Source organism: Paenibacillus sp. S150 (assembly GCF_019352175.1).
Lineage (GTDB): Bacteria > Bacillota > Bacilli > Paenibacillales > Paenibacillaceae > Paenibacillus_AQ.
The window spans coordinates 115,344-230,686 of the sequence record NZ_JACBYI010000003.1 but is presented as its reverse complement, the minus strand read 5'-3'; the positions used below and the strand labels follow the sequence as shown (position 1 = coordinate 230,686).

The window sequence follows — 115,343 nt, the reverse complement described above, 5'->3', positions numbered from 1 at the left end:
TCCGAATGGGAGCATTCTGATTGAACATTTTACGGCCGGTGTTTTTATTTTGACCATGGGATTTTTCTTCGGGGCATTTGTCATTGCATTTCTGGCTATTTTCAGCTCTTTCTCGGCTATAGCCGGGGAGGCGGAGCAGGGGGTGATGCAAGCCCTGCTGCCCCGGCCGTTGCCGCGCTGGAAATGGTATCTCGGTCGGTGGCTCGGTTATGTTACGCTGGGAATATTATACGCATTGCTGCTGTTTATTGCGATTCTGCTGGTTGCCGCTGCGAATGCCGCCATTCCCCGCGACTTTACCGCGCTTGTCCAAGCCTTTCTGCTGTTCGCCTCGGTCGTACCGCTGCTGATCAGCCTGTCCATGCTGGGTTCCGGCTTATTCTCCGCGGTCGGGAACGGCGTCTTCATGACCATGCTCTATGGTGCAGGCTGGCTTGGGGGAATGATTGACAAGCTGAGCGGCTCGCTTGGCTTGAAGCAAGAAGCACTGGGCACGCTCCATAATCTCACGGGTGCCATGGCGCTGCTGATGCCGGCGGATGGCCTGCAGCGCAAAATGGCAGCAGAGCTGTTCAGCCTTGACGAGATTAGCGGCTTGGTTAATTTGAATTTCAGCACGTTTTCGCTGGTTGACTTTAATTCGGTCCCGTCGGATTCTTTTGTAATCTACGCAGTACTGTATACATTGGCGGTTTTTACGATTGGCCTGCTGCGTTTTCAGCGCAAGGATCTTTAGCCTGCGCTCCAAAGTATCACCGTATTATGCAATCATAACAAATAGCGTCCCGGTGGCTTCCGTCTATGGAACCGCCAGGACGCTATTTCCGCATACAACCCGGACATCATTTGGTTGCGCCGATCTTGATCCAATCCGTGGACCAGTTGCTGATTTCACCAAGGATGGGAGCCAGTGCGTTTCCTTTGCTGGTCAGCGAATACTCGATTCGAACAGGCATTTCAGGGTACACCGTCCGCTGAATGATGCCTTCATTCTCCATTTCCTTCAAGCGGTCGGACAACACCTTGCCGCTGAGATTGGAAAGGCAGCTCTCGATTTCGCCGAAACGGCGCGGTCCCTTCATCAGAACGAACACTATAAGCGCAACCCAACGTTTGCTAAGCATATCGACCGCTTTTTCAAAGCGTGGACACATTTCGAAATCATCCATAAAGATCACCTCGCATTCATTATATCACAAACTTACAATAAGTAATTATAAATATTTATATATATATTATAACTTGACGAAGTTATATTACAATGATAAACTAACTTACAAATAGTTACTTGATGTAAAAATAATGAATTTTAAAATTTTTCAGAATATGCTTAGGACGGTGCAATCATGATCAATCCGGATATCATATCTATCCTGCAGAATAAAATCAAGCGGATTACTATGGATGATTCCACAAATATACTGGTCGGTCCGATCACCTTGCCGGTTAACCTGGATGGGGAAACCGTGACCTTCAAGTGGTACAGCTGGCTCAAAGCCACCGATGAGGAATTGCAGGGCGGTGACAGCCTGGAAGCGACGGAGCTGCTGATTTCCCGGTTGTCCTCAATGAAGCTTGCCGAAGGGCAGCAATCCAGCGTGCTGGTATACGGAGATTTTGAAGGTTCGGATGAAGCGCTGATCCGGATGCACAGCATTTGCCATACCGGCGATATCTTTGGCAGCAAACGCTGCGATTGCGGCTTCCAGCTCCGCCAGTCGATGAAGATGATCGCGCAGCATGGAGCGGGTGCCCTGTTCTACCTGGCTAATCATGAAGGAAGAGGCATTGGCCTGTTCAGCAAAGCGATGGCCTATCTCCTTCAGGAAGAAGGATATGATACGGTAGAAGCCAATCTGGAGCTGGGCTTTGCCGACGATTCCAGAGACTACAGCGATGCAATCAGCGTCCTGCAGCATTTGCGCAGCAAACCGGTGACCCTGATTACGAATAATCCGAAGAAGATGGAAGCCCTGAAGGCGGCCGGTATGAATACAGGCAAGAGGATTCCTCTGTGGGGTGACGTCTCCGTTTTCAATGAAAAGTACCTGCGGACGAAAGTGGCCCGTTCAGGCCATCTGGAGGCAGTGCCGGACGCCGGTTTTTTTGAAGGACGAGTAGCCAAATAAATCAAAGCTGCTATAATGGGGTACTGAACCCAATACTTAGCTTAGTGAGGTACTATATGAATGCCATTCAAGTGCAGGACTTGCGCAAAACCTTCAAAGTCCAAAAAAACCGCGAGGGCCTCAAAGGGGCCTTCGCTGATTTGTTTAAACGGGAATATTCCGAGGTCACGGCCGTAAAGGATATTTCCTTCAGCATTCCACAAGGCGAAATTTGCGGCTATATCGGCGAGAATGGTGCAGGGAAATCAACTACGATCAAAATGCTCACCGGCATCCTTGTTCCAACCTCGGGCAGTCTTTCCGTCGGGGGCTATGTTCCCTATGAGGAACGCGAGAAATTTGTGCGGAATATCGGCGTTGTGTTCGGGCAGCGCAGCCAGCTGTGGTGGGACATCGGCGTCATTGAATCCTTCCAGCTGCTGCGCAAGGTGTACCGTGTGCCTGAGCAGGATTTCAAAAAGCGGCTGGACGAGCTGGTGGAACGGCTGGAGCTTCAGGATTTGCTCAACCGTCCGGTGCGCAAGCTCAGTCTGGGACAGCGGATGCGCTGCGAGCTGGTGGCGGCACTGCTGCACAATCCGTCCATTCTTTTTCTGGACGAGCCTACGATTGGGCTGGATATTGTAGTCAAGTCGGAAATCCGCCAGTTCCTGAAGGATATGAACCGTGAGTATGGAACCACCATTCTGCTGACTACACATGACCTGCAGGATATCGAGGCGCTTTGTTCCCGGGTTATTATGCTGGACGATGGATGCATCATTTATGATGGCGGTCTTGAGGAGCTTAAGCAGCGCTGGGGAACAGGCCGCGAGGTGCTCTTCCAATTCGGAGCAGCCACGAAGCTTGCACAGCTGGAGCAGTGGACAGCAGGCATGACGGTGGCCTGGTCGGCGGAGAATGATCTGGGCGCCAAGGTATGGATTCCGCTGGAGCTGAATGTTTCGGATGTGCTTGGCCGGGTTGTCGGGCAAGCGGACATAACAGATATCAAAATCATTGAAACGAACACGGATGATATCGTCCGCAGCATTTATCAGTCAGGCTCGGCGGAGAAGCCGGAAGAGAAAATTCTTGCTCTGCAGGATGAGAAAGAGGTCATCCATGTCTGAACAGCTAAAAGCCGCTGCAGCCGCTTCGGCCGCCGGAGGCGCTGAGGCGGGTGGCCCCCGGGAGAAGGGGCGGAAGCTGCTGCTCGGTGCTTATTTCGATTTCATCCGCATCCGTTTTTTGACTATGCTGGCTTACCGGGTGAACTATTATTCCGGCATTTTGATCTATACGCTGAATATCGGCGTGAATTACTTCACTTGGAAGGCTATTTACGGCGGCGGTGAGGCTCTGGGCGGCTTTACGGGCGCCCAGATGACAACCTATGTTGCGGTATCCTGGATGGCCCGGGCCTTTTATTTCAACAATCTGGACAGGGAAATATCCACGGACATACGGGATGGAAGCATCGCAATCCAGTTCATCCGGCCTTATAATTACGTGCTGGTCAAAATGATGCAGGGACTTGGTGAAGGCATGTTCCGCTTCATGATGCTGATGATCCCGGGCATGGTTATTGCCATTCTGCTGTTTCCGGTGCAATTGCCGACCGGTTTGTCCGCCTGGGCCGGTTTCCTTGTAATGCTCTTCTTCAGCTTTCTGATCAGCTCACAGATCAACATCATTACGGGATTATCTGCGTTCTTCGTCGAGAATAACGAGGGCATGATGCGCATGAAGCGTGTCGTGGTCGACCTGTTCTCCGGTCTGATCGTGCCGATCAGCCTGTTCCCGGACTGGTTGTCCGGTATTCTCAAGGTTCTGCCCTTTCAAGCGATCACCTATCTGCCGGGCTCCGTCTTTACAGGACGGGTTCAGGGGGTGGGCATTTGGAATGTGCTGGGCATCCAGGTCATCTGGTTCGTGGTGCTGCTGGTTCCCATTGTCTGGCTATACCACGCGTCGCGCCGGCGGCTGTTCGTGCAGGGAGGGTGAGTGAAGTTGCATTACTTGAGCTTATTGTTTGAATACTTGAAGAACTATATGAAGACCCGCCTGACCTACCGCGCCGATTTCTGGGTGGAGGTGGTATCGGATCTGCTGTTTCAGGCAACCAACTTTATCTTTATCCTGGTGATCTTCATGCATACGGACAGTCTGGGAGGCTGGAACCAGAACGAGGTGGTATTCGTATACGGCTTCTTTATGGTGCCTTATGGAGTCTTCAGCTGCTTCGTGAATATGTGGGGGTTCAGCGAGCGTTATATCGTCAAAGGAGAAATGGACCGCATCCTTACGCGTCCGGCGCATAACCTGTTCCAGATTTTCCTCGAAAATGTGGACCCGCCTTCCATGGTAGGCTCCTTTATCGGACTGATTATCATGGCGATCAGCGGAAGCAATCTGGGTCTGCCTCTTGAATGGTGGACGATTCCCATGATCATTGTTCTGACGCTCAGCGCAGTTGCGATTTATACCGGGATCTATACGACTCTGACCTCATTGTCATTTTATTCGGATGCTCCCACCGGCATTCTGCCGCTGATGTACAATATTCAGACCTACGGGCGTTATCCGGTTACAATCTACAACCGGGCAATTCAGGTGCTGCTCACGTGGATTATCCCGTTTGCTTTTGTAGGGATATATCCGGCGGCACTGTTTCTGCAACGGGATGAGATGCAGGGCATGGCGCTGCTGACTCCTGTGGTCGGTGCGGTATTCCTGGGGATTGGACTGCTGGCCTGGAATTACGGTGTGAAAAGATATAAAGGAGCCGGCTCGTAAGAGGCTTCCCATAGAGTAAGCAAAGCAGACTGGCGCCAATTGCCGGTCTGTCTTTTTTTAAAAGATAAGAATTTATCCTGAGTTTCGAGAGTAAGTATCCACAAATGATCTAAAAAGCTCTACACGAAGGGATGACTTGCTACAAACAGCTTGCACCCAATGGGTGAAGGGAAAAGAGGGTTTATTCCTTGTCCTATCCGGATTTGTTCAATTCACTTTCGAAATTCAGGTTTATATGTTTCACGATAAAAATTAGCCTGATCTTTCCCGCTGAAACGGATACCGTCCTTATAAGGACGGTATCCGTTTCCACTTGGAAGATCAGAATTTATAGGTTTTGGGGAAGCGAAGCTTATCCGTTATTTCACGGCTGCGCTGTAACTGAAAGAATGGATCGGGACTTCGGCCAGGCAAACTGGGCGATTGCGTTGGCCGCAGCGGGCAGGTAGAGGGAATCAGAGGCAGAAATACCTTTGATTTCGCCCGAAGCCGGCTGGACGGTGGAATCAGAGGCAGAAGTACCTTTGATTTCGCCCGAAGTTGGCTGGACGGTGAAATCAGAGGCAGAAGTACCTTTGATTTCGCCCGAAGTTGGCTGGACGGTGAAATCAGAGGCAGAAGTACCTTTGATTTCGCCTGAAGTTGGCTGGACGGTGGAATCAAAGGCAGAAGTGCCTTTGAATTCGCCCGAAGCCGGCTGGACGGTGGAATCAGCGCGAAATGATTCTTTCTCCTCCCCACTGAAATGGCAGCATTCTTATTATAGGACGCAGATAGGCGTCTTTCTTGGCCCCAGACAACCTTAAGCCCTGAAGCCAAAGCAGCTGAGCTGTCCAATAAAGAACGGATCTCCTTTTTTTCCATGGGCGAAGCTCCTGAATGATGTATCTGCCACCGCAGCATGCTATGCTATAAATATGATTACGATTAGGCAGGAGGCCAAAGATGAAACGAGATATTCAGAAGGTGCCTTACGGCTATGAGCCCCCGGCTGCAGAGCGCAAGGGAACGCTGGTATTCTATGATTCATTCGAACGCATTACCGACCGGGAGCTGGAACAGGCTGCACACACGGCGGCGGAACGTAATTTCACCAAACTGGTGCTGTATCCGCTGCATGAAGAAACGGTTAGGCGGATGAGCAAGGAGCCTGTCCAGGCCTTTTACAAACGGGAGGACCGGCTGCATGAATGGAAAAGAGCGCAGGGGCGTTCGTTCGTTACTGTGGAGAGTCTCGAAGGCAAGCGGAAGAGGTATACACCGCTGGACTCCGCCCTGCGTCATATCAGTGAAGTATACCCTTCACCGTATTTTCTGTACCTGACTCCTGAAACGGCCAACCAGTTTGCTTCGTATGCTTCTTTTGAAGAGTGGATTGTGAAGCTGCGTTTGATTCTGTCGGCGCCTCCCGCTTCTGTACACCCGCGTCTGGAGAAGTTCCGGCACCGCTGGGATGTGGCAGGAGAAGAGAAGAGGAAATAAAGCGGCGGGATGGACCTGCAGAATTTTGTTTAAGGGGGCGGTTCAATGGCGGATGTGTATAGCTTCAATGTTAGTTTGCAGCCCATGGAAGCACTATGGATGGTAAAAAAAGGGTTGTCTGCAGATTCCGAGCTGCTGCATGAAGAGTATAATGAAGCCGGGGAGGGACGTTCAATTGGAACACTGGTGTATGAGCGTTATTTCATCCGTTCGAGCAATCAGGCCGCACTGGTCGTTATCGCTGATAATCTGCAGGGGGTGACGAATGTGCGGCTCAACGCGGCAGGCAGCTCGAAGGGAATGATCTTTAAGATGGATTGGGGCGCCGGCCGAAGCTTCGCCTCCTCGGTGGAGCAGCTATTGTCTGCATACATTCTGGAGTGAGCACATGGCGGGAATCCGGCTGCATTCCGCCTTGCTGAGCAAGCCTTTATTGGGCATTTCCTTGTTTGCGTCTGTAAGTGTACATTTTCCACTGATAGTGGATGAAGCAGCCGATGCAGAAGCCGAGAATGGCGACCGTAGCAGCAACAGCGACCATAGCCGTAAAGATGTAGGCGGCAACCGTCCACCCCGCCAGGAAGCTGAGCAGTCCGGCCGCAAGACAGAAGACGGCAATGCCCTGGTTGAACTGCTGCTGCTCCGGGTCCTCAAGCACATAGGCGGAACGTTCCTTGGTCAGTAAACGGGCAGCCAGCTTGATTACCGGATTATATCCAAATATCAGTCCGGACAGTCCGGCGGCAAGCGGCAATGCAAGAATCCAGTACTGGCCAGTTATCCAGCTTAACAATACCGAAATTACAATAAACGCTTGATTGGTTTTGACCAGAGGACGTGGAATTCCCTTCGAAACAGCAACCTCACTCATTCAAATCACACCTTTCGCATTGGGATAATAAAATTATAACCCAACAATCTGTACGTAGCAATTTAAAAAAGAAATAGCTGAATTTGAAATAATTAATTATTGACACTTCAGGATGAGCCATGTTTCTATTATATAGACCGATTGTTATAAAAACAAAGGAAGTGTCGCGCTTGTTAAACAAGCCCAATGCTCGTGAAGCGATTGTGGAGACCGCTTCACGGCTGTTTTTTACCCAAGGCTACCATGCTACCGGCCTGAGTCAGATCATTAAGGACAGCGACTCACCCAAAGGTTCCCTTTACTATTACTTCCCCCATGGCAAAGAGGAGCTGGCATTAACCTGCATCAACAAGACGGGTGAGTTCGTTGTCGGGCAGCTGAGGCAATGCGTGGAGCAGGAAGGAAATATCATTCAGGCGGTCCAGGCGTTCATTCTTCAGATGGTCAAGGATGCTGAAGAGTCTGATTACAAAGGGATGGTGCCGTTCAGCTTCTGGGTAGCTGCGGAGACCTCCTGCATCAGCGAGGAGCTGAGAACAGCCTGCCAAACGGTGTTTAAGGACTGGCAGGATGTTATTCTGCAGCGTTTGCTGGAAGAAGGAATGGATGCAGAGCTTGCCGCTGATAAGGCTTCAGTGGTGGTCTCGCTGTTTGAAGGCGCACTGCTGCAGACGCTGACCTGCCGGAGCGCCCGCCCGCTGCTTGCTGCCGCCAAGATGGTTCCTGTGTTGCTCGGGTAGCAGGATAGAAATAAGAAGCAGAGAGAGAAAAATTATATTTTATCAGGAGGATTTAAGAGTGGAAGCTACCATGACTGGAAAGAATCAACCCGAAATAAGAAAGTTCAAAACCATGCCGATCCTGATCTCCTTGCTGCTTGCCGGCTTCATTGGCATGTTCAGTGAGACCGCGCTAAATGTCGCCTTAAGCGATCTGATGATAGTCCTGGATATTACGCCAACTACCGCCCAGTGGCTGACAACAGCTTATCTGCTGACGCTGGGAGTTCTCGTTCCTATTTCGGGACTGCTGCTGCAGTGGTTCACGACCAGGCAGCTGTTCGTTGCCGCATTATCCTTTTCTATTCTGGGAACCTTCCTGGCGGCGATGTCGCCGAGTTTCGAGTTCCTGCTTACGGCCCGTGTTGTGCAGGCGATGGGAACCGCATTGCTTCTGCCGCTGATGTTCAATACCATTCTGATAATTATCCCCGCTGAAAAACGGGGGGCTGCGATGGGGCTTATCGGTCTGGTCATTATGGTCGCTCCGGCGATTGGTCCGACGATTGCCGGTCTGCTGATTGCAAGCCTTAGCTGGCACTGGATCTTCTGGCTGTCACTGCCGTTCCTGGTAATTGCGCTGATCAGCGGGATTCTTTTCATGCAGAACGTTACGGAGGTTACCAAGCCGAAGATTGATATTCTGTCCATTGTGCTCTCCTCGGCAGGATTCGGCGGTGTGGTATTCGGATTCAGCAGTGCCGGTGAAGCGGAAGGCTGGGGGAGTCCGAAGGTAATTATTGCAATTGCTGTTGGAGTGTTGGCGCTTGTCCTGTTTGTCATCCGCCAAATGACGATGAAGCAGCCGATGATTAATCTTCGCGCGTTCAAGTTCCCGATGTTTGTGGTTGGCGTGCTGATGGTCTTCATCTGCATGATGGTCATTCTGTCCTCAATGCTGATTCTTCCCATGTATCTCCAGCAGGGACAAGGCTACTCGGCCTTCAAAGCCGGTCTTCTGTTGCTGCCCGGGGGAATTATCAATGGACTGATGTCTCCGATCATGGGACGCTTGTTCGATAAATACGGTCCGAAATGGCTGGTGATTCCCGGCTTGGTTATCGTTGCGGTATCGCTGTGGTTCTTCTCCAGCATCACCGTTGCTTCTACCATTGTCTTCGTTATTGTGCTGCATAGCGCACTGATGGTAGGGATATCGATGATTATGATGCCGGCGCAGACCAATGGCATCAATCAGCTGCCTCTGGAACTGTACCCGGACGGTACAGCCATTATGAATACTCTCCAGCAGGTTGCAGGAGCGATTGGTACAGCGCTGGCTGTCAGCATCATGACCGCAGGCACCAAGAGCTATTTGGAGACTGTAAGCAATCCGGCCGATCCGGCCAATATTGTGTCAGCCTTCACACAAGGAGTGCAGAATGCCTTTATCTTCGGAATGGCCATGGCCATTATCGGCCTGGTGGTCGCGTTCTTCCTGAAGCGTGTTATCATACAGCATAAAACACAGGTTTCGATGCATTAATTCATGCAATCATAGAGTTTTTTTGATTCGGGCACATCCGCCGCCGGGCGGGTGTGCTTTTTATGCATTGAAGGAGAGCCGCCGGCCTGCTGGAGGGAATCTATTGCTGAGAGGACAGGCTTCCGGCTTCGAACGTTATTTAAGCAGTAGCCAGGTGTACATGTATGGGTTATTCTGAAATTAACATGGAGGGGGAAGGGGGGAAGCATTTGTTCAGACAGCAGAAGTTTGCCGCGGGAAAAATAGCGGGTGCTGCCCTTGCGGTCAGCTTGGGCATAGCGCTTATATTACATGGAAGCACGGCCGCCGCCGCAGGGACAGGACAGAAGGAAGGAACGCCGTCCCGGCAGAGCAATGTGCAGAAGAAAAATAATTTGCCCAAAGGGTTCGTGTATCTTGATGAAGTTATTCCTGCGGCACAATATGAAATCCGTTACTACACTGAGAATAATTTCACCGGGGCGCGTGTAACCGGGTATAAGGCGCCGGTGGCCATCTTTTCACAAGCAGGGGCCAAAGCGTTGAAGGCAGTCAGTGATGATCTGGCAGGCAAAGGTTATATTTTGAGAATTTATGATGCCTACCGTCCGCAAAAAGCGGTGAACCGTTTTGTGTCCTGGTCTCAGGATGCGGCGGATATCAGGATGAAACAGCAATATTACCCCAAGCTGGACAAGCGCAACCTGTTCAAGCTGGGTTTTATCGCCAAGAAATCGGGACATTCGAGAGGCAGCACGGTTGATTTGACCCTGGCGTATGCAAAAACGGGAGCCCTGGTGGATATGGGCAGCCCTTTTGATTTTTTCGGCGACATTTCATATTACAATACTTCACTCATCAGCAAGACGCAGCACGCCAACCGTAAAATTCTTAAGGATGCTATGGAGAAACGGGGATTCAAGCCGTACAGCAAGGAGTGGTGGCATTTCACTCTGATCAAGGAGCCTTTTCCTTCGCAGTACTTCAACTTCGACGTGGAATGACGCGCTTAAGGATTGTTCGATGAAATCCACAACGGTTATGAGCCTGTTATAAAATCGGGGCCTTTGGGTAATGTTGAATGTATGGGCTGTTTTTGCAGCTTGCAAACCTAATCAAACTAATACAGGAGAGGTGGAATCGATGTGAAGCTCAAAATCGCAGCCGTAACCCTCAGTATTCTGTTATTGGCAGCCGGGTTAGGGATATTGGCACCACAGCGCGCACAAGCCGCAGAGCCTATAAAAGTTATTTTAAATGGGCAATTGCTGCAGCCTGAGGAGCCGAGGGCATATAAGAGCGGATCGACCGTTATGCTCCCGCTGCGCGAAACAGCGGAGGCTCTCAAATATAAAACCACTTATCAGGGCAGTACCGGACAGATTCAGTTAACGCGGGTGAAAGAAACCGTTAACTTTACGCTCAGCGGGAATGAGCTGCTGCTTAACGGCAAAGACAGGCTTTCATTCAACGAGCCGGTTGAAGTCAGACAGAAACGGATTTATGTTCCGTTATCTTTTTTTAATGCTATGGGGCTTATTGCTTCGTACAGCCAGAGCACCGGGCAAGCCGAGATCTATGCCCCTGAGGTTATTGCCGGTGCTGTAAGCGGGCTGCTTGCGGCAGGCAAATATCAGGAGCTGCAGGAGCGTTACTTGAGCAATTCCGCTGCACAGCAGGCATTTCTGCCCCTGGTTCAGCAAAGCTGGCAGACGGTTGCGGCCCCGGCCGGCAATTATTATGGAATGAAAACAACGGACAGCCATTGGAGTGCCGGGGAGATGACCATCCAGAGCGTGCTCATCTTCGAGAAGTCCGAAGCGACTCTGGCTTTGACATTAGACAAAACAGGCAAGATCACCGGGCTGACGCTGGCGCCCATTGCTGCCAGTGAGGCTGCGGCAGTCCGGTAAAATAAAACAAGGAATCAGGAATATGCTTTAATGGTGAAAGCATGAGGCCGCATGTCATGGGCGGTTTCTTGCTTTTTTAAAAGACATACACGTGCGGAAAAGTCTTAAAGGAATCGCGGGAAAAAGCTTGCTCCATCTAAATTCAACCTGCAATCTTATTCCAATCAGGAAACCGGGCTTTAACAGCGGCAGGAAGAACCCTCTGAACCCGCAGCGGACTTCATTCACATCGTTACCCGCTGATTTTGGTGTTGAGCCAAAAAGGTAATTTAATAAAAAGGTAATTGAATGTATAGGAATGGAACCGGAGAACCTGAACAAGCTGATGAAACGCAAGGATGTTCATAGGGAACGGAAGCGAAGTGTAAAAAGTAACACTAAAATGGGCTGGAATTCTGGCATTAACGGGCTTTAGTGGGATTTTGTACACTTCATAGAGGCCCATTGCCTCCAAATGGCTGATTTCAGCCGAATTAGTTGTACTTTTTCCCACTAGGGATGATCCGGAATCCGAATGCGGTGGATTAGTTATCCTTTTTACCACTAAAATGGCTGCCCTTTGGATGAATGGTTCAAGTTCAGCTTAATGCAGGCGTGTTCCTCTGCAGGGGAGAGAAACGGATCAATTAGGTCTCCTTTTTCCCGCTAACGCAAGCGAAAAAGGGAATGTATGGATTGAGTTTCCTTTTTTCACTTGGGCTTAGGCCGCAGGGTCTCAGCAGGAAGGTCTGGAGGGATCGGGGAGGAAGTGCTTCGGCCGGCCAGGGGAACGGTGAGCGGGGGAACCGCAGCCGGCCTTACACCTGAAATGCAAACAGCTGCGCTGCCCGGTCAAGGAAGGCGTAGCCGTTTCTGCTTGTTGCCGGGGAATTTAAACGTTGAAATCCGGGGGAGGAAGCGGATTTGCTCGCTCCCCAGGCTGTTTGTTGTGCTGCCGGAGTCCAAATTGGCTATTGACAGGCTTGCCGTTTGGGAGTAAATTTAGTTTCTGTTAAACATCGTTTAAAACGATGATTAGGATTGTATGTAAGGAAGGAGGAAGCAGCCAAAGCTATGACCAGAACCAACAATATTGCAGATCACCCAGACAAGGATACGAAGCAGACGATTCTTGAGGTGACCGTGGATCTGATCCGCGGGGAGGGGTTCAGCTGTGCCACTATGCGCAATATAGCCACCAGAGCAGGTATTAATCTGGCCCTTGTCAACTATCATTACGGCTCCAAAGAGAAGCTGCTGGCGGATGCGGTACGGGCGCTGCTCTCTACCTTTAATGACGCCTTTAAAGTGCTGGAAGACGACACTTTGCCGCCAAGGGAGAGGCTCAAGCAATTTTTTATCCGTTACATTGAAGAGCTTCAGCGTTATCCCGGGTTGGCCAGACAAATGCTTGATCAGAGACATCATGTTATGGGCTCTCTGGATGAATACACCCGTTATTGCAAAATGATGCGGATTGAAAAGATTCTGCAGGCAATCCAGGAAATTACCGGCGAGCAGGACAAAAACAAGCTGATTACGATGCAGCTTCAGATATACGGGGCAGTGGTTTTTCCCATGATTACGATTTCCAGTCTGCCTAAGGACAATGGGAATTTCTTGCCGTTTGCCAATCTTCCCCCTATTGGGGAACAGATCGACGAGTTGTTCGGGCGTTATTTTCATTAAATACAAACAACAATATAAATAGAGAAAAGAGTGGAGATAAGAAATGTCAAATACAATAGCCGGGAAAGGTGCTCCGGCAGAGCAGCCCTTCTCACTGAAAGCCATACTGCCGCCGCTCTTGGCAATTATCGTAGGAATGATTATGGTCATCCTCGACGGTACCGTAGTCAATGTGGCCGTGCCCAAGCTGGTGGAATACTTCAATACTGATCTCAAAACCGTGCAATGGGCGATTACGGGATATACGCTTGCCCTGGCTGCGGTAATCCCTCTGGCGGGGTATATGACAGACCGTTTCGGCTCAAAGCAGGTTTTCGTGTCCACAGTTGCCATGTTCGTTCTGGGCTCCATGCTGTGTTCCTTAGCACAGACCTCAGGGCAGCTGGTGCTGTTCCGCGTCATTCAAGGTCTTGGCGGCGGCATGGTAGCCCCAATCGGGATGGCGATGGTCTTCAGACTGGCTCCGCCTGAGCGCAGAGGCTCGATCATGGGTCTGCTGGGCATTCCGATGCTGCTCGCTCCGGCCCTTGGACCGGTATTGTCCGGCTGGCTGGTGGAGTACGTGAGCTGGCACTGGATTTTCCTAATCAACGTGCCAATCGGTATCGTCGGGATTATTCTTGGTCTTAAATATTTGCCGAAGACAGAAACAAAGGGCAGGGCACACCTTGATATTCTTGGCATTATCCTGGCCCCGGTAGCCTTCTCTATGCTTGCTTACGGTGTGAACCAAGGCGGTGGCGAGAGCTGGTCCTCCACCGGTGCGATTCTGGGATTGTCTGTCGGAGGTGTGGCGCTGGTGCTGTTTGTCATTGTGGAGCTGCTTCATAAGCATCCACTGCTTGAGCTGCGGGTGTTCCGTTCATCGGACTTCACCCGGGGGATTATTCTCAGCTGGGTGACGCAGGCCGCATTGTTCGGCTCCATGCTGTTCGTGCCGCTCTATCTGCAGCAGATCCGCAATTATACACCGCTGGAAACGGGCCTGATTCTTCTGCCGCAAGCCCTTGCTTCCGGGATCGGAATGCCGCTGGGCGGACGCCTGTTTGACAAGATTGGGGCGCGTCCGCTGGTCTTTGTCGGCCTGAGCATTATATCTACCGCTCTCTTCCTGTTATCTGGCGTCACAGTGGATACCAGCCTGCCGGTTATTATGTCCTGCCTGGCGATGATGGGTCTTGGCATGGGTCTTTCGATGATGCCGGTCAACACCCATGTGCTGAACTCCGCACCGCGTGAATGGGTGAACCGGGTAACTCCGCTTACTGCCGCTGCCCAGCAAGTGGTTGTATCATTTGCCGTAGCCGGTATGACCGGTTACCTGACCAGTCAAATTGCTGTTCATATGGGTAAAATGGCTTCAGGCGCTAACCCGCTCTCAGCCATGGTTCTGGGCTTCAATGATGTATTCTTCTTCGCTGCCTGCATCGCTGTGGCCGGTGTGGTCATCAGCCTGATTCTCCGCAAGCCGAAGGTGGCTGCTGCACCGGATGCACCGGATGCGCAGGCTGCTGATCCGGCGATGATGATGGGACACTGAGCATAGGCGTACAAAAAGCCGCGCAGCTGTTGCTGTGGCGGCTTTTTTGCATTTATATGCTTTGCGTTATAAACGATCCCGCTTTTTCCCTGCTGAAACGGTCCGCGGCCCTTGGAAAAAGACGGAAAAGCCGTTTCTGCTAATGATTTTATCCTAAATGAATCTTTATGGATGGGCCCGCCGTTTCTTGAACAGCCTCACTGTGCCCGGAGCGGTATGCGCTTTGCTGAGCAGCTCGGAGGCGGTGATGCCTAGCAGCACAAGCGCCGCTCCCGCATAGCCCTGCATCGACAGCTGCTCTCCTGCGAACCAGTAGCCGAACAGGGCGGCGAACACCGGCTCCATCGAGAAGATCAGACCGGTGCGGGTCGGAGTGGTGTATTTCTGGGCCACGGGTTGGAGAATAAAGCCGCAGGCGCTGCAAAAGATGCCAAGCGCCAGGATGGCAATCCATCCGGGCAGGGAGGAAGGCAGGGAAGGCGTCTCGAACAAGAACGACAGGCAAAGCGCAAATCCGCCGGCGAAGCCGAGCTGCAGAATGCCAAGGCTCAGGGGGTTGCAGGTTTTTACCGCTTTGCCTGTGACCAGAATCTGCACGGCATAGAAGACTGCGGACAGAATGCAGAGGATGTCGCCGGGCTGCATGCGCAGGGAAGAGTTCAGGGTGAGCAGCCCGATTCCGGCAATAGCCAGGACAGCCCCGAAGACTTGGGGGGGAGCGACTTTTTTTCTGAATACGAGCACGTCAAGCATGGGCACAAAAATAACGGTTAACGCGACAAGAAAACCGGCATTGGAGGTGGTTGTGGTCTTCAGACCGAAGGTAATGCAGGTGAAGACGCCGAGCAGCAGGAAGCCGAGCAACGCTCCATATTTCAGTGTTCGGGCATCTGCACTTCCCAGCCGCTTGTGAAACAAAATGGCTGCGAGAATAAAGGCCAGTCCAAAGCGCAGCGCAATCAGATTGAATTCCCCGAGCGTTCCAAGCCCCATCTTCATGAATATGTAAGAGGAACCCCAGAACATCGTTACTACGAAGAGCATCAGCTCAGCCTTGAGCGGCTTCATACCATCATCATCCTTCAATATTTCAAGTTGTTAGCCACTATAGTATAATATGCACAAATACATAAGTTAACTGAACGTTTATTATGATATACATGAGTGAAATTCATATAAATTCAGGAGGAGTGCAGCAGCTTGAGCATCAGTAAATATGAGGTGTTTCTTAAGGTAGTAGAGCTTGGCAGTCTGACCCGGGCCGCAGAGGTGCTGGGATTCACCCAATCAGGCATCAGCCATGCCATCAGCAGCCTGGAGACGGAATTTGGTTTTACTCTTCTGGTCAGGAACCGTGCCGGGGTCAAATTAACAGTCAATGGCGAGCAGGTGGTCCAGCCGATCCGTGAGATTATGAAATGGAACGAGCAGTTGAAGCAGCAGATTGCAGACATCCATGGACTGGAGACCGGCACGGTAACGATCGGCACCTTCACCAGCGTTTCTGTGCATTGGCTGCCCGGCATGATTAAGCAGTTCCGCAAGGAGTACCCCTATATTGAGTTCAAGCTGATGGAAGGGGGCTATCTGGAAATCGAGCAGTGGATCGAGGCTGGAGTAATCGATTGCGGATTTCTGTCTCTTCCCACCCGGGAGAAATTCGAGGTGTTCCCGCTGAAACGGGACCGGATGCTGGCTATCCTCTCCAAGGAGCATCCCCTGAGCCGGGCCCCATACATGCCGCTTGCACAAATCGCCTATGAGGACTTCATTATTCCGAAGGCGGGCTCGGATTATGATGTCAGACGGGTACTGGACAAGGCGGCCATCAAGCCCAATATCAAATTCTCGGCCGGGGACGATTATGCCATTATTGCCATGGTGGAAAATGGACTTGGCATCAGCATTCTGCCGGAGCTGGTCATCCAGCGCCAGAATCATAACGTAGCTACGCTAGAGCTTGAAGAACGCAGCTTCCGTTCGCTCGGCATCGCCGTCCAATCGCTGAAATATGCTTCTCCGGCGACCAAACGGTTTTTGAAGCATGTCCAGTCCTGGTTCAAAGAAGTTGAATAAGCAGCGGAAAGAAGCCCGCCGCTGATGCATATTTTTGCTGCGAAACTTCTGTATATATTGAACGGCGGCCAGCCCGTAAAAATATAAAAAATCACGGCCCGGATGATTGACATCACCTGGGCTTCGTGAGAAAATGTACGCGTGTACATTTTAGGCTCTAAAGGCAAGGCAGATAAGCTGAAAAACGAAGCGAATGCTTCTGAAGCGAGTCTAGCCAAGGCCAAGCGTCCAGAAAGGATGATTGCTATCGCAAGCCGCAAAGAGGTTGCCGAGCTTGCCGGGGTATCGGAAGCGACTGTCTCCCGTGTGCTGAATAACGTCGGTCCGCTGAAAGAGAAGACCAAGCAGAAGGTATTGGCTGCGGCCAGGGAACTGGGCTACACTCCAAGCTCGCTGGCCCGCAGCTTTGCCCGAAGGCGCAGCGGAAATTTGGGCGTCGTCATGCCCTACCTGCCCAAAGCCCGGCTGTTCTCCGCTTATTATTTCTCCGAAATTCTCAGCGGGATCGGGAGCAGGGCCAGGGAGGAGGGCTATGATCTGCTGATGATTTTCCGCGATGCCGATGAGCCGCTGGATTACTGCGGACTGTTCCGGATGCGCAAGGTGGATGCCTGCATTGTGCTGGGCGCCAAAGAGGAGGACGGAGAGCTTGCCGCTCTGCGGCAGCTGAGGCAGGAGGGGCATCCTTATTGTCTGATTAACCAGCATTTTCCTGGAGAAGCATTCCATGAGGTGGACGCCGATCATGTCGAGGGCTGCCAGCTTGCGGTGCGGCATCTGCTGGAGCAAGGCTTCACCCGAATCGCCTTCCTGAACGGCCCGCAGGCGTATTCCAACAGCCGCGACCGGCTGGAGGGGTATGTCCGGGCTCTCCGGGAGGCGGGAATCCCGCTCGACCCTTCGCTTATGTTCGAAGGGAATTTCAGCCGCAGAAGCGGAATCGCTGCCGCGAAGGCCATTGCCGCACAGCTGGAACGCATTGAGGCTGTGGCGGCAGCCAATGACCGCATGGCCATTGGCCTGCAGCAGGGACTGCGGGAGCTGGGCATCCCGGGGGAGCGGATGCCGGCCATCGTCGGCTATGATGATTCGGATGCTGCGGAGCTTACCACTCCAGCGCTCAGCAGCGTGCGGGTTCCCTTTTACCAGCTGGGAGAGCTTGCTGCGGCCAAGGTGCTGGAGCTGCCGGAAAGCGGGAGCGAAAATGCCGAGCGCGGGCTGATCCGTGTGAAGCTTCCCGCCAAGCTTGTTGTTCGTGCATCTTCATTAAAAGTAGGAGGGATTCAATGAAACAGCTTCGCATCGGAATGATAGGATACAAATTCATGGGCAAAGCGCACAGCAATGCCTACCGCAGCCTGCCCATGTTCTTTCCGCAGGCGCTGAAGCCGGAAATGTCCGTGCTGTGCGGACGCAGCGCCGCTGCCCTGCAGGAAGCCGCAGCCCGGCTGGGCTGGTCGGAGACCGCAACCGATTGGAGGGAGCTGGTGGGCCGTGACGACATTGATCTGATTGATATCAACGCTCCCAGCGATGCCCATAAGGAGATTGCCCTGGCAGCGGCGAAGGCTGGCAAGCATATCTTTTGCGAGAAGCCGCTTGCCCTGACGCTTGCGGATTCCCGGGAGATGCTGCAGGCCGCAGAGGAAGCCGGAGTTATGCATATGGTTGGCTTCAACTACCGGTTCTCCCCGGCGGTGCGGCTGGCCAAAAGGCTGGTGGAGAGCGGCCGGCTGGGACAAATCTACCATTTCCGTGCCTGGTTTCTGCAGGACTGGATTCTTGATCCCGAGTTTCCGCTGGTGTGGAGGCTGCAGAAGGAGATTGCCGGGTCCGGTTCGCATGGCGACCTCGGGGCGCATCTGATTGATCTGGCGCGTTATCTGGTCGGGGAGCTGAAAGAAGTCATCGGCATGAGCGAGACCTTCATCAAGGAGCGGCCTCTGGCTGCGGAGATGACAGGACTAAGCGCCAAGGCAAGTGCGGATGCTCCAAGGGGACCGGTAACGGTAGATGATGCCACGCTGTTTCTTGCGCGTTTTGCAAACGGTGCCATCGGCAGCTTTGAGGCCACGCGTTTTGCCGCCGGTCACCGTTCCACCAACTCTTTTGAAATTAACGGCAGTCTCGGCAGTGTGAAATTTGATTTCGAACGGATGAATGAGCTGGAGGTATATCTGGCCTCTGACGAAGAGGATGTGCAGGGCTTTCGGCGTGTGCTCGCCACAGATCCCGCCCATGATTATGCCGAAGCCTGGTGGCCGCCGGGCCATACGATCGGCTTTGAGCATACCTTCATTCATGAAATCCTGGAGCTGTCGTCCGCCGCAGCGGAGGGGCGCCAGCCCGTGCCGAATTTCCGCGACGGTGTGAAATGCCAGGCGGTGCTGGAGGCGGTGGAACGCTCGGTGCAGGAGCGCCGCTGGGTGGACCTGTCGGAAATGTAATAATTCTTATGCAAATTATTCGGGAGAAGGAGTGACCAGCATGAAAAAAGCATTGATCGTATGGGGCGGCTGGGATGGACATGAGCCGGAACAGGTAGCCGGACTGTTTGCAGGGATGTTGCGCGGAGAGCAGTTCGAGGTTGAGGTTGCCGACACGCTGGAGGCCTTCGCTGACGGGGAGAAGCTGCTGGGCCTGGATCTGATTGTTCCGGTCTGGACCATGGGAGAAATTACGCAGGAGCTGGTTAACAACGTGTCGGCAGCGGTGCAGAACGGAACGGGACTTGCGGGCTGCCATGGCGGAATGTGCGATTCTTTCCGCACCAATGTGGATTGGCAGTTCATGACGGGCGGACAATGGGTTGCCCATCCCGGCAATGACGGGGTCCGTTACACGGTAGAGATCAGTCAAAGCTCCAGTCCGCTGACCGCAGGCATTGAGGATTTTGCCGTCACCACCGAGCAGTATTATCTGCACATTGACCCGGCCGTAGAGATTCTCGCCACAACACGGTTCCCGGTTGCAGACGGGCCGCATGCCGCCAACAAAGCAGTGGACATGCCGGTGGTCTGGACCAAACGCTGGGGACGCGGACGGGTTTATTACAATTCGCTGGGCCACCACGCCGACATCGTGGAGCTGGCGCCGGTGAAGGAGCTGATGCGGCGCGGGCTGCTCTGGGCGGCGGAAGGCAGACAGGAGGCTGCGGCGAAGCCGGTGCCTGTAGCGGGAGCGGGATACAGCGGCATGGCGGACAGTCAATTATAAGGCGGGAGCGATCACGACATGGATAAAGTAAAGGTTGGCATAATCGGCTGCGGCAAAATCAGCGGCATCTATATGGAGAATTGTCAAAAGTTCACGATTCTGGACCTTGCCGCCTGCGCGGATATGGACCCGGCGCGGGCGGCGGAGCAGGCAGCCAAATACGGAATTCCTCTTGTCTATACAGTGGATCAGCTGCTGGAAGACCCGGAGATTGAAATTGTAATCAATTTAACGGTACCTGCGGCACATGCCGCAATCAGCCTGCGGGCGCTGGAGGCCGGCAAGCATGTCTATGTCGAGAAGCCGCTTGCGGTAACAAGAGAGGAAGGGCGGAAGGTGCTGGAGGCGGCCACAGCCAAGGGGCTGCTGGTCGGCAGCGCCCCGGAAACCTTTCTGGGCGCGGGAATCCAGACGGCGCTCAAGCTGATTGAGGATGGCGTGATCGGCCGGCCGGTTGCCGCCACATCGTTCATGCTGGGCAGGGGGCATGAGCATTGGCATCCCGATCCTGAATTCTATTATGCAGCAGGGGGAGGTCCCATGTTCGATATGGGACCGTATTATTTGACGGCGCTTGTCCAGCTTCTGGGGCCAATCCGCTCCGTAGCCGGAATGACCGGCAAAGCGCTGGAGGCAAGGACGATTACGAGCGAGAAGAAGGCCGGTCAAAAAATTCCTGTCGATATCCCGACGCATGTCGCCGGAACGCTGCAATTCAGCAGCGGCGCGATCGCAACGCTGATCACCAGCTTCGACGTTTTCGGGGGCAGCGATTTGCCGCCGATTGAGATCTACGGGACGAAGGGGACCCTTCAGGTGCCCGATCCGAACAATTTCGGCGGTACCGTCAGGTTCCGCACTACCGGGGAGAGCGAATGGCACGAGCAGCCGCTCCTGCCGGGCTACGACCAGAATACCCGGGGCATCGGTCCGGCGGATATGGCCTATGCCCTCCGCAGCGGCCGTCCGCACCGGGCCAGCGGAGAATTGGCTTATCATGTGCTGGAGGCGATGTGGGCTTTTCATGACTCGTCCGATTCGCAGCGCTTCTATGAAATGGAGAGCAGCTGCGGACGCCCTGCCCCGCTTCCTCTGGGGCTTGCGCCATATACACTGGATTAAGGCCGGTTGGATTTAACGGCAAGGGCAATATTGCTGCAACCTTATCCTTCCAGCTGACGTCTGATAGGCAGGGGAGGCGAATGCATTTGCAGAGATTCAAATTAAAATGGATGCAGGTATGCCTTGGGATCGTCGCAGTGCTGCTCGGCGGCTGCAGTGGAAGCGGGGACAGCGGAGAACAGGGGCTGTCCCGGAATTTAGCGGACGCCACACCGCAGGCGGTACGGTCCCTGTTGGCAGAGAAGAAAATAGCAAATGGGGATATTTATCTGGAGCAGTCCAGGGTCCATGTCAACATTGTGGGTCTGAACGGCGAGGCAGAGACGGAATTTGCGCAGAAGTTCAGTGCGGACAGCTATGTTCTGCATGATGTGGCGTACACAACAGCGGAGCTGGAGGCGGCGTACAAGCTGCTTGAAGAGCAAAAGCTGTACACCAAGCTGAACTTGTATGGGGCCAGGCTGGATGTCAAGAATAACAAAATAGGCGTTAGCCTGCCCGATGATCAAGCAGAAGAGGTGAAAGAGGAACTGGAAAAGCATATCCGGCCGGACATGCTGGCGTATGAGCTGGTTGAGCTGGGCGAGCCGCATGTTGTTGGAGAGATTGTCTCACTCAGCGAACCGGGCACGTCCCGGCGGATACTGATTCTGGAGCCTGGCGAGGCAGCTCCGACCTACTGGTTTTCGTTCAATGCGGCATCGGAGCTGCTGAACGGAGCAGGGGAACGAATTGCCGCTGCCGATCTGCTGCCCGGCCAGCAAGTAAAGGTGTGGCACACCGGTACTATAAACGAGTCATTTCCGGCACAGGCCACCGTCCGCAGGCTGGAGCTGGATATGTAGCATAAGGGGCAGGCAGCGAAATTGCCGTATGTCAAATAGCAGGCACCGCCCACGATTCGTGGACGGTGCTGTTTTTTTAATAATTGTGCGTATATATGACCTCAAACATTATCGTTTTACATCAAGCAGAACGGACAGTCTCGGATAACACTTTAGCCTTTCTGGCACGGAAAATGGTCCGGGAGCCGAGCCAGGTGGAAATAGTATAACTAATCTGCTGAGATCCCAGCCGCAGCGGCGTCTAGTGGGATTTTGTACACTTATTTCAAGGAACTGTGCGACATTTGGTTCGATGAGGCTGCATTAGGTTTACTTTTTTCCACTAAAGATGGTTTAGGAGCGAGAAGGCTCTGAATAGGTGTACTTTTTCCACTTGGGTCCAAATGAGTTAACGTAGTGGGTTCCACAAGCAGCTGAGACAGCTGCCAGGTCAAAATAACCCCACAAAGTGGGGCCTTGGCTTCGATGATGACTCAGGTACTTTGCGGGGACCCCAAAACATATAAATTCTTATCTTTCAAGCAGAAACGGCTGCGCCGTCCTTATAAGGGACGGGGGGTCAGCAAGAAATCGAAGGATCATTTAGTGTGCCCAGCATATAAATTCTGCCCTGTAATCACGCGGCCGCAGCGATATTTCCTTCCTCAGTGATGCCGCGCAGCGGGCAAGGGAGTCTTATATTTTGAAAAAATCCATGCCCGGTTGGGACATGGAGTTGACTCGCTCTCCCCCTTTCTTTTCCCCTTGCAAGTCTCTGTTATTTTCTCGCGCCAGAGGGCGTAAGACCTTTGTACTGCTTATACAGCTTCGTGAAATAGTTGGGGTTGTCACAGCCGACTTTGCCGGCGATTTCCGTTATCGTGAAGTCTGTCTCCAGCAGCAGCCGCTCGGCCTCGTTGACCCGGCAGAGATTCACATAATCGATAAAGGTACGACCAGTGAGCTTTTTGAAGGTTTTGCAGAAATGGAACGGATTCAAATTAACAAATCTGGCAGCGCTCTCAATTGTGATTTTATCGTCAAAATGCAGTTCCAGATATTCGAGCAGCGGCTTGAAGCGTTCACGGTTGACCGAGTGGCGTTCGCTGTGGTGCCTGTCGGACATCTGATGCGGCGGAAAGGTCCGCGAGAGCAGGGTAAAGAACAGGTGCAGCTGATTTTTGACGACCAGTTGAAAGGCGGGGCCCTTCTCCCGCACCTCCTGAATGATATTTGCAAGCAAAGGATAGTAGGTGCTGCACACCGGATTCTGCTCTACAGGCTTAACCGGAAAATGATAGCGGTTATTCAAATAAGGCGCTACAAATTGTTCGTGCTGGGAATCCTGATTCCGGTCCTTGAACAGGGAAGCGTGGAACACAATCGAGACGTAGGCGATGTCCCCCCTGCACAGGCTGTAGCCGACATGGAGCCCGCCGGAAGGCACGATGATCACCTCACCCGGTCCGGCTTCATAGGGCTTGCTGTCCACATGAAAGATCGCTCTGCCTTCCTGCATCATTATGATCTCGAAATGTTCATGCCAGTGTAAAAAAAGAATGTTCTGCTCCGCCTTGGCGTCCCGGCATTGATTAAAAAACAAGCGGAACGGGTAGGTTTTCTCTTCAAGCTGCGGATATTCCTTCAGCTCCTTCGGATAGGTCACGGCCACTTCAACTCCCACAATATTCAGCTATAATCGCACAAGATAAGAAGAGATTTCGCTGGAACTAAAGCTTTATACTTGGATTGCTGAACTTACTATAAACCAATATTGGAGTGGTGCACAAGATGCAGGAATCAATAAGAATCGGAACGCTGGTCGGTGGCGGCGACGCTGTGCGTATTATCCCGCAAATCGTTAAGCATGGCTTCGAATCCTTCAGCCTGACCTTCTGGCAGACTACCGCAGGCACGAACCTGGCAGATACCGCTGCACGGGTGCGCGAGCTGGCTGCTGAACATAATTTTATCATTTCCTCTGTGGGCATCTTTGGCAACCCGCTGACCGGCACAGGCGACAATGAAGATGCGCTGGCAAGCTGGGAACGGCTGATCGACCATGCCCATTTATTCGGAACGGATATGGTGTCCGGCTTCACCGGAAGACTGACAGGCCTGCCGATTGACGAGTCGGTTCCGAAGTTCGCGGAAGTGTTCGGGGAGCTATCGAAGAGAGCGGCCGGCAAAGGAGTCAGAATTGCGTTCGAGAATTGTTCCATGGATGGAAACTGGCAGTCGGGAGACTGGAATATCGCGCACAACCCCACAGCCTGGGAGATGATGTTCAATGCCGTTCCGGCGGACAATATCGGGCTTGAATGGGAGCCCTGCCATCAGATGGCGGCACTGATTGACCCTATTCCCCAGCTGCGTAAATGGACGGATAAAATATTTCACGTGCATGGCAAGGATGCAACAATCGCCTGGGATATCGTCAAGGAATATGGCATTCATGGTCCGAAGCCCTATGTCTGGCACCGGACACCTGGCTTCGGTGATACTAACTGGACGGATGTGATTACCATTCTGCGCCAGGCCGGCTATAGAGGCACCATCGATATTGAAGGCTGGCATGATCCGGTTTACCGGGAGGAGCTGGAAATGACAGGTCAGGTACATGCGCTTCATTATTTGAAGCACTGCCGCGGCGGCAGCTTCGTGCCGAATCCGGTCTGAATACAGAAAGGGGGAAGCCCATGTGACAGCAGAATATCGGGTAGCCGTTGCCGGCTGCGGCAGTATGGCCAATGAGTGGATCAGCTATACTGCGAAGCGTCCGGATGCAGTTATTGTCGCGCTTGTGGATATCCGTCCGGAAGCCGCGGCTGAGATGGCGGATAAGCACGGCCTGTCCTGTCCGGTATTCACGGACATCGGACAGGCGATCGAGGAAACGGGAGCGAATCTTGTATTTGATGTGACGATACCGGCCAGCCATTACACGGTTGCGAGTACAGCGCTTGAACGGCAATGCGATGTGTTCACCGAGAAGCCGCTGGCCGAGAGCATGCACCAATGCAATGCGGTTGTCGCTTTGGCGGAACGCACCGGCCGGAGTCATGCAGTGATGCAGAACCGCCGGTATGATCCGCGCATACGCTCTCTTCGCCGATTGATTGCCGCCGGGGAGATTGGACGGGTCGGCTATATCGGGGCGAGCTTTTTCCTGGCGCCGCATTTTGGCGGATTCCGTGAGGTGATGGAGAGTCCGCTGCTGCTGGATATGGCGATCCATACTTTTGATCAAGCCCGGTTCATCAGCGGTGCCGATCCTGTTACGGTGTACTGCCAGGAATTTAATCCAACCGGCTCCTGGTATGCGGGGAACGCCTCCGCAGTCTGCATATTTGAAATGTCGGACGGCTCCGTCTTCTGCTATCAAGGCTCCTGGTGCGCCGAAGGGGCGCAAACCTCGTGGGAAGCCTCATGGCGGATTCAGGGGGAGAAGGGGGCTGCGGTCTGGGATGGTGAAGGAATGCCATATGCTGAGAAGGCAGCCGCCGGTGATCCGGCCGGTACATTCATCCGTGACTATGAGCGGGTTGAAGGGATAGCGGAGGATATGAAGGAGACGTTCCATCATGGCTGTCTGGAGGAGATGTTTCTGGCTCTGGCCGAACGCCGCCCGGCGGAAACGGATTGCCGCGACAACCGTTACAGTATGGCGATGGTATTCGGCGCGCTCGAGAGTGCCCGGACGGGAAGGAAAATAGATCTTGCCGAATTTATGCGCAGCACTGAAGAGAGCCTGTAATGCCAATCCTCTGTCAGCAGCGAGCCTTCCGGCAGTCCATATAATTATAGAAAAGGCTGCCCGGGCAGTTCAATGTGAACTGCGGGCAGCCTTCTTGCCGGTTGCTCTTTGGTGATTTTAAAAGCCTTTATATTGCGGTTCCTCATTCTCCAGCTCAGTCACGCGGGATTCCACCTGATCTACAATCTGCTGGGTTTGCTTGGCTGCATTGGTGAACAGAGTCTTGGCTTCCTTGTTCTGCGTCTCCATCGCAAACTGCTCCAGGCTGGCCTGGGCGCTCTTCAAAGAAGAGACACAGGTTTTTACTTGTGAGGCTACGGTCATTTCATATTTCCTCCTTCGATTGGCGGTGAGTCCTCGCGTTCTAGTATCGGTTGAGGTCCGGCATCGTATACCCGTTAATTCAACCGGGAAATTTCATGGTTAATTCCACAGCTTTTGACAGACAATAAAGTTCGACGGACATGAATAAAGGTGGGGGGTTAACAACCATGCCGGAATGGCTTGAGGTAATTTGGCGCACTGTTTTTGCTGTGGTCGTGCTCTTCTTTTTGACAAAGCTGCTCGGCAAAAGGCAGGTTTCGCAGCTCTCGTTTTTTGAATATATCACAGGAATCACCGTGGGCAGTCTTGCCGCGTATATCTCCTTGGACACTGACAAGACATGGCATTTGGGATTGATTGCGCTCGTGGTCTGGGTTGCCTTCTCTTTAGGAATCGAATTCCTGCAATTGAAGAGTAAAAAAGCCAGGGATTTCATTGATTTCAAATCGACTGTGCTGATCAAGGACGGAAAAATTCTTGAGGACAATATGAAAAAAGAACGGCTGTCGACAGACGAACTGCTGGAGGAGCTGCGGAAAAAGGATATATTCAAGGTGGCTGATGTGGAATTCGCCATCATGGAGTCGGATGGGGCGATTAATGTTATGCTTACCCGTGAGAACCAGCCGCTGACACCCAAACATTTGGGCGTTAAGGTGGCACCGGAGCAGGTTACCCAAGCGGTCATTATGGACGGCGAGATTATGGATGAACCGCTGGATGCCTTGGGATTAACACGAAGCTGGCTGCAGGGGAAGCTGGAAAAGCTTAATCTGACGGCAGACAATGTGTTCCTGGGCCAGGTGGACTCCTACGGTGAGCTAACTGTAGATTTGTATGCCGACAGTGTTGAAGTGCCTCAGCCGCAGGAGAAGCCCCAGCTCTACGCATTGCTGAAAAAGTGCGAAGCGGATCTGGAGATGTTCAGCCTTTCTACCGACAACAAGAAGGCGAAGAAGCTGTACGGCCAGTGCTCGGAACAGCTTCAGAGCCTCCTGCAGCAGTTGAAGCCTTTTATCCAAAACTAAGCGTGGAGGCATAGGCTGGAGAACAATGAGGCCCGCAAAAACTATTTGTTTTTGCGGGCCTTTTTTGAAATATAGAATTTATATGTTTCACACTATTAATTATTCTTCTATTTTTGGAGAAACGGGTGCCGCCTCTTTCAGAGGACGGCGAAGCTGTTTCTTCTCACCCTGTCCAGCCTGCAAACCCGGAAATGGAATACTGAAAGTTCCATGAAAGATTAGTCAATTCACATTTCTGTAATAATCTCTCAAAAAAACATCTGTACAATGACAGAAATTTCCTTATAGTGGAAGTTAGGTGATTGCTGCAAAAAAAAGATTCTGGCGGCAATCTGCATATTACAGGTGAGGGAGGAATGCGATGAAAGTAGAATGCTGAGTCCATAAAAGGCAACAGAAGGACAGGAGAATGCAGCAGCAACTGTTTCAAAAAATACAAACCACTCTGGAGGTTAATGTTAACGTGAAAATAAAAAAGAAATTTGCTTTCACCGCATGTATTGCGCTTTCTGCTGTGCTCGCTTTTGGCGGCTTGCAATGGGGTATACCGTCAGTGCAGGCGGCAAGCCTCTTCAGTGATGATTTTGAGTCCGGCAGCGCCGGCAATTGGACCAGCACAACAGGCACATGGTCTGTGGTGCAGGATGGCAGCTCTTATGTATATTACCAATCCAGCAGCTCCGAAGGACGCACCTCGGCAGGCAGCAGCTCCTGGAGCGATTATAGCGTCCAGGCTGATGTCAAGGTCGATAACTTCAACGGGAACAACCGTACATATGTGTGCGGGCGCTATAAGGACGGCAATAATTATTATGCAGCATCGATCTCCAATTCGAATGGAGGCACACTGGAAATCCGCAAGAAAGCCGGCGGTGAAAGCACTACCCTCGCGACCAAAACCGGCTATGCCATCACCACAGGAACTGTATATACCGTCAAGCTTGAGCTGAGCGGAGATTCGATCAGCATGTATGTGAATGATGTGCTGCAATTAAATGCACACGATAACATTTTAACGTCCGGCGGTATCGGATTGGTCGCATACAAAACGGCTGCCAAGTTCGATAATGTTGTTGTAAGCGGTGCCACTGCTACTCCAACCTCCACGCCTGCCGCGACGGCGACAACAGCGCCTACAAGCAGTCCGACCGCAGCACCGACCGCGACGGCTGCCCCTACCTCCACACCGTCCGCCACACCGACAGCAACTCCGGTTTCAGGTGCCATTTATGTAGCCCCGAACGGTGCTGCGGCCAATGACGGAACCATCGGAAGCCCTACCACCCTGGGATCAGCGCTGACCAAGGTTGCTGCCGGGGGGACCATCTACCTGCGGGGCGGTACCTACTCCTTCTCATCGCCGGTAACCATTGAGCGCAACAACAGCGGTACTTCCAGCTCGCGCAAGAACATTGTTGCCTATGGCAGTGAAAAGCCGGTTCTTGATTTCTCCGCAGAAGCCTTTGCTTCCACTGAGCGGGGGCTGCAAATTTTTGGCCATTACTGGTATGTCAAGGGTCTCGAAGTGAAGGGAGCCGGAGACAACGGGATCTTCATCGGCGGCAACTACAACATTATCGAAAATGTGGAGACGCACCATAACCGGGATTCCGGCCTGCAAATCAGCCGCTATGCCTCCAGCGCTACGAGCATTAGCGACTGGCCGAGCTACAACCAAATCATCGGCGTGTATTCCCATGACAATTTTGACCCGGACAACGGGGAGGATGCGGATGGCTTTGCCGCCAAGCTGACGATTGGCCCCGGCAATGTATTCGATAAATGCATCTCGGCCTGGAATACGGATGACGGATGGGATCTGTATACGAAGACGGATACCGGCCCAATTGGCATCGTAACCATTAAGAACAGCATTGCCTACAAAAACGGCCAAACCTCGGACGGCAATACGACCACTGACAGCGACGGCAACGGCTTCAAGCTGGGCGGAGAACAAATTTCCGTAAATCATATTGTGCAGAACAGCATCGCCTTCCAGAACAAAAAGCATGGCTTCACCTACAACAGCAATCCGGGTTCCATTCAGCTTACCAACAACACCTCATGGAGCAATGGCGGAAGCAACTTTGCTTTTGATACGGGCACACATGTATTTACAAATAATCTGAGCTTCGCCGGATCATCAAGCGACAAGACCAGCGGAACGGATGTTGCCAGCACCAATGTGTGGTGGAAGAACAACGCCAGCACCAATGCCAAGGGGCTCGTCGCCAGCAGCGCTGATTTCGTGAGTCTGACTCCTGCGGTTGTGCGGAACGCGGATGGCTCTTTCAGCCTCGGCAATTTCCTGAAGCTGGCCGCCGGCAGCGATCTGATTGGTTCCGGTACGCCAAGCGGCACCAATATTGGCGCCACCATTCAATAAAATATAAAACTGGCACCGGATAAGGCCCTGTTTTTCAATTGCTGCTGACGGCGTTATACTATAGTAGACATTCCTGCCGCTAATTCGCGGCACTGAAGACGATGAAATTTTCGGGGCGGGCCTTGGGGTTGGCTGTGCCAAATTCGAGGCTCCTTAACAGCGCCCTCCGCTGCGACATCGTTATTTCAGGGGTGGATTGGTAAACAAATCTTAGGCTATAGGGAGGCTGCTGCCAGTATGGAATATGTAAAGCTTGGGCTTACCGGACTGGATGTCTCAAGGATCTGTCTGGGCTGTATGAGTTACGGGATTCCGGAACGGGGAAATCACTCCTGGACGCTGAATGAGGAAGAAAGCCGTCCGTTTATCCAGAAAGCACTGGATCTTGGCATTAACTTCTTTGATACCGCCAACGTATATTCTGATGGAACGAGTGAGGAAATCGTCGGCAGGGCGCTGAAGGATTTCGCCGCACGCGATGAAGTCGTGCTTGCGACCAAGGTTCATGGAACGATGCGTCCGGGTCCTAACGGAGGCGGACTGTCACGCAAGGCGATTATGAGTGAAATTGACCATAGCCTGAAGCGGCTGGGGACGGATTACGTGGATTTGTACCAAATCCACCGCTGGGACCCGGCAACGCCGGTTGAAGAAACCATGGAGGCGCTGCATGATGTGGTCAAAGCCGGCAAGGCCCGCTATATCGGCGCTTCCTCCATGTATTCCTGGCAATTTCTGAAGGCGCTGCATGTTGCCGAACGCAATGGCTGGACCCGGTTCGTGTCCATGCAGAACTATGTGAACTTGCTGTACCGCGAAGAGGAGCGGGAGATGCTGCCGCTCTGTGAAGCGGAAGGAATTGGCGTGATCCCTTGGAGTCCGCTGGCCCGGGGCCGCCTGACCAGGGACTGGGAAGAGACCAGCACCCGGTCGGCAACCGATGAATTTGGCAAGCAGCTATACGCCAAGACTGAGGAGGCAGACCGTACTGTTGCGTTCAGAGTCAAGGAAATCGCCGAAGAGCGCGGGATTCCGCGTGCAAGGGTGGCACTGGCCTGGGTGCTGCAGAAGAAACCGGTGACGGCACCGGTTGTCGGAGCCACCAGGATGGTTCATCTGGAGGATGCGGCTGCGGCGGTTGCCATCAGGCTGAGCCCGGAAGAGATTCAGCGGCTGGAGGAGCCGTATCTCCCGCATCCGGTGGTTGGCTTTAGCTGAGCAAGAAATAATAATGTTACCGTAGAGGAACCGGGCTGCCCGGTTCCTTATTTGTTATTTTAGGATATTATAAATTTCTTAGGGGGCTAACCTAGATCATGCTGGCAGGCAGCTTCCGCCTGAAATCCCAAACGTGGAATCCGTAAGAATTAGTACACTTAAACGGACGGAAAAGTCTTAAAGGAATCGCGGGAAAAAGCTGGCTCCAATCTAAATTCAACCTGTAATCTTATTCCCAATCAGGAAACCGGGCTTTAACAGTGACCGGAAGAACCCTCTGAACCCGCAGCGGACTTCATCCACAACCGGCGAACCTGAACACGCTGATGGAATGCAAGGAGGTTCATAGGGAACGGAAGCGAAGTGGAAAAAGTAACACTAATGGGCTGGAATTCTGGATTGAACGGGCTTTAGTGGGATTTTGTACACTTAATGGAGGCCATCTCCCCCCATACGGCTGATTTCAGCCGGATTAGTTGTACTTTTTCCCACTAAGGATGATCCAGTATCCGAATGCGCTACCTTAGTTATCCTTTTTCCCACTAAAATGGCTGCCCTTTGGATGAATGGTTCAAGTTCCTCTTAATGTAGGCGTATTCCCCTGAAAGGGAGAGAAACGGATCGTTTAGGGTTCCTTTTTTCCATTAACGCTTGCGAAAAAGCGGCGGAGGGGAGTATGAAGCGACCTTTTTCCGCTTGGTTTTCTGCCTGGCTTCAGCAGCCAGCCTTACATCTGAAATCCGAAACAGCTGCGCTGTCCAGCCAAGGACGGCATAGCCGTTTTTTTGCTGCGCGTGCAGGGCATCTGACTGCATAACATCTTGAATAATTGGCAAACTAACTCGGATGTCCCAGAAAAATCCGGACGGAGGTGAAGCGGGTGGCGGATAAAAGCATCCTGGAGCTTATGAAGGAGCTGCTTGCAGAATGCAGCGATGCGGTATACCAGTCTATTAATGTGTACGGCCATGCCTGCATGCTGATCTATATGCCTTCTATTGTTGATACGCTCAGCCTGCAGGAGTTTGTCTCTACGCCGCTTAAATCGGAGGCGAATTCCGAGCCGGATTGGCCGGGGTTTCTGGAGCGTCTGGATCATGGCTCGGCTTTTGCCGTTCCCTATATCAAAGCCTATCAGGCAGATAGGGCAGTGGAGCTGGTTGTCAGCGGAAATGCCGTGCTGTCGGTTGATGGCCTGCCTTATGTGTATTATTTTGAAATCACCCATTATCAGAAAAGAACGGTTTCGGAATCACAGAACGAGTTGGTTGTTATAGGGCCGCAGGAGGCATTTATTGAGGATGTGCAGACGAATTTATCTCTGCTGCGGCATAAAATCAAGCATGCGGATCTCAAGACGAAGCATTTCTCAATCGGAAAATATACGAAAACAGATGTGTATCTCGTCTATATTGAAGGGCTGTGCAAGCCGGAAATCCTGACAGAGTTCACAGAAAAGCTTGAAAATATAACGATTGATGGTGTGCTTGGCATCAGCATTATAGCGGAGCAAATAAAGAAGGGACAGTACTCCCCTTTTCCGATATTTCAGTATACGGAGCGCCCCGATTCAGTGGCGGCCTCCTTGATGGAAGGGCGGGTGGGGGTGCTGCAGGACGGGACGCCTTCTGCATTGCTGACACCGGTTACCTTTTTTTCCCTGCTGCAGTCCTCAGAAGACTACTATCAGAGCTTTTACGCAGGAAGCTGGATTCGGCTGGTGCGTTTCTTTTTCTCCGTTGTCTCCATGCTGCTGCCGTCTTTATATGTAGCGATTACAACTTTTCACAGTCAAATTATACCTTCCGATCTGCTGCTTACGATTGCTGCGGCCAGAGAGAACATCCCGTTCTCTGCCTTAATGGAGGCCTTGATTATGGAGCTGACCTTCGAGGCGCTAAGAGAAGCGGGAACCCGTATTCCCAAGCCTGTAGGACAGACGGTTTCGATCATCGGGGGGATTGTTATCGGGCAGGCTGCAGTCCAGGCGGGAATTGTCTCGGCTCCCATGGTCATTGTTGTTTCAATCACAGGCATTGCTTCCTATATTATTCCCCATCTTGAGCTGGGCTTGACGTTTCGGCTGCTCCGGTTTGTGCTGCTCGTTTTTGGCGGAACCATGGGGCTCCTGGGAGTATTTGTTGCCGCTTTTGTCATTTACGCCCATTTGGCGAATCTCAAATCCTTCGGCACTCCTTATCTGCAGCCGGTTGCCCCGCTGGTCTTCCAGGACTGGAAGGACACCATTCTCCGTGTGCCGTCGTCTTTCATGACCAAACGAAGCACTTCGTTTACAAACAGTAAAAATGAAAAGAGGCAAAAACAAAAATGAAGCTTTTCAAGCTGATTCTGAGCCTTCTTCTTCTGCTGAATCTGACCGGCTGCGGGTCTAAAATAGAACTGGATAAACTGACCTTCATTTTTGGACTTTATATCGATGCCGGGGCAGAACCGGGAACGGTTGAGGTTTCGATCAGCTCGCCGCTGCCCAACCGCCTGCACTCCAGCATACAGGCGGGCAGTGGAGGGGGAATATCCCATTCCGTGATGTCGAAGACAGCCGCGAGTATTACGGAGGCCGTTATTTTAATTCAAAAGGACCTGTCCCGGAGGCTGGAGATTTCCCACATCAAGGTGGTTGTGCTGGGGAAGGAGTATGCCCGTCAGGGGATAGATGAGGCTCTGGACTGGTTCAAAAGGCAGCCGGAAATTCCGCTTGGAACTTATGTTATGATGGCGCCGGGCAAAGCGAAGGAGATTACCCGGTTATCGGCTATATATGAGCAATTGCCGGATCAGATGCTGATGAATTTTTCGGAAGAGAATCTTATGTATGCGACTACGGTCAGGGACTGCTTGCTGGCGGAGTCTTCGAATATGGGCTATGCGATGAATTACTTGTCATTTGGACAGAAGAGCGAGGTTGCCGAGGACGGAAAACCTGCCTATTGGGCGGGGATTCAGGGAGTTGCACTGTTCCAGAATGCAAAGCTGCGAAGCACCTTGCCAATCAAAGAGAGCAGGGCACTCGCTTGGGCTGGCGGCAATCTGGCGGGACATTTGGCTCTGCCCGAGTATATCGTTAAATGGGACGAAGAAGGGGCGGGCGAAGCCACCGCAATGTTTTTAAGCAACAAATCATCAATAAGTGCTGAATTAACGGAGGAGGGGCCGGTATTCTATGTCAAGCTGAAGGGAAATGCAAGCATTACTAACTTCAAAGACTCACGGGGGCGGAATTCGATTGATCTCAGTCGCGTTATCAAGGAAAAGCTTCAAGAAGCCGTGGTCAAGGATGTTTCCGGGTCACTCCGTGATTCACAGAAAGCAGGGGTGGATGTCCTGCAGCTCGGTATGCGGGTGGAGTGGAATTATCCCGGGGAATGGAAAAAGCTCAGGGAGCGCTGGGAAGATTATTATGCGCATGAGGCACAAATCAAGGTTACGGCAGCTTTCAAAATCCAGGACTTTGGCTCGTCAAAATAAAGGAGGGAAAAGGAGGAGTTATGCATACATCGAAGTGGCAGTTATTCAGGTTCAGCCTGGTCTATTTCAGTTCGCAGACTACAATTTTTCTCATTCCTGTTCTTGTGGAAAGCTCCGGCTACCAAGGCTGGATTGCGCTGATTGGCGGCGGCATTTTAAGCCTGTTCATTCTGTTCTTCACCATGCAGGTGGGCCGGCTGAAACCGGAACAGGGCTGGATTGATTTTGGCAAAGAAATTATGGGGAAATGGGTACACCGGCTGATGGTGCTGCTGCTGCTGTGCTGGTGCATCTACTATGCTTCTTATGATATTGAGAACTTTGTCCTGTTTTTTGGTTCCAATTATATGCGGGGAACTCCGCCTATATTTATTCAAATCGTAATAGGACTTGTAATCATGTACACTGCAACGCTGGGGGTTTCTACAATTATCTATATGGCAGAAGGCATCTTTCTGATTTTTTTTGCAGCTTTGCTGTTCTCTGCCTATCTGTTTTTGCCCTATGCTGAATTTGCGATGCTTCCTGCGTTCCTGCATTATCATGATCCCGGCACCGCATTCAAGGATTCGATTTCTGTGGCATCGTGGTTTGCGGAGTGGGTAGTGTTTCTTTTTGTGGCGCCGGAACTCAAAATCGGAACCAAAATGCTGAAAAGGCTGGCGGCTTCCGCGGTGTGCCTTTTGTTTGTCGTATTATTGGGCTGGATGCTGACCATGCTGAATTTCGGCCCGCATCTGGGCAAGGAGCTTCACTACCCGTTCCTGGAGATGATCCGCAGCTCCTCCCACCACAATATTCTCGGAAATTTGGACCCTATCCTAATTGGCATCTGGTCCGCGTCTATGTTCATTCACGGGGCTTTTCTGATCTATATTGCCTGCAAATGCGCCCTGCACCTGACGAAGCAAAAAGGAAAAAAATTCATGAGTCCTTTCCTGACGGCGTGCTCCATGACAATCGCCTATTTATATTCGCGCAATATCACAAGCTACCTTCATGATTTCAGCTCCGATCTGGTTATTTATCTATGGCTCGTTGTCGAGTGCATCCCCGTGTATTACTTCATTGCTGCAACCCTCCGTGTCAAATTCCGTCCGGACGCCAAATGATTGCTGCGACTTATCTATTATAAATTGGAGGCGCTTTCTGGTATGATTAAGCTTCAGTACATACCCTATTATGAAACGGATGGTGTTATTCTTCATGATGCTTCAGGAAGCTGCCGCACGGATAGATGCGATCAGAGACAATCTGGCCAAGGTTATTGTCGGGAAAGCGGAGGCGGTGGATCTGCTGCTGGCCGCCCTGCTGGCTAACGGTCATGTGCTGCTGGAGGATGTGCCCGGCACGGGAAAAACATTGCTCGCCAAAACCCTGGCGCGTTCACTGGACTGCTCCTTCAAGCGCATACAGTTTACTCCGGATCTGCTGCCCTCGGATCTTAGCGGGATCAATTACTATAATCAGAAGACAGGAGAGTTTCAGTTCCGCCCCGGCCCGGTATTTGCCGGCATTTTACTCGCTGATGAGATCAACCGCGCCACTCCCCGCACCCAGTCCAGTCTGCTCGAATGCATGGAGGAGCGTCAGATTACCATCGATGGTGTGACACATGAGCTGGAGGCTCCGTTCCTCGTGATTGCGACCCAGAATCCGGTGGACAGCCAAGGGACTTTTCCGCTGCCCGAAGCACAGCTGGACCGGTTCCTGATGCGGATTACGGCAGGCTATCCGACCTTTGAAGAGGGGGTTCATATCCTTCAACGGTTCCGCGGAAGCAATCCGCTGCTGGATACGGCTGCGGTTGCGACCGGGCGGGAGATTCAGGAGCTGCAGCGGCTTGCCGCTGCCGTTACCGTCAGCGATGACCTGCTGGGCTATATGATCAGCATTGTTGAAGCGACTCGCAAAGCTCCGGCAGTCAAGCTGGGCGCAAGCCCCCGTGCCGGATTTGCGCTGCTTCGTGCTGCCCAGGGCTATGCGCTCATCCGGCAGAGAGATTATGTGCTGCCCGACGATATCAAGGCAGTGGCTGTTCCCGTGCTCGCCCACCGTCTTCTATTGCAGCGCGGCCCGGGTTCACGGGAGGGACAGGCCGCCGGGCTTGTACAGCAGGTGCTTCGCGAAGTGGAGGTTCCGGCTGAACAGGCACCGGCTTCAAGAGGTGGAAGGGTGGAGTAGATGATGACACTGCCTTGGTTCATTATCAGCACATTGCTGCTGATGATGTTCATCTCTGCGGTCTACCAGCGGAATGCGCTTAAGAAGGTGAGCTATACCCGCTATTTCTCAGCTCAGGCCGTGTATGAGGGAGACATGGTGGAGATGGTGGAAGAAATAAGCAATGGCAAGCTTCTTCCGTTGCCCTGGCTGCGTCTGGAGTCCAGCATTGCCGCCGGCCTGGAATTTGGAAGCCAGGAGAATCTGGGCATCAGCAGCGGAGACATCTATCAGAACCATGTCAGCCTGTTCTTTCTGCGGTCTTACCGCCATATCAAACGCACCCACAGGGTCCGCTGCGGGAAGCGCGGCCTGTTTCGCCTGGATACAGCAACCATGACCACCGGGGATTTGTTCGGACTTAGCCGAAGCACCCGTACCTTCCCGCTGCAGCTGGAGCTGATGGTCTATCCGGTGATGGCGGATTTGTATGAGCTGCCGCTACCGATTCACAGCTGGCTGGGCGAGCTGCCCGTCAAAAGATGGATTGTCGAAGATCCGTTCCTGACAGCAGGCACCCGTGAATACAGTCCCGGAGATTCCCTGGGGTCGATCAACTGGAAGGCCACAGCCCGCACCGGACAAATGCAGGTTCACAAAAAGGACTATACCGCTGATTCCCGGCTTGTCATCTGCCTGAATATGGAGATCAGCGACTCTATGTGGAGAACGGTGACAGATGTGGAGCGGATCGAGCTGGGCATCAGATATGCAGCCACGGTAGCCGATTACGCAGTCGGCCATGGCATCGAAACGGGTTTTCTCAGCAACGGAAGGCTGGACGGAGAAGGTGCGCACGAGCCTGTACACGCTGAGCCAACGGGCCGGCTGGAGGACATTCTCGGGCTGCTGGCCAGGCTGAATCTAGACAGAACCGTTCCTATGAGCAGGCTGCTGGAGCTTGAAGCGGATAAGGGAATCCGTGACATTGATTATCTGATTATTTCCTGTCACCGGGGGGCTGAGCTTCAGCAGGCAGCGGAGCAGCTGCGGCTGCCCGGAAACGGCGTGGAGTGGCTGGAGATTCCGGGTGAAGGGAGGGACAGTGCATGAAGCCAGATGCTTCGGGGTATTTGAAAGCAACATTGCGGCTATGGTTAGCCTGTATCGTGGAATGGCTGCTGTTCCTTCCGGTCTGGATATTGCTGCAGGTGTATCTCCAGTCGGGGAACGCTATTCTGCCCTGGGTCTATAGCTTGCTGCTCGTGTCGATGGCGGGCGCACTCCTGAGGCAGTGGTGCAACCGGAAGTGGAAGCAGCTGCTGGCGGCGCTTGTGCTGGGTGTGCTGGCGGGAGTTCTGGCAGGGGCGTTTATGCTGCAAGAAATCCCTTTATATGCCGGCGCTATCCTATGCGCTTATCTGGGCACGACTGCTGCTGCCCGGGGCGGCAAGCTCGGAATGTATGTGTCCGGCATCGCGTTATATTTTGCGGCCACCATTGCCTTTGCCCGAATTCCGGTGCTTCAGCCGAGTGTCGGCATATTAACGTGGAGCGGCAGTTTGTGCCTGGTTCTGGCCTTGCTGGATTCCAACACCAGCCACTTGCGCTACAGCTCATTCTCTGGTGCCGCTTCCCCTTTGCCCGGGGGATTGCGGCGGCATAACCGGCTGTTTGTGCTTTTGTTCATAGCCCTGGCGGCGGTACTGGCGGCTGGTGCAGGCAGAGCATTGGGACTTCTGCTCTGGCATGCTGCACGGGCCATTGCCGGCTGTCTAAGCAAGCTGTTCTCCGGCTCCGCGGAGCCGGAGCAGCCGCAGGAGGCTCCGCCGCAGGCGATGCCTGAGCTGCCGCCGGCGGAAGCCCGTGAGCCGGGAATGCTGGCGATGATCCTTGATGTTGCCTTTTATGCCCTTGGAACGGCAGCGCTGCTCACAATCCTTTATTTTGCGCTCCGCTGGCTGTACCGCAATACAGGCGGATTATGGCGGAGATTCATCGGCTCCCTGCTGTCCCTGCTCCGCAGAGAAGCCCCCCGGGACACCGCTGCTTATCAGGATGAAGAGAAAAGCATCTTTACCTGGGAGAAGACGGTTCAGGGCGTCCGGGATTATTGGCGGAGCCGGCTGGCTGCTGTTTCCAGGCGGGACCGCTGGGAGGGGATGAATGGGGGACGCGAGCGGACCCGCTGGCTGTACCGCCATTGGCTGAATGCGAAACGGGCCGGAGGATATACGCCTAAGAGCTATCTTACGCCGCAAGAGACCGCGGCGGATGTCCAGGAATGGACTGAGGACGGGAAGCGCCGGCGCAAGGGGGAACGGGAGGCTGCAGCCGCACCGCCCGATGAGCTGCTCCGGCTCTACAATCAGGCCAGATACGGGGCAGCCGAGCCTTCGGAGGCGGAAGTGGCGCTGCTGAAGGAAAAGCTGAAATTGTAACCGCGTCAGCGTTAATGGCAGGCAAGCTGATTTCCTGCTGCACCGGGTCAGAAAACCAGACGCAGGAGCATCAGCGACAGGATGCCCGCAATTACGGTTCCCAGCAGACTGCGCGTTTTGACAGCCACCCAAAAGGTGGGCAAGGCGGCGATCAGCTCTGCATTGGCAGACAAGGCGGTGAACCTGCCGTCCGTGGTGAGCAGCTCCTGGGCAATCAGAGCGGACATGACTGCAATCGGCACATGGTTCAGCCAGCGCAGTCCCCAATCGGGCAGAGTGAGCCGGCTGAGCAGCATCAGCGGCAGCACCCGGGGGAGGAAGGTAACCAGCGCCGCTCCTATTATAATGAAAAGGATATCCGGTCTTATTTCCATCGTTCGATTAACACTCCTATCATTGAAGCGGCTATTGCAGCGGCAATCACACCCATGCTGGGCGACCACAGAACCGAAACGCCGACGGCAATCACGACAGCGGCAGCCCCGACGAGGATGTCGGTCACAATTTTGTTCCTGCTCTGGATGGTCAGCACCAGCAGGCCTATGAACATGGCGGGCAGGGCGAAGTCAAGGCCCCATTGCTCCGGATTTGCAATCCATTGGCCGAAAAAGGCGCCGGCGACATTGGCCAGCAACCAATTGAGGTAGGCGGTCAGATTCAGGCCGTGCATCCATTTTTCACTGATGGCTTTGGAGCTGGTGCTGCGCTGGATGGCTACGCCGAAGGTTTCGTCCGTAAGCAGTCCGCCAATAAGCATGTTGCGCAGCGGGGTCAAATGGCGGAAGTAAGGCGAAAGCGCCGCGCTGAGCAGCAAGTGGCGGAGATTGACCAGCAGAATGGTAAGCACAATGCTGGTCGCCGTACTGCCGGCGGCAATCATCCCGGCAGCGATAAACTGGGCGGAGCCTGCATAGAGAATGATGGAGATCATGGCAATTTCGGCAACCGAGAGTCCGGCTGTCTTTTCGACCACTCCGGCGGCGAAGCCGATGCTCAAATAACCGAGCAGAGTAGGCAGGCAGTCCCGGACCCCCTGCAGAAAAGTATCCTGTGCGTCTTCCCGGTTTGAAGCGGCAGCAGTTTCCGCCGGGACGTGTTCAAGCTTCAAGGCTGATTCCTCCTGTATAGAGGGCTCTTCCGCACTCAGAATCATCTGAGGCGGGAGGGCCCTCTGCAGTTTTACAGATTTTTATTTAATAGAGCACCAGTACCCCGAAGCCTTCCAGGCTGTAGGAGCCGGAGATTGCCTCACCGGTAAGCAGATCGGTTTTCCGGTGCCTGATCTGGAGGGCTGCCGGTTCTTCACTGTAGTTCAGCAGGAAGGCATAGCTGGCATTTTCGTTTTTGCGGATTTGCAGTTCAACTTCTCCGGGCAGCTCCAGCCAATCGGCGGCAGGGGATTCCAGGCTCAGGCTGTCTATAATTTGAAGGGCTGCTTCCGCGTTAAATACGGCTCCGTAATACCATACCTCGCCTTTGCCGCGTCTGTTTCTGGTGACCGCCGGTTTGCCTGCGTAATAATCGGAAGCGTACGTGCCCATAACCTCCACGGTAGCCGCTTCGACCTGCAGGACATCGTTGAAGGCATCAGCCCCGGTCAGCGTCCCGGACGCATTGCCCCAGCGGATGGAGGTCGGAAGGCGGGTGCCTTTGACCATGGTGAATTCTTCAACGGTGATGCCGCAGAGGTCTTTGGCCGCGCCGGGAAAAGGCCGCATATAACAATGTCCGCGAGTGTCCTTGTATCCTGTGCGGCAGCCAAAGATCAGCTTTCCGCCTTGCTGCACATATTGATCGAGCAGCGACGCTGTTTCATCGCTCAGAATCGCCGGGTGGGGATAGACCAGCACCTGATAGGGAATCAGATCTTCGAGAGTGGTTTTACTGCGCATGTAGATGACATCATTCGGGATATGCCGCTTCTGCAGCGCCTTGAACCATTCCTTGTTGCTCTGCCACATGAACGGTCCGTACCATACATCGTACTCACCGTCCCATTCATTGTCATAATCACGGAGAATGGCGATGTCCGCTTGGGAGCGTGTGCCGGCAATGTGCTTGCCGGCTTCGGCCAGCTCCCGGCCAATCCTTGCCGCTTCCCTGACCCTGCGGTTCGGCTGATTGTGATAATCATTGAGGCCATGCCAATAAATTTCATTGCCCACCGTTGCGGTCCGCCAGCGGAAGTAGAGCAGCTTATCGGCTCCATGTGCGATGGACTGATAGGTCCAGAGCCGCATCTGGCCCGGCTTGGGTGAAGGCATATCCATCCGGTTGACCCAGCCGCCCGGGCCGGACTGCTGCTCCATAATGCAGAAATTCGGGCTGACCGAGCGGACCACCGACAGCGAGAGGCTCCAATTCCGGTCCTGCAGCGGGTCGGCCTCACCCGCATCATAATAAATGCTGGAGAACTGCGGATAAGAGTCGTAGCTGAAAAAGTCAAGGTGCTCATCGGTCAGCTCATGGCTGTCCAGATGGCCGAATAAGCCGTTGGTGGTCACCCACTGGGACGGCGCCAGCCTGCGGATAATATCCGCCTGGATTCTGGCAAAGGAAATCGTATTATCCGAGATAAACCGCTTCTCATCCAGCGCCTGATGCGGGTTGGGCTGGTTGAACGAAGGGGTGGGACGCGGCAGAAAGACCTGTGACCAGCTGTTGTAGGTCTGATTCCAGAAGACGGTTCCCCAAGCCTCATTCAGCTTCTCCAGCGTCCCGTACTTGGCCTGCACCCACTCGCGGAAGGCCAGGTGGTCGCTCTCCGAATAGAACACATTGATCTCGCAATTCAGCTCGTTGTCAATTTGCCAGCCAACCACGCCCGGATGAGTGCCGTAATGCTGTGCAAGCTGCGCGGTAATTCTGGCGCAGAGCTCGCGGTACTTGGGGCTGCTGTAATTATAATGGCGGCGCATGCCATGCTGCAGGGTAACTCCATCATAGGTAACATTGAGCACTTCAGGATAACGTTCGGTGAGCCATGCGGGCGGTGTGGCAGTCGGAGTACCCAGAATGACCTTAAGCCCATAGCTGTGAGCCAGACCGATAGCCCGGTCGAACAAATCAAACTGAAAGACGCCTTCCTCCGGCTCAAAGAAGGACCAGGCAAATTCGGCTATCCGGATAATTGTGAATCCGGTTTCAACCATCCGCCGGTAATCGTCGGCCCACAGCTCCTCGGGCCAGTGCTCAGGGTAGTAGCATACGCCAAGCTCGAATTCTGTCGTGGCAGGAATATTCATTGTCAGCCTCCAAGTGTAAAAATATGCTTTAAGAACTTTTCAAATCTATTGTATTATCAGGTATATGAATTCTCATATAACATAATATTGCTATTGTATTACTATATTGCGTGCATGGTTTTTATAAGATGAAATTGAAATACAGATGAAAAGGCTGGATTAAGGAGGACATCAGATTGAACAAGCAATGGGTTTTGCCGGCACCGGCATATAAGCATTATGTCTGTTATCCGGAATTTATCGGACATTATACAGATTTCCCGCAGCATGCGGAGCGGAGAAGTGAAGGGCTGCTGAACAGCTATAATCTGCATCTGGTTTTTGGCGGGGAAGGGTATGTTTTTCAGGAGGGCGAACGGATTCCCATGGGACGGGGCAAAGGGTTCCTCTTCCCGAAAGGAGCCTATCAGCAGTACGGCTCCGATCCGCTTCAGCCGTGGGAGGTGCGCTGGATGCATTTTGGCACAAGCATCTCGCTGCCGCTGCTGGAGGAGGCGGACCAGTCGCGCGGCTACTTTTTTACATTCGATCCCGATGCAGGGCTGATCCCTGTCTTCGAAGAGATGTACAGGCTCAGCGCTTCCTTCGAAACCTCCAGTGAACCCAGGTTTTCCGCCCTGCTCTATGAAATTCTGGTTACGCTGCTGCAGAACTCGGAACCGCTGCATGGATCGGTCCCGCTGGAGATCAGACACTCCATTCGCCGTACTGCAGACCTGATCCGTCTTGAGTGCGAACGCCCGTGGACGCTGGAAACCATGTCCAGGCTTGCGGGCTACAGCAGCTATCACTTTCTGCGCCTGTTCCGCACGGTTATGGGCAAGACCCCGAACCGTTACTTAACAGACTGCCGGCTTGCCAGAGCGAAGCTGCTGCTGGTCTCCACCGCGCTTTCCGTCTCGCAAATCGCATTGGAGACGGGCTTCCGGCAGTCCAGCTATTTCATCAAGGTCTTCAAACAAACGGAGGGCATGCCGCCGAGCCAGTACCGGAGGGCTTTTAGCTCCTGAACAGGCTTATATAACAAATAGGTTACAACAACCTGCCAAGAGTTACAGTTTGGATACACATCCCAGTCTTGGTGCAACTATAATAATTCTAGCAAAATTACCTGGGGGGAAACAATGAGAAGCTATAAAAATACATATGCGGCGCTGCTCATCAGCACTTTTGTTATTGGGCAACTGGCTGGAGGTTTGGCACCCGGAACGGTACAGGCAGCGGCAAGCACCACAAATGCCGCGGCTGCCGCGGCTGCCAAAGTTAAGCCTGTGCAAATGGGGGCCGGAGTTACGGCAACTGTCGAGAATGTGAATATATGGACACAAACGGGCGGGAACATTCTGGCCTACACTCTGAATTATGCCAATGCAGGCTCCGCCAGCGCTAATCTGCTGCACTATTTCTCACGCGTGGTCACACCGGGAGGTTCAGTCATTCCAGGCACTCCCGTAACGGCAGATGCGCTGAAGAAGAAGGTAGGAGCCAGAGCAAGCCTGCGGGTGACGTACTACGTCAATATCGGGCAGACCAAGTCGCTTCAAGGCGTGAAGATTGCGATGCATGTCTGGGACCCCAAGGCCAAAGGGTATCTGCGGCAGGCAGGCACCTTTGCGCTTCCGGCAAATTATTCAAACACAGTGGCAAGCGGCAAAGCCCTGGACACGGCAATGAATGACATTCCCGTCACAGCGGCGGCGGAATCCCTGCAGATATTCAAATACGGCGGAAAGGTGTATGCCAAGGCAGGATTAAGCCTGACCAACAAAGGCAGCAAGGTGCTCTCTGATCCCGGTTACACGGCTTACCTGGTCTCGGCCAGCGGAACCGTCTTTGAACTGGCGCTGGGCAGTACTGAGGCCGGCTACAAAATTCAGCCGCAGGAAAAAAAGAGCATTTACTACCTGGCGGAAATTCCGGCCTATCTCAACACCGCGAACATGAAGCTGCAGTTCACGCAGATGGATGAAACCCTGAAGCTGGAGCTTCCCGGAGCCTCCTTTAGGCTTCCGGCAGCGACAAGCCCCAATCTGGTTGTAGGCAATGGTGCTGTTAAGAAAATTATGCTGGACGGCAACGCCATAGAAACCAAACTCGGCAATGCCTCGGTCTATGCCGATAAGGCATCGGCGGCCTGGTCTTTTCAGCTTGAACTGAAAAATACCGGAAACAAAGCGGTTACCCTGCCTGCCTATGAGCTTGCTGTCAAATCGGCAAAAGGGACCGCTTTCCCGGTGAGTGCCAAAGCACTGAACGGGATTACGCTGCGGCCGCTGGAGGTTAAAGTGATTCCGCTTACCGCCCAGGTGCCGCTTGAGGTCGAGCAGAACACCTTGCAGCTGCAAATGATCGAAGCGGTGGGACAGGCCGGGGAGCAGGCTTCAGGCAGCACTGGCGCAGCCGGCGCCGAAACCGCTGCGGCCAAGCTGACTTTTCCAATAGCCTATTTTACAATCCCGTATACCCTTCGGGCAGATATCCAGAAAGGGCAGGAATATAGAACTACTACCCCTTACGGAGCCTTCTCTTACAGCCTGCAATCGATACAGCGCTATCCGTGGAAGGACGACGATATTGTTGTTGCCAAAGTCAACCTGACGAACACCCAGAATGTCACGCTGTCCCTGCCGGAGCTGAAGGGCGCGCTGAAGATGGATAATCTGGACGTAACCTCTTCCACGGAGCTGCTGATGGATAAGGAATCCGCCGAGCTGGCACCCGGTAAAACCGCAGAAATCTATATTCTTGCCAAAATTCCTTATGCCGAAAGCTTCGATGCGCTGAACATCAGCATGTATACAACAGCGAACGAAGAGAAGCTGCCTTTTCTTGCGCTCAGCACGAGCAGTGCCTTCAATGATATTCCGGCAATCGAACGCGGAGGGAGCTACACGGTTGCAGGCAAAGGCAAAAACGCCAAGGTCCAGGAGAGCAGAACCACCGTCTATTCCGGCAATGGAAATTATAAAATTGTCTACACAGAGCTGCTGGTAAGCAATGAGGAGAAAAGACAAAGCTCGCTTGCCCGCCTGCAGGCCTATTATAAGACGACCGGCGGCCAGTTCTACGAAGCGGAGCCTGCACAGTCCGCCAGTCCGGCAGCGCCGGGAGGGAAGCAGCTTGTTACCTTCTGGGCCAAAATTCCAAAGACAGTGGCAACGGCGGATATCTCGCTGTATCTGGGACCGGGAATCATCGGCAGCAGGCTTAGTGCAGCCGGGGAGGAAGCCACAGGATTTATCAATGTTGCGTCACTTCAGCTCGCGCCGCAAAGTGTCACACCGGCACAGGATTTGTCCGGAATCTCTCTATATCCGTATGTCCTGACGGTCCTCAGCTCCGACGGCAAGATTACAGAAGGCAATGACACCATCAGCATCGTGCTGAATTACAATCTGATGCAGGACCGCACCTATGATACGGAAGCGCTGAGCCATAAGCTCATTGTAAAAATCACAGATCCGTTTGGGCAATCGCAGGAGAAATCGCTGACGCTCGGCACCGATCTTACTGAAGGGGACAATAATACCTACTCGACGGCCATCAGCAGAAGTCTCTACAAGCAGCTTGGCGGCGGCACCTACAAAATAACACTGTATGACGAGTTCCAGGGTGAGCGGATTGAGCTGGGCCACCAGTCTTACTCCCTGTCCTATGAGGCGCTGCCGGTCACTCAGAAAGAGAAAGAATAAGGTCCCATCTATCACAGGAGAAGAAGGAGCAGCCTCCATGTTGCGAGTCGAGAAAATTACACATTCCTTTAAAACCGGCAACGAATGGACCAAGGTACTTCATGAAGTCAGCTTCGCGGTGAAGCAGGGGGAAATGGTCGCCCTCCTGGGCAGCTCCGGTTCGGGCAAATCCACACTGCTGAATTTGATGGCAGGACTGATGAAGCCCGCCGAAGGTCATATTTTCATCGCCGATCAGGATATCGTGCTGATGGGCGAGAACAAGCTTGCCGAATTCCGGCGCAGGCATATCGGATTTATTTTTCAGGCGTATGAGCTGATTGCCAGCCTTACCGTCCGTGAGAACGTGGAGCTGCCGCTGGTCTTTCAGTCCGTATCCCCCTCGCTCCGCAGACAGAAGGCGCTGGCTTTGCTGGAGCAGGTGGGGATACCCGACAAGGCTGACCAGTTTCCTTCGCAGCTGTCAGGCGGACAGCAGCAGCGTGTAAGCATCGCCCGGTCTCTGATTACGGAGCCTTCGGTTATTTTTGCGGATGAGCCTACCGGGAACCTGGATTCCAAAACGGAAGAGGAAATTATCGGCATTCTGCTGAAGCTGAACCAGACGATGAAAACGACATTTATTGTTGTAACCCATGAACAGGAGGTGGCGGAGCAAATGCAGCGCACCTTCTCGCTTAAGGACGGGTATTTGATTCATGGGCAGCACACGGAGGCTAAGCCACCATCCGCAGAGGAGGGAAGCCTGTGAAACTCAGGGATATCTCCCGTATGGCCTGGGACCAGGTCAAGCGGCGCAAGGTGGTTACCGGCCTGTGCATGACCGGGATTTCCATCGGCTGCGCCGCCATAATTGTAGCGCTGAGCATTGGACAATCCGCACAGGTCTATGTAACCGATGAAGTGAACCGGAATTTCAAAATGGACGAAATTACCGTCTCTCCGGGCGGCGGTATTCCATCACCGGGGGGAAGCGGAGGGGATACGGCGGCAGAGACCGGCGGCAGTCTAGATCCGGGCAGGCTGACCTTCCAGAAGCTTAAGATCATCCAGGGCCTGAACCATGTTGTTGCAGCGGCCCCTTTTGAAGATGCGGGCTACAGGCAGATGATTACGGTTGACAATAAGATTGCCGACATACAGGTGATTGCAACGGATCTGCGGATGCTTGCCAAATTTGACAAGACCTTTAAACAGGGCGGCGTTTCGGATGTGCCGGAAATGGTTGTGCTGAACTACGGCGCCACTCTCGGTTTAATTGATATAGAAACACGGCAGAACATCTACGACCGGATGAGCTCCGATCCGTTTAATCAGGAGGTCTCGGAACAGTACAGCAGCCTGATGCTGCTTCCGACAGAGATGTACCGCCAGCAGGTTCAGCTGCAGGCCCAGGATTACAGCAGCTCTTCCGGGGGAGCGGTCAAGCTTAGCTCTCCGCTGCAGGTAGGCGGCATTCTGGCCAATCCTTCCGGAATCAGTGATCAGCGCGCCACGTATGAGAAGATCATGTATGTGTCGCTGGAGACGGCGGCACAGCTGCAGCAGGAGCTAAGCTTCGGAGATGTCTCCGCGGCTCCGCCGCTTGAAGAGGGGAGCTACAACTCCGTCACCGTGAAGGTAGACAGCATCGATAACATCAAACAGCTGGAGGCGCTGATCCAGAAGCTGTCTTTGTCGACGAACGACAACCTGTACCAGCAGGATCAGCTTAAAGAGACCTTTGATATGCTCAAGATGGCGGCGCTCGGCATCGGTGTGTTCATTCTTGTCATAGCCTCCATTTCAATTATCGTGGCTATGACCATGTCCACACATCAGCGCCGGCGGCAGATCGGGATTATGAAGGTGCTGGGGGCCAACATGCGGCAGATCCGCAACATGTTCATCACCGAGGCGGCTCTGCTCGGACTGCTCGGCGGAATGCTGGGTGTGCTGTTCTCTTATCTGATTGTAATGGCGCTGAACAAGCTCGTGGGCAGTGCAGGGGAAGGCTTGAATTTCTTTATTCCGCTTATGACGCTTCCAATCGGGCTGGCGTTTGCCATTATGACCGGTGTGCTGTCAGGAATCTACCCGGCCATCAGCGCCTCAAGAACCGATGCGCTTACAGCGATCAAGAGGGACTAGCCCTGAAGGCATACATTAGCGTATTTCCAGTTGAAAGGAAGCCAATTCAATGAAGAGGATTATTAAAAAGGCCGTGAAATGGGTTATCATCGCCGGTATCGTTGCCGCTGCCGCTTTTATTTTGTACACCAAGGTATTTACAGGCGGTGAGCCGGAGGTGGCGATGGAGCCGCCGCAGGTGATCAGCTTCCCGGTGACGCAGGAGTCGATGACCAGTTCGGTGCAGGTCAAGGGAAGATCGCAATATCAGGAGGAGACACTGGTCTATGCGCCCTTTGCCTCCAGGGTTACAGCCTGGAAGGCCGAGAACGGCGGCCAGGTGACAAAGGGGGATATCTTGTTCACTCTGGATCAGTCGGCCCTGAAGAATGAAATTGCCACAGCGGAGGCGACGATCCGCAAAGCGAAGCTTGAGGCGGAGCTGAACGCTTTTCTCAGCCAGCAGGAGGATGAGGCTGCGGTTCCGGCAGGGACGGAAGCGGAGCGGCTGAAGGCGCTGGCCGCCCGGGAGTCGGCCCGTCTGAATGACGAGCTTAATGAAGTGAATGCCAAGATTCAGGAGCAGGAGCTCAGCGACAAGAGAGCCAAGCTGAATTCTGCGGTGTATCACGCTCCGGCAACCGGCATTTTTCTCTATGACAGCAGCAGCGAGAGCGGCGAACGGCCGCAGATGGTCGCTGACAACCAATATATCGGCAAAATCGTCGATCTCGGCAAGCTGGAGTTCATCGCCCTGGTCGGAGAGCAGGATATCTTCCGCATCAAGCAGGGCATGAAGGTTCAGGTGAAAATGACCGCGGTGAAAGACTTAATCCTGGCAGGCGAAGTGACCGAGGTGTCGAAATTCGCAACGACAACTGCCGGTCAGAATACGGCGGGACAGGTGCCGCAGTTCGAGGTTGTGATTTCCTTGCAGCCCGATGAGCATCTGATCGGCGGACTTAGCCTTAGCGGTGAGATTGAGACCCTGCGCAAGGACAATGCCACCGTCGTCTCCAGTATTGCTGTTATTCACGAGGGGGATCAGGCTTTTGTCATGCTGGATAAAGGAAACGGCCAGTATGAGCGCACGGAGATCAAGATCGGAATGGAGACCTCCGAGAAAACCGAAGTCCTGTCCGGTCTGAAGCCGGGAGACACTGTTGTCCTGCAATAGGCATCCATGCCGCTCTATCGCGGCGCTCCAGACGATGAAATTTTCGGGGAAGGCCCTCAATCGGGCTTCGCCAAATTCGAGGCTTCCCTAACAATGCCCTTACTCCGGACAATGTTATTTCAGGATAGAACACTTCGGAGTTTCATTTAAGATACCCATACCACAGGAGCCTGCTTCAGCAGTATTCCGCCAGAAGCAGGCTCCTGTTTTGGTTTGTGCGCCTGCAGTTCTGGGCTACTGTGCAACCGCTGAACGCCAGGCTTTGATATCCTTATTAAGCTGCGTAAGATCAGGAACGGCGACAGGGCTGTCGGTCAGCTGATATTTGGCTTTCAAGGAGAGAATGCGGGTGACACTCTCATCAATCCTCGCTTCTGAAAGCTTGCCGCTCTTCACCGCAGCCAGCAGCGCATTTCGGGCTGCCTGCTCATTGCTGTATTCGTGGGCCACCAGCAGGATATCGCTGCCTGCGAGCACTGTATCCACTGCGGCGCTCCCCAGGCTGTAGTTCTTGGTGATCGCGCCCATGGTGAGGTCATCGGTAATGACGACTCCCGTGAAGCCCATCCCGCTCCGGAGCTGCTGTCCTATGATTACTTTGGACAGGGAAGCAGGCCGGTCAGGGTCCAGCTTGGGATATAGAATATGGGCCACCATTACCGCGTCGGCCTGCTCCTGAATGGCTGCCTGGAAGGGCAGCCATTCCAGCCGGGCCAGCTGGGCAGCCGTTTTATCCACCACCGGAAGCTCCAGGTGGGAATCGACGGACGTATCCCCATGACCCGGGAAGTGTTTGACGACCGGCACGACGCCTTCACCCGCAATTCCCTTCATCTCGGCTATGCCAAGCCGGGTAACCTTTGCGGAAGTGCTGCCGAAGGAACGGTCTCCGATTACCGGATTGTCCGGATTGCTGTTGATGTCCAGCACCGGGGCAAAATTCATGTTGAAGCCTGCGGCCTGCACCTCTCTGGCGAGCAGCTTGCCCATCATTTCCGCGGCTCCGGCACTGCCGCTTGCGCCAACGGCTCCATTGGAAGGGATTACGGCGTATTCGTCCGGCATGCGGCTGACCTTGCCGCCTTCCTGGTCGACGCTGATGAACAGCGGAGCGGCGTTGCCGGCATTGCTGCGCTTCAGGCCGTTGGTCAGGCTGACCATCCCCTTCAGGCTTGTAATATTATCCGCATACAGGATGATGCCGCCTACCTTGTCATTCTCTATCATTTTTTGGGTCTGCCCGTTTACTTCAGTGCCGTCAATACCGACGAGCAGCATTTGCCCGATTTTGTCTTCAAGCGTCATTCCGGCGATCTGCTGTGCGATACCTTCCCCGGCGCTGCTTCCGCCAGAGACGGTTGGCGCAGGTGTAGCGGCAGGCGGCGGGAGCGATGGCTGCCGGGCCGAGGCGGTTGCCGCAGAAGGTGCTGAGGAGGCAGCAGAGGCGGAGGGCGCCGCTGTCTCTGTACCGGACGCTGCTCTTCCGCCGCAGCCGCCGCTTAGGAGCAGGGAAGCAATGGCCGCAGCCGCAGCCAGCATTCTATAATTGTTGCGAGCCGTGTTATTGCGTACGCTGGGTCTTGTCATTGAACAATGATCTTCCTTTCGATTGCTGGATAATAAGCACAAATGTTAAGATGAATGAGACATGCTGCATAAGCCTGCTTACTGTACACAAATATCCAGGATGAGGAGATGGGCCCATGAAAGAAGAATTGGTAAAGGCGCTAAATGAACAGATGAATTTTGAGTTTTATTCCGCACATGTCTATCTGGCGATGGCCGCGTATTGTTCCGGTGAGAGCCTCGACGGCTTCGCCAACTTTTTTCTGATCCAGGCGGAAGAAGAACGGTTCCATGCTATGAAAATTTACAAGTTCCTTAATGATCGCGACTTCCGGGCGACCCTGGCAGCACTTCCCGAACCCCAAAATGAGTACACATCCATGCTGGACGCCTTTGAGCATGCATTCGCCCATGAACAGCAGAACACCACAAGATTCTACCGCCTGGCTGACCTGGCGCTGGATGAACGCGAGCATGCGACTATCTATTTCCTGAAATGGTTTATCGATGAGCAGGTGGAAGAAGAAGCGCTGTTCAGCAATATTATCGCCAAGCTGAAGCGGATCGAAACCGACAGCAACGCCTTCTACATGCTCGATGCCGAGTTCGCAGGACGCACGTTCACGGCTCCGGCTGAATAAGAAGCTGCTGGGCTACTGAGCCGCAGAAGGCAGCTTAACACCCAGCATCATGCCGCCGCAGCGGACAATAAGAATGCTCCCGGTCCTGAGCGACGGCTGGAATTCACGTGAGGCGGTTGCAACGGTGAACAGCGGCTTCAGGCTGAGAAGATTGTAAGCATGAAATAATCCGTCGGATTGTCCGGTGTACAGGGTCTGTCCGAAGATGTCCAGCTGCACGGTTGGACATCTTCGGGCAGACCTGTCCGTTAACCAGCTTCACGGCAATCAGGCTTAAGCCGTCATAAGTATAATACAGCAGCCGGTCCTGAAGCACCTTGTTCAGTGGAAATATATTATCGGACAGCGGCTGATCCCATTGCTTCAGGGGTTTGCCATCCTCTGTATAGTTCCAGAAGTTGTACTGGGCGACCTTCTGCCCTTGCATGACATACAGGCTGCTGCCATCAAGAAACGCTGAGCCATACACCCCTCCGGAGCGGAATCTCCCTTCCGGAGGGGTGTTGTCTGTCCATGAAGAGACTTGTACTTAAGTTCATGCCAGATTACTCTCATAGAATGTGTTTTGAACCGAGGTTAATAGGGGACTCTGCAGGATCAGCTCCAATTAAAGTGCAGAAGGTCCGCTTCCTTGTTAATCCATCTATATAAGCTGAACTTAAGAATGATGGACAGCCGATGGACGAACCCCTTGCGGAGCAAGGATTTCGTCCATGCAGCGAGTTACATTCTTAAGTTCACTCTCTATATATAGCAGAACAGCAGAGTGTACAAGCGGGATAGAGCTGAAGTTGAACGAGGGCAAACAATGTTGCAAACAGCAAAACACTTCCAGCCTTACAACTCTATTTGGCGGGGGGAACACTTGCGCAGCCCGGCAACACTGTTTCTCTAGACCCACCCGGCTGTCAGCGTGTAGTATAGAACGATACTATTCATTGGAGGTTCTTTGTTTGGAAAACTACAGCGACATTAAACAAAGTGAAAAAGGGGCCTGGCTGAGTCTGTTTGCCTACATTCTGCTGTCTGCCATCAAACTGTTCATAGGTACAGCCTCAGGCTCGCAGGCACTGCTTGCCGACGGACTGAACAACAGCACAGATATTATCGCCTCGCTGGCGATTCTGGCCGGGCTCAGAATTTCACGGATGCCGCCGGACTCCAATCACAGCTACGGGCATTTCAGAGCGGAGACCGTAGCTGCACTGGTGGCTTCTTTCATTATGATTGCTGTTGGGATTCAAGTTCTGTATCAGGGCGTCAACAAATTTATTCAGCCTGCTCTGGAATCTCCGGATCTCGTGGCTGCGTGGACGGCGGCAGGCTGCGCTGTCGTTATGTTCGCAGTATACATATACAATATCCGGTTGGCCCGCAGGCTGAGCAGCAATGCCATGCTGGCGGTGGCCCAGGATAACCGGTCGGATGCGCTCGTGAGCATCGGCGCTTTTGTCGGGATTATCGGTTCGCAATTTGGCTTGCCGTGGCTGGATCCGCTGACCGCTACGATTGTCGGATTATTGATCTGCAAGACCGCCTGGGATATCTTCCGCAAGACTACGCATGATCTTACCGACGGCTTTGATGCCACAGAGCTTGAACTGATGAAGCAGACTGTTGCCGAGATTGAGGGGGTAGAGTCCATTAAGGATATTAAGGCACGGATACACGGCAACAACGTGCTCGTGGATACAACGGTGCTGGTAGACTCCAATCTGAATGTGGTCCAGAGCCATGACATAACCGAAGAAATTGAGGGCCAGCTGAAGGACCGGCACCAGGTTTCGAATGTTCTGGTGCATATAGAGCCTGTATAAGCGTTGCCGCGCGGCTGAAGGAAATGCTGTGCCAGGTCCCACATTTGTGGGGCCTTTTCTTAAATTATAAAAATTTATATGCTCCACGCTATAAATTATCCTTCTATTTCTCCCGGAAACGGATGCTGTCCTCGTAGAAGGACGGCGAAGACGTTTCTGCTTGTTTGACAACATTTGAGAGTTGAAGCAAAATAGAAAGGTCATGATGTAAATTTAAGTGATACAGGGAGATTAATACATGAATAATAAATCAGGACGCCAGTCTTTCCGGGAACGGTTGGATTATATGGTAGACAAGCTGCGGACGGAGATCCTGAGCGGGATTCTGCAGCCGGGCGCATATCTGCCCGCAGAGAGCACGCTGGCCAAACAGTTCGGGCTCAGCAACAAATCCGTCCGCAGGGGGCTGGATGTGCTAGTGCAGGAAGGGCTGATTGTCAAGATCGACCGTGTGGGAAGTATGGTTATGGAATCGGTGAAGGAACGGATCCGCATCCATTTTGGCTGCAGCTCCTCCTTGACGAAGGATTTCAAGCTGGACGATCTGATCGCTGAATTTCACAGGCTGCATCCCGGGATTCATATCCTGCCGCTCGCCTTGAATGATTTCGATCATGTGAACTCCGCCGTAGAGCTGATCAATAACGGGATGCTGGATGTTTTATCGCTGAACAGCACACAGTTCCAGGAGATGGCCGAGAACGGTTCAGCCGAGCTGCTGGAGACGCTTGAGCCGGATCCGGGACTGTATCCAATCGCGAGTGAAGCTTTTTTACACCGGAAGCAGCTTTATGCGTACCCGATTTCCTTCTCCCCGGTGGTGCTCTGCTACAACAAAGCCCATTTCCGCGAGGCGGATCTTCCGGAGCCGGACAGCTACTGGACCTGGGATGATCTGATAGAAGCGGCCCGCCAGCTGTCGGAGAAACGCGGGCGACACGCGGTTTATTTTGTGCCTGCTTCCGAGAACCGCTATTCGGTGTTTCTGCTGCAGAGCGGCATACAGACCGTGGAGGACGGAGACCACCATCAGACGCTCAGTCCCGAGACGGCCAACAGTCTCAACATATACAGCAGGCTGGTGAACAATCATCAGATCTTCCCCAAGTATCTGGCCGGCAACCATGAAGACGAGACGATTTCATTATTCGTTCAGGAGCAGGTGTCGATGATTCTGACGACATACTACAACCTGAATGATTTCAAGGAGCTGGCTCTGGATTACGATCTGGCCCCGCTGCCGACGCTCAAAGCAAAGGACCCGCAAAAAACGCTGCTGGTCACCATCGGTGCAGCGGTTGTGGAAAATTCCCGGCAGAAAGAGGCCGCCCGCCAATTCGTCACCTTCCTGGCTTCTCCGGAGGCGCAACGGATGATCCGTGAACGCTCGGTCAGTATTCCGGCCCGCAAGCGGATTGCCGAAATGAGTGTGGATGACCATCTGAACCGTCCTTCACGATATCTGATGTACAGAGAGCTGTTTCCCACCTTTTCATACCTCAGGGACTTGGGGCTTCCGATTGCCGTGCTCAAAAGCTTCCGCAAGCTGCTGAACGCCTACTGGTCCAGAATGATCGATGAAACGACGCTTTACGAGGAAATGGGTCGTCTGATTGCTGAAGATAAGAGGAAACGGCTTCGCCGTCCTCTGAAAGAGGCGGCATCCGTTTCTCCAAAAATAGAAGGATAATGGATAGCGCGAAACATATAAATTATATTTGAACAGAACCAAAGCAGAAGGGGCAGCTACGCCCTCAAATGTAAGCCATGCAGTGATAATTTACACAACAATTAAGCGTAATAGGGCAGAAACTTGCCGTTGTTACGCTTTTTTTGTCGTTTAGGAAATTATGCTTCTCGTCAATTGTGGATAAGGTATGTTATGAAGTTAGAGGGGAAATTGTAATGCGTCTTAATCGTGCTGAACCGTACTGAGTCGTGCTGAATCGCACTGGGGTGTTGAGTCGTGCTGAGTCTGCGGGTTCTATGTTTTGCAGGAGGAAGCGCGGAAATAGAGCGGGTCCAACCGAGGCTGCTACCGGGGCAGGGACGTGAAGTGGAATGGAATGGAGTGAATGAAGTGGAATTCGTAAGAATTAGTACACTTACACGGCCGGATATTCGGCCGGAAAAGTCTTAAAAGAATCGTGGGAAAAAGCTGGCTCCATCTAAATTCAACCTGCAATCTTATTCCAATCAGGAGACCGGGCTTTAGCAGCGCCGGAAGAACCCTCTGAACCCGCAGCGGACTTCATTCACATCGTCACCCGCTGATTTTGGTGTTGAGCCAAAAAGGTAATTTAATCTATAGGAATGGAAGCGGAGAACCTGAACAAGCAGATGAAACGCAAGGAGATTCATGGGGAACGGAAGCGAAGTGGAAAAAGTAACACTAATTGGCTGGAATTCTGGCTTGAACGGGCTTTAGTGGGATTTTGTACACTTAATAGAGGCCCGCTCCCTCCAAATGGCTGATTTCAGCCGGATTAGTTGTACTTTTTCCCGCTAGGGATGATCCGGCACCCGAATGCGCTACCTTAGTTATCCTTTTTACCACTAAGAGGGCTGCCCTTTTTATGAATATTTCAAGTTCATCTTAATGTAGGCGTATTCCTCTGCAAGGGGGGAGAAACGGATGGATTAGGTATCCTTTTCCTGCTAACGCTTGCGGAAAAGCGGCGGAGGGGAGTATGAAGTGACCTTTTTCCGTTTGGTTTTCTGCCTGGCTTCAGCAGCCGGCCTTAAACCTGAATTTCAAACGGCTATGCTGCCCTTTACTGGGCAGCATAGCCGTTTTGTTCCTGGGATTCATAGGATAACGTGCTTGAAGCTATGGACTGGAAGCTGAGTGAATTGAAGGGAATGTTAGCTATTTCCCATAATTTAAACAGATTCTCCGGATTGATGAAAGATTAATGTAATGTATAATTACATCAAAGACAATAAATAAGCAAAATTTGATTGACTTCAACAAATCTTGAAAATATAATAAATACATCAGATGTATATCAGATTTGCGAATATATAGATCTGAACAACTAAGAAATGAATCAAAAAGAAGTCAGAACGGCAACTGCAATTGCTTGAAGTAAAGAATAGAAAGGCTGGTGACAGGCGAAAGAGATCTGGCGGCAACGGAAAACTTGTATTTTCGTCGAGAAAAGCTGTTGATGTATTATTGGTTCCCTTCGTGTTGTGTCAGTAAATATATCATAAGACTTTACTTAATTAATAGGGGGTTGAATTATGAATGTTGCTAAAAGGAAGCTCGCTCTGCTGTTGCCCGTCCTGACGCTGCTGGTTACACTGGTGTCCGCCTGCGGCGGCTCGAACAATAATGGCGGCAACGCCGCTGAACCGCCGGCATCTCCGGATGGACAGAGCTCCACGGCTGCTCCGGCAGAAGGAAGCAGATCGGTAGGCGGCCTGCAGGTGCCGATTGTGGCGGACAAGCTGGAATTATCCCTCTGGTCTCCAAGCGGAGGCAACTTCCGGGGAACCAATTTTAATGAGAAGTACTCCTTTCAGCAAATGGAAGAGAACACCAACATTCATATCAACTTTCAGCACAGTACAGAAGCCAGCGCGGAAGCCTTCAGCCTGCTGATGTCCTCCGGCAAACTGCCGGATATCATCTACAACGATCTGTGGGGCACGGATTCCGGGAAATACGGCACTCAGGGAGCACTCCTTCCATTAGAAGATCTGATTGACCAGTACGCCCCCAACTTTAAAAAGATCCTCGACGACTACCCGGATATCCGGGGACAGATTACCTCGCCGGAGGGCCACATCTATTATCTGCCGAACCTTGTGCTGGACTCACAGGATTTGACGCAAATGTTCCCGCAGGTCCGCAGCGACTGGGTGGAGAAGCTGGGTCTTCAGATGCCTGAAACCACCGAGGACTGGTACAACATGCTTAAGGCGTTCCGGGATCAGGATGCCAACGGCAACGGCAAACAGGATGAAATTCCGCTGGTATCCGTCAATCTGGAGAACATTATGATGCTGTTTGCACCGGCATTTGGCGTTGAATATGGCTTCTTCGTCGATAACGGCGAAGTGAAATACGGTCCGAATGATCCGCGGTTTAAGGAGGTTGTCGCCTATTTGAACCGTCTCTATAATGAAAAGCTGCTGGACCCGAACTATCTGGTGGATACGACCTTTGATACGCTGACCGAGAAGGTGACCACCGATGTCGCCGGTGCCTGGTTCGGCTGGTCCGGCTCCTATATGGGCAATTTCACAACGCTGATGGAAGGCAAGCATGACACCTTCAAGATCGCGGCGGCGATTCCTCCCGAAGGCCCGGATGGGGACCAGCGCCATGTCTCCTTCCGCTGGCAGGCTGCAGCCCATGGGCTGGCTGTCTCCTCGCGCACCGAGCATCCGGAAGAAGTCATCAAATGGCTGGACTATCAGTATTCGGAAGAAGGCATTCTGCTGAACAATTTCGGAGTTGAAGGCAAATCCTATGATCTGGTGAACGGAGAGCCGGTATATAAGGACGAGGTTACTCATCCGACAAACGGCCTGACCAACACGCAGGAGCTGCTGAATCATACCATCGGCGGCGGAAGCTGGGCTACGGTAGCCGATACCCGCTATGCCGAGCAGATCCGTATAGCGAATGGACAGACGGAGAATCCGCTGGAGATTTACAAGGATTACATTGACTTCGATGCCAAGCTGCCGCCGGTCCAATTCACCGCCGAGGAGAATGAAATTGTGGTTCCGCTCATGGCTGACATCCAGACGTATGTGGCGGAAACGATCAATGCGCAGATTATGGGACGCCAGAGCTTCGAAGATTATGACAAAGTGACCCGGCAGCTGGAGCAAATGGGTATTGGCGAGGTGCTGAAGCAATACCAGACGGCCTACGAGCGTTTTAAAGGAAAATAAGCGGAGCAAGTGAGAGGATTGTCCGGCGGCAGGCGGCCCCGTAATAATTCCGGCAGCCGCCTGCCTGGACAGCCCGCTTCAATCGCCTGTGTCCGGGAAAGGAGACCCCTATGGCAGTACCCGTAAATGCAGCCAAAGCCAAAAGCAGGAAGCTTCCGGCCAAGCGGAGTTCCGTGTCTCTGAAGCGTATCATGTCCAACCGTTACTTATATCTCATGCTGCTGCCCACTGTGCTGTATTTTCTGGTTTTTGAATACAAACCGATGTACGGGGCGATTATCGCCTTCAAAAGCTTCAATCCCTTCGTGGGGGTTGCCGACAGCCCCTGGGTGGGCTTCAAAAATTTCGAGAAGTTTTTCGAGAGCTATTACTTCTTCCGGCTGCTCAAAAACACCATTTTAATGAGCTTTTATTCGCTGCTCTTTATTTTCCCGGCCTCGCTGGCCTTTGCGCTTCTGCTCAATGAGCTGCGGCTCAAGAAGCTGAAATCCTTCCTCCAGACGGTGTCCTATCTGCCCCATTTCATCTCACTCATCGTTATCTGCGGGATGATTATCGATTTCACCAAGCCCGGAGGCATTATCAACAGCCTGCTGCTGGGCATCGGACTGATCTCGGAGCCGGTCCAGTTCCTGATTCTTCCGGAATGGTTCCGCACGATTTATGTAGGCTCCGGCATGTGGCAGAGCCTCGGCTGGAATTCCATTATCTATCTGGCGGCATTGTCCGGCATTAACCCGAGCCTGTATGAGGCGGCGGTTGTGGATGGCGCGGGCCGCTGGAAGCAGCTTACGCACATTACATTGCCGGGGATTCTGCCCACAGTGCTGATTCTGCTGATTTTGAATGTTGGGACCCTGCTGAATGTGGGCTGGGACAAAATTATATTGCTGTATAACCCGGGAACCTATGTCACGGCGGATGTCATTTCGACCTTTGTCTACAGACGGGGGGTAATGGAAGCCGATTACAGCTTCTCGGCGGCGGTAGGGCTGTTCAACTCCGTCATCAACTTCACGCTGCTTGTGCTTGCCAACCGGATCAGCCGCAAGACCACGGAGAGCAGCTTATGGTAAGGAGGGCGCAGGTGTCCGAAGCGGGCTTGTGCGAGGTCATTATATTCAAGAATATCTGCTAACTCTTAAGGAGGGAAGACAGTGGTTGTAAAACGCAGCATTGGTGAAATCATATTCGACAGCTGCAACGTTCTGTTTCTGATCCTCTGTTCCTTCCTGTTCCTGTATCCGATGTGGTATGTGCTGGTGTCCTCGTTCAGCGACGCGCATGCCATTGCCGCCGGTGAGGTGAGCTTCTGGCCGAAAGGCTTCAATCTGGATGCCTACAAGCTGGTTTTTGGCGATCAGCGGATCTGGACAGCTTACGGGAACACGTTCTTTTATGTCATTGCAGGCACGCTTATCAATCTGATTCTGACTACGCTTGGCGCCTATCCGCTGTCCAGAAGAAATCTGGAGGGCCGCAATATGATTATGGCTTTTATCGTGTTCACGATGTTCTTCAGCGGCGGGCTGATCCCGGCCTATCTCAATGTCCGTGAGCTTGGGCTGTACGATACCAGATGGGCGCTGCTGCTGCCGGGTGCGGTCAGTGCTTTTAATCTGATTGTCATGCGGACCTTCTTCCAGTCCATTCCCGAGAGCCTGATTGAATCCGCCAAAATAGACGGAGCCCATGATTTCCGCATTCTGCTGCGGATTGTGCTGCCGCTCTCGATGCCTGTCATGGCGGTCATGACGCTGTTCTACGCGGTTGGACACTGGAACAGCTGGTTCCCGGCGATGATTTATTTGCAGGACCGCAATTTATTCCCGCTGCAGCTGATTCTGAGGGAAATTCTGATTCAATCCTCCGCGCAAAATATGCTGGCAGGGGTTACCCAGGACGAGGTATTCCGCGTCAGCGAATCGATCAAGTTCGCAACTATTATTATCGCAACGGTGCCGATTCTGATGATCTATCCGTTTTTGCAGAAATATTTCGTCAAAGGCGTCATGATCGGCGCACTGAAGGAGTAGAAAGAAAACAACATTCACCGCAGCAGTGTTTGCGAAGCAGTCGGGAGGAGAGAAGCTATGAAGGCGGTAATATCCGAGAAAGGGCAAATAAGTGTGGCGGATATCCCGGCACCGGTGGTTGAAGATGGCTTCGTGCTCGTCGAGACGGAATATTCGGCGATCAGCCCCGGTACGGAAATTATGATGAACGGCACGCATCGCCCCAAGCCGATCGTGCTCGGTTACAGTGCGGCAGGCGTCATCCGGTCGCGGGGCAAAGGAATGGAGCACTGGCCGGAAGGGCAGCGGGTCGCCTGTTACGGGGCGCCCTATGCGAAGCACGCCGAATGGCTGCTGATGCCCCAGCATCTTATGGTTCCTGTTCCGGAGCATGTCAGCCCGGCGGAGGCGTCAACGGTAGGGCTTGGGGCAATCGCTGTCCATGCCGTAAGGCAGGCAGGCCTGCAGTTCGGTGAAACGCTGGTCCTGATCGGCGCAGGCATTCTCGGACAGCTGATTGCACAGATAGCCAAAGCCGCCGGCTGCCGGGTTATTGTCTACGATCTGCTTGCCGAGCGGTGCGGTGTTGCCGAGAATCTGGGTATCCGTCATATTGCCGCAAATCCGGAGCGGGTAGGCCAGCACCTCGGAGCCCTGACGGCAGGAATGGGGGCGGACGCTGTGATTATCTGTGCCGGAGGCAAATCCGGCGGATTGGTTGATCAGGCGCTGGAGTGGGTGCGGAATCAAGGGAAAGTGCTGCTTGTCGGAGACGTTAAGCCGGATTTCTCGCGTGAGCTGATGTTTGGCAAGGAAGCACAGGTGCTGATCTCCAGAGCGGGCGGCCCCGGCCGTTATGATCCCGTCTATGAAAAGCAGGGAATTGATTATCCTTACGGCTATGTCCGCTGGACGGAAGGCCGCAATATGGCGGAATATATCCGGCTGATTTCCGAGGGTGATATCCGGGTGAAGCCGCTGATCAGCGAAGTATTCCCTCTGGAGTGCTGTGCGGACGCTTTCCGGCGGTATGCGGAAGCTCCGGCGGAGCTGCTGGGAGCGGTGCTCGCTTATCCTGCGGCAGCAGTGCAGGATGAAGCGCAGACCGTCAGGCTGATTAAGGAAGGACAAGGCGGATGAAGGCGCTGCGGATCGGTGAGCCGCTGAACGGACTTGCGGTATGGGCCTCGGCATATGGCAAGTGGCAGGGAAGGGACCGGATTTATGCCGTGTCCTCCGGCAGCCCCTGTATGCTGTTTGTGCTTGATCCCGCAGGCGGCGGGCCAGTCCAGCAATTTGCGCTGGAAGGCTCGGATCACTGCTGGGGGGTTGTCCGCGCAGCAAGCGGAGTATACATTGGCGGCAGCGGCATTCTGTACAGATTTACTCATGAGCAGGGGGTTGAGAACCTGGGTGAGATGATCCCCGGTGAATTTTACACCTGGCGGCTTGCGGCGGACGATGAAGGCAGAATCTATGGCGGCTGCTATCCGGGCGGGAAAGTGTTTCAGTATAATCCTTCCACAGGGCGGTTCAGAGATTATGGCGTCATGGTGGACGGTGAGCAATACGCCCGCTCCATGGCAGCCTGGAAGGACAAGCTCTATGTCGGTATCGGTACACAGTGTCCGCATATTGTTGAGCTGGACACAGAGACAGGCGCACGGACCGGGATCGGACTCCCGGAGGATTGCTGCAAGGAGCAGCTGGTCTATGATCTGGATATTGTCCATGGGAAGCTGATAATTCGGATAACACCGTCTTCCAGGCTGTATATTTATGATTTGCAGCTGAAGCGGTGGGAGCATTCCATAGACAGTGTCAGCGGCCTCAGTGTATCCGCGCCGGACAAGCAAGGGAATATTTATTTCATCCAAGATCATGTTCTCCGGCGGTATGAAATGGCTACAGGCATTCTCACCCCCACATCACTTGCCATGCCTGAGCCGGCTGGTGATTACGGCTGGCTGGAGAACCATCCCCTGAATCCGCATGGAAGCTGCCTGGCGGGTGTACACAGGGACGGAACCTGCTGGATCTACGATCCGGATACGGACCGGCATACCGTCATGGATTTTGCGCTGCAGGGGCAGCCGGTTCACCTGCAGTCTCTGGCCTGGGGGCCGGAAGGCAAATTGTATATCGGCGGCTATTTTGCCGGGGGGCTGGCCAGCTATGATCCGGCTACCGCCGAAGTGATCTCCCGGAGGGGGATTGGGCAGATTGAGGGGATGCATGCGGCTGGCGGCGTCATGTATCTCGGCGTTTATCCCAAAGCCAATATTTTTGCTTATGATCCGTCGCTGGAGTGGAGTCCGGGCAGTAACCCGCAGCTCGTCTTTTCGCTGCAGGAGGAGGAGCAGGACCGCGCCTTTGTCTGGACCCGGGCCGGAGAAGAGCTGGCCATCGGAACGGTTCCGTCCTACGGCCGCCAGGGAGGTGCGCTGACGCTGTTCCATCCGGCAACCGGAAGGCGCGAAGTGTTCCGGGAGCTTTTGCCGCAGCAAAGCATTGTGTCGCTGGCGGGCGGGGAGGAGCTGCTGTTCGCCGGAGGTTCCGTCTGGGGCGGGCTTGGCATTGCCCCGCAGCGGAAGGAGGCCTCCCTGATGATATGGGATGTGCACAGCCGCCGCAAGCTGTGGGAGGGCGTTCCGGTACCCGGTGAAAGGGCAATTTCGGCACTGGCGCCGGATGAAGAGGGCCTGCTCTGGGGCCTCACGGCAGGCCTGCTGTTCCTTTTTAACCCGCAGACGATGGAGACCGAGCGAACGGTTCCGGTCCTTGCGGCGGATTGGGAGGGCATGACCCATTTTTGGCGGGGAGGCTGTGAGCTTCTGTACAGGGAAGGCGTGCTCTATGGGGTGGCGATGAATACGCTTTTTACCTATGATGTGCGCCTGGGCAGGCTGGAGGTCTTGGACGGAGATGCCCGGCTGCTGGCGATGGACGGTGAAGGCGGGCTGTATTTTGCCAGAACAACGGCGCTGTACAGGATGCATTCTTCAGCCGCAGGACAGGAGGATCTATGAAAATCTTGTACTTCTATAAATTTTGCATTCTCGGCGGGGTTACCACACAGCTGGCGAACAGGCTTAAGTTTCTGCGCGGCCGCGCGGAGGTGCATTTTGCCTTTCTGGGGGATTACGGCGGGACAAGCGCTTTTGAAGGGTATGGGCATGTGCGCATTCTCGGGACACCGGAAGAACTGAAGAGCTACATTCAGGCGCATGATTTTGACATCATCATCACGATTGACACTTATGAGCTGTACGAAGCGCTGGGACCTGCAGAGGACAACAAATTGATTATCCATGAGGTGCACACCACCTACGAGGAGCCTCTGCAAAAGCTGGCCGAATCCCAAGGAAGTCTGCCGTACCACTACGTCATCACACCCTCCGAATATATGAAGAACTTGCTGAAGGGAATCGGCATACCGGGGGCATTTCACATTAATAACTGTCTGGATACGGACTTGTTCCGGTATGAGCCGTCTCCTGGCAAATGGCCGCCCACTATTCTCTGGGTCGGCAAGCTGGATCAGCACAAGAACTGGGAGTCCTTCATGAATATTGCAGGCAGGCTGAATGCGCAAAGGCCGGATTTGCAATTTATGCTTGTCGGCGGCTACACCGCTCCCGAAGAAATCAAGAGCATGCTGCAGGAGAGAGCGGACAAGCTTGGACTCCGTCATTTCAAGTGGATACCGAAGGCGGGCTATGAGGAGATGCGCCATTATTATTCCATGGCGGCCGAGAGCGGCGGGGTCTATGTCAGCACAACCCGGAATGAATCCTTCGGGATGACCGTACTGGAGGCGATGGCCTGCCGTTGTCCGGTCGTTGTGCCTGATGTGGGCGCTCTGCCGGAGCTGCTGAGTGATAACTTGAGCGTGTCGCTCTACGAATCCGGCAAGGAAGAGGAAGGTGTGGAACGGGTGCTTCGGCTTTTGCAGCAAAAAGGCCTGCGGGAGGGCTTAAAAGCACTAGGCGAGCAGAAGGCGAGAAATACGTACAGCATTGAAGAAGTGGGAAAAGCGTATTTGGGGCTGCTGGAACGGTTGGTGGAGGAACGTGCAAGACTCACTGCCAAGTGAGGCGGCTGCCAAGGAAGCTGAATTCTGCGCGAAGTTCTAAACTGAATTCTTCATTGATCACCGAATTGTGAACGGAGGGGCGGAGCTTGAGAGAGCTGAACATTGGCATGGTGGGGATGGATACCTCACACAGCAGAATTTATGCTTCGATGCTGAACGATGCGGCGCATCCGCTGCATGTTCCGGGCGGCAGGCTGACATGCGGGTTTCCGGGAGGCTCGGCTGATTTTGAATTGAGCGCCGCAAGAGTCGGGCCGATCAGCAGGGAGCTGCGGGAGAGCATGGGTGTCGAGCTGGCGGATTCCATTGCCGAAGTGGCCGGAAGATCGGACGCGGTTCTTCTGACCTCTGTGGACGGCAGGGTGCACCGTGAACAATTTGCTGTACTGGCCCCTTACGGCAAGCCGGTATTTATCGACAAGCCGTTTGCGGTCACCAGCGCGGATGCGCAGGCAATGGCGGAACTGGCGGCAAGCTATGGAACTCCGATCTTCTCAAGCTCCATGGTCCGGTTCGGCGGCCCGCTGATGGCCGCACTCGAAGATGAACGCGCCGGCTCCATCCTGGGAGCGGACTGCTCCGGCCCGCTGGAGCTGCAGCCGGCCCAGCCGGGCTTCTTCTGGTATGGCATCCATACAGCGGAAATGCTCTACGCAGCGCTTGGTGCAGGTTGCACCTCTGTGCAGGTCATGGGGAATGAAGCCCAGGAATGGGCGGTTGGATTATGGAAGGACGGGCGGATCGGGACGATGCGCGGGAACCGTACCGGCGGCGCGGATTTCTATGCGGTGCTGCACCGGGAACGGGGCAGTACCGCAGTGAACGCGCTGGGCGGCGGGTATCTTGCAGGGCACCATAATCTGCTCAAGCGGTTTTTGTCGATGGCAGCGGGCGGTCCCCCGCCTGTAGATTCAGCGGTTACGCTGGAGCTGATCCGGTTCCTTGAGGCGGCTAATGAGAGCAGGGAGAGCGGCCAAACGGTTCTTTTGTGAGCAGAATCGAAAGCCAGAGTCAGAGAGGGGAGAACTGAAATGATCAGGACAGCAGTGATCGGCTGCGGCGGCATGGGCAATATTCATGCGGACCGCTACATGTCCATGCCGGAGGCGGAGCTCGTTGCGGTATGCGATGTTAAGGAAGAGTCTGCGGAAGCGCTGGGCAGATTGGCGGGGGTCAATTATTATCTGTCGGCCCGGGAGCTGCTTGAGCGGGAGAAGCCGGAGGTGGTCAGCATTGCCGTACCGACCTTTCTGCATGTGCCGCTGGTGTGCTTGGCCGCTGATTATGGCGCACATGTCATTTGCGAGAAGCCGCTGGCGCTGACTTCCCGGGAAGCGGAGGAAGCGGTCCGGTACTGCGCCGGACGCGGCGTCCGGTTGTTCGTAGGCCATGTGGTGCGCTTCTTCCCGTCCTACCGGCAGCTTGCGGAAGGTGTGCAGCTGGGCGGGACTCAGGGCGGCATCTATCATGCCAAAAGAGCAGGCTCCCACCCCGGACGGGTTCAAGAGTGGTTCCGGGACCCCGCACTGAGCGGCGGCGTAATCATCGATTTGATGATCCACGATATCGATTATATCCGCGGCGCCTTCGGCGATGCGGCGGAGGTCTATGCATTTCAGCATCAGTCGGACACGATGGATTATGCTTCGGCGACCTTCCGTTTCGAGAACGGGACGCTTGCCCAGCTGGAAGCGTTTTGGGGGTATCCCGGTTCGTTCCATACCTCCTTTGAGTATGCGGATGCGGAGGTTATTATCTCGGGCGGGACGCCGGACGGGGAAAGCCTGCTTATCCGGCGGGCGGTATCCTCCGGCTCCGGTTCCGGCTTCGTGGAGACGCCTTCCAGCGTGCTGCTGCAGGACCCCTATTATGAGGAGCTGGAGCATTTCCTGGGCTGCCTTGCCAGCGGAGCGGAGCCGATGGTAACGGCGGAGGATGCTGTAGAGGCGGTGCGCTGGGCGGAGGCTGCCGGGAAATCGGGGGCAACCGGACTGCCGGTGAAGCTTAAAGCTGCAGGAGGTGGCCTATGAGCCGGTTAAATGTGGGAATGATCAGCTTCGCCCATGCCCATGCCTATGATTATCTGGACTGCCTTCAGCAGATGCCGGAGGTGACTGTGGGCGGAATTGCGGACAGCGCCGCGGAGCGGACGGCAGCCTTGGCAGAGCGCCATGCCATCCCCTGGTACAGCGATTACCGTGAGCTGCTGGCCGATGCGTCGATTGATGCCGTGATTATTTGTTCGGAGAATGTGCATCATGCGGAGCTGACGCTGGCCTCAGCGGAAGCGGGCAAGCACATACTCTGCGAGAAGCCGCTGGGTCTGTCCGTGGAGGAAATGAAGCGGATGATCTCGGTCTGCGCAGATAAGGGGGTCCAATTGATGACCGCCTTTCCCTGCCGCTTCCTCACCCCGGTGGTCCGGGCCAAAGAAGCGCTGGACCGGGGCGAGATCGGGGAGATTGTAGCCTTTAAAGGGACGAACCGGGGCTCTTTTCCCGGCCCTGCCTGGTTCGCCGAGCCTGCACTTTCAGGCGGAGGCGCTGTGCTGGATCACACTGTGCACGTGATGGATCTGATGAACTGGTTCACGGGAGCTCCGGTCGAGCAAGTCTATGCCTATGCGGGAACAAGGTTCGATCCCGAGCGCAAGCGGACCATCGACGATTCCGGCATGGTGCATGTGACCTTTGCGAATGGCGTATTCGGTGTCCTCGATCCAAGCTGGTCGCGCAATCCCGGATTCCCGACCTGGGGGGATGTGACCCTGCAAATTATCGGCACAGAGGGCGTGATCTCCATCGACGCGTTCAATCAGAAGAATAATGTGTACGGAAGGACATCGGGCAAAGGCAGCTGGTCCTTCTGGGGAGACGATATGAATGCGCTGATGCTGAAGGCGTTCGTGCAGGCGCTGCTGGAAGGCACGCCGGTGCCGGTGAACGGGCTCGACGGTCTGAAGTCGGCGGAGGTTGCGCTGGGCGCCTACCGGTCGGTGGAGGCAGGGCAGCCGTTTAGGCTGCAGCCAATCTGATAATCCAAGTTCAACTTAGGCGGAAAAGGGGCAGGATAAAAATGGATGACCAGGAATTATTCGATAAAATGTGTGAAACGCTCTACTCGGCGGTAATCTCCGATACGCTGGATCAATTAGGATACCGCTATCAGGTGATGCGGGAAAATATCAATCCGGTCGACCCGGCCTGGGTGGTAGCCGGACGGGCCAAAACTGTTCTGTCCGTGGACATTCACCACCTGCCCGGGGACCCTTACACCAAGGAGATTGAGGCGGTGGACAGTGTCAGGCCGGGAGAGATTGTTGTCGGCTGCACGAACGAATCGCGGCAGAACGGACTCTGGGGCGAGCTGCTGTCCACGGCTTCCAAAATGCGGGGCGGGCGCGGCGCGATCGTCGACGGCTTAATCCGCGACACCGCCAAAATTCTGGAGCTGGGCTTTCCCGTCTTTGCCACAGGCACCAAGCCGGTGGATTCCCGGGGACGCGGCATTGTCATCGATTACGATATCCCGGTGCTGTGCGGAGGGGTGCTGGTGCATCCCGGCGATATTATCTTTGGCGACCGTGACGGGGTAGTGGTCATTCCGGGTGCAATTATTGATGAGGTGTTCGCTCTGGCATCGGATAAGGCGACGCGCGAGAACCATACCCGGGACGAGCTGCTGGAAGGCTTCACCCTGCGGCAGGTCTATGACAAATACGGAGTGCTCTAAACTGCGAAATGGGGTGCCTGCATGAGACTGGCTGGAAAAAGAGTGCTGGTAACCGGCGCTGCGAGAGGCATCGGACTGGCGATTGCCCGCCGGTTCCTGGAGGAAGGAGCGCAGGTGGTTCTGCTGGACCGCAGCGGGGAGGAGCTGCAGGGCGCCCTCACTGAGCTGGAAAATGAAGGCTACAGCAGCGCTGCGGCGCAGGTCTGCGATCTGCGGGTTCCGGCGCAGCTGGAGCAGTCTGCGGCCGGCGCATTTGCGCAATTCGGCGGGATTGACATTGTCGTCAATAATGCGGGAATTGCCTTCAGAGAGGCTTTTTTGGACATTTCCCATGAACACTGGAATGCGGTCTTCGAAATCAATGTCCGCGCGGTGTTCAGGCTCGGCCAGCTTGCAGCGAGGCAGATGATTGCCCAGGGCGGCGGCGGAACGATTATCAACATGAGCTCCAAAAACGGGATTTCGGCCAGCGCGGAGCTTGCGCATTACAATGCTTCCAAGGCAGCGGTTATTCTGTTGACGGAATCGATGGCAGTTGAGCTGGCACCCTACAGAATCCGGGTCAACGCGGTAGCGCCGGGGTTCGTGGATACGCCGCTCGACCGCAGGCTGCGCGAGGAATCCGGGCTGCCGTCCCATTCGGAGCATACCCCGATGAAACGGGCGGCTACCCCCCGGGAGGTTGCCAATGTATTTCTCTTTTTGGCATCCGATGATGCAGCATATGTGACAGGTGAGACGGTCCGCGTGGACGGAGGACATCTGGCGAACGGGAGTGAGCTGTAAGGTATAGCGGGTGTTCAGGCCAGGATGTAAAAGGACAGAGAGCAGGGACTGTAATTATTTGTTCATTTGAGGAGGAGCAGTCATGATCTTTGATTGTCATACGCATTTATTCGGGCCGGGAATGGTAGCGGGGCCTACGGATGCTGCAATAAAGCGCGCCTGGGGACCGGAGATGGATATCGAAGCGACACCGCAGCAGCACCGGAGCAATCTGGAGGGCTTCTCCGGTGCCATTGTGCTGGCGATGGCGGCGCATGCCACCGGACTGGTGGTGCCTAACGAATATGTGGCGGAATACTGCAGGACCGATCCGGACAGGCTGTTCGGCTTTGCCAGCGTTGATCCGGGCAATCCGGATTGTGTAGCCGAATTTGAGGCGGCCATCCGTGAGCTGGGGCTGAAGGGCCTGAAGCTGGCGCCGATCTATCAGAACTTCTATCCCGATGATCCAAAGCACATGGCGCTCTATGCCAAAGCGGAGCAGCTGGATGTGCCCATTCTGTGGCATCAGGGAACTTCCTTTGTGCCGGAGGGGTATCTGGATGCTTCCCGTCCGGCGATGCTTGACCCGGTTGCCCGCGCTTTTCCGAAGCTGAAAATGATTGTGGCCCATATGGGCCATCCCTGGGTGGATGAATGCATCTCGCTCGTACGCAAGCACCCCAATATGTACATGGATGTGTCCGCGCTCGGCAGCCGTCCCTGGCAGTTCTATAATGCCCTGGTATCCGCGGTGGAGTACGGGGTTCAGGACAAGCTGCTGTTCGGCTCGGATTATCCGTTCTTCGGAACGCAGCAGATGCTGGACGCTCTGTACCGGATCAATGATCTGGTGGAGGGAACCCGGCTTCCGCGTGTGCCGCAGGATTTCGTCGAAGCGATTATTCACCGTCAGACCCCGGAAATTCTGGGATTGATATGACATATCACCACACTTCTAAGGAGATGGGGACATGGTTGAGCGCACATGGGGTAATAACGGCGGCAGCAGTGGGGCAGGGCGCAGACTGAAAAGCGAAGAATACTTTCAGGAAAAGGAGCTGTGGGGCTTCATCCACCGCTCCTTCACGAAATCAATGGGCTACACGGAAGAGGATCTGCGCAAGCCGGTCATCGGCATCTGCAATACGTTCAGCGAGCTGAATAAATGCCATTCCCATTTCAATGAGCTGGCGGATTATGTGAAGCGCGGGGTCTGGCAGGCGGGCGGCGTACCGATGGAATTCCCGACAATCTCGATTGGCGAGCCTTATGTCAAGCCGACGACGATGCTGCTGCGGAACCTGATGGCGATGGATACGGAGGAAATGATGAAAGGCCACCCGATTGACGGGGTCGTGCTGCTCGGGGGCTGTGACAAAACAGTCCCCGCCCAGCTGATGGCCGCAGCCAGCGTGAACATTCCGGCCATTGTGCTCACGGGCGGGCCGATGCTGAACGGCCGTCTGGGAGGCCGCAGCCTCGGGGCCTGCACGGACTGCTATGGCTTCACGCTGGAGCATAAAGCGGGAAATATCACCGACGAGGAGCTGGCGGTGGCGGAGGACGCCATCTGCCGCAGCGACGGGCACTGCATGGTGATGGGCACTGCCAGCACCATGGCCTCGATTGCCGAAGCCATCGGCATGGCGCTGCCGGGCTGCGCGGCGATTCCCGCGCCGGACAGCCGCCGCAGGCATCTCTCCGAGCGGACCGGCAAGCAGATCGTGGAGCTGGTGCGGCGGGATATCCGCCCCCGCGACATTATGACCGAAAGGGCGATGGAGAACGCCATCACGGTGACGATGGCCAGCGGCGGCTCGACGAACGCCATCATCCATCTGGTGGCCATCTCCCAGCGGCTTGGACGGAAGCTGCCGCTGGAGACGTTCGACGCGATCAGCAGCCGGACGCCGTTCATTCTGAATTTGCGGCCTTCGGGCAAATATCAGATGGAGGAGTATTTTGAGGCAGGCGGCGTGCCTGCGCTGATGAAAGAGCTGGAGCCGCTGCTGCACGGCGGCTGCCTGACCGTAACCGGCCGGACGGTTACGGAGAATCTGGTCCGGGCGGCTGTCCTGGACCGGGATGTAATCCGCAGCGCGGCGGAGCCGCTGGACAGCCAGGGCGGAATTGCCGTGCTTCGCGGCAATCTCGCGCCGGACGGGGCGCTGATCAAGCAGACAGCGGTATCGGCGCATTTGAAGCAGCACACCGGGCGAGCGGTGGTGTTCGAGAGCCCGGCGGACCTGCAGCGGCGGATCGACGATCCGGAGCTTGAGGTCGATGAGCACAGCGTGCTGGTGCTCAAGAACGCCGGGCCCAAGGGCGCGCCCGCCATGCCGGAGATCGGGCAAATCCCGATTCCGCAGAAGCTGCTCGTGCGCGGCATACGCGACATGGTCCGCATCTCCGACGCGCGGATCAGCGGGACCTCCTACGGCGCCCTGATCGTGCACGCGGCACCGGAGGCTGCCGTCGGCGGAACGCTGGCGCTCGTGCAGGACGGCGACGAAATCGAGCTGGATATCGCCGCGAGAAAGCTTGTGCTGAAGGTGCCGGATGAGGAGCTGGAGCGGCGGCGTGCTTCCTGGAAGGCGCCTGCGCCGCATTACGACAGAGGCTATGGCCTGCTGTTCCATGAGCGGGTGCTGCAGGCGAATCTGGGCTGCGACTTCGATTTCCTGCTGCCGGCTGGGCTCCGGCAGGAGCTGCTCGGCAAGGAGGAAGGCTCCTGATTACTGTATAAAAGTGCATAGTCCTATTCGTATAAGCTTATCGGGCCTAACGGGCCTAGCGTTACTGATTGCTAAACCTTGCTTTATTGGCGAATTGCCGCTGAGTCTGAGCGGAGCTGAATACAACGAATTGCCCCTGCAGGCTTAAGGCTGCGGATCGAAAGCGTTGACTATGTCAGCAGCCGGATACAGGGTTATCTACACTGCTATGGAACATCGCTGTGGAGTGACCCGAAGCCGGCCAGTCATTGCAAGCTGCTGTATTTTGTGCAATAGAGTTTACTTTTATGGGATGATGTTCAATTCTGCTGCACTCTGTGCAATAGAAATCGGGATTCGGCAGTTAAAACGGTTTACAACCGAAAGGAGCGAACGCTATGCAACCCGCAATGATACCTGCATTACAATCCGGCACGCAAGCCGAGATTCAATCCGTTCAAGAGCTGGAAGACCGGCTGGCACGTCCGTCGGCTGTTCTGCTGGAGGAGCTTGCCCGGGTCGACGGCGATATTATGCTGCTCGGTGTTGGCGGCAAAATGGGTCCGAGCCTTGCCCGCCTGGCAGTCAATGCCATCCGTGAGGCCGGATTGGACAAGAAGGTGATCGGGGTCTCCCGCTTTTCCAACGGTGCCCTGAAGCAGGAATTGATCGAAGCCGGAGTGGAGGCCATTTCTGCCGATTTGTGCGATGACAGCGCGCTGCAGGCTCTTCCGGCAACGAAAAACATTCTCTATATGGCCGGCAATAAATTCGGCACCACGGGCAATGAGCATTTCACATGGATGATGAATGCCTATCTGCCCGGACGTGTGGCGGAACGCTTCCGCAATTCACGGATCGTTGTGTTCTCAACAGGCAACGTCTACCCGTTTACTCCTGTCGGACAGGGGGGAGCTACGGAACAGACCTCCCCGAATGCCAACGGCGAGTATGGGCAGTCCTGTCTGGGACGCGAGCGGATCTTCGAGCATTTTTCACACACAAACGGAACTCCGGTGTTCATCTATCGGCTGAACTATGCCATAGATCTGCGCTATGGCGTATTGCATGAGCTTGCCAGATCCGTCAAGGAGGGGAGGCCGATTGATATGACCATGGGGCACGCCAACGTGATCTGGCAGGGGGATGCCAACGAGATCGCGCTGCGCGCGCTGCTCCGCTGCAGCTCACCGCCGAATGTCATGAACATTACGGGACCGGAGACCGTGCCGCTGCGCTGGGCCGCGCTTGAAATCGGCCGCAGGCTGGGCGTGGAGCCGGTATTCACCGGGGAGGAAGCGCCGAACGCGCTGCTGAGCAATGCCTCCAAGGCCGCCGCATCCTTCGGGTATCCGCAGGTACCGCTTGCCCGGATGATCGATTGGGTGGCGGAATGGGTCCGCCGGGGCGGTGAGACCTGGAACAAGCCGGCGCATTTTCAGGAACGGGAGGGCAAATATTGATGGGCATAACGAGAAGATCCCTAACCCCGGAGCTGTATGAAGCGCTGCATGATGGACTGGCAATTCCGGCGCACCCCTTGGCGCTTACCCCAGAGCGCAAGCTGGATGAACGCCGCCAGCGGGCATTGACCCGATACTATATCGCCTCCGGCGCAGGCGGGATTGCCGTGGCAGTACACTCCACCCAGTTCGAGATCCGCGAGCCTGAGACCGGATTGCTGGAGCCGGTGCTGAGGCTGGCGGCGGAAGAGGTGGAGCGGGCTGCTCCGGAGCGTCCCTTCCTGAAGGTTGCGGGGATATGCGGCGGCATGGAGCAGGCGGTTCAGGAGGCGCGGCTCGCGGCAGGCCTGGGCTATGACGCAGGACTGCTGAGCATGGGCGGACTGCAGGATTGGAGCGAGGAACAGCTGCTGGAACGGACGCGCAGAGTGGCCGATGTAATTCCAGTATTTGGCTTCTATTTGCAGCCTTCCGTTGGAGGCAGGATTCTAAGCTTTGACTTTTGGCGGAGCTTTGCGGAAATAGAAGGCGTTATCGCCATCAAAATGGCCCCCTTCAACCGGTATCAGAGCCTGGATGTGGCCAGGGCCGTGATGGAATCCTCCCGCTGCGGGGAGATTGCGCTCTATACCGGCAATGACGATAATATCGTCGCCGATCTGCTCACCACCTACCGCTTCATCGTTGACGGTAAGCCTGTGGAGAAAAAAATCGTCGGCGGGCTTCTCGGACACTGGGCGGCCTGGACAAGCAAAGCGGTTCAGCTGCTGGGGGAGATCAAAAAAATCCGCAGCGATTCAAGCTTCGCCGCAAGCTGGCTGACCCTGGGCATCCAGGTGACGGACAGCAATGCGGCGCTGTTTGATCCGGCCCATCATTTTCACGGCTGCATTCCGGGCATTCATGAGGCGCTGCGCCGTCAGGGTCTGCTCGAAGGCTTGTGGTGCCTGAATCCGGAGGAGCGGCTCTCGCCCGGCCAGCTGGAGGAAATCAGCAGAGTGTGCAGGGATTACCCGCATCTCGTAGATGACGATTTTGTGGCTGCGCATCTGGAGGAATGGCTCCGGTAAAAGATAATTCGCCGCATTTATTTTTGTGTATGCGCCTGGACGGAATTACAGAGTGCCTTCGCGCTGATCGAAAAGCAATGTCTAAGGGGGAAGGGCGGAGAAGCAACAATCGCACCGCTCCGGTTCCTTTCGTCAGTATTGTGCGGTCCCCGGCACTTGTGAAGCCGTTCAGAGCGGCATAAGCAGAAATTCACAGCACAAGCAGAAACGGCTTCGCCGTCCTGATAAGGACGGTATCCGTTTCAGCGAGAAAGATAAGGCTAATGTATAGCGTGCAACATATAGATTCTTATCTTTCAAAATACCCCCGCAAAGCGGGGCCTTGGCTTCGATGATGGCTCAGGTACTTTGCGGGGACCCCAAAACATATACATTCTTATCTTTCAAGCAGAAACGGCTACGCCGTTCTTATAAGGGACGGGGAGTTTCAGAGAGAAATAGAAGGATAATTTAGTATGCCAAGCATATAAATTCTTATATTTGTACATAAACGAGCACGGAGTCTTTGCCAGGCCCAAAAGGGGGCGCAAAGCATCCGTGCTCGTTTTATTATTCTATTCCCACTGACCGGAGACAGCCTCTCAAAGTGCGTCGGGCCGTTTCTGTTCGGTTCAGCGCCTCCGGCTTCATTCTGGCCGGCATTATAGCAAGCTGTGCCTATCGTTTGGCATTGGACGATCCGTCCAACCCGTCACAGCTACGTTTAATTTTGCCAATCGACCGTCACTGTTCCTACGCCGCTGGCAGGCGTTGTATACGTATGGTTGCTGCCGCCTTCCCAGGTAACAGCAGTGCCGTTCGATTTGATCAGCTTGAACTGCAGCGCCGTACCCGCAGGCACGCTTACGTCGAAATACCAGGTCGGGTATGCTGCTTCAACCACATTGTACATTGGACCAATCGCCGCCGCAGGGCTCCAGGCACCAAGCTCTGCCACATTTCCGACCAGATATACGTTTGTTCCAAGGGCTGTGGTGGCATTGTTGACTTTAAAGCGCACGGTGACCTGATCGGCCGTCAGCACGTTGAAGTTGCTGAACGCACTGCTCGCCGAGCCGGAGGCTGTGGTTACCGATACCGCCGTTATGCCGGCGGTGACACTTGGGATTTTCACTTTAATCTGAGAGTCTTCCCAGCTTACAATGCTCGAGCCGGTAACAGCGGTAGTTCCGAAGTAGACGGTACCCGCTGTGCTGCCGAAGCCGCGGCCGTCAATTGTTACTGTATTGCCGGGCTTGCCCATGGTTGGTCCGACATTGGCAACGGCGGGTGTTGAAGCTGGAGCTGTATACTGCCAAACCGCCGTTCCTCCTGCCGCAAGTGTGAAATTGGCGACGGAGCCGCTGCTGCCAACGGAAATTGAATTGCCGCTTAACAGTCCATTCAGCACATCTGTGTAGGTGCCGGCAGGAAGTGAAGCTGAAAGGCCCGAAATCGGATAGGCTGCGGACGTGTTGCGGTTAATGGCAACGAGAGCGGCATTATTGCCGAATTTGCGTTCGTAAATGTATACATCGTCGTTGACCCAGCGCTGCGTTGTTGTTCCGTAAGCAATGGCGGGATTGGACTTGCGCAGCGGAGCCAAGGCTTTAATCAGTTTGTAGGCTGTTGTGTTGGTGTTGAACGCTGTCATCATCGCCCGGTTATTCGGATCGCCGACGCCGGTCATGTACTGCTCGGTGCCATAATAAATGGCAGGAACTCCCCGGGATGTCAGTGTGAGCGCCAGGGCCTGTTCGGTCGGCCGCGTGCTGGAACCCGCCACCTGGAAGCGGTCCATATCATGGTTGTCGATAAAGGTTACCATATTATTAATATAATTATAGCTGGATGCGGTAGAGGCAAGCACCGAGTTGAGCTCGCTCATCGTTTCCGACTTGTCCTTGAATACTTCGCGGACTTCCTGGGCAAAGGCGAAGTCAAGCAGGTTCATACCGCTGTTGTTGGCAAAATTGACATTGTCCGGGCTGGTTTCATCCGTGCCAAGAAACCATTCCCCAAAGGTAAATACCGGATGGCTGCTGCTGTAGATGGAGGAAACATAGCTTTTTTGCCAGCCGGACGGCATATGTTTTACCGCATCAAACCGGATGCCGTCTACACCAAGGCCCAGCCAGAGCTGGATGGCGTCCTTGAAATAGGTGTCAATCGTGCTGTTGTTGTGGTTGATGTCTGCGAGATCGTAGAGGTTTCTGTAAATGCCGTCTTCAATCGTTGAAAAATCCGTGCCGCCGTTATGATGGAACAAACCGCCGGAATCGCTTCCATATTTGCCGAGCAGTGTGCCGTTGTCGTACAGCGCGCCGTTCTCGGCAAAGCTGGCATCTGTCGATGAAGCCGGGCTGGTATGGTTGGGAGCAAAGTCGATAATGACCTTGATGTTATTCGCATGCGCGGTGGAAATCAGATTTTGAAAATCGGTGAAGCTCCCGAAGGCGGCATTGGTTTTTTTGAAATCCCGGGTCCAATACCCGTGGTAGGCTGTGTTGTTCACACCGGAATAGCTGATCACAGAGGTGATGTTCTCCACCGGCTGGGAGATCCAAATTGCTGTAACCCCCATACCTGTCAGGTAACCGTCATTGATTTTGTTGATGATTCCCTGCCAATCGCCTCCGAAATACAGCTTCAAATTGGATTGGTCGCTGCTGAAGGCAGAGCCTGTCGGGTTGTTGGAAGTATTGCCATCCACGAACCGGTCGGTCACAATTTGATAAATGACATCCGTACTGTAATTAAGTTTGTTGGCAACGCTTGTATCCGGATCAGCAGAGGCCGGCAATGCGGCACCCAAAACTATGCTTATCGAAAGCGATAGGGCCGCCGCAAGCTTGTTATGCAATTTCATCCTTTAACTCTCCCTTCAAATGTCTACAGATTATTGAATTTCGAGCCTGCCCGGCTTGCCGGAAAGCGGGTGCGCAACCGCTGGAGCAGCTTGGCAGGTACAGCTGATAGAACGCTTACTTTTTGCTTATGCAGCATCTTCCCGTTTGCGGATACCGTATCCAGCGCTGAAGAAAGATTCATAGGGCTGGCCGCCGCAAACAGCGGGTTGTCCATGCCTTTTACATCGAATAATTGCTTAAATCTATTATCGGGGTGCGAGAAACCGGTTTCCCTATCAAAATAACACTCTCTATCAGAACAAGTCAATACCTTAAATGGAAAATAATGTGGAGCATGTGCTGGACTGTGTCGAAACAATGATGAAACATAAAGAAGCGTGGAAGAAGCGGAAAGAAAAGATCGCTTCCAGATTTATGCTTGACTTGCAGAGGGGCAGTTGATATATAATAACAATATGATAATAACAAAATGTTAATAATTAAAAATTGGAATCTGCAAAGGAGCTTGTATATGTCCAGAGAACCGGTCACTGACCGAAAAGGCTTAACCGAGGAACAATTTCTGCAAGGCTACGATGCCGGGATGTATGAGCGTCCGTCCGTTACTGTGGATATGCTTATCTTTACGGTGATGGAGCGGGAGCAGGACAATTACCGCAAGCTGCCGGAGAAATCCTTGCAGCTGCTGCTGATACAGCGCGGAGAGCATCCTTTTCTTGGACAATGGGCGCTGCCAGGCGGGTTCGTCTCCGTAGACGAGAGTCTTGAAGACGCCGCCCGCCGGGAGCTGTACAGTGAGACGAATATCGATAATGTCTATATGGAGCAGCTCTTTACCTGGGGGGAGGTGGGACGTGATCCGCGCATGCGGGTTATCAGCAGCTCTTACATGGCGCTGGTTGACCGCACTGCGCTCCATGTGCAGGCCGGCGATGATGCCGCCGATGCGGACTGGTTCGAGGTCGGCTATGAGGTGCTGGAATCCAGCCGCAAGGAGCTTGCGGGCGGATATGTGCAGGAAGAACGGATCCGGCTTACCCTGCATAAGGAGGAAATTGCCTTAACCGGTGTGGTCTCCCGTACTGAAACTGTCCAGGGGCATGTCCGGCGCGTTCAGCGGGAGATTGCCGAGAATAACGGCTTCGCCTTCGACCATCTGAAGATGATCCAGTATGCGATCGAACGCCTGCGCGGCAAGGTGGAATACACCGATATTATTTTCAATTTGATGCCGCCGTTGTTCACTCTGTCCGAGCTTCAGCGGGTCTATGAAATTATACTCGGCCGGGAGCTGCTGGCTCCGGCATTCCGCCGCAAAATTGCCGACAGTGTGGCCGAAACTGCAGAATATACCAAAGACGCCGGCCACCGGCCTTCGAAGCTGTACCGGTACAGAGTGGACCGGGATTCCAATTAAATGACGAACGAAGATAGAATGGAGAGTTACGAATGGAGAATTTTACTTACTTTTACCGCAGCGGTTCGCCGTTCTCCCAGTGGTATCCTTGCTATTTCATGATCGAAGAGCATACCTTCAACTGCGCAGAGCAATACATGATGTATGGCAAAGCCCTTTTATTCAAGGATGAAGAGACAGCCATGCAGATCCTGCGGGCAAGAACGCCAAGGGAGCAAAAGGAGCTGGGACGCAAAGTCAGCGGCTTCAACGATGCCCTGTGGAGCACACACTGCAAAGGAATTGTTTACCAGGGGAACCGGGAGAAATTCCTGCAAAATGAAGAGCTGCTGCAGCTGCTGTTGAACACAAGGGGAACCACGCTGGTGGAGGCCAGTCCAACGGACCGCATATGGGGTGCAGGTCTTACGGAAGACGATCCCCGTATCCGCAGCAGAAGCACCTGGAGAGGCACCAATTGGCTGGGAGAAGTGCTGACACAGCTGCGCGATGAACTGCTGCAGGAATAAGCACTCCCCGGCGTATCGATTGGGCTGACCCGCAGGCTCTGCAATGGCTGCTCAGGATAGCCCTTTTGTTTGAGCGGAGCAACATTAGCCTCGGCAAGGGCACTCTCCGCGTTTAAGCGGGAATTGTTTCTGCTCTTTGTTACATTCTGTCGTGTGATGTTGTTTACAGAACTTTTATGGAGAAAAGCAGAGAATGAAGTATGCTTTTCATTATGTAAAATATGGAAGGGGGTAGGGCGAATCCATGATACATTGGAAGGATTCATATGACATCGGGGTGGAGAAGATTGACTGCCAGCACAGACAGCTGCTTGTGAAGCTGAATGATTTTTTTGAGGCGTGCACAAACCAGCAGGGGAAAGAGAAGATCGAAGAAACCCTGAAATTCCTCAAAGATTATACGGTTGAGCATTTCAGCGACGAGGAGAACCTGATGCAGGATATCGACTTCCCGGAATTGGCCGAGCACCGCAAGACACATGCCGAGTTCGTGCAGACTGTGCTGGAACTGGAAGAGAGCATTAAGACCAAAGGGGCCTCTGTTCTGTCCACCATCAAGCTGAACCGCACATTAACGGACTGGCTGCTCAATCATATCAACAAATGCGACAAGCTGATCGGACAATGCATGGCGGGCAAAGGCAATCAAGCCATATAAAGTACATAATGAGGATGAAGATGCCGCAGGGCATTTTCTTTTTTTTGAAAAAATTTATATGTTTTGGGGTCCCCGCAAATTCCCTGAGTAAACCATCGAAGCCCAGGCCCCGCTACCCTGGAAATAACTTTAAGGATGTGGATAATCGATTAAAGGCCGCAAGAAATTAAACGCAACAAAATCTACCCCCATCTATCATCTGTGGTGCCGCGTCAGCGGCATGGATGGCTTTGTGGGGTTATTTTGAAAGAGAATTTATATGTTTCACGCTAAAAACCAGCCTTATCTTTCCCGCTGAAACGGATACCGTCCCTTATCAGGACGGCGGAGCCGTTTCCGCTTGCGCAGGATAGACGTAGGCTTTTGGAGTGGACGCTCCGCGAACGGGGCGTTGTCCGGGTCGCTGTGCTCTCCAGATTTATTTCATTCCCCTTAGGAGCTGCGAGGAAATGAGTACCCGCTTATGTTGACAAAAGCTCCACGGTTTTGGGAGTTTTGTCAACAATGTAGCGGTACTTTATTTCGCCGCAGTCTCTTAGCGGTGAAAATCCCGAGACCCGGGCGGCCGATGCCGCTGTTCCGCGGGTCCGTCCATCCGCTCCGCTGTTTAAGCGGGAGGCGGTTCTGTAATCTTTAAAAAACACAATAAAGAAACTTAATGTATAGGAATGGAACCGGCGAACCAGAACAAGCTGATGGAACGCAAGGAGATTCATAGGGAACGGAAGCGAAGTGGAAAAAGTAACACTAATGGGCTGGAATTCTGGCTTTAACGATTTTTAGTGGGATTTTGTACACTTCATGGAGGCCCACTCCCTCCAAATGGCTGATTTCAGCCGGATTAGTTGTACTTTTTCCCACTAGGGATGATCCAGTCTCCGAATGAGGTGAATTAGTTATCCTTTTTACCACTAAAATGGCTGCTCTTTGGACAAATGTTTCAAGTTCATCTTAATGTAGGCGTATTCCTCTGCAAGGGAGAGAAACGGATCGGTTAGGTATCCTTTTTCCCGCTAACGCTTGCGGAAAAGCGGCTGGGGGAAGGGAAATATGAAGTGACCTTTTCCACTTGGCTTCCCGCCTGGCTTCAGCAGCCAGCCTTACACCTGAAATGCAAACAGCTGCGCTGCCCGGTCAAGGACGGCACAGCCGTTTCTGCTTGAAAGATAAGAATGTATATGTTTTGGGTTCCCCGCAAAGTACCTGAGTCATTATCGAAGCCAAGGCCCCACTTTGTGGGGTTATTTTGAAAGATAAGAATTTATATGTTTCACGCTAAAAATTAGCCTTATCTTTCCCGCTGAAACGGATACCGTCCTTATCAGGACGGCGAAGCCGTTTCTGCTTGCATGTGCTGACTGTAATTGCTGCAATTAAAAGGCCGCAAATTATCCCGTTTGGAGTGTCAGCTGTATGAGGATATGGTTTTATCCTAATGATCGCTCCCATTTTATACACGCGAAATACTTTGTGTTATCATCTGAAGTAGAGATTTAGATAAACTGCAGGACAAGGGAGTGGAAGGATGAAAATATTGCGTATGCTCGCTTCGGGGCTTGTCATGCTGCTTGTGCTGGGGCTTGTGAATGTCTACATTGGCCTGCATCTGTGGGTTCTGCTGAAGGCTTGGCTGCCGGGGATTTCCGCCGCTGTATATTGGCCGGTGTTTTTGCTTATTGCTTTTGCTTATATGATCGGGATGGTTCCCTGGCCCAAGACTGTGAAGCCGGTTGCCCGGCTGTTCAAAGTCATCGGCTCGTATTATCTGGCCTGCATGGAATTTGCCATTATCGTGCTGCCGCTAACGGATTTGCTGTACTGGGTGCTGGGTCTGGTGGGCTTTGAACGGACGGCGTTCACTTCAGAGGCGGGGACCACGCTGGTTGTGCTGCTGGCCGTCTTCCTGATTTGGGGTTCACGCAACGCCTGGAGTACCGTTGTCCGCAAGCATCCGATCCCAATAGACAAGTCTATTGGAACCAGCGCTCCCCTAACTATAGCGGTTGCTTCCGATTTGCATCTGGGCAACATTGTCGGCAACCGCCACCTGCGCCGGATGGTCGCGGAGATCAACCGGATGCAGCCGGATTTGATTCTGCTCGCCGGGGATGTGCTGGATGACAGCATTGAGCCGTTTATCCGCAACGGAATGAGCGAAGAGATCCGTAAGCTTGAGGCGCGCCACGGCGTGTATGCAGTCTTGGGCAATCATGAATATTACGGCGGCTCCATCCGGCAATACACCGAGCTGATGGACAGCGTCGGCATTAAGGTGCTGCAGGATGAAGTGGTGGAAGCCGCCGGACTGTATATCGTGGGCCGCAAAGACAAGACAGCCGAAGCCATGGAAGCGGGAGGGCGCCTTAGTGTAGCGTCTTTACTGGAAGGACTCGACCTGTCGCGGCCTGTGATTATGATGGATCATCAGCCGACCGGCTTTGACATCGCAGCCAAGGCGGGAGTCGATGTACTGCTGTCCGGCCATACGCACCGGGGCCAAATCGCCCCGAACCACTGGATCACCAGACGGCTGTTCGAGCTGGACTGGGGCTACCTGCGCAAGGATAAGCTGCATGTGGTCGTCTCTTCCGGCTACGGAACCTGGGGGCCCCCGATCCGCCTGGCCAGCCGTTCCGAGCTGATCAAGCTGGAGGTTATGCCTGAAGGCAGCAAACGTTATAGCGAAGAGCATGTGTCAGGCAATCCTGTGTTGATCTGATAGGGCATCGGCAACTTTTGATCCGTATGCCCCCACACCGAGTCACTAGCCTGTTACCCGTAGTCCCCGTTGTCTCCGAGTTAGGGATGGCGGGGTTATACGCGTTGATATTATAATAGACATAGACATTAGCCGGAAAAGCTTTGACATTCACTTCAAGGTAAGTTACCTTCAATAAAGTATTGGCAAGAGACGGACAGCAGGACCGGGCATGCCAAGGACGGTCGGAAGACAGTCATTTTTTTTCAAAATATAAGAATTTATATGCTCTGCACACTAAATTATCCTTCTATTTCTCGCTGAAACACACCGTCCTTTACAAGGACGGCGTAGCCGTTTCTACTTGCTTACTGCAGCCCGGCTCATGCTGCTGTCTAAGCAGCTCCCCCTCGATCGGACGAGATCATGCTCCTGGATTCCGATGTGCTGCGGCTAGTTGACGGCATTGCTGCAAAAGCTGAGCAGGTCTTTAAATAAGGCATGGCAAAAATAAGATAAGGAGCGAAGTGAGCATGAGACGCAAGGAATCGGGAATTAACCCCCTTTTAATCCGTGTTATGACAGGTGTTAAACTCCAAGAAAACGAAGTGCCGACGCTAGCGATGCTGCCCGGAAAAGCGGGTCGAATGGTACACAAGCGAAAAAAAAGGATAGCTCCGCCCAACCCCCAAAATAAACAGCGGCTGCGTTGTACCGCATGCGGGGCTGCAGATGTATATGATGTAGGAGTAATTGCGTTCGATATTGATAAATGGAATGCTGTCAGAAACGGCGGTGAAATTGCCGGAGAAAAGGACAACTCATTCGATTTGCAAACCGCGATATTGGATTATGTGCAATTTACCGGCTATATCCGCTGCAATAAATGCAACAGTGCCGGCGCATGGGAGCTTGCCTCTTCAAGCTTATTGTTTGAACTGATGGCAGGCATGATGAGAAAAATGGATGGTTCGGAGGATGACATCACGGACGGTGTCATGTACGGAGGACTTACCCTTTATGACGGCAGCAGATTTCAGTGGATGAGTGAGGGAGAGGAGCATTTTCTGAAGCAGCTGAAGGAGCAGCCTGAGGATGCTTATCTGTGGAACAAGCTGGGGAATTTATACTATAAAGGTGGCAGAGCAGAACTAGCCGCTGCTGTTTTCGAGTATTCAATCAGCGTTGATGCTTCCCAGATGGAATCTCACTATTCGCTTGCCCGATTGCTGCTGGAAATAGGTGAGGTTGAGCTGGCTGCCAAGCACTTTCGTCAAATGCTGATTTATGCGGGCACCTACACCAGGTTGAATGCTCTGGATCTGCGTGAGATGCTGGCAATCGGATTATACTCTTTGTTCGAGATTCTTGATAGGTTCAAGGAGGAGGCACCTCCTTTGTTTCCTACTGAGGAGGAGCTTGCTGTGGCAAAAGGCTTCAATGAAGCAGCAGCTGCAGCAATGCCGGTGCTGGACAAGAATAACCTGGACGTTATCAAAGGTGAACTTGAGTCGTTCTATCCCATTGCCGAAATGTACATGGGCAGTCTCGCTGGGGAACTTCCAGAGCCTGAACGCAAGCTTCAGCAGCAGACAGCGGCAAGCGAGGCGGCTGCTAATCCGGTAGCTGCCAGCAGATTTCCCCTCAAGGGCTGGGGATCGAAGCAGCGTCCGATTATAATCCGGGTAAGTACAGAAGCAAGGATGGAGCAGGTGCAGCGTGTATGTGATTACTACGGCTGGAATTATATCATGGGTATGGAGTTTATAGAGGATTTAAACGATTTGAATAAGGCACTCCTGGAGCAGTTAACCCCTGAGAACATATATGATCCCTGCCCTTGCGGCAGCGGGAAAAAATTCAAATTTTGCTGTGCAGGAAAGATGAAAAATTTTGATCTGGATGCCTACTTGACGGATTTCTCCGCAGGAGAGACACGATGATGGTTCCAATATCAATGACATGCCGGCAAATGAAATCATCTCAGAGGCCCTATGATCTTGTCTGGCAGAGGTGCTGACGGAACTTGCCGGCAAGCCGGTGCTCCACAGGGAGGATGAGTCGGCGGCTCTGGATTTATCATTTTCTGAGCAGTATTGATACGGCTTCAACCTCCGGGGATCTGGAACGGTTGAGGGGGCAGCCAGCAGCTTCACTCAAGCTGAAACGGCTACGACGTCCTTATAAGGACGGTATCCGTTTCAGCGGGAAAGATAAGGCTAATTGATAGCGTGAAACATATAAATTCTTATCTTTTAAGAAAAGCATTCTGCCATTTGTTAATTTCAAACGGGTATGCTGCCCGGTAAAGGGCAGCGTACCCGTTTTATTCTCGTTTAGAAAATTATGCTTCTCGTCAATTGTGGATAAGGTATGTTATGAAGTTAGAGGGAAAATTGTAATGCGTCTTAATCATGCTGAACCGTACTGAGTCGTGCTGAATCGCACTGGGGTGTTGAGTCGTGCTGAGTCTGCAGAGTTTGCTGAATGGTGCAGAGTCTCCTGAGCCTGCTGAGTCTGCGGGTTCTATGTTTTGCAGGAGGAAGCGCGGAAATAGAGCGGGTCCAACCGAGGCTCCTGCTGGGGCAGGGACGTGAAGTGGAATGGAGTGAATGAAGTGGAATTCGTAAGAATTAGTACACTTACACGGCCGGATATTCGGCCGGAAAAGTCTTAAAAGAATCGTGGGAAAAAGCTGGCTCCATCTAAATTCAACCTGCAATCTTATTCCAATCAGGAGACCGGGCTTTAGCAGCGCCGGAAGAACCCTCTGAACCCGCAGCGGACTTCATTCACATCGTCACCCGCTGATTTTGGTGTTGAGCCAAAAAGGTAATTTAATCTATAGGAATGGAAGCGGAGAACCTGAACAAGCAGATGAAACGCAAGGAGATTCATGGGGAACAGAAGCGAAGTGGAAAAAGTAACACTAATGGGCTGGAATTCTGGCTTTAACGGGCTTTAGTGGGATTTTGTACACTTAATAGAGGCCCGCTCCCTCCACATGGCTGATTTCAGCCGGATTAGTTGTACTTTTTCCCACTAGGGATGATCCGGAATCCGAATGCGCTACCTTAGTTATCCTTTTTACCACTAAGAGGGCTGCCCTTTTTATGAATATTTCAAGTTCATCTTAATGTAGGCGTATTCCTCTGCAAGGGGGGAGAAACGGATGGATTAGGTATCCTTTTTCCGCTAACGCTTGCGGAAAAGCGGCGGAGGGGAGTATGAAGTGACCTTTTTCCGTTTGGTTTTCTGCCTGGCTTCAGCAGCCGGCCTTAAACCTGAATTTCAAACGGCTATGCTGCCCAGTAAAGGGCAGCATAGCCGTTTTGTTCTTTAAATCCAAGGATTTATAGTGTGGAAGATAAGATTGCGGGAGGGTGCGGCGAAACGGATTCCGCCTGGCCGCCGGGTGGCGGCGGCTATATTACGGGACTGATTCAGCATCCGGTGGACGGCAAAGTGCTGTATGCCCGCTGTGATGTGGCGGGGTCTTCGTAAGCCGGGATGGCGGCATCTCCCGGGAAAGCCGGAATCAGTCCGGGCTGGTGGCGGGGCGGTCCGCTGGAAGGGAATTGCCCTAGATTGTGGGGGGAAACAGGTGCTCGGCGTGTCCTGCGGCAACGGGGCCTTTCGTTCAGTTCTTGCGGACAAATTGTAAATCGGCAGGAAAGCCGGACATCGTTGCTGCAGCATAGTTTTCGTTGCTGCTGTACCTTGTTGCGCTTAATGGTAACCGCTTACATTGGAGGTGCCGGACGATGCTGTGATCGTAATTCCACCGGCAGTATATCAATGGAGGCCTGATTGAAGTGGTACCACCAATGGAGAAAAAATGGTTCCATGGTTGGCTGGCCGCAGTTTTGCTGGTTGCATCAATTCTTGTCCCGCCGGCGAAGGCAGAGGCGGCCGGGGAGAATCTGCTGGGCAATCCCGGCTTTGAAGCGGGAGATACGGGGTGGGAAAAGTGGGGAAGTCCGGCGGTGACCGCCGCCGAGAAGCACGGAGGGGAAAAAAGCCTCCAGGTCAAACGCAATACAGGGGGCGCTTCAGCATCAGTGTCCGTAGTCCCGGGGAAAACGTACCGGGTCGGTTTATGGGTCAAATTCGCCGGAACAGGGGTGACGAATGCAACGATTGATATGGATGCCTTCGGCGCACAGCAGAGTAAGGAGCTGCTTCATTTCTCAGGCTCGACCGACTGGGAATACCGTCAGCTGCTGTACACGCCGGAACCAGATGTGCAGTATATCCGCTTGTCGTTCTGGAACGGCACCAGCAAGGATTATTATATCGACGATGCTGTCATCCGGGAAAATGTCGATATTGAACGGCCGACGACTCCCGGTGTGTGGCAGGCAGAGCATGAACCCGAAGCACTGAAGCTGACCTGGGCAGGCTCCACGGATGACATGGGCGTTGATTCCTACCAGCTGTCCTACAAGAAGGCAGATGCCGCAGACTGGAATACAGTGGCTGTTCCCCACCAGGAATCCGTCACACAGTATACCTACACGCTTCATAATCTTGATTCCTATTCGGTGTATGCCATTATGCTGCGGGCCAAGGATGTCGCCGGCAATACCTCGGATGCTGTAATGGGGCTCGAAGCTACACCGGGACCCAATCTGGTGCCGGACGGTGACCTGGAGACCGGAAGTACAGCATCGTGGCAGACCACCGGGACAGTACAAACCACAACGTATGATCCCTACTCCGGGCAATACGCCCTGCAGCTGTTGAATGAATCCACAGCTAAGACGTCAGAAGTACCGGTGGACAGCCATACTTCCTATCTTGTCTCGTACTGGTCCCGGTTTAATGCGCTGCCGCCGGGGACCTTTACAGTCACGCTCGATGTCTATCAAGGAACTTCGGCTGTCTCTCACCCGCTGTATACAAACGCCACCGCAGCCTGGTCCCGTTCGGAGCAGGAGATTCAGATTGGAGCGGCCGGAGCTTACCTTCAGCTGCGGGCCGGCAATCTGAGCGGCGGGGATATGTTCATGGATCAGGTGTTTGCCGGCAGAATGCCTTCCATACCCGCGGACCTGTCGCCGGGTGCGCCGGCAAGCTTTGCGGCAGGAGCCATAGACGGGGTATCGGCAGAGCTGGAGTGGGCTGCGTCCACTGGCCCCTTTGGGGTGAGGGAATACAAGCTGCTCTACAAAAAAACTGCCGACGCCGTTTGGAGCAGCCTGACAGTTCCATATATATCCGGACAATCCTTGTACAATTACAAGCTGGAAGGCTTGTCGCCTGAAAGTATATATGACATTGAGGTCACGGCGGTAAGTGAAGGAACGGCTGTTTCTGCAGCGGGCGCGCTCCAGGTGACCACCGGCAAGATGGAACCGGTCAATCCGAATGCATCGGTGGAAGCGTCGGCGCTGCTGGGCCGCCTCTATGCCACGGTTGGCGATGCCGTCTATACGGGGCAGCACAACTATTACGAAAAACCCGCGGAGTGGTATGACACGGCAGCAGAGCTGACGGGGTATTATCCGGCATTGTGGGGCTCGGATTTTGCCTATTATACCGGCGGCGACATGGCTGAGCTGCGCCAAGCCATGGTTGACGAGGCGATGCTTCAGGGCCAGGCGGGAACCATGGTCACTCTGACCTACCATCAGACCCGGCCCATGGACCCGGCAGCCTCCGGCTGGGAGAGTGTTACGGGAGATGTGACCGAAGCCCAGATGACAGACATCGTGACTCCGGGCACGGCGCTGTATAACCAGTGGGCTGCCCAGATAGACGAAGTAGCCGGTTACCTGGAGCAGTTGAAGGAAGCAGGCATTCCGGTACTGTGGCGCCCGTACCATGAGATGAATGCTGAATTCTTCTGGTGGGGCGCAAGGCCGGAGCTGTTCAAGCAGCTGTGGAACAATATGTATGACCGTTTCACGAACCTGCATGGTCTGGATAATCTGGTCTGGGTATGGAGTCCGAATGCGGAGAGCTCCTGGGCATACGATTCAGCCCCTTATTATCCCGGCCATAATATGGTGGATGTGCTTGCCATGGATATATACAACAACGATTACCGTGACAGCTATTATAACAAGCTGGTGAAGCTTAGCGGGGGACGTCCCATTGCCATTGGTGAGAACGGCGAGCTGCCGGATATGCAGATGCTGCGGGAGAAGCAGCCGCGCTATGTGTATTTCATGACCTGGTCGGAGTATCTGACCGACAAGAATTCAATCAGCGGCATCCAGGCGGTCTACAGCGACTCCCGTGCGCTGAATAACGGGGAGACCGGCAACGGCCCGTTTATTCCGCCTCCGGCGGACAGCTATATCATCGACGATTTCGAGCAATATGGCGGCTCGGACAGCAGCCTGCGCTCCAAATGGCAGCGCAATGTCTCCGGCAACGCCGCAACCGTAACGCTGGATACGTATCAGCTGAGCAGCGGGACTTACGGGCTGAAGCTGGATTATACCATCGGCAATCCCGGGTATGCCGGAGTCTACCGCAGCATGGGCAAGGAATGGCCGGGCATGGAGGCCATCACCTTCTGGCTGCAGCCGGATGGCTCGAACCGCCAGCTGGCGGTCCAGTTTCATGAGACAAACGGTGAAGTATGGGAAGCCGGCATCAAGATTGAAGGAACCTCGCCACAGCTGGTAACCCTTCCTTTTACAGCGTTTGCAAGACCCGGCTGGTCAACGGGGGGCAATGGAGTCATTGATCCGGGTTCAATTAAGGAATTTGCCTTCTACGTGGCCCAGGGCAACGGAACCCAAGGCAGCGGAACGCTGTACATTGACGATGTGATGGCCGTCAAGCTGTAATCCACTCATCATTGCTGGACGACACTTTTCGTTGACCACGGTACTGGTGCCTCCTTCCCGAACTGCATAAGATTAAGGTATAGAGCAAGCAGAAACGGCTGCGCCGTCTCCTGCGGGAGGCAGCCCGGCGTTTCAGTGAGAAACAGGAAGGATGACAGACGTGGAAATCGAACGAAAAGCCGTTATCAGAATCAGGGCGGAAGGAAACCGGGTGTCATGGTGGGCCCGGTGGATCAGGCAATGGGATATTCAGCTGATGGTAGTGCCCGCAATGCTGTTTATCTTCGTGTTCAGCTATCTGCCGATGTATGGGGTACTCATGGCATTCCAGGATTACCAGCTGTTCGGCGGTTTTTTTCACAGTCCCTGGGTCGGGCTGAAGCATTTTGAGGCGTTCTTCAATTCTCCTGACTTCTGGACAGTCATGCGCAACACGATTGTGATCAGTCTGCTGAAGCTGTGCATCGGCTTTCCGGCTCCGATCCTGCTGGCGCTGATGCTGAATGAAGTGCGGGTCATGCTGTTCAAGCGGATTATCCAGACGGTGAGCTATTTGCCGCATTTTCTCTCCTGGGTCATCGTCGGCGGGTTCGTGGGCTCCATGCTTTCAACCGATAATGGAAGCGTTAACATGCTGCTTATGCATCTGAATCTCACCTCAGAGCCTATCAGCTTCCTGTCGGTGCCGGAGTATTTCTGGGGGGTTCTCGTAGGAACCGGGATTTGGAAGGAGATGGGCTTCGCCGCCATCGTCTACCTGGCAGCGATTGCCGGAATAGACCCGCATCTCTATGAAGCCGCTTCCATTGACGGAGCGGGGCGCTTCAAGCAGATTCAGCTGATCACGCTTCCCTGCATCCGGCCGGTCATTATCATCTTCCTGATTCTGGCCGTAGGCAATATACTGAATGCCGGATTCGAGGATATTCTGATTCTGGCAACGAATCCGATCCTGCGCGACGTCTCCGATGTGATCGACACGTATGTTTACCGGATGGGGATTCTGAACAACCGTTACTCCTATGCTGCGGCTGCGGGGCTTTTCAAGGCAGTGGTCAGCATCGGACTGCTCGCCCTGGCCAATAAGGCAGCGAGAAAAATGGGCTCAAGCCTATGGTAAACACTGGAGCAATGCCAATATTGCGAGGAAAGGCGGGGAACAGGTTATGATGAAGCTGTCGCCGGGAGATAAGATACTGCAGGCCATTATTTATACATTGCTGCTGCTGCTGGGCTTCATCACCCTGTATCCGTTCTGGAATTCGCTGGTGATTTCCTTCAACGCAGGTTCGGATACGGCGCTCGGCGGGATTACGTTCTGGCCGCGCAGCCCGACACTGGATAATTATGAGGTCGTGTTCCGGGACAGCCGCATTGGGCATGCGTTTCTGATCTCCATTATGCGCACCGTGGTCGGGACGGCACTGTCTGTCCTGTTCACCGCCATATTGGCTTACGGGCTGTCCAGGCATGAACTGATGGGACGCAGAGTATATATGGTCTTCTGCATCATTACCATGTACTTCAGCGGCGGACTGATTCCCACGTTCCTGCTGCTGCGCGAGTTTGGCATGATGGACACCTTTTGGGTGCTGGTCATCCCCGGGTTAATCAGTGTATACAATATGATCATTTTCCGGACCTTCTTTCTGGGGCTGCCGGCGGGACTGGTTGAATCTGCGCGCATAGACGGCTGCAACCATATCGGAGTGCTGACGCGCATTATTTTACCCATTTCCGGGCCGGTTGTAGCCACCCTGTCATTGTTCACGGCCGTTTACCACTGGAATGACTGGTTCTCGGCCAGCATCTATATCAATAATACAGATCTGATTCCGATCCAGACCCTGCTGAAGCAGATCCTCAACTCCAATATTGTGACAGATCAGCTCCAGCAGGCCATCGGAAGCAGTGCGGCCGCCCAGGACCGGCTTGCCCTGGTGCAGTCGGTAACGAGCAAATCGCTGATTATGGCAACCACCATGGTGGCGACGCTGCCGATTATCATGGTCTATCCGTTTTTGCAAAAGTATTTCGTAAAAGGTGTACTCATCGGTTCTCTGAAAGAGTAGCGGTGATACGGATTATATACAGTGAACATTAGAGAGGGGTTGCTCAATTGAAATCTAAGAAGAGTTTTCCGCTGTTGACGGTTGTCTTATGCTCGGTGCTGCTGCTTGCCGGCTGCGGCGGGGGGAACAATGCCGCCGATCCTGCCCGCGCACCTGCGGCAACGGAGACCGCTGCGGCCAGTGCGAATCCCGATGCTTCAGACCCGGCTGCAGGAAGTACGGTGAAGCCCGTCTCCTTCACGTACTACAGCAATTACGATTGGGATACCACCGAAGAGTGGGGGCGGGATTCCACTACCAAGTGGATTGCCGACACGCTGAAGGTCAGGATGACGCCGATTCAATCGAGCGGTGCCGCCGAGACCAAGTTCAGCACGATGATTGCCTCGGGCAGCCTGCCGGATGTCATTATGATGGACCGGGGAGCGAATGTGGAACGGCTGCGGAAGCCCGGGCTGCTGGTTGCTCTGGACGAATATCTGGACCGCTACCCCAATCTGAAAAATAATGCCGGTGAAGCCACCCTGAATATGCTCCGCTCCGAGGACGGCAAGCTGTACCAGTTCCCGAACTGGTACACATCCAGTCCAAACGGCAACGGCGGCTGGATTATTAACCGGAAAATATACCAGGAGCTTGGTTCGCCGAAGCTCGAAACCTATGATGAGCTCTATGCCTACCTGAAGCAGGTCAAGGAGAAATATCCCGATGTGGTGCCGCTTGAAGTGGGGGCCAAGGGACGGGGGATCGACACAATGTACGGCGGCTTCGCCGAAAACAAACCGTATCTGCCCAAGGCCAATCCGGTAGGCAATACGCTGCAATCGATTTTTGAGGATCAGGTATTCATCGAAAATATGCAGTATGCCAGCAAGCTGTTCCGCGAGAGGCTGATTACGCAGGACTTGTTCACCCAGACCGGCGACCAGATTTCCGAGAAGCTCAAAACCGGCCGCGTAGCCGTCTACGTGGACGGCGATGTGGTGAACCCGGGCCGTGGGGCCGATACTGCCCTGCGCTTGGCCGATCCGGAAGCCGGCTATGATATCATCTGGCCGATTCACAAGGCCGGACTGGATGCCGCCAAGATTACGCCGAACAATTACAATTCCTTGGGGTGGAATGTGCTGGTCATTACCAGGAATGCCAAGGACCCGGAGGCCATCTTCTCGTATCTGGACTGGTTGACGGGTCAAGAGGGCCAGCGGATTATAAACTTTGGCCGCCAGGGCCTCTACTGGGATGAGTTCGATGCGGACGGTGTGCCTGTCCTGAACGAGGCCGGTCTGAATACACCGCAGGGCGACAAGGACAAGGAGAGAATCGGCCGCTTCAATTGGGTGGGCAACACAACCTTTATTGACCAGACCAAAGCCAAGATGGATGCGCAGCTCCCGGCCGACAAGCAGAACTGGACCACTCTGGCCCAGCAGAAGGTAACCTGGAAGACATCCAGAAACTTCACGGAGTTTGTGAATCTCGACCCGCTGCCGGATTCGGAAGAAGGTACGATTGCAACTACTGTGAATGACATTTACCAGGAGGTCTTTGCCAAGGCACTGTACGCCAAGAGCGATGAAGAGGTCCTCAGCCTTTTAAACAAGGCAAATGAGGACGCCAAAAAAGCGGGCTACGAAACGCTGCTGAAATTCCAAACCGGCAGATGGCAGAACAATCTCAGCAAGATGCAAGTAGAAACGGCTGCGCCGTCCTTGTAAAAGACGGGGTGTGTCAGCGAAAAACAGAAGGATAGTTTAGTATGCCGAGCATATAAATTCTATATTTAAATAAAAGCTAGGGGCAGCCTTTACCGTGGGGTATACTGAAGCCAAGTGTACCCCCTTTTACTATTAAATGTAACTCTTTGCGGGGAACGAATGAAGTCTGAGTGCGGAGGCGGGATGCGATGTACAAGGTGCTGCTGGTCGACGATGAACTGCTGGATCTGGAGGGGCTGCAGCGCTTCATGAACTGGGAAGCTCTTGGCATGGAGGTGTGCGCAGCCGCAAGCAGCGGCTTTGAAGCCCTGGAGGCGCTGGAATCGCAGGCAGTAGATATTATCGTCACCGATATCCGGATGCCGATCATGTCAGGGATGGAGCTGGCGCGCAGAGCCCTTGAGCTGAACCCGAAGCTGAAGATTATTTTTGTCAGCGGCTATGAGGATTTCCAGTATGCCAAGCAGGCGATTTCCATGAGCGCCTCGGGCTATGTGCTGAAGCCCGTAGATGATGAGGATATGCGCAAATCGTTGACAGAGGTGAAGGAGGCTCTTGACCGGGAACGGGAGCACACGCATTTGGAGCGTTACTTCTCGGAGTCGGAGCCGCTTCTGCGCAGGGAGCTGTTCATGCAGCTTCTCGACGGAACGCCGGATGAAGCCAAGATGCTGCCGCTGCTTCAGCGGGTCGGCATCAGCTGGGCTGATACCAGGCTGTACACGGCGCTGCTGGAGCCGGATGATCTGTCCTGGAAGCTTAACGGCTATAGCGATGGAGCCAAGGCGGAAATGGAGAACAAGCTGGAGCTGGCCATCGAGGAGTATTGTGCGGAGGAGCGGATACAGGCCTGCCGGCTGGAGCGGTTCCATTACGCGCTGATTCTGGAGGAGCAAATAGACAGCGGACGGCTGCGCAGGCTGATAGGGCAGGCGGTGGAAGGTACGCCGCTCACAGTGACCATCGGTGTAGGTCCCACAGTAAGCCATTTGCGGGAGCTGCGGTATTCCTTCCGGCAGGCCAGAAATGCGCTCGGGCTGAAGCTGTTCCTGGGCAAAGGCAAGCTTATTTTCCATTCCGATGCCAGAGGGCCGATCTCGGCCTCCGTCAAGGATCTGGACAGCATTCTGCAGTCCCTGTTTGCCGCGATGTCTTCCTACCGGCTGGTCGATGTAGACGATTGCAACGAGGAGCTGTTCGTATGGGTTGGAAATATGGAGACCAAGCTGGAGATCTACCAGCTGTTTCTGCATATTGTCTCGAAGCTCGATGCGTACCTGCATACGATTAACGAGGACTTTTACGAGCTGCTGGGGCTGGAAAGGAAGCATCTCAGCATTCTGTACCATCTGGAGACGATTGAGGACATGAAATCCTGGCTCCGCCGCCGGATGTTCGAGTTGTCCGAACGGCTGCAGCGCAAGCGGCAGGGGAAGAAGCGCAAGCTTGTAGACGAGATCAAGGCATACATTGAAGAGCATTTGGAGCACAATGTCATGCTGCGGGATGCGGCCAACCACTTTTCTTTTTCCCCGAATCACCTGGGGCAGATCTTCTACGAGGAGACCGGAGTGTATTTCTCGGATTATGTGGGCCTGAGGCGGCTGGAGCGGGTCAAGGCCTTGCTCGGCGATCCGAAGCTGAAGGTCTATGAGGCCGCGAACCGGGTCGGCTATAAGAATCTGTCCCATTTCAGCAAGCAGTTCAAGGAATATTACGGTGTCAGCCCGGGCGATTACAGGAGACACCTGTAACATGCGGCGCGTGCGGAGCATCCCTTTTGGATACAAGCTCATTCTGCCTTATGTGCTGTGCCTGCTGATTGCCGTGCTGACGGTCGGCCTGTTCGCCTATGCGCATTCCGTGAACTCTCTCCGGGAGAAGACGCGGGAGAATCTGCAGGGCACGCTGCGGCAGATGCGCGACAATATCCGTTACCGCACGGATGATATTGAACGGATCTCGAACAGCCTCTACTACAATTACAGTCTGCAAAATGCTTTGCGGCGCTATGATCAAGGCTGGTACAGCTATGAGACCATGACGAAGACCCTCATGCCGGCACTGGAAAATCTGCTCAATTACACGGCCAGCAACATCGGCCTGTCCCTGTATCTCCAGAATGAAACGCTGCCGGAGGTCTTCTACAAGGATGAGGAACAAAATCCGCTGCTGTCCACCAAGCGTTATGAGATTTATCATCTGCGGCGGATTCAGAACGCAGACTGGTACCGGATGCTGGAATTCTCGGGCACTCTGCCCGGACTCAGCCGCTGGCAGCAGATTCTGCGCGATCAGGGAGACGGCAATATTTCATTGCTCCAGCGGCTGGATGACGTGCAGCGGGGCCAGCCGATTGGTCTGGTCCGGGTGACTGTGCAAATCCGCGATCTGCTGGATTCCGTGGATTACCGCAAGATCGGGGAATTCAGCACACTGGCGGTCAGCGATGCGGGGGGCAGGATTGTGCTTAAATCCTCACCGGAGGGCGTGGAGACGGGGCCGGACGAGTCGGGGCGCCTGCTGTTAAGCGAACCGCTGGATGGGCTGGGCTGGCAGCTGCAGGCTTATATTCCCAACAGTCTGTTCGACGAAAGCGCGAACGAGGTGCGCCGGATGACGCTGCTGGTCTGTCTGGTGAGCGCCTTTATCCTGGCATGTCTCGGCATTTGGGTGTCGGGTTATTTCTCCCGGCGGATACAGAAGATCGTAGGATCGCTGAATGCTTTTCATGACGGTGATTTCCACAAAAGAATCCGCTTCAAGGGCAATGATGAGCTGGCCCAAATTGCCACCGCCTTCAACCGCATGGGCAGTAATATGGAAGAGCTGATTCATAAAAATTATGTCGCCGATCTCCAGAAAAAAGAAGCGGAGCTGGAATCGCTGCAGGCGCAGATCAATCCCCATTTTCTCTATAATACACTTTCCTCCATTAACCGCCTGGCCCAATTCGGAGATACCCTGAAGCTGAATATTATGGTGCAGGAGCTGGCGAAATTCTACAGGCTTTCTCTCAACCGCGGCGAAATCCTGACCACTGTGCGCAAGGAAATTGAACATGCCAAGGCCTATGTGGCTATCCAGTGCATCAAATACGGCGAGCGGCTCAGCGTATATTATGATATTGACCCTGAGGTGCTGGAGTATACGACGGTGAAGCTGATTCTGCAGCCGCTCATTGAAAATGCGCTGGAGCATGCCTGGTTCGGGACCACGCTTGGCATCCGGCTTGTTGTGGAGAAGCACGAATCAGAAATTGTGTTCAAGGTGATTGATAACGGAGTCGGCATGAATACGGATATCATCCGCCAGATTCTGGCGCCTGAAGGCCCCCGGATCGGATATGGCATCCGCAACGTGGATTCCCGGATCAAGCTGCATAATGGCATCGGCTATGGAGTAGCTATTGCCAGCCGTCCCGGCATCGGAGCCTGCATTCAGATTACTATTCCCTGCCGGATGTAGCCGTCCTGGCCGACAGGCAGGCGGGCCCGGCAATAAAGCAGTTCGGAAGCTATTGAAGAGTGTAACGGCCGCTGGCTGTGAGTTTCTGGACATCCGGAGATTATCCGGGGGATTGGAATCACCCTTGTGCTGGCTGCGGCAGCCAAGACTCTGGCCTTGCTGCCGCTGTTCAATATTATAGGACAGCTCGTGCTGGTAATCCTCCTTGGCATTGCACTGAGGGCAATAGCGGGTGTTCCACAGCGGGCTATGGCAGGCATCCAATTCTCCGGCAAAAGCTTGCTCGGGCGGGAATCATTCTGCTGGGGATGAGACTTAATGCTGGATATTCTGGCAGCCGGGCCGGGCCTAAGGTATCCGCTATCTACACGAAGGGATTTTTTGAAAGATAAGAACTTATATGTTTCACGTATAAATTAGTCTTATCTTCTCGCTGAAACGGATACCGTCTTTATAAGGACGGTATCCGTTTCCAATTGTTGTTTAGGAAATTATGCTCTCGTCAATTGTGGATAGGGCAAAATTATAATGCGTCTTAATCGTGCTGAATGGTGCGGAGCTTGCTGAGCCGTGGTGAATGGTGCGGAGTCTATGAGTTTAAAGTTTTGCAGGAGGAAGCGGGAATAGAGCGGGGCCAACCGAGGCCGCTACTGGGCAGGACGTGGAGTGGAGTGGAATGGAGTGGAATTCGTGAGAATTAGCACACTTAATGGACGGAAAGGTCTTAAATGAATCGGAAAAAGCTGCCTCCATCTAATTTCAACCTGTAATCTTATTCCAATCAGGAAACCGGGCTTTAACAGCGAGATTATCGGAAGAACCCTGTGAACCCGCAGCGGACTTCGTTCACCTCGTCAACCGCTGATTTTGGTTTTGAGCCAAAAAGGTAATTGAATGTATAGGAATGGAACCGGAGAACCTGAAAAAGCTGATGAAACGCAAGGAGGTTCATAGGGAACGAAAGCCAAGTGTAAAAAGTAACACTAATGGGCTGGAATTCTGGCTTGAACGGGCTTTAGTGGGATTTTGTACACCTAATGGAGGCCCGCTCCCTCCCTACGGCTGATTTCAGCCGGATTAGTTGTACTTTTTCCCACTAGGGATGATCCAGGATCCGAATGCGGTGGATTAGTTATCCTTTTTACCACTAAAATGGCTGCCCTTTGGATGAATGTTTCAAGTTCATCTTAATGTAGGCGTATTCCTCTGCAAGGGAGAGAAACGGATCGATTAGGGTTCCTTTTTCCCGCTAACCCTTTAAAAAAAACGGCTGGGGGAATATGAAGTGACCTTTTCCGCCTGGCTTCCCGCCTGGCTTCAGCAGCCAGCCTTACACCTGAAATGCCAACAGCTGCGCTGCCCGGTCAAGGAAGGCGCAGCCGTTTCCACTAAAAATATAAGAATTTATATGCTCGGCACATCAAATTATCCTTCTATTTCTCGCTGAAACACGCCGTCCTTTTAAAGGACGGCGCAGCCGTTTCTGCTTGTGAAAACAACTTGCACCAAATGGGTGATGGAAAAAGCGGGGCGATCCTTATCTGGATTTGTTCAATCTGCTTTCGAAATTCAGGTTTATATCGCATTTACGCTGTTTACGGTTTGCATACTGGCAAAACAGTTCGGGACCGGCAGGAGATTAGGCCTGCTGACGGCCTGCGGAACAGCCATTTGCGGCGCAGCGGCAGTGGCGGCGATTGCTCCGCTAATCAAGGCGTCCGAACAAGAAACGGCGGTCGGGGCGGCGACGGTGGCGGTATTGGGTACGATTTTTACACTGATCTATACGGCGTTGTATCCACTCTTGGAACTCAGTCCGGCAGGATACGGGATCTTTACCGGAGGCACGCTTCATAGGTGGCCCATGTTATTGCCGCAGCTGCTCCGGCGGGCAAGGAAGCTGCCGATCTGGCAATTGTTGTGAAGCTGACCCGGGTGGCGATGCTTATTCCGGCAGCGGTCATTCTTGGGAGCTGGGAAGGGTACAGACAACGTAAACAGGGCAGCGCAGCGGGAACAGCAGAAGAGCCATGCGCAAGAAGGAAGAAAGTTGAATGGAAGAAGCTGCCGGTTCAGTGGTTCATCCTCGGCTTTCTGTTAATAAGCGGAGTGAATACGCTGGGGATTATCCGGGGGAGGCGCAAGCGGACTTATTGTCCCGGCCTATTTTTTTGCTGGCGATGGCAATGGCGGGAATGGGACTGGGCATAGAACTGCGAACTTTTGGCCGGATGGGAAAAAAGCCTTTTCTGTCCGGGCTTATAGGTTCAATCCTGCTGTCCGCGCTGGGTTATTGCTGGTGCTTGCTTTTGGATTGGCTTAGAAATGGAACTTTCCGACGCCAAAAGACGCCCCTTGATATGAACCAAGAGGCGTCAAAATAATAAGCATCCGTCCCAAGCAGGCTATACCCCGGAATACGCCGTAAATCCGCCGTCGACCGGAACCGTAATTCCCGTTACAAAACCGGACATGCTTTCGTCGGCCAGCCAGAGCAGGGTGCCCAGCAGCTCCTCAGGCTTCCCGAAGCGGCGCATAGGGGTCTGGCTGATAACCTTGTGCGAACGTTCGGTCAGTTCGCCGTCTTCGCGAAGCAGCAGCTTTTCATTCTGTTTGGTGATGAAGAAGCCCGGTGCAATCGTATTGACGCGGATTCCGCTCTCCGCTAAATGCACAGCCAGCCATTGCGTGAAGTTATTGATTCCCGCCTTGGCGGCGCTGTAGGCCGGAACCTTGGTCAGCGGCGCTCCGGCGCTCACGGAAGAGATGTTAATCACCGCTGCGCCGGGGCGGCCGAGCATGTGCCTGGCAAAAATTTGCGTGGGAATAAGCGTCCCGACCAGATTCAGGTCCATCACTTGGCGGAAGCCGGGAACAGAGAGATCAAAGAAGGAGATGATGTCCGGATTCTCCAGATCTCCCGCAGCAAAGCGTTCCTTCGTGGTAATCGCGGACGGCTGGTTGCCGCCGGCCCCGTTGATTAACAGATCACAGGCGCCCCAATGCTCCAGGACTTCAGCCGCGGCCTTGTGCACGCTGCCCGCCTCTGTAACGTCACAGGCAACCGAAAGGGCCTGTCCTCCCGCAGCGGTAATCTCAGACGCAAGCGCGTCTCCTTTGTCTGCAGTCCGGTTCAGTATGGCGACTTTTGCTCCCTGCCGTCCCAGCTCATGAGCCATAGCGGCGCACAGGACACCTGCACCTCCGGTAATAACAGCGACTTTGCCTGCAAGTGCAGGCTGCAAGGCTAACTCTGCCATGAATGGCACTTCCTTTCTGAAGGGGCTGCAAGCAAATGCAGCCCGGAATGATTGTCAGGCATTGCCTGGTAAGATTGCCGATTGAATTCCTGTTGCTTTGCAGCTTTATCATCTGGTGCTGCTCCTGTAGGCAGAGGGGGACACGCCCGTGGTTTTTTTGAAGGTTTTCGAGAAATGGGCCAGCTCCATGCCGAGCTGCTCGGCGATATCAGAGATGCTGAAGCCGGTATAGGAAAGCTGTTTTTTGGCGAGCTCCATCCGCTTGAGCTGTACATAATGCATGGGGGTGACCCCCATGAATTTTTTGAAATACGGGATGAAATAGTTCGGATGCAGATGCACCAGCTCCGCCAGCTCCTCAACCTCCAGCGGCTGCTTCAGCCGCTGGTCAATGTACTGCAGCACATGTGCCAGCTTGCCCTGATCGCTCGTATGCACCAGGTCATCCATGAAATCGGCGTACCCGCCGGCTTCCAGACACAACGCCAGAAGATTGAGCAGCGCCGCCTGGACACGGAGTGTGGCAAGGAAGCCGTCGTCCTGAAACAGGGAGATCATTTCGGTAAAAATCGCCCGGACTGCATCCGGGTCGGCAGCATCGCTGATATACAGCTTGTTCGCGGAATGAAACAACGGCCACTCCCCGATCCGGGCATCAAAATGGCAATAGTAGCGGGCATAAGGATTATCAGGTGCAGTTTCCGTCGTCTGTATGGAGCCGGCAGGCATGATCATTAGTTGCCCCGGCTTCGGGTAGTAAGCCACCCCGTTAATTGTCACTTTCCCTTCTCCGCAGTCAATAAAATACAGCCGGTTGAAGGACGGAGTCTCATTCGTGCGGTTCCAGCCGGGATACCTGGTGCCCAGCTGGGCATGGGTCACGGTAACGTTCAAATTCTGCAGCAGGCGCCCCGTTAAATTTCCTAAGTCATCCATAGTGCGCTCCTTTAAGAAATAGGGTGAATATCTCCATTATACCGCTTTCATTTAACTAATACATCTTAATTATATACAAATACTTCTTAATTCCAGTCATAGTCACGTTGGAGCTTTAGGGTTATCCTCATATCATAAACTGAAATTAGGAAGTGATCCAAGAGATGACAAAGGTACGTTATGGAATTATCGGCATCGGAAATATGGGCCGGGCTCACGCGCTGAGTCTGCTGGAAGATGTGAAGGGGGCGGAGCTGGCTGCAGTCTGCGATATCAGTCCGGAACGCCTGGAATGGGCTTCGGAGCAATTGCCGGAGAAGGTGAAGCATTTCAGTACGGCAACAGAGCTGTTTCAATCGGGAGCTATTGATGCCGTATTAATCTCCACGCCGCATTATGACCATCCGCCGCTGGCAATAGAAGCGCTGAGCCATGGCCTTCATGTCTTAATTGAGAAGCCTGCCGGTGTGTACACCAAGGCCGTGCAGGAAATGAACGAGGCCGCCGCGAAGTCGGACCGCAAATTCGGAATCATGTACAACCAGCGGACCAATCCGCTCTACCAGAAGCTGAGAGAGCTGATTCAAGCCGGAGAGCTTGGTGAGATCCGCCGCACCAACTGGATTATCACCAACTGGTACAGATCGCAGAACTATTATGATTCCGGCGGCTGGCGCGCTACCTGGGCCGGGGAGGGCGGCGGGGTGCTGCTGAATCAGGACCCGCATCAGCTGGATCTCTGGCAGTGGACTACAGGAATGATGCCGACACGCATCCGGGCGTTTTGCCAGTTCGGCAAATACCGGAAGATTGAGGTGGAGGATGATGTGACCGCTTATGCGGAGTATGCGAACGGAGCTACGGGCCTGTTCATTACGACCACCGGGGAAGCTCCGGGAACGAACCGCTTTGAAATTAACGGGGACAACGGGAAAATCGTCATAGAGGACGACGAGCTGACCTTCTGGCGGCTGCGCACACCGGAGCCGGTCTTCAACGCTGAGTTCAAGGGCGGCTTCGGGGCGCCGGAATGCTGGAAATGCGAGATACCGGTGGAAAAAGGCGGCGGGGAGCAGCACAAAGGCATCCTGCGCAATTTCACCAATGCCATTCTGCACGATGAGCCGCTGCTTGCCCCGGGAGAAGAGGGCATTCATGGCCTGACGCTCTCAAATGCCATGTATCTGTCCGCGTGGACGGACAATTGGGTGGAACTGCCGATCGACAGCGGGCTGTTTCACGAGAAGCTGATGGAGAAGGTACGGAATTCAACCTTCCAAAAGGATAAAAATGTACAGAAGACGCTGAATGTATCCGGTACTCACTGAGTGGAGCGGTTAACCTATACTAATTATTTAAGGAGCGGATCGATTCTATGAAGGCATCAACAATTGCTGCGCAAATGTATACACTGCGGGAATTTACCCAGACGGCGGAAGGACTGCGGGAGAGCTTCCGGAGGCTGAAGGACATCGGCTATCAGGCCGTGCAAATTTCGGGAATCGGCCCCATTGACCCGGAGCTGGTCAAGCAATACGCGGATGAAGCCGGACTTACGGTCTGCGCGACGCATGTTTCATGGGACCGGCTGGTGAATGATCTGGACGCGCTGGCGGCTGAGCATAAGCTCTGGAACTGCAAATATATCGGGCTTGGGTCACTTCCGGGCGAGTACCAGACGAGTCAGGAAGGGTACCGGGCCTTCGCCAAGAAGATTTCGGAAATCGCCCTTGTCCTGAAGCAGCAGCATGGGCTGCAATTCGTCTATCATAATCATGATTTTGAGTTCGAGCGCCTGGGCGACCGAACCGGCCTTGAAGTGCTGCTTCAGGAGGCGGACCCCGAGGTATTCGGCTTCGAGCTGGATCTGTACTGGGTTCAGGCCGGTGGGGGCAGTCCGGTCGATTGGGTACACAAGGTGAAGGACAGAATGCGGGTTGTGCATCTGAAGGATATGGCGGTTGTGGCTAGAAAAGCGGAATTTGCCGAAATCGGCCAAGGCAATATGAATTATGAAGCCATTATCCGGGCCTGCCGCGAGACAGGTGTAGAATGGTTTGTCGTGGAGCAGGATGTCTGCCGCCGCGATCCGTTCGAGAGCCTGGAGATCAGCCTGAAGTATCTGCTTACATTGCTATAACGGAAGGGGAGAAACAGCAGTATGAGCCGCAAAGACGGAATGAACTATGCCCCCAGGCATGAGGCCAAGCCGGTAGTGGGGCCGGGGGAATTCGTAATCGCCGCAATGGCACTGGATCATGGACACATCTATGGAATGTGCAACGGGCTGGTGGAGGCCGGAGCACAATTGAAATGGGTGTATGATCCCGATCAGGAGAAAGTCAAAGCCTTCAGCGCCGCATATCCGGGTGTCCGGGCGGCCAGATCCCCAGAGGAAGTGCTGGAGGACCCTGAGGTCCGCCTGGTGGCTGCCGCCGCAGTTCCTTCCGAGAGAGGTGCGCTGGGCCTGCGGGTCATGGCTCACGGGAAGGATTATTTTACAGACAAGACGCCCTTTACAGCTATCGGGCAGCTGGAAGCGGCCAGGCTGCAGGCAGAGAAGACTAAGCGCAAATATATGTGTTATTTCAGCGAACGGCTGCACGTGGAAAGTGCTGTCTACGCCGGGCAATTAATCGGGCAAGGGGCAATCGGCCGCGTGCTTCAGGTGATCGGGATGGGGCCGCACCGTCTGAATGCGGCAAGCCGTCCCGAATGGTTCTTCCGGCGCGGGAACTACGGCGGCATTCTCTGTGATATCGGCAGCCACCAGATAGAACAATTTCTCTATTACGGCGGCTGCCGTGACGCCAAGGTTCTGCACAGCAAGGTTGCCAATTACAACAACGCTGAATACCCGGAGCTGGAGGATTTCGGCGATGCTACACTGGCGGGCGATAACGGGACGACCCAATATTTCCGTGTGGACTGGTTCACGCCGGAAGGGCTGGGCACATGGGGAGACGGCCGCACGATTATCATGGGCACCGAGGGGTATATGGAGCTGCGCAAGTACAGCGACATTGCCCGCTCGAACACGCCGGATCATGTCTTTTGGGTAGACGGGCAGGGCGAGCACTATGAGCAGGTTGCCGGCAAGGTCGGCTTTCCTTTCTTCGGGGAGCTGATTCTGGACTGTCTGCAGCGCACAGAGCTGGCGATGACCCAAGCCCATGTGTTCAAGGCGGCGGAGCTGTGCCTCCAGGCACAGTCCCAGGCGCTCAATCTCACCCCGGATACACTCAGATAGCCGGTCAGAAGACGGACAAAAGCGGAAGGTGAACTGGATGAGTACACTAGGGGCAGCCATTATCGGCTGCGGAGCAATTGCTCCCCTGCATGCCAGGGCTATTCTATCCATGAAGGGCGCGCGGCTGGTGGCCGTTGCCGACCCTGATCCGGAGAGGGCGGCGCAAGCGGCCCGGGATTACGGCTGTGAGCCGGTGGCGGATTATAGGCAGCTTCTCGGGAGGGCTGACATCGCCATTGTCCATTTGTGCACGCCGCATTATTTGCATGCGCAAATGGCTGAGGAATTTCTGCGGGCAGGCCATCATGTGTTGTCTGAGAAGCCGATGGCAACAGATGTGGCGTCTGCACGGCGGATGCAGGAAGCGGCGGCGGCCGGCAAGGGGCAGCTGGGCATTGTCTTTCAGAACCGCTATAATGACCCTTCCCTGCGGATTAAGGAGACTATCGATTCCGGTATTCTGGGACCGCTGATCTGTATGAAAGGGATTGTAACCTGGAACCGGAGCGAAGCTTACTACACGGAGAGCAGCTGGCGGGGGAGATGGGACACAGAAGGCGGCGGAGTGCTGATTAACCAGACGATCCACACGCTTGATCTTCTGCAATGGTTCGGCGGCGACATCGTTTCGGTCAAGGGCAGTGTGACCACCGATGTGCTGGATGGTGTCATCGAGGTGGAGGATACAGCACATGCCTGCATTCAATTCAAGAATAATGTGCGCGGGCTTTTTTACGGCACGAATGCGTACTCCGTGAATTCCCCGGTTGAAATGGAGCTTGTCTTTGAGCAGGGCACGCTGCTGCTGCGCCGGGACTGCCTGTATCTGTGGAAGGACGGACAGGAGACGCTGCTGTGTGAACCCTTGTCCTCCACGGCTACCCTGGGCAAATCTTACTGGGGAACCAGCCATGAGAGATTAATCCATGACTTCTACAAGCACATCGGCGAAGGACGCAGGTTCTGGATCGACGGGAACGAGGGGATTAAAGCGCTGGAGGTTATTGCCGGTATTTATACGTCTTCAGAGGCAAGGCTGGCTGCGGGTAAATGTTAACTGGCCCCGTACTCATATAATGGAAACCCTCAAATTGACTTTAAGCAAATTTAGCCTTATCTTCATAACATAAGTTAGTACGCCTGCAGCATGAATGGCTAAGGATAGACAGCGGAGTTCACGGCAAATCCTTAAGTGCTGGCGCGTACCAGTATGCAGATGATAGACAGGGAGAGGGATACAGGTTATGGAACAGGCAATGTTTGCCGGAGGCTGCTTCTGGTGCATGGTAACACCTTTTGAGGAGTTGCCCGGAATTCACGGGATTATTTCCGGCTACGCCGGGGGAACAATCGAGAATCCGACCTATGAGCAGGTCAAAACCGGAACGACAGGCCATTATGAGGTGGTGCAGATCACGTATGATCCGGCGGTTTTCCCTTACGAAAAGCTGCTGGAGCTGTTCTGGCCCCAGATCGATCCGACCGACGACGGCGGACAGTTTCAGGATAGAGGCACGCAATACCGGACAGCGGTATTCTATTATAATGAAGAGCAGCGTCTGGCTGCGCTGGCATCCCGGGAACAGGTAGCGGCCAGCGGCAGATTCGAGGGCCCGGTGGTGACAGAGATTCTGCCTGCACCGGTTTTTTACCCGGCAGAGGATTACCATCAGGACTATCACAAAAAGAATCCGAAGCACTACAAAGAGGACCGCGGGCAATCCGGGCGCGACACCTTCATTGCAAAGCATTGGTAAAAGAAAAAATGGCCTTTAAAAAGCCTTATGTCTCCGGACTTCTGGAGAATTAGGGCTTTTTTCTTTTTTTGCAGCACCTAAAGATGTAAATTCTCCGCGAAAATCGCTTCACCCAAAAAATGGAGACGAAATCCGAAATTCTGCTCCTACTAAATAGGCGGAAGGGATACTATAATCAAATCTGAAAACGCATCCATTTATGGTGCGTGATTGATTCTAAACCATTAATTGGAGGAAAAATTGCGATGAGAAAAAAATGGCTGATGTCTGTGCTCGCGCTCCTGCTGCTGATTTCCTGCTTCTCCCTGTTCGGCTCCAGGGCCGAAGCCGCCGATTACACGCAAGGTGTTGATTTGTCCGGCACTACGGCGACGATCTGGTTCAAATCAACCGTCAGCACGAGCTGGGTGGATGTGCACTACAAGGTGAATAACGGTACACAAATTAATCTCCGCATGACGTACAGCAGCAGCAATGCCCGTTATGAACAAGCGGTAACGGGTATTTCCGGCGGTACGGCTGTCACTTATTTCTTCACATACAATAACGGAACGCCTGCCTATGATACCGGCTGGTTCACGTACACTGCCGGAACCACGCCTACAACACCGCCGTCGAATTCCTCCGCTTCGATCTATTCGATAGCGGCATCCGCCATTCCCACAGCGCCAAGCGGCTCGCTTTCGCTTAAGGTGATGAACGGAACCGGCGGTGCATATTCCGACAGCCAGATCTATTGGGGCGTCCTGGGCATCAACCCGGCCAATGGCAAATGGAGTTATCTGGACCTGAATGGCAATTTGGTAGCCATCTCTGCGGCCCTCAATGACGCATCCGGCCATTTGACCAAAAACGGCGTCAATTATGCGAATATTTATCATACCGTCAGCCAGGCTTCCTGGGTGAACTTGCCCAAGATCACTTCCGGGCGGATGTTCCTCAGTGTAGGCACACCGCTGTACATCAAAACCTATGATGACGGCTTTGCCGGACCTGATATCAACAATGCGACTGATCCGAACCGCAATATCTATTTCGATTTTGTGGAATTCACAGTGGATGCTACCGGATACCATGGCAACACGACCCGCGTTGATGCCTTCGGCTTCCCGATCCAGCACCGTCTGGTGGGCTTGTCCGGCTCCTACGACAAAACCGTAGGCGAATTTGAATCCGAAACCCGTGCCGGAATATTTACGAAGTATCAGAATGAAGTGCCAACCGCCTTCAAATCGCTGGCTACCGATCAGGCGCCATACCGCATTGTGGCTCCGATCCACGGATCATTTGCCGCTGGCGGCGCGAATGCCAACTATTTCGCCGGCTATTCCAGCTACAGCACACAGGATATTCTCCGCTGCGACGGAGCCCTTACCGATGCCGCTACTGCGGCCGCAATCAACCGCCATGTCTATACTACCAGCAACTGGAATAATGTAGCCAATTATTACAATGCCGCTCCGGCCAACTATTATGCGAAATTCTGGCATGACCACAGCATCAGCGGCCTGGCCTACGGCTTTCCGTATGATGATGTCAACGGCCAGGCCGCATACCTGGAGGTCGGCGATCCCAAAGGTCTGATTATCCGGGTAGCCTGGTAAGTGAAATCTGTGCGGAGCTGATGATGATTTTCTTCCTATTGTGGATCAGGCATAAATGAACCGGGCAGAGGCGGATTTGATGAGATGATTGTACTTTGTGCAACTGAATTCTCTTTATTCTGCGGCGAACCGCATTCTGCTGTATTTCGTGCAGCAGTTTTCCGGCTTACAGCCCGAAACCAACGGCTCCACTGAATCCGGCTGTACAAAGTGCAACAGATTCAATTTTCCGGCGGATTAAGGGGCCATCTGCTGCACTTCGTGTAATAGAAATGATTCAACAGGAAGCTAAATCTCAATTCAAAACCGGCTAGCATCTCCCTGGGAAGGGCGGTGCAGCCGGTTTATTGATTTTGAAGGATTTACAGCATAACCGCTTATTTGAAAACTAGCCGCGCATTGCCGGATTTCTCGAAATCCCCTCCAGCACATCGGCAGAACGCCCGTATTTACACATGGCATCACAATCACCTCTCAAATCCGAGAACAGAACATAGGAGATGCCCTGCACATTGCCTTGCTGCAAGGAAGGGCGCAGCAGCTGCGCTTTAATTTCTTTCTCCCGGCTGTCGGGAGAGATGAGATAGAGCCTGCATTCCGGCTGCCTGAGCGATAACGCCAGGTCGTACAGCCGGAGAATTCCCGAGTAGATGGATGTGCTTTTCTCCACTTCAAAGGCAGACACCATCCGGTGTTGATCGTCCAGCCAGAGCACATCAATGTATGAAATCGTATCGGCTGCGGCCTTGGACACCTCCAGCGGAGGCAGGGCAGGAAGCGAGAATTCGCCGAGCGCCTGCCGGTTCCATTGTCTTTTATGGTCATTCTGGGCGACCCAGACCCGATACCCGAGCGAGCGGCCGAGCCTTGCCAGATGGTATTGCATTTCGCTGTGCTCGGTTTCCTCCCGGCAATCGTTGACGACCTCCTGATGGCGCTTCAGATTGGTTCTCTCCCTTTTGGCGGCATCCGCCACCAGCACTCTGTCGGCATTGCCGCCCACTATCAGCCGTCCTGAACCGATTTCGAACATGAAACCGCCAATTGCCCCCAGATCCTTGGACAGCAGCGCACGCTGGACTTCATTCATCTCAAGCAGCCCGTCCCGCATTTCAAGATAGGCACTCCATGAACCGAGCTTAATCTTCCGGCCCAGCAATTCATTATAGCCTCTGACAATCGCTGTATTGAACGGGGGAAACAGCGTGGGATGCAGAAAATACAGGATATTGGCGACCGCAGGCCCAAGCCCCTTGATTTGCAGACGGTCCAATTTCACAATTTCCTCAAGCAGCTGTTTTTCCTGGCTGCCTTGCAGCACGGCCTTTAGAAAACGGCCAAAGGCAAGCTGGTGCCTGTCATTTTCATAAATATCCGGGATTCGCAGCTTCGGTTTCCAATAGAAGGCATGTGCGGCTCCTTCAAAAACCTGCTTTTGCTCACAGATGGCCGACATGATGAACTCCAGCGGGGAGCCTTTGTAATCGTTGCCGAAGGTCCGTTCCTCAATGGTCCGGATTACGTCAAGCAAGCCGTTCTTAATGGTGCGGAAAGCCTTCAACCGCTCGTTATTGTTCAGAAACCAGGTATTGTATACCGATTCCGGGTCGCTCTTATATTCCTTGATGCGCTCCGGTACCAAGAGATCATTCATCCGGCGTTCCTCCAAAATTCCATAATAATCAAATTGTACCGGAGAGCAGGAGAGGCCGCTGTGCACTTTGTTCTTGTTAGGGGATTATGATGACTGAAAACTTGCTGATAACTCGAGACTTGATGCGAAATGGTGAGATGAGGTAACAGTGCCTTTTATTCCGTTGAAGTGGGGCTGGAGGGGGAATCAAAGGTAAAGGTGCCTTTGATTCAGCCGGAGGCGAGCAGCTAGCGGAATCAAGGGTCCCACTCCCTATGAGCAAGCTGATTCACCCGCCAGAGTGATTGTATTCCATCTGCCAGGTGACTCTCTCTCAGGTAATAGTGATTCTTTAATTATTGCAATTCTACATTCTTTCTACATATTTGTCCTGTACACTTCAATGTAAATTCTTGAGCACAGTTAAACGGAGGAATGAGCGATGAAAAAACACATATGGACCGGCACATTAACTGTATTGCTGGGTGCGGCGCTGGCAGGCTGTTCGGCAGGAGCTGATACGCCTTCTGCGCAGACGGACAGCGGATCAACGTCCACAGTCCCGGTCCCCTGGATCGCGACCAAGAACACAACCCGGATTAATACGTCAGACCCTGTCCAAGCGGCGGTCCTCGTATCGCAAACGCTGTGGACGGCGGAAACGAAGAGCAACCGGCCTTCCAGTGTAGTCCTGACCGATGTCAGCAGCTGGCAGATTGCCGCAGCAAGCACGGACCTGATCCATCACCCGAGCAATGGCCCAGTGCTGTTCTTCACCAAAGACGGTATTCCGGAAGCTACGCTGGCAGAGCTGAAACGCCTGAAGCCCATGGGGGCGGAGAGCAATGACGGCATCCAGGCGGTTCTGGTCGGACCGGCGGCTGACGGTGTGGAAGACCAGCTGAAGGCTCTGGATTTGAAGGTGGACAAGATTGAAGGGGAGGACCCGGCGGCTATAGCGGCGTCGATTGATACCTATTATGCAAAAGTATCCGGCGCCCTGCCGCAAAGTGTTATTATCGGCTCCATGGACAGCCCCGAGTATACACTGCCGGCGGTCAATTGGATTGCGCATATGCCGGAACCCCTGCTGTATGTGAGCAAGGAAGAAATTCCGGCGGCTACGGCAGACGCCCTCAAAGCCCGCGGCGGCAATGCCGCCATCTATATTCTTGGCCCGGCGTCCGCAGTTTCGGCGGATGTTGAAGCACAGCTGAAGGCCTTCGGAGCCGTAACGCGCATATCCGGCGATGATCCTTATGAGAATGCCATTGCTTTTGCCAAGTTTAAGGATGAGAGCAACGGCTTCGGCTGGGGAATCACAGCTCCCGGGCATAACCTGTCCTTGCTGACCACGGATTCAACCCTGCTGGCGGTTGCCGCCGCACCGTTCTCGCACCTTGGCAAACATGCTCCGCTGGTATTTACCGGGAAAGACGGCCTGCCGGATTCGTTAATGAATTATACGATGGAGCTGCAGCCGAAATTCAAGGATTCCCCCGCGGAAGGCCCGTATAACCACGCCTGGCTGACCGGGGATGCTGCTGCCATTACCAGCGGTACGCAAAGTGAAATTGATGATATGCTGGAAATTTCCCCCGCTTCCGGCGAGAATCCGCATTCAGGACACTAGACTAAGCCAAGCCGTCCTTAGAACGGCCAGAAGGTCAATCGATATCCGACTGCCCACAGTCCGCAGAAATTAATGCCGGGAGTCCTCTACTGATGGAATAAGAAACCCGGAGTATGATAAGCTCGTGGAGTCAGGTACACCCTTAAATACTTAAATAGTGGAGGGAAATCTATGGGCAGCTTGAAAACAGGCAGTATCTATTCGGGATTTCAAGTCGTACAGGAGGAATTTATCGGGGAAATCGAATCCTCCGTATTCACGCTGGAGCATCAGCCAAGCGGCGCAAGGCTGCTATTCGTGCAAAATCAGGATGACAATAAGGTATTCAGTGTCAGCTTCCGCACTCCGCCCGGGGACAGCACGGGAGTCTTTCATATTCTGGAGCATTCGGTCTTGTGCGGCTCGGACAAATATCCGGTTAAGGAACCGTTTGTAGAGCTGCTCAAGGGCTCGATGAAGACATTCCTGAACGCATTTACGTTTGCCGACAAGACCATGTATCCGGTGGCAAGCCGCAATCACCGGGACTTCTCCAACTTGATGGAAGTTTACCTGGACAGTGTGTTTCAGCCGAATATTTACAGGCAGCAGGAGATTTTTGAACAGGAGGGCTGGCATTACGAGCTCCGGCATGCGGAGGATGAGCTGATCTATAAGGGCGTGGTCTATAACGAGATGAAAGGCTCTTATTCCTCGCCGGTAACGGTACTGATGGACCGGATCAAAAAGTCGCTGTACCCGGATACGGTTTACCGCCATTCCTCCGGAGGTGATCCGCAGGATATTCCTGCATTGACCTACGAACAGTTCCTTGCGGCGCACAGCAATTATTACCATCCGTCCAACAGCTATTTCTATCTCTATGGAGACGTTGATATCGAGGAGAGGCTGCAGTTCATCGATCAGGAATACCTCAGCAAATACACGCGCAATGATTTCGCAACCGCCATCCCCCTGCAGCCGCCGACCGGAATGACGGAGCTTACCGCCGAGTATCCCATTCTGGAAACTGAAGCAGCCGCTGATAAGACCTATTTGAGTATGAACTATGTGATTGGAACCTCCCTGGACCGGGAACTCAATCTGGCCTTTGCTATTCTGAAAAGCATACTGATGGACAGCAACGCGGCTCCGCTGAAGCAAGCGCTGCTGGAGAGCGGTCTGGGCAAAGACGTATTTGCTTTTTATTCCGACAGTATGGTGCAGCCGCTGCTGGGAATTACAATGACCCATTCCAATCCCGCTTCCAAAGATGCCTTCTTGGACGTGGTCAGAACTGTGTTAAACCGCCTTGCAGCGGACGGGCTGGATGAGAAGCTGGTGCTGGCTGCGGTCAACAGCAAGGAATTCGAGCTGCGCGAGGCGGACTTTCTCCAGCATCCGAAAGGGCTGACCTACAATATTGAGGTAATGAAGGCCTGGCTGTATGGCGGCTCACCAGCTACACATTTGGAGTATGAGCAAGTGTTTGCTTCCATCCGGGAAAAATGTGCGGACCGTTATTTTGAGCGGCTGATCGAAACGTATCTGCTGAACAGCAGCCACTGCAGTTTGGTAATACTCAAGCCGTCCAATACCCTTGCGGCCGGCAAGGAAGACTCCATTCGTCAGCGGCTTGCCGAATATAAAGCGTCACTAAACCCGGCGCAGCTAGGACAGCTTGTTCAGAGAACACAGAACCTGCTGGACCGGCAGAGCCGTCCGGATGCCGCCGGGGAGCTGCAGAAGCTCCCGAAGCTGTCCCTTCAGGACATTGACCGCAGCGCTCCGCCCCAGGTGCCTACGCACGAATACACGCTGGAAGGGATGAAGCTGATTCATCATGAGGTGCCTGCGAATAAAATTGCCTATATCAAGCTTTATTGGGACACCGGAGTTCTTGCAACGGAACAGATTCCATATCTGGTTCTGCTGGCGCGGGTGCTTGGACAAATGGAGACCAGGGCTTACAGCATTGAAGAGCTTACGAGCGAAATCGGGATTAAAACCGGGGGAATCCGTTTTCAGAACGAAGTGTTTGGTGCCCCAAAAGGCTCTGGAGCCGGCTACCAGCCCAAATTCAGCGCACGCATAAAAGTTATGGAGAACAACATAGGCGATTCCCTGAAGCTGCTTCACGAGCTGCTCTATGGCAGCAATCTGGATAACTGCACCAAGCTGCAGGAAATCGTCCGCCGGGAAGCATCGCGGATGGAATCGTTCCTGAACCAGAAAGGCAATGAAATCGCAGCCAGCCGCTTGCTGTCCTATTTCTCCGATATGGGAGCGTATGAGGAACAGCTCGGCGGTGTGGCCTACTACCGCTTCATCCGGGGGCTTGCAGAGCATATTGACCGGCAGAGTGAACAATTGGCCGGGACCCTGAAGGAGATTTGCGCGGCCCTGTTCAATAAGCGGAATGTAATCCTGTCTGTGACCGGGACACCGGAAATCTGCGGCAAGCTTGCCGCACAGCTGGAGCAGCTGGATCTGCAGGACCGGCAGGTCCAGTACAAGCCAATGCTTAAGGCGGAGGATCACGCCGCCAACGAAGGCTTCATGTCCGCAAGCCAGGTGCAGTATGTGGTGAAGGGATATGATTTCACCAAGCTTGGCTTCAACTATTCGGGCAAGATGCAGGTTCTCAAAAAAATCCTCAGTCTCACCTACCTGTGGAATGCCGTCCGGGTAAAGGGCGGGGCTTATGGCGGAAGTCTGATCCTGCGGAGAGATGGTGTGCTCATCTTCACTTCCTACCGCGACCCGAATCTGCAGCAGACGCTGGAGGTCTACGATCAGGCGTACCGCTTTGCCGAAGACTTTGAAGCGGACGAAGACGAGATGACCAAGGCGATAATCGGCACCTTGGCGATGTTTGAACAGCCGCTCAGTCCGAGTGCACAGGGGCGGCGGGCAGACCGTCATTATTTTGAACAGATTACTGCCAGAGAGCTCCAGCAGGAACGGGATGAAATCTTGTCGGCTACACCCGGAGATATCAGGCAGTATGCCGGACTGCTTAAGGCAGTGGCGGAACAGAATTACTTCAGTGTGGTAGGCAATGATTCCAAGATGAGACCGGCGCAAGCCTTGTTTGGCAGCCTGGAGGAATTGGTGAGGTAACAGATGCTGACTAAAATTCTGATCATAGACGACGAATGGAATATGCGGAACCTGCTCCGTATTTATTTGCAAAAGGAAGGCTTTGCCACGCAGGAAGCGGCTACCGGACACGAAGCGCTCCTTATGGTGGAGAAGCACAAATTCGACCTGCTTCTCCTGGATGTGATGATGCCAGACATGGATGGCTGGCAGGTCTGCCGGGCTGTGAGAGGGCACACGGACATTCCCATTCTGATGCTCACCGCCCGGTCGGAAACGAAGGACAAGGTGCACGGACTGGGCATTGGAGCGGATGACTATCTGACAAAGCCCTTTGAGCCGGAGGAATTGCTGGCCCGGATTCACTCCCTGCTGCGGCGTTCTTCAATGACACAGGCGGTCAGGCCGCAGGATGAGCAGCTGAATTATCCGGGGCTGCGAATCTCTCCGGAAGCCCGCGAGGTGTATATTGAAGGGCAGAGTGTGGATTTTACACTGAAGGAATTCGATCTCCTGACGATGCTTGCGCGGAGCAGCCAGCGGGTATTTACGAGGGATGAACTGGTTGAACGGCTGTGGGGCAATGACTACGGGGGCGAGACACGCGTGATCGATACACATATCAAGAACATCCGGGAGAAGCTGCAAAAGGCCGGTCTGCCTTATAATCCTGTACAAACGGTATGGGGACTGGGCTATAAATTCCAGGTTCCCGGCACTGCAGAATGAAAAGCAACATTATCGGCTTTAAGCTCGGACTTGTAGTCACGTCGGTTTTTCTGATTGTTCTGCTGTTTCTGGGGGTCGCCATCGACCGGATGTTCAGCAGCTTTTATTACAACGAAATGCGGACCGAAACGGAGGAGCTGGCCTCGCACTTCACGGTCATGGCCGAATCCCGGGATACGACCAGCGAACAAATGATGCGGACCTTTGCCGAATTTTCGAATGTGAGTATTTTTAACATTTTACGGGACAGCCGGGTAACACTCCACTCGGGTGCCCATGATTCCGCTGACCGTTCATTTATTCATGCTGCGGACCTGGAGAGGATCTTCTCCGGCACAAGCGTGAGCTTTTTGTACAAAGATCCTGCAGGACACCGTTATTTTGTCACCGGCCAGCCCATTACAGGCGGCAATACAATCCGTTCTGCACTCTATGTCATGTCCTCCACGAAAAGTATGGAGCAGTCGCTGGCTTCAGTGCGGGATATTCTGCTGGTCTCGGGGATGGCCGCTTTTGCGCTCGCGCTGGGCATCACCTGGATTATGGCAAGAGTGCTGTCGCGTCCGCTGGTGCAGATGCAGAAGGCGACCCGCAATATTGCGGCTGGCGAACTGGAAACGAGGCTAACCATCAGCGGGAACGATGAAATCGGATTTTTGGCCGGGGCCATCAACGATCTGGCGGTTGATCTGCAGCGTTACAGGGATACCCGGCAGGAATTCCTTGCGAATATCTCCCATGAGCTGCGGACGCCGATCACCTATTTGCAGGGATATGCCAAGGTCGTAAAAGAGGAGCTGTATGAGACGGATGAGGAGAAAAATCTGTATCTCGACATTATCGACCAGGAGGCGCACCGCATCCAGCATCTGGTGGACGATCTGTTTGAGCTGGCCAAGATGGAGGAAGGCAGGATTCCGCTGAACCTGGAAGAGGTGGACCTGCAGCAGATTGTGGATCAGGCCGTCCGCAAGCTGGATTTATCCGCCAAAGAAAAGGGGCTTATGCTAACCGTATCGTATAGCGGGCAGGCATCACAAATACCCGGGGACAGCAAGCGGATGGAACAAATTGTGATGAATCTGCTGGAGAATGCCGTGCGCTATACCGACGGGGGCGGGATTCATGTCAGGCTGGATTTTGCTGCGGATGCCGCCGTGTTTATCGTGCAGGACACCGGAATCGGCATCCCGGAAGAGGAGCTTCCGTATATTTTTGACCGTTTTTACCGGGTGGAGAAGTCGCGTTCGCGGCAGTACGGAGGTACGGGCCTGGGGCTTTCTATTGTCAAAAAGCTGGTGGAGGTGCTGGGAGGGACCATTGCGATTACGAGCACACTTGGGGAAGGCACGCGCTGTGAGGTGGCTTTTAAAAAATAGTGAGGCAGAGGGCGCCGCGTAAAGACAGCTCTCCGGTATCGGTTTGCGGGCGGCGGATACCGGGCGTGAGAGTTTAGGTTAGAGAAGCGGCTGATTAATATGCGGTGTTGCCTGACTCAGTGATGTGCTGGACGCCGATCCATTTATCGCCGACATCGGAATAAAGCGTATTGGTCATCGTTACACTGCTTGAGCTGCTGTCCGTTC

94 protein-coding genes and 1 pseudogene (2 of these 95 cut by a window edge) are annotated in these 115,343 nt (G+C 53.8%); 79 read left to right on the top strand and 16 right to left on the bottom strand.

What is annotated here, in order from left to right; translation table 11 throughout:
- Window positions 1-736, top strand: the 3' portion of a protein-coding gene (locus HYD27_RS05450; protein WP_219212333.1) for an ABC transporter permease. 149 nt of this gene lie to the left of the window's left edge; 736 of the gene's 885 nt are visible here — the last part of the coding sequence; the start codon falls outside the window, past its left edge; it ends in the stop codon at window positions 734-736.
- Between the two features lie 106 nt (window positions 737-842).
- Here the strand turns inward: HYD27_RS05450 and catR are convergent, their stop codons facing one another.
- A complete protein-coding gene (gene catR / locus HYD27_RS05445; protein WP_219212331.1) occupies window positions 843-1,169 on the bottom strand; it encodes a catDE operon transcriptional regulator CatR in 327 nt (108 codons plus the stop codon).
- A gap of 177 nt (window positions 1,170-1,346) precedes the next feature.
- On the opposite strand from catR, the gene HYD27_RS05440 reads away from it, so the two are divergent.
- The 7 genes from HYD27_RS05440 to HYD27_RS05410 all read left to right on the top strand — a co-directional run bounded on the left by HYD27_RS05440 (window position 1,347) and on the right by HYD27_RS05410 (window position 6,773).
- Window positions 1,347-2,129, top strand: a complete 783-nt coding sequence (locus tag HYD27_RS05440; protein WP_219212329.1) for a GTP cyclohydrolase II — start codon at window positions 1,347-1,349, stop codon at window positions 2,127-2,129.
- Window positions 2,130-2,185: 56 nt separating this feature from the next.
- Complete coding sequence (locus tag HYD27_RS05435; protein WP_219212327.1) at window positions 2,186-3,241, top strand: ABC transporter ATP-binding protein; 1,056 nt, start codon at window positions 2,186-2,188, stop codon at window positions 3,239-3,241.
- A 79-nt stretch (window positions 3,242-3,320) separates the two neighbouring features.
- Window positions 3,321-4,115 carry an ABC transporter permease gene (locus tag HYD27_RS05430; RefSeq protein WP_219212521.1) on the top strand — a complete coding sequence of 265 codons (795 nt, stop codon included), beginning with the start codon at window positions 3,321-3,323 and terminating at the stop codon, window positions 4,113-4,115.
- A 48-nt stretch (window positions 4,116-4,163) separates the two neighbouring features.
- On the top strand, window positions 4,164-4,907 hold the full coding sequence (locus HYD27_RS05425; RefSeq protein ID WP_219212519.1) for an ABC transporter permease: 744 nt from the start codon (window positions 4,164-4,166) through the stop codon (window positions 4,905-4,907).
- 500 nt (window positions 4,908-5,407) lie between these two features.
- Window positions 5,408-5,713 carry a hypothetical protein gene (locus tag HYD27_RS05420; RefSeq protein WP_219212325.1) on the top strand — a complete coding sequence of 102 codons (306 nt, stop codon included), beginning with the start codon at window positions 5,408-5,410 and terminating at the stop codon, window positions 5,711-5,713.
- 139 nt (window positions 5,714-5,852) lie between these two features.
- Window positions 5,853-6,389, top strand: a complete 537-nt coding sequence (locus tag HYD27_RS05415; RefSeq protein ID WP_219212323.1) for a hypothetical protein — start codon at window positions 5,853-5,855, stop codon at window positions 6,387-6,389.
- 45 nt (window positions 6,390-6,434) lie between these two features.
- Complete coding sequence (locus tag HYD27_RS05410) at window positions 6,435-6,773, top strand: DUF6054 family protein (RefSeq protein ID WP_219212321.1); 339 nt, start codon at window positions 6,435-6,437, stop codon at window positions 6,771-6,773.
- Between the two features lie 46 nt (window positions 6,774-6,819).
- Here the strand turns inward: HYD27_RS05410 and HYD27_RS05405 are convergent, their stop codons facing one another.
- Window positions 6,820-7,260, bottom strand: a complete 441-nt coding sequence (locus HYD27_RS05405) for a DUF4395 domain-containing protein (RefSeq protein ID WP_219212318.1) — start codon at window positions 7,258-7,260, stop codon at window positions 6,820-6,822.
- 170 nt (window positions 7,261-7,430) lie between these two features.
- On the opposite strand from HYD27_RS05405, the gene HYD27_RS05400 reads away from it, so the two are divergent.
- The 6 genes from HYD27_RS05400 (at window position 7,431) to HYD27_RS05375 (ending at window position 14,625) form a co-directional block, all read left to right on the top strand.
- Window positions 7,431-8,000, top strand: coding sequence for a TetR/AcrR family transcriptional regulator (locus HYD27_RS05400; RefSeq protein ID WP_219212316.1), 570 nt, complete (start codon window positions 7,431-7,433; stop codon window positions 7,998-8,000).
- 70 nt (window positions 8,001-8,070) lie between these two features.
- Window positions 8,071-9,525: a DHA2 family efflux MFS transporter permease subunit gene (locus HYD27_RS05395; protein ID WP_219212517.1), complete on the top strand. Its 1,455-nt coding sequence runs from the start codon at window positions 8,071-8,073 to the stop codon at window positions 9,523-9,525.
- Window positions 9,526-9,689: 164 nt separating this feature from the next.
- A complete protein-coding gene (locus tag HYD27_RS05390; RefSeq protein ID WP_219212314.1) occupies window positions 9,690-10,508 on the top strand; it encodes a M15 family metallopeptidase in 819 nt (272 codons plus the stop codon).
- 141 nt (window positions 10,509-10,649) lie between these two features.
- Entirely contained in the window at window positions 10,650-11,417 is a 768-nt protein-coding gene (locus HYD27_RS05385) for a stalk domain-containing protein (RefSeq protein WP_219212313.1), read from the top strand.
- Window positions 11,418-12,470: 1,053 nt separating this feature from the next.
- A complete protein-coding gene (locus HYD27_RS05380) occupies window positions 12,471-13,085 on the top strand; it encodes a TetR/AcrR family transcriptional regulator (protein ID WP_219212311.1) in 615 nt (204 codons plus the stop codon).
- A 43-nt stretch (window positions 13,086-13,128) separates the two neighbouring features.
- Window positions 13,129-14,625: a DHA2 family efflux MFS transporter permease subunit gene (locus HYD27_RS05375; RefSeq protein WP_219212309.1), complete on the top strand. Its 1,497-nt coding sequence runs from the start codon at window positions 13,129-13,131 to the stop codon at window positions 14,623-14,625.
- A 165-nt stretch (window positions 14,626-14,790) separates the two neighbouring features.
- On the opposite strand, the gene HYD27_RS05370 is transcribed toward HYD27_RS05375, so the two are convergent.
- Window positions 14,791-15,693: a DMT family transporter gene (locus HYD27_RS05370; RefSeq protein ID WP_219212307.1), complete on the bottom strand. Its 903-nt coding sequence runs from the start codon at window positions 15,691-15,693 to the stop codon at window positions 14,791-14,793.
- A gap of 132 nt (window positions 15,694-15,825) precedes the next feature.
- Between HYD27_RS05370 and HYD27_RS05365 the strand changes: the two genes are divergently transcribed.
- From HYD27_RS05365 to HYD27_RS05340, 6 genes are all read left to right on the top strand, one after another.
- The gene (locus HYD27_RS05365) at window positions 15,826-16,701 is read left to right on the top strand and encodes a LysR family transcriptional regulator (protein WP_219212305.1); all 876 of its coding nucleotides are present in this window, start codon (window positions 15,826-15,828) and stop codon (window positions 16,699-16,701) included.
- Window positions 16,702-16,938: 237 nt separating this feature from the next.
- A complete protein-coding gene (locus HYD27_RS05360; RefSeq protein ID WP_219212303.1) occupies window positions 16,939-17,991 on the top strand; it encodes a LacI family DNA-binding transcriptional regulator in 1,053 nt (350 codons plus the stop codon).
- A complete protein-coding gene (locus HYD27_RS05355; RefSeq protein ID WP_219212302.1) occupies window positions 17,988-19,148 on the top strand; it encodes a Gfo/Idh/MocA family protein in 1,161 nt (386 codons plus the stop codon). Before HYD27_RS05360 ends, HYD27_RS05355 begins: the two co-directional genes overlap by 4 nt.
- A 40-nt stretch (window positions 19,149-19,188) precedes the next feature.
- The gene (locus HYD27_RS05350) at window positions 19,189-19,917 is read left to right on the top strand and encodes a ThuA domain-containing protein (RefSeq protein ID WP_219212300.1); all 729 of its coding nucleotides are present in this window, start codon (window positions 19,189-19,191) and stop codon (window positions 19,915-19,917) included.
- 18 nt (window positions 19,918-19,935) lie between these two features.
- Complete coding sequence (locus HYD27_RS05345; protein ID WP_219212298.1) at window positions 19,936-21,039, top strand: Gfo/Idh/MocA family protein; 1,104 nt, start codon at window positions 19,936-19,938, stop codon at window positions 21,037-21,039.
- An 86-nt stretch (window positions 21,040-21,125) separates the two neighbouring features.
- The gene (locus tag HYD27_RS05340) at window positions 21,126-21,884 is read left to right on the top strand and encodes a YobA family protein (RefSeq protein WP_219212297.1); all 759 of its coding nucleotides are present in this window, start codon (window positions 21,126-21,128) and stop codon (window positions 21,882-21,884) included.
- Window positions 21,885-22,641: 757 nt separating this feature from the next.
- Here HYD27_RS05340 and HYD27_RS05335 read toward each other — a convergent pair.
- Complete coding sequence (locus tag HYD27_RS05335) at window positions 22,642-23,529, bottom strand: helix-turn-helix transcriptional regulator (RefSeq protein ID WP_219212294.1); 888 nt, start codon at window positions 23,527-23,529, stop codon at window positions 22,642-22,644.
- Between the two features lie 125 nt (window positions 23,530-23,654).
- Between HYD27_RS05335 and HYD27_RS05330 the strand changes: the two genes are divergently transcribed.
- Window positions 23,655-24,542, top strand: a complete 888-nt coding sequence (locus tag HYD27_RS05330; RefSeq protein ID WP_219212291.1) for a sugar phosphate isomerase/epimerase family protein — start codon at window positions 23,655-23,657, stop codon at window positions 24,540-24,542.
- Window positions 24,543-24,564: 22 nt separating this feature from the next.
- On the top strand, window positions 24,565-25,620 hold the full coding sequence (locus tag HYD27_RS05325; protein ID WP_219212289.1) for a Gfo/Idh/MocA family protein: 1,056 nt from the start codon (window positions 24,565-24,567) through the stop codon (window positions 25,618-25,620).
- 117 nt (window positions 25,621-25,737) lie between these two features.
- Here the strand turns inward: HYD27_RS05325 and HYD27_RS05320 are convergent, their stop codons facing one another.
- Window positions 25,738-25,944: a DUF1657 domain-containing protein gene (locus HYD27_RS05320; protein WP_219212287.1), complete on the bottom strand. Its 207-nt coding sequence runs from the start codon at window positions 25,942-25,944 to the stop codon at window positions 25,738-25,740.
- A gap of 167 nt (window positions 25,945-26,111) precedes the next feature.
- Here HYD27_RS05320 and HYD27_RS05315 point away from each other — a divergent pair, with 167 nt between their 5' ends.
- The 9 genes and pseudogenes from HYD27_RS05315 (at window position 26,112) to HYD27_RS05275 (ending at window position 38,666) form a co-directional block, all read left to right on the top strand.
- A complete protein-coding gene (locus HYD27_RS05315; RefSeq protein ID WP_219212285.1) occupies window positions 26,112-26,972 on the top strand; it encodes a DUF421 domain-containing protein in 861 nt (286 codons plus the stop codon).
- 1,132 nt (window positions 26,973-28,104) lie between these two features.
- Window positions 28,105-29,358: pseudogene (locus HYD27_RS05310) on the top strand (right-handed parallel beta-helix repeat-containing protein); the annotation flags it as partial.
- A gap of 237 nt (window positions 29,359-29,595) precedes the next feature.
- Window positions 29,596-30,576: an aldo/keto reductase gene (locus tag HYD27_RS05305; protein ID WP_219212283.1), complete on the top strand. Its 981-nt coding sequence runs from the start codon at window positions 29,596-29,598 to the stop codon at window positions 30,574-30,576.
- Window positions 30,577-31,447: 871 nt separating this feature from the next.
- The gene (locus HYD27_RS05300; RefSeq protein ID WP_375373893.1) at window positions 31,448-32,908 is read left to right on the top strand and encodes a spore germination protein; all 1,461 of its coding nucleotides are present in this window, start codon (window positions 31,448-31,450) and stop codon (window positions 32,906-32,908) included.
- Window positions 32,905-34,062, top strand: a complete 1,158-nt coding sequence (locus HYD27_RS05295) for a Ger(x)C family spore germination protein (protein ID WP_219212282.1) — start codon at window positions 32,905-32,907, stop codon at window positions 34,060-34,062. The genes HYD27_RS05300 and HYD27_RS05295 overlap by 4 nt, the downstream gene beginning before the upstream one ends.
- Before the next feature lie 20 nt (window positions 34,063-34,082).
- Window positions 34,083-35,174 carry a GerAB/ArcD/ProY family transporter gene (locus HYD27_RS05290; RefSeq protein ID WP_219212279.1) on the top strand — a complete coding sequence of 364 codons (1,092 nt, stop codon included), beginning with the start codon at window positions 34,083-34,085 and terminating at the stop codon, window positions 35,172-35,174.
- A gap of 94 nt (window positions 35,175-35,268) precedes the next feature.
- The gene (locus HYD27_RS05285) at window positions 35,269-36,246 is read left to right on the top strand and encodes an AAA family ATPase (RefSeq protein ID WP_219212277.1); all 978 of its coding nucleotides are present in this window, start codon (window positions 35,269-35,271) and stop codon (window positions 36,244-36,246) included.
- Window positions 36,247-37,338: a DUF58 domain-containing protein gene (locus HYD27_RS05280; protein WP_228744989.1), complete on the top strand. Its 1,092-nt coding sequence runs from the start codon at window positions 36,247-36,249 to the stop codon at window positions 37,336-37,338.
- Window positions 37,335-38,666, top strand: coding sequence for a DUF4129 domain-containing protein (locus tag HYD27_RS05275; RefSeq protein WP_219212276.1), 1,332 nt, complete (start codon window positions 37,335-37,337; stop codon window positions 38,664-38,666). The genes HYD27_RS05280 and HYD27_RS05275 overlap by 4 nt, the downstream gene beginning before the upstream one ends.
- Before the next feature lie 47 nt (window positions 38,667-38,713).
- Here HYD27_RS05275 and HYD27_RS05270 read toward each other — a convergent pair whose 3' ends face one another.
- The 3 genes from HYD27_RS05270 to HYD27_RS05260 all read right to left on the bottom strand — a co-directional run bounded on the left by HYD27_RS05270 (window position 38,714) and on the right by HYD27_RS05260 (window position 41,911).
- Window positions 38,714-39,040 (bottom strand): AzlD domain-containing protein, encoded by a 327-nt coding sequence (locus HYD27_RS05270; RefSeq protein WP_219212274.1) that lies wholly within the window; start codon window positions 39,038-39,040, stop codon window positions 38,714-38,716.
- Window positions 39,031-39,774, bottom strand: coding sequence for an AzlC family ABC transporter permease (locus tag HYD27_RS05265; RefSeq protein WP_228744988.1), 744 nt, complete (start codon window positions 39,772-39,774; stop codon window positions 39,031-39,033). Before HYD27_RS05265 ends, HYD27_RS05270 begins: the two co-directional genes overlap by 10 nt.
- A gap of 85 nt (window positions 39,775-39,859) precedes the next feature.
- Window positions 39,860-41,911: a beta-galactosidase gene (locus HYD27_RS05260; RefSeq protein ID WP_219212270.1), complete on the bottom strand. Its 2,052-nt coding sequence runs from the start codon at window positions 41,909-41,911 to the stop codon at window positions 39,860-39,862.
- Window positions 41,912-42,087: 176 nt separating this feature from the next.
- Here HYD27_RS05260 and HYD27_RS05255 point away from each other — a divergent pair, with 176 nt between their 5' ends.
- From HYD27_RS05255 to HYD27_RS05235, 5 genes are all read left to right on the top strand, one after another.
- Window positions 42,088-42,921: a helix-turn-helix transcriptional regulator gene (locus HYD27_RS05255; protein WP_219212268.1), complete on the top strand. Its 834-nt coding sequence runs from the start codon at window positions 42,088-42,090 to the stop codon at window positions 42,919-42,921.
- A 114-nt stretch (window positions 42,922-43,035) separates the two neighbouring features.
- Window positions 43,036-45,603 carry a hypothetical protein gene (locus tag HYD27_RS05250; protein ID WP_219212267.1) on the top strand — a complete coding sequence of 856 codons (2,568 nt, stop codon included), beginning with the start codon at window positions 43,036-43,038 and terminating at the stop codon, window positions 45,601-45,603.
- A gap of 37 nt (window positions 45,604-45,640) precedes the next feature.
- Window positions 45,641-46,354: an ABC transporter ATP-binding protein gene (locus HYD27_RS05245; protein ID WP_219212265.1), complete on the top strand. Its 714-nt coding sequence runs from the start codon at window positions 45,641-45,643 to the stop codon at window positions 46,352-46,354.
- Window positions 46,351-47,733 (top strand): ABC transporter permease, encoded by a 1,383-nt coding sequence (locus tag HYD27_RS05240; protein ID WP_219212263.1) that lies wholly within the window; start codon window positions 46,351-46,353, stop codon window positions 47,731-47,733. The genes HYD27_RS05245 and HYD27_RS05240 overlap by 4 nt, the downstream gene beginning before the upstream one ends.
- Window positions 47,734-47,782: 49 nt before the next feature.
- Window positions 47,783-48,889 carry an efflux RND transporter periplasmic adaptor subunit gene (locus HYD27_RS05235; protein WP_219212261.1) on the top strand — a complete coding sequence of 369 codons (1,107 nt, stop codon included), beginning with the start codon at window positions 47,783-47,785 and terminating at the stop codon, window positions 48,887-48,889.
- A gap of 234 nt (window positions 48,890-49,123) precedes the next feature.
- On the opposite strand, the gene nagZ is transcribed toward HYD27_RS05235, so the two are convergent.
- The gene (gene nagZ, locus HYD27_RS05230; protein WP_219212259.1) at window positions 49,124-50,476 is read right to left on the bottom strand and encodes a beta-N-acetylhexosaminidase; all 1,353 of its coding nucleotides are present in this window, start codon (window positions 50,474-50,476) and stop codon (window positions 49,124-49,126) included.
- A 116-nt stretch (window positions 50,477-50,592) separates the two neighbouring features.
- Here nagZ and HYD27_RS05225 point away from each other — a divergent pair, with 116 nt between their 5' ends.
- The gene (locus HYD27_RS05225; RefSeq protein ID WP_219212256.1) at window positions 50,593-51,096 is read left to right on the top strand and encodes a ferritin; all 504 of its coding nucleotides are present in this window, start codon (window positions 50,593-50,595) and stop codon (window positions 51,094-51,096) included.
- A gap of 12 nt (window positions 51,097-51,108) precedes the next feature.
- On the opposite strand, the gene HYD27_RS05220 is transcribed toward HYD27_RS05225, so the two are convergent.
- A complete protein-coding gene (locus HYD27_RS05220) occupies window positions 51,109-51,315 on the bottom strand; it encodes a hypothetical protein (protein WP_219212254.1) in 207 nt (68 codons plus the stop codon).
- Window positions 51,316-52,049: 734 nt separating this feature from the next.
- On the opposite strand from HYD27_RS05220, the gene HYD27_RS05215 reads away from it, so the two are divergent.
- From HYD27_RS05215 to HYD27_RS05135, 17 genes are all read left to right on the top strand, one after another.
- On the top strand, window positions 52,050-52,913 hold the full coding sequence (locus tag HYD27_RS05215; RefSeq protein WP_219212252.1) for a cation diffusion facilitator family transporter: 864 nt from the start codon (window positions 52,050-52,052) through the stop codon (window positions 52,911-52,913).
- A 238-nt stretch (window positions 52,914-53,151) separates the two neighbouring features.
- Entirely contained in the window at window positions 53,152-54,603 is a 1,452-nt protein-coding gene (locus HYD27_RS05210; protein ID WP_219212250.1) for an extracellular solute-binding protein, read from the top strand.
- A 1,556-nt stretch (window positions 54,604-56,159) separates the two neighbouring features.
- A complete protein-coding gene (locus HYD27_RS05205) occupies window positions 56,160-57,824 on the top strand; it encodes an extracellular solute-binding protein (protein WP_219212248.1) in 1,665 nt (554 codons plus the stop codon).
- A 110-nt stretch (window positions 57,825-57,934) separates the two neighbouring features.
- Window positions 57,935-58,900, top strand: coding sequence for an ABC transporter permease (locus tag HYD27_RS05200; RefSeq protein ID WP_219212246.1), 966 nt, complete (start codon window positions 57,935-57,937; stop codon window positions 58,898-58,900).
- Between the two features lie 81 nt (window positions 58,901-58,981).
- On the top strand, window positions 58,982-59,860 hold the full coding sequence (locus HYD27_RS05195) for a carbohydrate ABC transporter permease (RefSeq protein ID WP_219212244.1): 879 nt from the start codon (window positions 58,982-58,984) through the stop codon (window positions 59,858-59,860).
- Window positions 59,861-59,917: 57 nt separating this feature from the next.
- A complete protein-coding gene (locus tag HYD27_RS05190; RefSeq protein ID WP_219212242.1) occupies window positions 59,918-60,979 on the top strand; it encodes a zinc-dependent alcohol dehydrogenase in 1,062 nt (353 codons plus the stop codon).
- A complete protein-coding gene (locus HYD27_RS05185; RefSeq protein WP_219212240.1) occupies window positions 60,976-62,868 on the top strand; it encodes a WD40 repeat domain-containing protein in 1,893 nt (630 codons plus the stop codon). Before HYD27_RS05190 ends, HYD27_RS05185 begins: the two co-directional genes overlap by 4 nt.
- A complete protein-coding gene (locus HYD27_RS05180; protein WP_219212238.1) occupies window positions 62,865-63,935 on the top strand; it encodes a glycosyltransferase family 4 protein in 1,071 nt (356 codons plus the stop codon). Before HYD27_RS05185 ends, HYD27_RS05180 begins: the two co-directional genes overlap by 4 nt.
- 86 nt (window positions 63,936-64,021) lie before the next feature.
- A complete protein-coding gene (locus HYD27_RS05175) occupies window positions 64,022-64,927 on the top strand; it encodes a Gfo/Idh/MocA family protein (protein ID WP_228744987.1) in 906 nt (301 codons plus the stop codon).
- Window positions 64,928-64,966: 39 nt separating this feature from the next.
- Window positions 64,967-65,965, top strand: coding sequence for a Gfo/Idh/MocA family protein (locus tag HYD27_RS05170; RefSeq protein WP_219212236.1), 999 nt, complete (start codon window positions 64,967-64,969; stop codon window positions 65,963-65,965).
- The gene (locus tag HYD27_RS05165; RefSeq protein ID WP_219212235.1) at window positions 65,962-66,969 is read left to right on the top strand and encodes a Gfo/Idh/MocA family protein; all 1,008 of its coding nucleotides are present in this window, start codon (window positions 65,962-65,964) and stop codon (window positions 66,967-66,969) included. Before HYD27_RS05170 ends, HYD27_RS05165 begins: the two co-directional genes overlap by 4 nt.
- 41 nt (window positions 66,970-67,010) lie before the next feature.
- Window positions 67,011-67,667, top strand: a complete 657-nt coding sequence (locus tag HYD27_RS05160; protein ID WP_219212233.1) for an RraA family protein — start codon at window positions 67,011-67,013, stop codon at window positions 67,665-67,667.
- 21 nt (window positions 67,668-67,688) lie between these two features.
- Window positions 67,689-68,453, top strand: coding sequence for an SDR family NAD(P)-dependent oxidoreductase (locus HYD27_RS05155; RefSeq protein ID WP_219212231.1), 765 nt, complete (start codon window positions 67,689-67,691; stop codon window positions 68,451-68,453).
- A gap of 82 nt (window positions 68,454-68,535) precedes the next feature.
- A complete protein-coding gene (locus HYD27_RS05150) occupies window positions 68,536-69,375 on the top strand; it encodes an amidohydrolase family protein (RefSeq protein WP_219212229.1) in 840 nt (279 codons plus the stop codon).
- A 31-nt stretch (window positions 69,376-69,406) separates the two neighbouring features.
- Window positions 69,407-71,170 (top strand): IlvD/Edd family dehydratase, encoded by a 1,764-nt coding sequence (locus tag HYD27_RS05145; protein WP_219212227.1) that lies wholly within the window; start codon window positions 69,407-69,409, stop codon window positions 71,168-71,170.
- 377 nt (window positions 71,171-71,547) lie between these two features.
- Window positions 71,548-72,612 carry an NAD-dependent epimerase/dehydratase family protein gene (locus HYD27_RS05140; protein ID WP_228744986.1) on the top strand — a complete coding sequence of 355 codons (1,065 nt, stop codon included), beginning with the start codon at window positions 71,548-71,550 and terminating at the stop codon, window positions 72,610-72,612.
- Complete coding sequence (locus tag HYD27_RS05135; protein WP_219212225.1) at window positions 72,612-73,682, top strand: dihydrodipicolinate synthase family protein; 1,071 nt, start codon at window positions 72,612-72,614, stop codon at window positions 73,680-73,682. Before HYD27_RS05140 ends, HYD27_RS05135 begins: the two co-directional genes overlap by 1 nt.
- 703 nt (window positions 73,683-74,385) lie before the next feature.
- Here the strand turns inward: HYD27_RS05135 and HYD27_RS05130 are convergent.
- Complete coding sequence (locus HYD27_RS05130) at window positions 74,386-76,530, bottom strand: alpha-amylase family glycosyl hydrolase (RefSeq protein ID WP_219212223.1); 2,145 nt, start codon at window positions 76,528-76,530, stop codon at window positions 74,386-74,388.
- A 23-nt stretch (window positions 76,531-76,553) separates the two neighbouring features.
- Window positions 76,554-76,712, bottom strand: a complete 159-nt coding sequence (locus tag HYD27_RS05125; RefSeq protein ID WP_219212221.1) for a hypothetical protein — start codon at window positions 76,710-76,712, stop codon at window positions 76,554-76,556.
- A gap of 330 nt (window positions 76,713-77,042) precedes the next feature.
- On the opposite strand from HYD27_RS05125, the gene HYD27_RS05120 reads away from it, so the two are divergent.
- From HYD27_RS05120 to HYD27_RS32885, 15 genes are all read left to right on the top strand, one after another.
- A complete protein-coding gene (locus HYD27_RS05120) occupies window positions 77,043-77,948 on the top strand; it encodes an NUDIX hydrolase (RefSeq protein ID WP_219212219.1) in 906 nt (301 codons plus the stop codon).
- A 32-nt stretch (window positions 77,949-77,980) separates the two neighbouring features.
- Window positions 77,981-78,457, top strand: a complete 477-nt coding sequence (locus HYD27_RS05115; RefSeq protein ID WP_219212218.1) for a riboflavin biosynthesis intermediates N-glycosidase — start codon at window positions 77,981-77,983, stop codon at window positions 78,455-78,457.
- A 244-nt stretch (window positions 78,458-78,701) separates the two neighbouring features.
- Entirely contained in the window at window positions 78,702-79,115 is a 414-nt protein-coding gene (locus HYD27_RS05110; RefSeq protein ID WP_219212216.1) for a bacteriohemerythrin, read from the top strand.
- Window positions 79,116-80,640: 1,525 nt separating this feature from the next.
- Window positions 80,641-81,834, top strand: coding sequence for a metallophosphoesterase (locus HYD27_RS05105; protein WP_219212213.1), 1,194 nt, complete (start codon window positions 80,641-80,643; stop codon window positions 81,832-81,834).
- Between the two features lie 512 nt (window positions 81,835-82,346).
- Complete coding sequence (locus HYD27_RS31905; protein WP_228744985.1) at window positions 82,347-83,756, top strand: SEC-C metal-binding domain-containing protein; 1,410 nt, start codon at window positions 82,347-82,349, stop codon at window positions 83,754-83,756.
- 1,417 nt (window positions 83,757-85,173) lie between these two features.
- Window positions 85,174-85,317 (top strand): hypothetical protein, encoded by a 144-nt coding sequence (locus tag HYD27_RS05095; protein ID WP_219212211.1) that lies wholly within the window; start codon window positions 85,174-85,176, stop codon window positions 85,315-85,317.
- Window positions 85,318-85,628: 311 nt separating this feature from the next.
- On the top strand, window positions 85,629-88,616 hold the full coding sequence (locus HYD27_RS05090) for a glycosyl hydrolase (RefSeq protein WP_219212209.1): 2,988 nt from the start codon (window positions 85,629-85,631) through the stop codon (window positions 88,614-88,616).
- A gap of 256 nt (window positions 88,617-88,872) precedes the next feature.
- On the top strand, window positions 88,873-89,736 hold the full coding sequence (locus HYD27_RS05085) for an ABC transporter permease (RefSeq protein ID WP_375373896.1): 864 nt from the start codon (window positions 88,873-88,875) through the stop codon (window positions 89,734-89,736).
- A gap of 46 nt (window positions 89,737-89,782) precedes the next feature.
- Window positions 89,783-90,688, top strand: a complete 906-nt coding sequence (locus tag HYD27_RS05080) for a carbohydrate ABC transporter permease (protein WP_219212207.1) — start codon at window positions 89,783-89,785, stop codon at window positions 90,686-90,688.
- Between the two features lie 47 nt (window positions 90,689-90,735).
- On the top strand, window positions 90,736-92,406 hold the full coding sequence (locus tag HYD27_RS05075) for an extracellular solute-binding protein (RefSeq protein ID WP_219212205.1): 1,671 nt from the start codon (window positions 90,736-90,738) through the stop codon (window positions 92,404-92,406).
- 188 nt (window positions 92,407-92,594) lie between these two features.
- Window positions 92,595-94,160 (top strand): response regulator, encoded by a 1,566-nt coding sequence (locus HYD27_RS05070; protein ID WP_219212203.1) that lies wholly within the window; start codon window positions 92,595-92,597, stop codon window positions 94,158-94,160.
- A gap of 1 nt (window position 94,161) precedes the next feature.
- Entirely contained in the window at window positions 94,162-95,874 is a 1,713-nt protein-coding gene (locus HYD27_RS05065; protein WP_219212202.1) for a sensor histidine kinase, read from the top strand.
- A gap of 126 nt (window positions 95,875-96,000) precedes the next feature.
- Complete coding sequence (locus tag HYD27_RS05060) at window positions 96,001-96,186, top strand: hypothetical protein (protein ID WP_219212199.1); 186 nt, start codon at window positions 96,001-96,003, stop codon at window positions 96,184-96,186.
- Window positions 96,187-97,363: 1,177 nt separating this feature from the next.
- Window positions 97,364-97,798, top strand: a complete 435-nt coding sequence (locus HYD27_RS32345) for a putative sulfate exporter family transporter (RefSeq protein ID WP_219212198.1) — start codon at window positions 97,364-97,366, stop codon at window positions 97,796-97,798.
- Window positions 97,732-98,085 (top strand): putative sulfate exporter family transporter, encoded by a 354-nt coding sequence (locus HYD27_RS32885; protein ID WP_219212195.1) that lies wholly within the window; start codon window positions 97,732-97,734, stop codon window positions 98,083-98,085. Before HYD27_RS32345 ends, HYD27_RS32885 begins: the two co-directional genes overlap by 67 nt.
- Window positions 98,086-98,279: 194 nt before the next feature.
- Here HYD27_RS32885 and HYD27_RS05045 read toward each other — a convergent pair whose 3' ends face one another.
- Both HYD27_RS05045 and HYD27_RS05040 read right to left on the bottom strand, forming a co-directional pair.
- Window positions 98,280-99,134: an SDR family oxidoreductase gene (locus HYD27_RS05045; protein ID WP_219212193.1), complete on the bottom strand. Its 855-nt coding sequence runs from the start codon at window positions 99,132-99,134 to the stop codon at window positions 98,280-98,282.
- A 108-nt stretch (window positions 99,135-99,242) separates the two neighbouring features.
- A complete protein-coding gene (locus HYD27_RS05040) occupies window positions 99,243-100,070 on the bottom strand; it encodes an AraC family transcriptional regulator (protein WP_219212191.1) in 828 nt (275 codons plus the stop codon).
- A gap of 164 nt (window positions 100,071-100,234) precedes the next feature.
- Here HYD27_RS05040 and HYD27_RS05035 point away from each other — a divergent pair, with 164 nt between their 5' ends.
- From HYD27_RS05035 to HYD27_RS05010, 6 genes are all read left to right on the top strand, one after another.
- The gene (locus tag HYD27_RS05035) at window positions 100,235-101,398 is read left to right on the top strand and encodes a Gfo/Idh/MocA family protein (RefSeq protein WP_219212189.1); all 1,164 of its coding nucleotides are present in this window, start codon (window positions 100,235-100,237) and stop codon (window positions 101,396-101,398) included.
- Window positions 101,399-101,445: 47 nt separating this feature from the next.
- Complete coding sequence (locus tag HYD27_RS05030) at window positions 101,446-102,210, top strand: sugar phosphate isomerase/epimerase family protein (protein WP_219212186.1); 765 nt, start codon at window positions 101,446-101,448, stop codon at window positions 102,208-102,210.
- A gap of 21 nt (window positions 102,211-102,231) precedes the next feature.
- On the top strand, window positions 102,232-103,320 hold the full coding sequence (locus HYD27_RS05025; RefSeq protein WP_219212184.1) for a Gfo/Idh/MocA family protein: 1,089 nt from the start codon (window positions 102,232-102,234) through the stop codon (window positions 103,318-103,320).
- A 37-nt stretch (window positions 103,321-103,357) separates the two neighbouring features.
- Complete coding sequence (locus HYD27_RS05020; RefSeq protein WP_219212183.1) at window positions 103,358-104,377, top strand: Gfo/Idh/MocA family protein; 1,020 nt, start codon at window positions 103,358-103,360, stop codon at window positions 104,375-104,377.
- Window positions 104,378-104,564: 187 nt separating this feature from the next.
- Window positions 104,565-105,077, top strand: coding sequence for a peptide-methionine (S)-S-oxide reductase MsrA (msrA, locus tag HYD27_RS05015; RefSeq protein WP_219212181.1), 513 nt, complete (start codon window positions 104,565-104,567; stop codon window positions 105,075-105,077).
- 245 nt (window positions 105,078-105,322) lie between these two features.
- Window positions 105,323-106,681: a glycoside hydrolase family 64 protein gene (locus tag HYD27_RS05010; RefSeq protein WP_219212178.1), complete on the top strand. Its 1,359-nt coding sequence runs from the start codon at window positions 105,323-105,325 to the stop codon at window positions 106,679-106,681.
- A 388-nt stretch (window positions 106,682-107,069) separates the two neighbouring features.
- Here the strand turns inward: HYD27_RS05010 and HYD27_RS05005 are convergent, their stop codons facing one another.
- The gene (locus tag HYD27_RS05005; protein ID WP_219212176.1) at window positions 107,070-108,335 is read right to left on the bottom strand and encodes a hypothetical protein; all 1,266 of its coding nucleotides are present in this window, start codon (window positions 108,333-108,335) and stop codon (window positions 107,070-107,072) included.
- Window positions 108,336-108,756: 421 nt separating this feature from the next.
- Between HYD27_RS05005 and HYD27_RS05000 the strand changes: the two genes are divergently transcribed.
- The 4 genes from HYD27_RS05000 to HYD27_RS04985 all read left to right on the top strand — a co-directional run bounded on the left by HYD27_RS05000 (window position 108,757) and on the right by HYD27_RS04985 (window position 115,136).
- Entirely contained in the window at window positions 108,757-109,947 is a 1,191-nt protein-coding gene (locus HYD27_RS05000; protein WP_219212174.1) for a cell wall-binding repeat-containing protein, read from the top strand.
- A 171-nt stretch (window positions 109,948-110,118) separates the two neighbouring features.
- The gene (locus HYD27_RS04995) at window positions 110,119-113,049 is read left to right on the top strand and encodes an insulinase family protein (RefSeq protein ID WP_219212172.1); all 2,931 of its coding nucleotides are present in this window, start codon (window positions 110,119-110,121) and stop codon (window positions 113,047-113,049) included.
- Window positions 113,050-113,052: 3 nt separating this feature from the next.
- Entirely contained in the window at window positions 113,053-113,757 is a 705-nt protein-coding gene (locus tag HYD27_RS04990) for a response regulator transcription factor (protein ID WP_219212170.1), read from the top strand.
- The gene (locus tag HYD27_RS04985) at window positions 113,754-115,136 is read left to right on the top strand and encodes a sensor histidine kinase (protein ID WP_219212168.1); all 1,383 of its coding nucleotides are present in this window, start codon (window positions 113,754-113,756) and stop codon (window positions 115,134-115,136) included. The genes HYD27_RS04990 and HYD27_RS04985 overlap by 4 nt, the downstream gene beginning before the upstream one ends.
- A gap of 94 nt (window positions 115,137-115,230) precedes the next feature.
- Here the strand turns inward: HYD27_RS04985 and HYD27_RS04980 are convergent, their stop codons facing one another.
- Window positions 115,231-115,343 carry the final stretch of a pectate lyase gene (locus HYD27_RS04980; RefSeq protein ID WP_309242021.1) on the bottom strand. The gene runs 940 nt beyond the window's last position, so only the last 113 of its 1,053 coding nucleotides appear in the window; its start codon lies beyond the right edge, outside the window; its stop codon occupies window positions 115,231-115,233.

What these genes read in the sequence shown, in the direction of transcription:
- catR (WP_219212331.1), bottom strand. Translation starts at nt 1,169, where the DNA reads ATGGATGATTTCGAAATGTGTCCACGCTTTGAAAAAGCGGTCGATATG.
- HYD27_RS05440 (WP_219212329.1), top strand. Translation starts at nt 1,347, where the DNA reads ATGATCAATCCGGATATCATATCTATCCTGCAGAATAAAATCAAGCGG.
- HYD27_RS05435 (WP_219212327.1), top strand. Translation starts at nt 2,186, where the DNA reads ATGAATGCCATTCAAGTGCAGGACTTGCGCAAAACCTTCAAAGTCCAA.
- HYD27_RS05425 (WP_219212519.1), top strand. Translation starts at nt 4,164, where the DNA reads ATGAAGACCCGCCTGACCTACCGCGCCGATTTCTGGGTGGAGGTGGTA.
- HYD27_RS05415 (WP_219212323.1), top strand. Translation starts at nt 5,853, where the DNA reads ATGAAACGAGATATTCAGAAGGTGCCTTACGGCTATGAGCCCCCGGCT.
- HYD27_RS05410 (WP_219212321.1), top strand. Translation starts at nt 6,435, where the DNA reads ATGGCGGATGTGTATAGCTTCAATGTTAGTTTGCAGCCCATGGAAGCA.
- HYD27_RS05405 (WP_219212318.1), bottom strand. Translation starts at nt 7,260, where the DNA reads ATGAGTGAGGTTGCTGTTTCGAAGGGAATTCCACGTCCTCTGGTCAAA.
- HYD27_RS05395 (WP_219212517.1), top strand. Translation starts at nt 8,071, where the DNA reads ATGACTGGAAAGAATCAACCCGAAATAAGAAAGTTCAAAACCATGCCG.
- HYD27_RS05390 (WP_219212314.1), top strand. Translation starts at nt 9,690, where the DNA reads ATGGGTTATTCTGAAATTAACATGGAGGGGGAAGGGGGGAAGCATTTG.
- HYD27_RS05380 (WP_219212311.1), top strand. Translation starts at nt 12,471, where the DNA reads ATGACCAGAACCAACAATATTGCAGATCACCCAGACAAGGATACGAAG.
- HYD27_RS05375 (WP_219212309.1), top strand. Translation starts at nt 13,129, where the DNA reads ATGTCAAATACAATAGCCGGGAAAGGTGCTCCGGCAGAGCAGCCCTTC.
- HYD27_RS05370 (WP_219212307.1), bottom strand. Translation starts at nt 15,693, where the DNA reads ATGAAGCCGCTCAAGGCTGAGCTGATGCTCTTCGTAGTAACGATGTTC.
- HYD27_RS05360 (WP_219212303.1), top strand. Translation starts at nt 16,939, where the DNA reads ATGATTGCTATCGCAAGCCGCAAAGAGGTTGCCGAGCTTGCCGGGGTA.
- HYD27_RS05355 (WP_219212302.1), top strand. Translation starts at nt 17,988, where the DNA reads ATGAAACAGCTTCGCATCGGAATGATAGGATACAAATTCATGGGCAAA.
- HYD27_RS05350 (WP_219212300.1), top strand. Translation starts at nt 19,189, where the DNA reads ATGAAAAAAGCATTGATCGTATGGGGCGGCTGGGATGGACATGAGCCG.
- HYD27_RS05345 (WP_219212298.1), top strand. Translation starts at nt 19,936, where the DNA reads ATGGATAAAGTAAAGGTTGGCATAATCGGCTGCGGCAAAATCAGCGGC.
- HYD27_RS05330 (WP_219212291.1), top strand. Translation starts at nt 23,655, where the DNA reads ATGCAGGAATCAATAAGAATCGGAACGCTGGTCGGTGGCGGCGACGCT.
- HYD27_RS05320 (WP_219212287.1), bottom strand. Translation starts at nt 25,944, where the DNA reads ATGACCGTAGCCTCACAAGTAAAAACCTGTGTCTCTTCTTTGAAGAGC.
- HYD27_RS05315 (WP_219212285.1), top strand. Translation starts at nt 26,112, where the DNA reads ATGCCGGAATGGCTTGAGGTAATTTGGCGCACTGTTTTTGCTGTGGTC.
- HYD27_RS05305 (WP_219212283.1), top strand. Translation starts at nt 29,596, where the DNA reads ATGGAATATGTAAAGCTTGGGCTTACCGGACTGGATGTCTCAAGGATC.
- HYD27_RS05295 (WP_219212282.1), top strand. Translation starts at nt 32,905, where the DNA reads ATGAAGCTTTTCAAGCTGATTCTGAGCCTTCTTCTTCTGCTGAATCTG.
- HYD27_RS05290 (WP_219212279.1), top strand. Translation starts at nt 34,083, where the DNA reads ATGCATACATCGAAGTGGCAGTTATTCAGGTTCAGCCTGGTCTATTTC.
- HYD27_RS05285 (WP_219212277.1), top strand. Translation starts at nt 35,269, where the DNA reads ATGATGCTTCAGGAAGCTGCCGCACGGATAGATGCGATCAGAGACAAT.
- HYD27_RS05280 (WP_228744989.1), top strand. Translation starts at nt 36,247, where the DNA reads ATGATGACACTGCCTTGGTTCATTATCAGCACATTGCTGCTGATGATG.
- HYD27_RS05275 (WP_219212276.1), top strand. Translation starts at nt 37,335, where the DNA reads ATGAAGCCAGATGCTTCGGGGTATTTGAAAGCAACATTGCGGCTATGG.
- HYD27_RS05270 (WP_219212274.1), bottom strand. Translation starts at nt 39,040, where the DNA reads ATGGAAATAAGACCGGATATCCTTTTCATTATAATAGGAGCGGCGCTG.
- HYD27_RS05260 (WP_219212270.1), bottom strand. Translation starts at nt 41,911, where the DNA reads ATGAATATTCCTGCCACGACAGAATTCGAGCTTGGCGTATGCTACTAC.
- HYD27_RS05250 (WP_219212267.1), top strand. Translation starts at nt 43,036, where the DNA reads ATGAGAAGCTATAAAAATACATATGCGGCGCTGCTCATCAGCACTTTT.
- HYD27_RS05245 (WP_219212265.1), top strand. Translation starts at nt 45,641, where the DNA reads ATGTTGCGAGTCGAGAAAATTACACATTCCTTTAAAACCGGCAACGAA.
- HYD27_RS05235 (WP_219212261.1), top strand. Translation starts at nt 47,783, where the DNA reads ATGAAGAGGATTATTAAAAAGGCCGTGAAATGGGTTATCATCGCCGGT.
- nagZ (WP_219212259.1), bottom strand. Translation starts at nt 50,476, where the DNA reads ATGACAAGACCCAGCGTACGCAATAACACGGCTCGCAACAATTATAGA.
- HYD27_RS05225 (WP_219212256.1), top strand. Translation starts at nt 50,593, where the DNA reads ATGAAAGAAGAATTGGTAAAGGCGCTAAATGAACAGATGAATTTTGAG.
- HYD27_RS05210 (WP_219212250.1), top strand. Translation starts at nt 53,152, where the DNA reads ATGAATAATAAATCAGGACGCCAGTCTTTCCGGGAACGGTTGGATTAT.
- HYD27_RS05205 (WP_219212248.1), top strand. Translation starts at nt 56,160, where the DNA reads ATGAATGTTGCTAAAAGGAAGCTCGCTCTGCTGTTGCCCGTCCTGACG.
- HYD27_RS05200 (WP_219212246.1), top strand. Translation starts at nt 57,935, where the DNA reads ATGGCAGTACCCGTAAATGCAGCCAAAGCCAAAAGCAGGAAGCTTCCG.
- HYD27_RS05190 (WP_219212242.1), top strand. Translation starts at nt 59,918, where the DNA reads ATGAAGGCGGTAATATCCGAGAAAGGGCAAATAAGTGTGGCGGATATC.
- HYD27_RS05185 (WP_219212240.1), top strand. Translation starts at nt 60,976, where the DNA reads ATGAAGGCGCTGCGGATCGGTGAGCCGCTGAACGGACTTGCGGTATGG.
- HYD27_RS05180 (WP_219212238.1), top strand. Translation starts at nt 62,865, where the DNA reads ATGAAAATCTTGTACTTCTATAAATTTTGCATTCTCGGCGGGGTTACC.
- HYD27_RS05170 (WP_219212236.1), top strand. Translation starts at nt 64,967, where the DNA reads ATGATCAGGACAGCAGTGATCGGCTGCGGCGGCATGGGCAATATTCAT.
- HYD27_RS05165 (WP_219212235.1), top strand. Translation starts at nt 65,962, where the DNA reads ATGAGCCGGTTAAATGTGGGAATGATCAGCTTCGCCCATGCCCATGCC.
- HYD27_RS05160 (WP_219212233.1), top strand. Translation starts at nt 67,011, where the DNA reads ATGGATGACCAGGAATTATTCGATAAAATGTGTGAAACGCTCTACTCG.
- HYD27_RS05155 (WP_219212231.1), top strand. Translation starts at nt 67,689, where the DNA reads ATGAGACTGGCTGGAAAAAGAGTGCTGGTAACCGGCGCTGCGAGAGGC.
- HYD27_RS05150 (WP_219212229.1), top strand. Translation starts at nt 68,536, where the DNA reads ATGATCTTTGATTGTCATACGCATTTATTCGGGCCGGGAATGGTAGCG.
- HYD27_RS05145 (WP_219212227.1), top strand. Translation starts at nt 69,407, where the DNA reads ATGGTTGAGCGCACATGGGGTAATAACGGCGGCAGCAGTGGGGCAGGG.
- HYD27_RS05140 (WP_228744986.1), top strand. Translation starts at nt 71,548, where the DNA reads ATGCAACCCGCAATGATACCTGCATTACAATCCGGCACGCAAGCCGAG.
- HYD27_RS05135 (WP_219212225.1), top strand. Translation starts at nt 72,612, where the DNA reads ATGGGCATAACGAGAAGATCCCTAACCCCGGAGCTGTATGAAGCGCTG.
- HYD27_RS05130 (WP_219212223.1), bottom strand. Translation starts at nt 76,530, where the DNA reads ATGAAATTGCATAACAAGCTTGCGGCGGCCCTATCGCTTTCGATAAGC.
- HYD27_RS05125 (WP_219212221.1), bottom strand. Translation starts at nt 76,712, where the DNA reads ATGAATCTTTCTTCAGCGCTGGATACGGTATCCGCAAACGGGAAGATG.
- HYD27_RS05120 (WP_219212219.1), top strand. Translation starts at nt 77,043, where the DNA reads ATGTCCAGAGAACCGGTCACTGACCGAAAAGGCTTAACCGAGGAACAA.
- HYD27_RS05115 (WP_219212218.1), top strand. Translation starts at nt 77,981, where the DNA reads ATGGAGAATTTTACTTACTTTTACCGCAGCGGTTCGCCGTTCTCCCAG.
- HYD27_RS05110 (WP_219212216.1), top strand. Translation starts at nt 78,702, where the DNA reads ATGATACATTGGAAGGATTCATATGACATCGGGGTGGAGAAGATTGAC.
- HYD27_RS05105 (WP_219212213.1), top strand. Translation starts at nt 80,641, where the DNA reads ATGAAAATATTGCGTATGCTCGCTTCGGGGCTTGTCATGCTGCTTGTG.
- HYD27_RS31905 (WP_228744985.1), top strand. Translation starts at nt 82,347, where the DNA reads ATGAGACGCAAGGAATCGGGAATTAACCCCCTTTTAATCCGTGTTATG.
- HYD27_RS05085 (WP_375373896.1), top strand. Translation starts at nt 88,873, where the DNA reads ATGGTAGTGCCCGCAATGCTGTTTATCTTCGTGTTCAGCTATCTGCCG.
- HYD27_RS05080 (WP_219212207.1), top strand. Translation starts at nt 89,783, where the DNA reads ATGATGAAGCTGTCGCCGGGAGATAAGATACTGCAGGCCATTATTTAT.
- HYD27_RS05070 (WP_219212203.1), top strand. Translation starts at nt 92,595, where the DNA reads ATGTACAAGGTGCTGCTGGTCGACGATGAACTGCTGGATCTGGAGGGG.
- HYD27_RS05065 (WP_219212202.1), top strand. Translation starts at nt 94,162, where the DNA reads ATGCGGCGCGTGCGGAGCATCCCTTTTGGATACAAGCTCATTCTGCCT.
- HYD27_RS05045 (WP_219212193.1), bottom strand. Translation starts at nt 99,134, where the DNA reads ATGGCAGAGTTAGCCTTGCAGCCTGCACTTGCAGGCAAAGTCGCTGTT.
- HYD27_RS05040 (WP_219212191.1), bottom strand. Translation starts at nt 100,070, where the DNA reads ATGGATGACTTAGGAAATTTAACGGGGCGCCTGCTGCAGAATTTGAAC.
- HYD27_RS05035 (WP_219212189.1), top strand. Translation starts at nt 100,235, where the DNA reads ATGACAAAGGTACGTTATGGAATTATCGGCATCGGAAATATGGGCCGG.
- HYD27_RS05030 (WP_219212186.1), top strand. Translation starts at nt 101,446, where the DNA reads ATGAAGGCATCAACAATTGCTGCGCAAATGTATACACTGCGGGAATTT.
- HYD27_RS05025 (WP_219212184.1), top strand. Translation starts at nt 102,232, where the DNA reads ATGAGCCGCAAAGACGGAATGAACTATGCCCCCAGGCATGAGGCCAAG.
- HYD27_RS05020 (WP_219212183.1), top strand. Translation starts at nt 103,358, where the DNA reads ATGAGTACACTAGGGGCAGCCATTATCGGCTGCGGAGCAATTGCTCCC.
- msrA (WP_219212181.1), top strand. Translation starts at nt 104,565, where the DNA reads ATGGAACAGGCAATGTTTGCCGGAGGCTGCTTCTGGTGCATGGTAACA.
- HYD27_RS05010 (WP_219212178.1), top strand. Translation starts at nt 105,323, where the DNA reads ATGAGAAAAAAATGGCTGATGTCTGTGCTCGCGCTCCTGCTGCTGATT.
- HYD27_RS05005 (WP_219212176.1), bottom strand. Translation starts at nt 108,335, where the DNA reads ATGAATGATCTCTTGGTACCGGAGCGCATCAAGGAATATAAGAGCGAC.
- HYD27_RS05000 (WP_219212174.1), top strand. Translation starts at nt 108,757, where the DNA reads ATGAAAAAACACATATGGACCGGCACATTAACTGTATTGCTGGGTGCG.
- HYD27_RS04995 (WP_219212172.1), top strand. Translation starts at nt 110,119, where the DNA reads ATGGGCAGCTTGAAAACAGGCAGTATCTATTCGGGATTTCAAGTCGTA.
- HYD27_RS04990 (WP_219212170.1), top strand. Translation starts at nt 113,053, where the DNA reads ATGCTGACTAAAATTCTGATCATAGACGACGAATGGAATATGCGGAAC.
- HYD27_RS04985 (WP_219212168.1), top strand. Translation starts at nt 113,754, where the DNA reads ATGAAAAGCAACATTATCGGCTTTAAGCTCGGACTTGTAGTCACGTCG.